Annotated in this window: 92 protein-coding genes, 1 other RNA gene and 1 riboswitch (1 of these 94 cut by a window edge); of the genes, 48 read left to right on the top strand and 45 right to left on the bottom strand. The window is 32.9% G+C overall.

Annotated features, from left to right (window positions below; genetic code table 11):
* Both AC2DGP_RS14800 and AC2DGP_RS14805 read left to right on the top strand, forming a co-directional pair.
* Positions 1 to 922 carry the 3' portion of an alpha-amylase family protein gene (locus AC2DGP_RS14800; RefSeq protein WP_484490837.1) on the top strand. 935 nt of this gene lie to the left of the window's left edge, so 922 of the gene's 1,857 nt are visible here — the last part of the coding sequence; its start codon lies beyond the left edge, outside the window; its stop codon occupies positions 920 to 922.
* Positions 923 to 1,066: 144 nt separating this feature from the next.
* Positions 1,067 to 1,921, top strand: coding sequence for a BadF/BadG/BcrA/BcrD ATPase family protein (locus AC2DGP_RS14805; RefSeq protein ID WP_484490838.1), 855 nt, complete (start codon positions 1,067 to 1,069; stop codon positions 1,919 to 1,921).
* Here AC2DGP_RS14805 and AC2DGP_RS14810 read toward each other — a convergent pair.
* Positions 1,910 to 3,160, bottom strand: coding sequence for a UDP-N-acetylmuramoyl-tripeptide--D-alanyl-D-alanine ligase (locus AC2DGP_RS14810; protein ID WP_484490839.1), 1,251 nt, complete (start codon positions 3,158 to 3,160; stop codon positions 1,910 to 1,912). The two genes, AC2DGP_RS14805 and AC2DGP_RS14810, sit on opposite strands and share 12 nt — an antisense overlap.
* Before the next feature lie 72 nt (positions 3,161 to 3,232).
* Entirely contained in the window at positions 3,233 to 4,939 is a 1,707-nt protein-coding gene (gldJ, locus tag AC2DGP_RS14815) for a gliding motility lipoprotein GldJ (protein ID WP_484490840.1), read from the bottom strand.
* Positions 4,940 to 5,136: 197 nt separating this feature from the next.
* Between gldJ and porU the strand changes: the two genes are divergently transcribed.
* The 3 genes from porU to AC2DGP_RS14830 all read left to right on the top strand — a co-directional run bounded on the left by porU (position 5,137) and on the right by AC2DGP_RS14830 (position 11,343).
* Entirely contained in the window at positions 5,137 to 8,967 is a 3,831-nt protein-coding gene (porU, locus tag AC2DGP_RS14820; RefSeq protein ID WP_484490841.1) for a type IX secretion system sortase PorU, read from the top strand.
* Between the two features lie 21 nt (positions 8,968 to 8,988).
* Positions 8,989 to 10,131, top strand: coding sequence for a type IX secretion system outer membrane channel protein PorV (gene porV, locus AC2DGP_RS14825; protein WP_484490842.1), 1,143 nt, complete (start codon positions 8,989 to 8,991; stop codon positions 10,129 to 10,131).
* 141 nt (positions 10,132 to 10,272) lie between these two features.
* On the top strand, positions 10,273 to 11,343 hold the full coding sequence (locus AC2DGP_RS14830; RefSeq protein ID WP_484490843.1) for a 3-oxoacyl-ACP synthase III family protein: 1,071 nt from the start codon (positions 10,273 to 10,275) through the stop codon (positions 11,341 to 11,343).
* Between the two features lie 4 nt (positions 11,344 to 11,347).
* On the opposite strand, the gene lipB is transcribed toward AC2DGP_RS14830, so the two are convergent.
* A complete protein-coding gene (gene lipB, locus AC2DGP_RS14835; protein ID WP_484490844.1) occupies positions 11,348 to 12,049 on the bottom strand; it encodes a lipoyl(octanoyl) transferase LipB in 702 nt (233 codons plus the stop codon).
* Positions 12,050 to 12,189: 140 nt separating this feature from the next.
* Here lipB and gldA point away from each other — a divergent pair, with 140 nt between their 5' ends.
* Complete coding sequence (gene gldA / locus AC2DGP_RS14840; RefSeq protein WP_484490845.1) at positions 12,190 to 13,083, top strand: gliding motility-associated ABC transporter ATP-binding subunit GldA; 894 nt, start codon at positions 12,190 to 12,192, stop codon at positions 13,081 to 13,083.
* Here gldA and tsaD read toward each other — a convergent pair.
* Positions 13,076 to 14,110, bottom strand: coding sequence for a tRNA (adenosine(37)-N6)-threonylcarbamoyltransferase complex transferase subunit TsaD (tsaD, locus tag AC2DGP_RS14845; RefSeq protein ID WP_484490846.1), 1,035 nt, complete (start codon positions 14,108 to 14,110; stop codon positions 13,076 to 13,078). The genes gldA and tsaD overlap by 8 nt on opposite strands.
* A gap of 97 nt (positions 14,111 to 14,207) precedes the next feature.
* Here tsaD and AC2DGP_RS14850 point away from each other — a divergent pair, with 97 nt between their 5' ends.
* From AC2DGP_RS14850 to AC2DGP_RS14870, 5 genes are all read left to right on the top strand, one after another.
* Positions 14,208 to 18,620 (top strand): translocation/assembly module TamB domain-containing protein, encoded by a 4,413-nt coding sequence (locus AC2DGP_RS14850; RefSeq protein ID WP_484490847.1) that lies wholly within the window; start codon positions 14,208 to 14,210, stop codon positions 18,618 to 18,620.
* A gap of 23 nt (positions 18,621 to 18,643) precedes the next feature.
* On the top strand, positions 18,644 to 19,552 hold the full coding sequence (locus tag AC2DGP_RS14855; RefSeq protein ID WP_484490848.1) for a nucleotidyltransferase family protein: 909 nt from the start codon (positions 18,644 to 18,646) through the stop codon (positions 19,550 to 19,552).
* 268 nt (positions 19,553 to 19,820) lie between these two features.
* Complete coding sequence (gene pfkA / locus AC2DGP_RS14860) at positions 19,821 to 20,807, top strand: 6-phosphofructokinase (RefSeq protein WP_484490849.1); 987 nt, start codon at positions 19,821 to 19,823, stop codon at positions 20,805 to 20,807.
* A gap of 36 nt (positions 20,808 to 20,843) precedes the next feature.
* Positions 20,844 to 21,842 (top strand): type I glyceraldehyde-3-phosphate dehydrogenase, encoded by a 999-nt coding sequence (gene gap / locus AC2DGP_RS14865; RefSeq protein ID WP_484490850.1) that lies wholly within the window; start codon positions 20,844 to 20,846, stop codon positions 21,840 to 21,842.
* Between the two features lie 120 nt (positions 21,843 to 21,962).
* Positions 21,963 to 22,325 carry a methylglyoxal synthase gene (locus AC2DGP_RS14870; protein WP_300322391.1) on the top strand — a complete coding sequence of 121 codons (363 nt, stop codon included), beginning with the start codon at positions 21,963 to 21,965 and terminating at the stop codon, positions 22,323 to 22,325.
* 17 nt (positions 22,326 to 22,342) lie between these two features.
* On the opposite strand, the gene AC2DGP_RS14875 is transcribed toward AC2DGP_RS14870, so the two are convergent.
* The 4 genes from AC2DGP_RS14875 to AC2DGP_RS14890 all read right to left on the bottom strand — a co-directional run bounded on the left by AC2DGP_RS14875 (position 22,343) and on the right by AC2DGP_RS14890 (position 29,052).
* Positions 22,343 to 24,625 (bottom strand): transglycosylase domain-containing protein, encoded by a 2,283-nt coding sequence (locus AC2DGP_RS14875; RefSeq protein WP_484490851.1) that lies wholly within the window; start codon positions 24,623 to 24,625, stop codon positions 22,343 to 22,345.
* Between the two features lie 8 nt (positions 24,626 to 24,633).
* The gene (locus AC2DGP_RS14880) at positions 24,634 to 25,014 is read right to left on the bottom strand and encodes a Rid family detoxifying hydrolase (RefSeq protein WP_484490852.1); all 381 of its coding nucleotides are present in this window, start codon (positions 25,012 to 25,014) and stop codon (positions 24,634 to 24,636) included.
* 97 nt (positions 25,015 to 25,111) lie between these two features.
* Complete coding sequence (serB, locus tag AC2DGP_RS14885) at positions 25,112 to 26,338, bottom strand: phosphoserine phosphatase SerB (RefSeq protein ID WP_484490853.1); 1,227 nt, start codon at positions 26,336 to 26,338, stop codon at positions 25,112 to 25,114.
* Between the two features lie 32 nt (positions 26,339 to 26,370).
* Complete coding sequence (locus AC2DGP_RS14890; protein WP_484490854.1) at positions 26,371 to 29,052, bottom strand: putative LPS assembly protein LptD; 2,682 nt, start codon at positions 29,050 to 29,052, stop codon at positions 26,371 to 26,373.
* Positions 29,053 to 29,134: 82 nt separating this feature from the next.
* On the opposite strand from AC2DGP_RS14890, the gene AC2DGP_RS14895 reads away from it, so the two are divergent.
* Genes AC2DGP_RS14895 through AC2DGP_RS14910 form a run of 4 tightly spaced genes read left to right on the top strand, consistent with a single transcriptional unit; the run spans position 29,135 to position 33,420 of the window.
* On the top strand, positions 29,135 to 30,247 hold the full coding sequence (locus AC2DGP_RS14895) for an N-acetylmuramoyl-L-alanine amidase family protein (RefSeq protein WP_484490855.1): 1,113 nt from the start codon (positions 29,135 to 29,137) through the stop codon (positions 30,245 to 30,247).
* A gap of 60 nt (positions 30,248 to 30,307) precedes the next feature.
* Positions 30,308 to 31,273, top strand: a complete 966-nt coding sequence (locus AC2DGP_RS14900) for an MlaD family protein (protein WP_484490856.1) — start codon at positions 30,308 to 30,310, stop codon at positions 31,271 to 31,273.
* A 20-nt stretch (positions 31,274 to 31,293) separates the two neighbouring features.
* The gene (locus AC2DGP_RS14905; protein ID WP_484490857.1) at positions 31,294 to 32,607 is read left to right on the top strand and encodes a 4Fe-4S dicluster domain-containing protein; all 1,314 of its coding nucleotides are present in this window, start codon (positions 31,294 to 31,296) and stop codon (positions 32,605 to 32,607) included.
* A gap of 33 nt (positions 32,608 to 32,640) precedes the next feature.
* Positions 32,641 to 33,420, top strand: a complete 780-nt coding sequence (locus AC2DGP_RS14910) for a (Fe-S)-binding protein (RefSeq protein WP_484490858.1) — start codon at positions 32,641 to 32,643, stop codon at positions 33,418 to 33,420.
* Positions 33,421 to 33,503: 83 nt separating this feature from the next.
* On the opposite strand, the gene AC2DGP_RS14915 is transcribed toward AC2DGP_RS14910, so the two are convergent.
* The 5 genes from AC2DGP_RS14915 to ruvX all read right to left on the bottom strand — a co-directional run bounded on the left by AC2DGP_RS14915 (position 33,504) and on the right by ruvX (position 37,010).
* Positions 33,504 to 34,601: a glycosyltransferase family 4 protein gene (locus AC2DGP_RS14915; RefSeq protein ID WP_484490859.1), complete on the bottom strand. Its 1,098-nt coding sequence runs from the start codon at positions 34,599 to 34,601 to the stop codon at positions 33,504 to 33,506.
* Positions 34,602 to 34,607: 6 nt separating this feature from the next.
* Entirely contained in the window at positions 34,608 to 35,387 is a 780-nt protein-coding gene (gene mazG / locus AC2DGP_RS14920) for a nucleoside triphosphate pyrophosphohydrolase (RefSeq protein ID WP_484490860.1), read from the bottom strand.
* A 101-nt stretch (positions 35,388 to 35,488) separates the two neighbouring features.
* Complete coding sequence (locus tag AC2DGP_RS14925) at positions 35,489 to 35,905, bottom strand: DUF5606 family protein (protein ID WP_484490861.1); 417 nt, start codon at positions 35,903 to 35,905, stop codon at positions 35,489 to 35,491.
* Positions 35,906 to 35,930: 25 nt separating this feature from the next.
* Positions 35,931 to 36,518: a peptide deformylase gene (gene def, locus AC2DGP_RS14930; protein ID WP_484490862.1), complete on the bottom strand. Its 588-nt coding sequence runs from the start codon at positions 36,516 to 36,518 to the stop codon at positions 35,931 to 35,933.
* 81 nt (positions 36,519 to 36,599) lie between these two features.
* Complete coding sequence (gene ruvX / locus AC2DGP_RS14935) at positions 36,600 to 37,010, bottom strand: Holliday junction resolvase RuvX (RefSeq protein ID WP_484490863.1); 411 nt, start codon at positions 37,008 to 37,010, stop codon at positions 36,600 to 36,602.
* A 65-nt stretch (positions 37,011 to 37,075) separates the two neighbouring features.
* Between ruvX and AC2DGP_RS14940 the strand changes: the two genes are divergently transcribed.
* Both AC2DGP_RS14940 and AC2DGP_RS14945 read left to right on the top strand, forming a co-directional pair.
* A complete protein-coding gene (locus AC2DGP_RS14940) occupies positions 37,076 to 39,256 on the top strand; it encodes a glycosyltransferase (RefSeq protein WP_484490864.1) in 2,181 nt (726 codons plus the stop codon).
* A 1-nt stretch (position 39,257) separates the two neighbouring features.
* Positions 39,258 to 40,340, top strand: a complete 1,083-nt coding sequence (locus AC2DGP_RS14945) for a glycosyltransferase family 4 protein (RefSeq protein ID WP_484490865.1) — start codon at positions 39,258 to 39,260, stop codon at positions 40,338 to 40,340.
* Here AC2DGP_RS14945 and AC2DGP_RS14950 read toward each other — a convergent pair.
* Both AC2DGP_RS14950 and AC2DGP_RS14955 read right to left on the bottom strand, forming a co-directional pair.
* Positions 40,337 to 41,329 carry a glycosyltransferase family 4 protein gene (locus AC2DGP_RS14950; RefSeq protein WP_484490866.1) on the bottom strand — a complete coding sequence of 331 codons (993 nt, stop codon included), beginning with the start codon at positions 41,327 to 41,329 and terminating at the stop codon, positions 40,337 to 40,339. The genes AC2DGP_RS14945 and AC2DGP_RS14950 overlap by 4 nt on opposite strands.
* A 254-nt stretch (positions 41,330 to 41,583) precedes the next feature.
* Positions 41,584 to 42,762, bottom strand: coding sequence for a glycosyltransferase (locus tag AC2DGP_RS14955; protein WP_484492506.1), 1,179 nt, complete (start codon positions 42,760 to 42,762; stop codon positions 41,584 to 41,586).
* Between the two features lie 87 nt (positions 42,763 to 42,849).
* Between AC2DGP_RS14955 and AC2DGP_RS14960 the strand changes: the two genes are divergently transcribed.
* The 6 genes from AC2DGP_RS14960 (at position 42,850) to AC2DGP_RS14985 (ending at position 48,324) form a co-directional block, all read left to right on the top strand.
* The gene (locus tag AC2DGP_RS14960) at positions 42,850 to 43,944 is read left to right on the top strand and encodes a glycosyltransferase family 2 protein (protein ID WP_484490867.1); all 1,095 of its coding nucleotides are present in this window, start codon (positions 42,850 to 42,852) and stop codon (positions 43,942 to 43,944) included.
* A 70-nt stretch (positions 43,945 to 44,014) separates the two neighbouring features.
* Complete coding sequence (locus AC2DGP_RS14965; protein ID WP_484490868.1) at positions 44,015 to 45,049, top strand: hypothetical protein; 1,035 nt, start codon at positions 44,015 to 44,017, stop codon at positions 45,047 to 45,049.
* Positions 45,042 to 45,800, top strand: coding sequence for a cytidylyltransferase domain-containing protein (locus AC2DGP_RS14970; protein WP_484490869.1), 759 nt, complete (start codon positions 45,042 to 45,044; stop codon positions 45,798 to 45,800). Before AC2DGP_RS14965 ends, AC2DGP_RS14970 begins: the two co-directional genes overlap by 8 nt.
* The gene (locus tag AC2DGP_RS14975) at positions 45,797 to 46,831 is read left to right on the top strand and encodes an N-acetylneuraminate synthase family protein (protein ID WP_484490870.1); all 1,035 of its coding nucleotides are present in this window, start codon (positions 45,797 to 45,799) and stop codon (positions 46,829 to 46,831) included. The genes AC2DGP_RS14970 and AC2DGP_RS14975 overlap by 4 nt, the downstream gene beginning before the upstream one ends.
* On the top strand, positions 46,831 to 47,361 hold the full coding sequence (locus AC2DGP_RS14980; RefSeq protein WP_484490871.1) for a KdsC family phosphatase: 531 nt from the start codon (positions 46,831 to 46,833) through the stop codon (positions 47,359 to 47,361). Before AC2DGP_RS14975 ends, AC2DGP_RS14980 begins: the two co-directional genes overlap by 1 nt.
* Before the next feature lie 18 nt (positions 47,362 to 47,379).
* Positions 47,380 to 48,324, top strand: coding sequence for a hypothetical protein (locus AC2DGP_RS14985; protein WP_484490872.1), 945 nt, complete (start codon positions 47,380 to 47,382; stop codon positions 48,322 to 48,324).
* 163 nt (positions 48,325 to 48,487) lie between these two features.
* Here AC2DGP_RS14985 and AC2DGP_RS14990 read toward each other — a convergent pair whose 3' ends face one another.
* Positions 48,488 to 50,320, bottom strand: coding sequence for an ABC transporter ATP-binding protein (locus AC2DGP_RS14990; RefSeq protein WP_484490873.1), 1,833 nt, complete (start codon positions 50,318 to 50,320; stop codon positions 48,488 to 48,490).
* Positions 50,321 to 50,493: 173 nt separating this feature from the next.
* Between AC2DGP_RS14990 and AC2DGP_RS14995 the strand changes: the two genes are divergently transcribed.
* From AC2DGP_RS14995 to AC2DGP_RS15005, 3 genes are all read left to right on the top strand, one after another.
* Positions 50,494 to 51,042 (top strand): L-threonylcarbamoyladenylate synthase, encoded by a 549-nt coding sequence (locus tag AC2DGP_RS14995; RefSeq protein WP_484490874.1) that lies wholly within the window; start codon positions 50,494 to 50,496, stop codon positions 51,040 to 51,042.
* 3 nt (positions 51,043 to 51,045) lie between these two features.
* Entirely contained in the window at positions 51,046 to 52,461 is a 1,416-nt protein-coding gene (locus AC2DGP_RS15000; protein ID WP_484490875.1) for a CCA tRNA nucleotidyltransferase, read from the top strand.
* Between the two features lie 470 nt (positions 52,462 to 52,931).
* On the top strand, positions 52,932 to 53,513 hold the full coding sequence (locus AC2DGP_RS15005; protein ID WP_484490876.1) for a glycosyltransferase: 582 nt from the start codon (positions 52,932 to 52,934) through the stop codon (positions 53,511 to 53,513).
* 256 nt (positions 53,514 to 53,769) lie between these two features.
* Here AC2DGP_RS15005 and AC2DGP_RS15010 read toward each other — a convergent pair whose 3' ends face one another.
* From AC2DGP_RS15010 to AC2DGP_RS15025, 4 genes are all read right to left on the bottom strand, one after another.
* Positions 53,770 to 54,789, bottom strand: coding sequence for a glycosyltransferase family 4 protein (locus AC2DGP_RS15010; protein WP_484490877.1), 1,020 nt, complete (start codon positions 54,787 to 54,789; stop codon positions 53,770 to 53,772).
* 106 nt (positions 54,790 to 54,895) lie between these two features.
* Positions 54,896 to 56,611 carry a phospho-sugar mutase gene (locus tag AC2DGP_RS15015; protein ID WP_484490878.1) on the bottom strand — a complete coding sequence of 572 codons (1,716 nt, stop codon included), beginning with the start codon at positions 56,609 to 56,611 and terminating at the stop codon, positions 54,896 to 54,898.
* An 81-nt stretch (positions 56,612 to 56,692) separates the two neighbouring features.
* Entirely contained in the window at positions 56,693 to 57,646 is a 954-nt protein-coding gene (locus AC2DGP_RS15020) for a glycosyltransferase family 2 protein (RefSeq protein WP_484490879.1), read from the bottom strand.
* Positions 57,647 to 58,171 (bottom strand): DUF4199 domain-containing protein, encoded by a 525-nt coding sequence (locus tag AC2DGP_RS15025; RefSeq protein ID WP_484490880.1) that lies wholly within the window; start codon positions 58,169 to 58,171, stop codon positions 57,647 to 57,649. It abuts the gene before it with no gap.
* 162 nt (positions 58,172 to 58,333) lie between these two features.
* Here AC2DGP_RS15025 and gldC point away from each other — a divergent pair, with 162 nt between their 5' ends.
* On the top strand, positions 58,334 to 58,672 hold the full coding sequence (gldC, locus tag AC2DGP_RS15030; protein ID WP_300322294.1) for a gliding motility protein GldC: 339 nt from the start codon (positions 58,334 to 58,336) through the stop codon (positions 58,670 to 58,672).
* A gap of 67 nt (positions 58,673 to 58,739) precedes the next feature.
* Here gldC and AC2DGP_RS15035 read toward each other — a convergent pair whose 3' ends face one another.
* Complete coding sequence (locus tag AC2DGP_RS15035) at positions 58,740 to 62,621, bottom strand: OmpA family protein (protein ID WP_484490881.1); 3,882 nt, start codon at positions 62,619 to 62,621, stop codon at positions 58,740 to 58,742.
* 123 nt (positions 62,622 to 62,744) lie between these two features.
* Positions 62,745 to 63,269 carry a 2-amino-4-hydroxy-6-hydroxymethyldihydropteridine diphosphokinase gene (gene folK, locus AC2DGP_RS15040; protein WP_484490882.1) on the bottom strand — a complete coding sequence of 175 codons (525 nt, stop codon included), beginning with the start codon at positions 63,267 to 63,269 and terminating at the stop codon, positions 62,745 to 62,747.
* Between the two features lie 120 nt (positions 63,270 to 63,389).
* Between folK and sppA the strand changes: the two genes are divergently transcribed.
* Genes sppA through AC2DGP_RS15060 form a run of 4 tightly spaced genes read left to right on the top strand, consistent with a single transcriptional unit; the run spans position 63,390 to position 67,496 of the window.
* The gene (gene sppA, locus AC2DGP_RS15045; RefSeq protein WP_484490883.1) at positions 63,390 to 65,138 is read left to right on the top strand and encodes a signal peptide peptidase SppA; all 1,749 of its coding nucleotides are present in this window, start codon (positions 63,390 to 63,392) and stop codon (positions 65,136 to 65,138) included.
* Between the two features lie 5 nt (positions 65,139 to 65,143).
* Positions 65,144 to 65,902, top strand: a complete 759-nt coding sequence (locus AC2DGP_RS15050) for a 5-oxoprolinase subunit PxpA (RefSeq protein ID WP_484490884.1) — start codon at positions 65,144 to 65,146, stop codon at positions 65,900 to 65,902.
* Positions 65,902 to 66,573, top strand: a complete 672-nt coding sequence (gene pxpB / locus AC2DGP_RS15055) for a 5-oxoprolinase subunit PxpB (protein ID WP_484490885.1) — start codon at positions 65,902 to 65,904, stop codon at positions 66,571 to 66,573. Before AC2DGP_RS15050 ends, pxpB begins: the two co-directional genes overlap by 1 nt.
* Positions 66,570 to 67,496: a 5-oxoprolinase subunit C family protein gene (locus tag AC2DGP_RS15060; protein ID WP_484490886.1), complete on the top strand. Its 927-nt coding sequence runs from the start codon at positions 66,570 to 66,572 to the stop codon at positions 67,494 to 67,496. The genes pxpB and AC2DGP_RS15060 overlap by 4 nt, the downstream gene beginning before the upstream one ends.
* Positions 67,497 to 67,550: 54 nt before the next feature.
* On the opposite strand, the gene mdh is transcribed toward AC2DGP_RS15060, so the two are convergent.
* Positions 67,551 to 68,477 carry a malate dehydrogenase gene (gene mdh / locus AC2DGP_RS15065; RefSeq protein WP_484490887.1) on the bottom strand — a complete coding sequence of 309 codons (927 nt, stop codon included), beginning with the start codon at positions 68,475 to 68,477 and terminating at the stop codon, positions 67,551 to 67,553.
* A 326-nt stretch (positions 68,478 to 68,803) separates the two neighbouring features.
* Positions 68,804 to 70,741 (bottom strand): DNA topoisomerase (ATP-hydrolyzing) subunit B, encoded by a 1,938-nt coding sequence (gene gyrB / locus AC2DGP_RS15070; RefSeq protein WP_484490888.1) that lies wholly within the window; start codon positions 70,739 to 70,741, stop codon positions 68,804 to 68,806.
* A 387-nt stretch (positions 70,742 to 71,128) separates the two neighbouring features.
* On the opposite strand from gyrB, the gene AC2DGP_RS15075 reads away from it, so the two are divergent.
* On the top strand, positions 71,129 to 72,397 hold the full coding sequence (locus AC2DGP_RS15075) for a porin (RefSeq protein WP_484490889.1): 1,269 nt from the start codon (positions 71,129 to 71,131) through the stop codon (positions 72,395 to 72,397).
* Positions 72,398 to 72,453: 56 nt separating this feature from the next.
* Here AC2DGP_RS15075 and AC2DGP_RS15080 read toward each other — a convergent pair whose 3' ends face one another.
* Entirely contained in the window at positions 72,454 to 72,807 is a 354-nt protein-coding gene (locus AC2DGP_RS15080) for a hypothetical protein (RefSeq protein WP_484490890.1), read from the bottom strand.
* Positions 72,808 to 72,979: 172 nt separating this feature from the next.
* On the opposite strand from AC2DGP_RS15080, the gene AC2DGP_RS15085 reads away from it, so the two are divergent.
* From AC2DGP_RS15085 to AC2DGP_RS15150, 14 genes are all read left to right on the top strand, one after another.
* Positions 72,980 to 73,249, top strand: a complete 270-nt coding sequence (locus AC2DGP_RS15085; RefSeq protein ID WP_484490891.1) for a hypothetical protein — start codon at positions 72,980 to 72,982, stop codon at positions 73,247 to 73,249.
* A 1-nt stretch (position 73,250) separates the two neighbouring features.
* The gene (locus tag AC2DGP_RS15090; protein ID WP_484490892.1) at positions 73,251 to 74,651 is read left to right on the top strand and encodes an amidase family protein; all 1,401 of its coding nucleotides are present in this window, start codon (positions 73,251 to 73,253) and stop codon (positions 74,649 to 74,651) included.
* Positions 74,651 to 77,992: a bifunctional amidotransferase subunit GatB/aspartate--tRNA ligase AspS gene (gene gatB/aspS, locus AC2DGP_RS15095; RefSeq protein WP_484490893.1), complete on the top strand. Its 3,342-nt coding sequence runs from the start codon at positions 74,651 to 74,653 to the stop codon at positions 77,990 to 77,992. The genes AC2DGP_RS15090 and gatB/aspS overlap by 1 nt, the downstream gene beginning before the upstream one ends.
* 326 nt (positions 77,993 to 78,318) lie before the next feature.
* Positions 78,319 to 79,713: an anthranilate synthase component I family protein gene (locus AC2DGP_RS15100; protein WP_484490894.1), complete on the top strand. Its 1,395-nt coding sequence runs from the start codon at positions 78,319 to 78,321 to the stop codon at positions 79,711 to 79,713.
* A gap of 53 nt (positions 79,714 to 79,766) precedes the next feature.
* The gene (locus AC2DGP_RS15105) at positions 79,767 to 80,342 is read left to right on the top strand and encodes an anthranilate synthase component II (RefSeq protein ID WP_484490895.1); all 576 of its coding nucleotides are present in this window, start codon (positions 79,767 to 79,769) and stop codon (positions 80,340 to 80,342) included.
* Positions 80,343 to 80,391: 49 nt separating this feature from the next.
* Positions 80,392 to 81,378 carry an anthranilate phosphoribosyltransferase gene (trpD, locus tag AC2DGP_RS15110; RefSeq protein WP_484490896.1) on the top strand — a complete coding sequence of 329 codons (987 nt, stop codon included), beginning with the start codon at positions 80,392 to 80,394 and terminating at the stop codon, positions 81,376 to 81,378.
* A 15-nt stretch (positions 81,379 to 81,393) separates the two neighbouring features.
* Positions 81,394 to 82,185 carry an indole-3-glycerol phosphate synthase TrpC gene (trpC, locus tag AC2DGP_RS15115; RefSeq protein ID WP_484490897.1) on the top strand — a complete coding sequence of 264 codons (792 nt, stop codon included), beginning with the start codon at positions 81,394 to 81,396 and terminating at the stop codon, positions 82,183 to 82,185.
* A 38-nt stretch (positions 82,186 to 82,223) separates the two neighbouring features.
* Entirely contained in the window at positions 82,224 to 82,835 is a 612-nt protein-coding gene (locus AC2DGP_RS15120; RefSeq protein ID WP_484490898.1) for a phosphoribosylanthranilate isomerase, read from the top strand.
* Positions 82,836 to 82,866: 31 nt separating this feature from the next.
* The gene (gene trpB, locus AC2DGP_RS15125) at positions 82,867 to 84,054 is read left to right on the top strand and encodes a tryptophan synthase subunit beta (RefSeq protein WP_484490899.1); all 1,188 of its coding nucleotides are present in this window, start codon (positions 82,867 to 82,869) and stop codon (positions 84,052 to 84,054) included.
* An 88-nt stretch (positions 84,055 to 84,142) separates the two neighbouring features.
* A complete protein-coding gene (locus tag AC2DGP_RS15130; protein ID WP_484490900.1) occupies positions 84,143 to 85,204 on the top strand; it encodes a T9SS type A sorting domain-containing protein in 1,062 nt (353 codons plus the stop codon).
* A gap of 23 nt (positions 85,205 to 85,227) precedes the next feature.
* Positions 85,228 to 85,995 (top strand): tryptophan synthase subunit alpha, encoded by a 768-nt coding sequence (trpA, locus tag AC2DGP_RS15135; RefSeq protein ID WP_484490901.1) that lies wholly within the window; start codon positions 85,228 to 85,230, stop codon positions 85,993 to 85,995.
* 155 nt (positions 85,996 to 86,150) lie between these two features.
* Positions 86,151 to 89,630: a PPi-type phosphoenolpyruvate carboxykinase family protein gene (locus tag AC2DGP_RS15140; protein WP_484490902.1), complete on the top strand. Its 3,480-nt coding sequence runs from the start codon at positions 86,151 to 86,153 to the stop codon at positions 89,628 to 89,630.
* 124 nt (positions 89,631 to 89,754) lie between these two features.
* The gene (locus tag AC2DGP_RS15145; protein WP_484490903.1) at positions 89,755 to 92,013 is read left to right on the top strand and encodes an FUSC family protein; all 2,259 of its coding nucleotides are present in this window, start codon (positions 89,755 to 89,757) and stop codon (positions 92,011 to 92,013) included.
* A gap of 10 nt (positions 92,014 to 92,023) precedes the next feature.
* The gene (locus AC2DGP_RS15150) at positions 92,024 to 92,515 is read left to right on the top strand and encodes a hypothetical protein (protein ID WP_484490904.1); all 492 of its coding nucleotides are present in this window, start codon (positions 92,024 to 92,026) and stop codon (positions 92,513 to 92,515) included.
* 16 nt (positions 92,516 to 92,531) lie between these two features.
* On the opposite strand, the gene AC2DGP_RS15155 is transcribed toward AC2DGP_RS15150, so the two are convergent.
* The 3 genes from AC2DGP_RS15155 to AC2DGP_RS15165 all read right to left on the bottom strand — a co-directional run bounded on the left by AC2DGP_RS15155 (position 92,532) and on the right by AC2DGP_RS15165 (position 98,532).
* Positions 92,532 to 93,668: an MBL fold metallo-hydrolase gene (locus AC2DGP_RS15155; protein ID WP_484490905.1), complete on the bottom strand. Its 1,137-nt coding sequence runs from the start codon at positions 93,666 to 93,668 to the stop codon at positions 92,532 to 92,534.
* 61 nt (positions 93,669 to 93,729) lie between these two features.
* Positions 93,730 to 95,442 (bottom strand): TonB-dependent receptor, encoded by a 1,713-nt coding sequence (locus tag AC2DGP_RS15160; RefSeq protein WP_484490906.1) that lies wholly within the window; start codon positions 95,440 to 95,442, stop codon positions 93,730 to 93,732.
* 33 nt (positions 95,443 to 95,475) lie between these two features.
* The gene (locus AC2DGP_RS15165) at positions 95,476 to 98,532 is read right to left on the bottom strand and encodes a tetratricopeptide repeat protein (RefSeq protein ID WP_484490907.1); all 3,057 of its coding nucleotides are present in this window, start codon (positions 98,530 to 98,532) and stop codon (positions 95,476 to 95,478) included.
* Between the two features lie 158 nt (positions 98,533 to 98,690).
* On the opposite strand from AC2DGP_RS15165, the gene AC2DGP_RS15170 reads away from it, so the two are divergent.
* Positions 98,691 to 99,374 carry a cell division ATP-binding protein FtsE gene (locus tag AC2DGP_RS15170; protein ID WP_484490908.1) on the top strand — a complete coding sequence of 228 codons (684 nt, stop codon included), beginning with the start codon at positions 98,691 to 98,693 and terminating at the stop codon, positions 99,372 to 99,374.
* Here the strand turns inward: AC2DGP_RS15170 and AC2DGP_RS15175 are convergent.
* From AC2DGP_RS15175 to ssrA, 5 genes are all read right to left on the bottom strand, one after another.
* Positions 99,371 to 100,684: a polysaccharide deacetylase family protein gene (locus AC2DGP_RS15175; RefSeq protein WP_484490909.1), complete on the bottom strand. Its 1,314-nt coding sequence runs from the start codon at positions 100,682 to 100,684 to the stop codon at positions 99,371 to 99,373. The genes AC2DGP_RS15170 and AC2DGP_RS15175 overlap by 4 nt on opposite strands.
* A gap of 74 nt (positions 100,685 to 100,758) precedes the next feature.
* On the bottom strand, positions 100,759 to 102,048 hold the full coding sequence (locus AC2DGP_RS15180; protein WP_484490910.1) for a cryptochrome/photolyase family protein: 1,290 nt from the start codon (positions 102,046 to 102,048) through the stop codon (positions 100,759 to 100,761).
* Positions 102,045 to 103,184: a glycosyltransferase family protein gene (locus AC2DGP_RS15185; RefSeq protein WP_484490911.1), complete on the bottom strand. Its 1,140-nt coding sequence runs from the start codon at positions 103,182 to 103,184 to the stop codon at positions 102,045 to 102,047. Before AC2DGP_RS15185 ends, AC2DGP_RS15180 begins: the two co-directional genes overlap by 4 nt.
* Before the next feature lie 52 nt (positions 103,185 to 103,236).
* The gene (locus tag AC2DGP_RS15190) at positions 103,237 to 104,418 is read right to left on the bottom strand and encodes a glycosyltransferase (protein WP_484490912.1); all 1,182 of its coding nucleotides are present in this window, start codon (positions 104,416 to 104,418) and stop codon (positions 103,237 to 103,239) included.
* Between the two features lie 280 nt (positions 104,419 to 104,698).
* Positions 104,699 to 105,091, bottom strand: a transfer-messenger RNA (tmRNA) gene (gene ssrA / locus AC2DGP_RS15195).
* Positions 105,092 to 105,224: 133 nt separating this feature from the next.
* Between ssrA and AC2DGP_RS15200 the strand changes: the two genes are divergently transcribed.
* Positions 105,225 to 105,452 carry a DUF3820 family protein gene (locus tag AC2DGP_RS15200; RefSeq protein ID WP_484490913.1) on the top strand — a complete coding sequence of 76 codons (228 nt, stop codon included), beginning with the start codon at positions 105,225 to 105,227 and terminating at the stop codon, positions 105,450 to 105,452.
* Here AC2DGP_RS15200 and AC2DGP_RS15205 read toward each other — a convergent pair.
* From AC2DGP_RS15205 to thiS, 12 genes are all read right to left on the bottom strand, one after another.
* Positions 105,449 to 106,453, bottom strand: coding sequence for a transglutaminase domain-containing protein (locus AC2DGP_RS15205; RefSeq protein ID WP_484490914.1), 1,005 nt, complete (start codon positions 106,451 to 106,453; stop codon positions 105,449 to 105,451). The genes AC2DGP_RS15200 and AC2DGP_RS15205 overlap by 4 nt on opposite strands.
* Entirely contained in the window at positions 106,453 to 107,274 is an 822-nt protein-coding gene (gene kdsA / locus AC2DGP_RS15210; RefSeq protein ID WP_484490915.1) for a 3-deoxy-8-phosphooctulonate synthase, read from the bottom strand. The genes AC2DGP_RS15205 and kdsA overlap by 1 nt, the downstream gene beginning before the upstream one ends.
* Positions 107,275 to 107,428: 154 nt before the next feature.
* Entirely contained in the window at positions 107,429 to 108,547 is a 1,119-nt protein-coding gene (thiH, locus tag AC2DGP_RS15215; protein ID WP_484490916.1) for a 2-iminoacetate synthase ThiH, read from the bottom strand.
* A 16-nt stretch (positions 108,548 to 108,563) separates the two neighbouring features.
* Positions 108,564 to 109,334 carry a thiazole synthase gene (locus AC2DGP_RS15220; RefSeq protein ID WP_484490917.1) on the bottom strand — a complete coding sequence of 257 codons (771 nt, stop codon included), beginning with the start codon at positions 109,332 to 109,334 and terminating at the stop codon, positions 108,564 to 108,566.
* Between the two features lie 68 nt (positions 109,335 to 109,402).
* Complete coding sequence (locus AC2DGP_RS15225) at positions 109,403 to 109,810, bottom strand: DUF1801 domain-containing protein (RefSeq protein WP_152287500.1); 408 nt, start codon at positions 109,808 to 109,810, stop codon at positions 109,403 to 109,405.
* An 11-nt stretch (positions 109,811 to 109,821) separates the two neighbouring features.
* Positions 109,822 to 110,475 (bottom strand): thiamine phosphate synthase, encoded by a 654-nt coding sequence (gene thiE / locus AC2DGP_RS15230; RefSeq protein ID WP_484490918.1) that lies wholly within the window; start codon positions 110,473 to 110,475, stop codon positions 109,822 to 109,824.
* Positions 110,476 to 110,495: 20 nt separating this feature from the next.
* On the bottom strand, positions 110,496 to 110,864 hold the full coding sequence (locus tag AC2DGP_RS15235; RefSeq protein WP_484490919.1) for a four helix bundle protein: 369 nt from the start codon (positions 110,862 to 110,864) through the stop codon (positions 110,496 to 110,498).
* A gap of 8 nt (positions 110,865 to 110,872) precedes the next feature.
* Positions 110,873 to 111,697, bottom strand: a complete 825-nt coding sequence (locus AC2DGP_RS15240) for a hydroxymethylpyrimidine/phosphomethylpyrimidine kinase (protein WP_484490920.1) — start codon at positions 111,695 to 111,697, stop codon at positions 110,873 to 110,875.
* Positions 111,684 to 112,043, bottom strand: a complete 360-nt coding sequence (locus AC2DGP_RS15245; RefSeq protein WP_152287503.1) for a four helix bundle protein — start codon at positions 112,041 to 112,043, stop codon at positions 111,684 to 111,686. The genes AC2DGP_RS15240 and AC2DGP_RS15245 overlap by 14 nt, the downstream gene beginning before the upstream one ends.
* A 2-nt stretch (positions 112,044 to 112,045) precedes the next feature.
* Positions 112,046 to 112,648: a thiamine phosphate synthase gene (locus AC2DGP_RS15250; RefSeq protein WP_484490921.1), complete on the bottom strand. Its 603-nt coding sequence runs from the start codon at positions 112,646 to 112,648 to the stop codon at positions 112,046 to 112,048.
* Positions 112,649 to 112,923: 275 nt separating this feature from the next.
* The gene (gene thiC, locus AC2DGP_RS15255) at positions 112,924 to 114,786 is read right to left on the bottom strand and encodes a phosphomethylpyrimidine synthase ThiC (RefSeq protein WP_484490922.1); all 1,863 of its coding nucleotides are present in this window, start codon (positions 114,784 to 114,786) and stop codon (positions 112,924 to 112,926) included.
* 109 nt (positions 114,787 to 114,895) lie between these two features.
* Positions 114,896 to 115,096, bottom strand: a complete 201-nt coding sequence (gene thiS, locus AC2DGP_RS15260) for a sulfur carrier protein ThiS (protein ID WP_484490923.1) — start codon at positions 115,094 to 115,096, stop codon at positions 114,896 to 114,898.
* Between the two features lie 95 nt (positions 115,097 to 115,191).
* Positions 115,192 to 115,287: riboswitch (TPP riboswitch) on the bottom strand.
* Positions 115,288 to 115,343 lie beyond the last annotated feature (56 nt).

Below are 115,343 nucleotides of genomic sequence, written 5' to 3' on the forward strand. Positions count from 1 at the left end.
GGATGGTTTTAGGTATGACATGGCTGAAATGGTACCTGTAGAATTTTGGAGTTATATGAATTCAGCTATAAAGATGGAAAATCCAAAAGCTTTTCTATTAGCAGAGGTTTATAATCCAAAATTGTACAGAGATTATATTCATAAAGGTAAAATGGATTATTTGTATGACAAAGTAGCGTTATACGATACGATAAAATCGATTGTGAAAGGACATGGTAGTACCGATGCTATTCCAAAAATAGTGAATGATTTGAAGGATATAGAACATCAGATGTTACATTTTTTAGAAAATCATGATGAGCAACGTTTTGCAAGTCCTGCTTTTGGAGGTGACTCCAAAAAAGTAACCCCAGCAATGGTCGTTTCAGCTACTTTGACAACGTCACCAACTATGATTTACTTTGGTCAGGAAGTTGGAGAAAAGGCGCAAGAAAATGCTGGATTCGGTACACCAACTAGAACATCAATATTTGATTATATCGGTGTTCCTGCGCATCAACGTTGGATGAATAACGGGGCTTTTGATGGTGCTAAGTTATCTGATGATGAAAAAGAATTGCGTAGTTTTTATAAAAGATTATTGAATTTTACTTTATCGAGTTCTGCTTTAGTTGGGGAGTATTATGATTTGCACACTTATAATCGTAATATGAATTCCTATGATTCTAATAAAATATTTTCATTTGCGCGTTGGTCAGATTCTGAAAGACTTTTTATCGTCGCTAATTTTGAAAACACTACTAAAGAATTTGATTTGATTCTTCCAAAAGTATTGATAGATAAAATGAAGTTGACCAAGAAAATGTATCAATTGAAAGATCAACTTTATGGAGAAAAAACGAACTTGTTAATAGATAAAGATTCTGGAAGAATTTCTATTAAATTAGAGGGGTTGACTTCTTTTATTTTTAAAATAGAATAGGGGTTATAAGTGTAATATTTACGTGTAAAACACATGTTTAGTGGCTTTTTATGTCGTTCGTAGTTTCGAAATCGATATAGTATCGATAGTTGTTGTCAGTTCAAATATGATATAATATATTTGGTAAAAATTAAACGATAACTTATGATTTTAATAGCAGACGGAGGTTCAACTAAGGTAGATTGGATTGCTTTAGATGAAAATAAAAACCAATTGTTTAAGGTGAGGACCCCAGGTTTAAACCCAGCAGTTGTTGAAGAAAAAGTCTTAAAAGAAAGAGTGCTTTCAGCAAAAGAATTTTCTGAGAATTTAGATAAAGTAACGCAGATTTTCTTTTATGGAGCCGGATGTGGAACGGTAGTAGCAACTAAAATTTTAAAAGATCTGTTTGAAGAACTTTTTACCAATGCTGAGGTTGTTGTAGAAGAAGATATGTTAGCTGCTGTTTATGCTGCTACAGGTAGTGATCCTGCGATTATTTGTATTCTAGGAACTGGGTCAAATAGCTGTTATTATGACGGTAAAAACACCCATATGAACACGGTGTCATTAGGATATCTGTTGATGGATGAAGCTAGCGGTAATTACTTTGGGAAAAGATTGATTCGCAATTATTATTACAAAACGATGCCAGATTATATTGCTAAAAAGTTTGAAGAATCTTATGATTTATCTCCAGATACAATAAAGCATCACTTATATAAAGAACCAAACCCGAATACGTATTTAGCAGATTTTGCAAGTTTTATGTTTCAGTTCAAGGAAGAACAATATGTTAAGGATTTAATGGAGTCAGGGTTTGATGAGTTTTTTATATCAAGAGTATTACCTTTTAAGAAGGATAAATCAACTCCAATTTATTTCATTGGTTCTATTGCCCATTATTTCTATGATATTTTAGAAAAAGTTGCAGATAAATATGAATTAAATTTAGCAGGTGCGATACAACGTCCGATAGATAATTTAATTAAATATCATAAAGAGTATTTAATCAAATAAATCCAATGTTCTTTCTAGTGCCATGCCTCTAGATCCTTTTATAAGGTAGGTGGCTTTTTTAGGAACAAAAGAATTTTTAAACGCTTCAAAGGTGGAATATAATTTTGCTTTTGAAGCGTTTGTTTTGTTAAAATGTTTCCCAATTAAATGAATTTCGTCAATATTTAATTGCTCTACCATATTTACAATCTCCTGATGTTCTAATTCACTTGAATCACCTAATTCAAACATATCTCCTAAAATAGCTACTTTGTTTTCTGCCACAGTATTTTCCAGATTTTTTAAAGCAGCATTCATGCTTGTTGGATTGGCATTGTAAGCATCTAAAATTATTTCCGAAGTTTTTTTTCTGATAATTTGGGATCTATTATTCGTTGGAATATAGTCTTCTATTGCAGATTTGATGTCCTGTGAAGGGATTTCGAAATATTCACCTATTGCGATTGCAGCACTAATATTTGAAAAATTGTAGGTTCCAATTAGGTTGGATTTAATTTTTAAACCTTTGTAAGTAATTTCTAAGAAGGGAGAACTCTGTACTAATTTCGAGGTCTGTCCGAATGTAAACCCATTCATTCCTTTTGTCAATTCTACTTGTTTTAGATCGTTTGTGTTGATAAAAACTTTTTGATTGTTGTTTTTTAAATAGGAGTAAAGTTCTGATTTTCCTTTGATAACTCCTTCTATTCCCCCAAAACCTTCAAGGTGGGCCTTTCCGAAATTTGTAATATAACCAAAATTTGGGGCTGTAATGTTAGATAAAAACTCAATTTCTTTTTGATGATTTGCGCCCATTTCAACAATTCCAAATTCTGTTTGTTCTGTAAATGATAACAGCGTTAAAGGCACCCCAATATGATTATTTAGATTCCCAATAGTAGCGGTAGTTTTAAACTTTTTGGATAACACCACATTGATTAATTCTTTGGTTGTTGTTTTTCCATTGCTTCCTGTTAAAGATAGAATAGGAGTGTTTAATTGTTTTCTGTGGTAGCTAGCTAATTCTTGTAAGGTAGAAAGCACATCTTTTACAAGGATAGTTTTGTTAGAAGAATCGTATATTTCTTCATCAATCACCGCATATGAGGCACCTTGTCTCAGTGCTTTCTTTGCAAAAGTGTTACCATTGAAATTAGCTCCTTTTAATGCAAAAAAGATGGTGTCCTTTTCTATTTTTCTTGTATCAGTGGTGATTCCATTACTTGATTTGAAAAGTTGGTATAAATTAGCTAATTCCATATGATGATTTATTTACCAAAAAAACCTTACTAATATTTAGTAAGGCCTTTTGTATGATGTGATTTTGTATTACTATTTATTAAATTGTGTTTTTTTAGATTGAGTCATATTACCCACTTTATCTAAAGCACATCGGAAACCAATAAATTCGGTTGCCATGTATTGCGGTAAGTATCTCCTTTGTGCAGGGTCTAACCAAAATTCACGATCTCTCCAAGAACCTCCTTTGTATACTCTTGTTTTGTCACCAATCAAAGTAGATCTTTTTTTGTCGTCGTATTTAGTTTCAAATTCTCCTGTTTCAAAGTCAAATGAAGTTACAGGATCTAAAGGAGAGTTGTACATTCTAGGAATATTATCGGTTTCTGTTAAATCGATATTATAATGTCTTGAATTTGTTAAGTCTCCATCTCCTAAACTTGAATTATCAGCTTGTGTGTAGTTTGATCTAAGTTGTGCGTCTTCTTTTGTAATTGGTTCGTAAATAACCTTACCAGGAATATTTTTAGTGATTATTCTTCCGTTAGGCAGTGTGTCGTAGATTACATCTTCGTAATCCGCAATAATAACATTACCATCAGCATCAATAGATTTTTTCATGAATAAATTTCCTCTAACGTAATTGAAATCATTCATTTCAGTATCAACATGAGGTCTGTATACATCATATACCCATTCGGCAACATTTCCGGCCATGTCATATAAACCAAAAGCATTTGGAGGGTATGACTTTATTCTGTTAGTGATATCTGCACCGTCATTACTCCATCCTGCTAAACCACTATAATCACCTCTCCCTTGCTTGAAATTAGCTAATTGATCGCCTCTACTTTTTGTGGAATTGTTACGTGTATATCTTCCTTTCCAAGGATATTTTTTACGACCTCTTATATTGTTACGTTCTCTGTTTTCAATCTGTGCTTTTGCTGCATATTCCCATTCTGCCTCGGTTGGAAGTCTAAAGTCTGGGTATAGTATTCCATCACTAGGTTTTACATGACGTCCAGTCATTCCTTTTCTACCAGTAACGGTATCTTTCTTTATGTCAGATCTGGTAATACTTTTTAGTCCCTTGTCATAAATAGTAGGATCTCCGTCAAATAGTAAGTTTGGGTTGGAATAGTAAGCTTCAGTGTTAAAATGGTTTTTACCTTCAACTACAATAGAATCTTCATTAAATAAATTTTTAATTAGTCCTAGATCCATTAATATTTTTTCATTCACACGATCCGTTCTCCACTCACAAAAATCATTTGCTTGAGACCAACTTACTCCTACAACAGGGTAATTTGCATAGGCAGGGTGTCTTAAATAAGTTTCACTTAATGATTCATTACTTCCCATTGCGTTTCTCCAAACCAAAGTATCTGGTAATGCGGCTTCATAAATATGACTATAGTCATCTACTCTTGGTGGGAAAACTCTTTCTAACCACTTTAAGTATAATAAATACTCAGAATTCGTAACCTCTGCTTCATCCATATAAAATGAACGAACCTGCATTCTTCTTGGTGTTGTATTCCAATCAGACATGATATCATCTTGAACACTACCCATAGTGAAGGTTCCTCCTTCAACCAATACCATCCCCAAAGGTGTTTTTTGTTCTTTGTATTTGTTGTTGATCGCGAATCCCCCATAATCTGGATCATTAAACTTCCAACCTGTTAAAGTAGAGGTGGTTGAGTTTTTGTTTGAAGTAGATTTTTCACTACAACTCACCATGCTAATTGTTAATAAAGCAATGGCTATATATTTTATTTTAAACAAATTTTGCATATTTGATATAATATTACGGGGTATTCTAATCTTGTCGCAATTTACACTAATTATGGTTTTTTGCAATAAATAGATGTTAAAAATACGAATGTAAAAATTAGAATTTTTGGTTTCAATGTCTTTTAATAACGATTGGTTTATTTCTTTATTATGTCATATCTTGCAGTCCTGAACAAATTTGACTATTTTAACGTAATATGGCAGAAAGATTCATTAAAGTTTTATACGTATTTCTATTGTTTTTCTCTTTGAATAGTTTTTCTCAGAAGACAGTTAGAAAGTCCATTGATTTGGACTGGGAGATGAGTAAGCAATTAGAGGTATCAAACGGTGTGAAGTTGACATATCCACTCGTTAAAGATAATTTTTTAGATGGAAAGGGAGTTCCTTCTTATTATGAGAATTGGGAAGTTTCTTCGGGTGTTACTGCAATAGAGTATTCGCTTGAGAATATAGTCTATGAGGTGGTAGGTGCTAATTTTCTTCAAAATATTTCATTAGAGGCAATACCGTTTTCGGTTAAAAGTACTTTGAATATTTCACATGCAAATGAGATAGGAGGAGTTTCTTTTAGTTTAACTCCTTTGGTTAAAGAAGGAGAAATTGTAAAGAAAATCGTCTCTTTTGATTTGGTGTATGAATTAAAGTCAACTGCCCAAAAATCACTTCAGGTTGCTGATTTTTCTGATTCAGTTCTGAAGTCTGGAGCTTGGTATAAAATTTCCATAGACAGAACTGGTGTTTTCAAATTGGATAAAGATTTTCTGAATAGTTTGGGGGTTTCAACGGATGGTTTGGATCCTAGAAATATCAGAATTTATGGTAATGGGGGGAAGATGTTACCAAATTTAAATTCTGAATTTAGATATAATGATCTTCAGGAGAATGCAATCTTTGTTAGTGGAGAGTCTGATGGGGTTTTTCATGATTCGGATTATATTCTTTTTTATGGTCAAGGGGCACATGATTGGGTAAAAGAGGATGAAAATTCAATTTACCACAGGAAAAATATCTATTCCGAAAAAGCCTTTTATTTTTTAAATGTAGATTTAGGTCCAGGTAAAAGAATTTCTGATGCTACTGAGGTTACAGAATCAACTACTGATGTAGTATCATCATTTAAAGATCATTTGTTTAATGAAGAAGATAGGGTGAATTTAATTGGAGCAGGTCAACAATGGTTTGGCGATTCCTTTTTAGTTCAAAATTCAAGAACTTATTCTTTTTCGCTGAATAATATTGATACTTCAAAAGATGTGTTTTTTAAAGTGCGTGCAGCATCAACGGCAACAACTGCTACAAGTTTAAATGTAACTGTTAACAATACCGCATTATTTAATTTAAGTTTTTCGGCTATTTCTGGAATTACAAAAGCTAGGGCTTCTGTTAATAGTGGAGAATTAGATGTGAATGATTCATCTATTAATGTTCAACTCTCTTACAGTCAGAATGGAAACCCAGCGGCAGAAGCGTTTTTAGATTATATTGAGGTAATTGGTGATCGGTTTTTAGTTGCAGATGGAAGTCAATTTGGATTTAGAAATTTTATATCTCAAGAGTCATCAAAGGTATTGGAGTATGTAGTTCAGAATAAAAATCAAGTAAACATGATATGGGATGTAACGAATCCTATTGAACCTAAAAAAATATTAAATCAAAGTGCTGGTGATGATTTTCATTTTAAAAAGAATTCTGGTGTTTTAGGTGAGTATCATGTGGTTAGTAATTCTAACTTTTATACACCGCAAATTGTACAACAAGGTACTATTTCGAATCAAAATTTGCATGGATTAAGAGATATTCAATATGTACTTATAACCAAAGATAATTTTATGAGTCACGCACAACGCTTGGCAAATTACCATACCGCAAATTCAGGACTTTCTACCCGGGTAGTTTCATTAACCCAAATATATAACGAGTTTGGTTCTGGTAGTCCAGATGTTACTGCTATTAGAGATTTTGTCAAGTACTTATATGATAATGCGACTTCTACGGATAATAAAATAAAGTATTTATGTACGTTTGGAGATTCGTCTTATGATTACAAGGATAGAATAGCTGGAAATAATAATATTGTTCCTGTGTATTTGGCATATGAGAGTTTTGATTTAGTAAACTCTTACGTTACTGATGATTATTACGGAATGATGGATAGTAATGAGGGGAATATGACTTCTTCTGACAGACAAGATGTTGCAACTGGTAGGATTTTGGTTTCTGATGATGCTCAAGCAACCATCGTAGTGGATAAAATTTTAGCTTATTATAACAGTAGTTATTTCGAAAATTGGCATAATGCCATTACCTTGGCAACTGATGATTTAGATAACGCAAGTGAGTTTGTATTTCAAACAGATATGGACGAAATAGCAGAGTCTATCGTTTTGAATAAACCTCAATATAATATCAAGAAAATTTACTCAGATGCTTATGTAAAGCAAGAAACAACTGGAGGGGTGAGATACCCTGATGTAAATGCCGCAATAACGAATTCTTTAGAGAAAGGGACATTGTTGTTTAATTATTTTGGACATGGAGGAGAAGGGGGATTTGCCTCTGAAAGAATTTTAACTATTTCTGATATAAAATCGTTAGTGAATTTTGAAAAATCCCCTTTGTTTATAACTATTACTTGTGACTTTACTAGATTTGATAATCCTGCTCGTTTTACCGCAGGGGAAGAGATGATTAATAGTAGGATTGGTGGTTCAGGAAGTTTAATCTCTACAACGAGAGAAGTGTATATCTTTTATGGTAGAAACTTTAATAAAATTTTGACGCCAAAAATATTGGGGTATGATGGAAACGACAATACGATTGCAGAAAATTTAATGCACTCTAAAAATGAGGTAAGCCCAAGTTTGGATCAAAGATTTTTTATTTTTTATTTGGGAGATCCGGCTATGAAATTAGCTAGACCAGGACCGAGTGTCACGATTACTCAAATAAATGGGGTTGATATTAGTCAGCCAAGGGATACGATAAAAGCCTTGTCTAAAATAAATATTGCAGGGGAGGTTAGAGATATTAACGGAGCAGTTTTGACCGGTTTCAATGGTGATTTATCAACGACAATTTATGATAAACCAACAACTAGAGAAACGATAAACAATAAAGGGTTTACTGATAATAGTGGGAATCCATTGATAATGGAGTTTGAAACGCAAGAAAATGCCGTGTTTAAAGGAAAGTCCGAAGTTGTGAATGGTGTTTTTAATTTTGATTTTATAGTACCGAAGGATATAAAAATATCGTATGGTGCTGGTAAGATTAGCTTGTATGCCTTTGATGAAACTGGTGGAAAAGGGGGGTATGATCTTGAGACTGTGGTAGGCGGAATTAATGATGCTGCTGAAGAAGACTTAGTGGGGCCATCTATTGAGTTGTTTTTAAATGACGAGTCGTTTCAAGATGGAGGAAACACGAGTGCTATTCCTAAATTGATTGCTAAATTATCAGATGATAGTGGAATAAACACATCCTCGGGGGCGATAGGTCATGCTATTACCGCAGTTATTGATGGAGATGAAGGAAATCCAATTTTGTTAAATGAGTTTTATGAGGCTGAAACGGGTGATTTTACGAAAGGAAATGTAAATTACACCCTTCGGAAATTAGAGCCTGGTTCTCATACCTTAAAATTAAAAGTTTGGGATACGTACAATAATGCTTCCGACAAAACGTTAACATTTACAGTGACAAGTAGTGATGAGTTTGTTTTGGAAAATGTATTAAATTATCCTAATCCATTTGTTAACTATACGGAGTTTTGGTTCACACATAATCAGCCGAATGAGTTGTTAAATGTAAAAATATATGTTTACACAGTTTCTGGTAAATTAATAAAATCAATATCTGAAGTTGTTCAAACATCAGGAAGTTTATCTAGGACTATTACTTGGGATGGGAAAGATGATTTTGGTGATAAGGTAGGTAAAGGAGTATACGTATATAAATTAGAAGTTACGAATGTTATAAGTGGTGTAAAAGCCGAAAAATTTGAAAAATTAGTATTGCTTCAATAAAGCATAAATTAAATAAATGATATGAAAAGAAAAATAGGGGTATTTTTGATTCTGATAGGTGCTGTATTACATGTTAAAGCTCAAGCGCCTGAGCCTAATCCAATTCAAACAGGGGTTCCATTACTCTTAATTTTGTCTGATGCAAGAGCAGCAGGACAAGGAGATGTTGGGGTGGCAACAACATCTGATGCAAATTCGATATACCACAATTCAGCGAAAATGGCGTTTAATACTTCCGAATATTCAATTGGTGTGAATTATACTCCCTGGTTACAGAGTTTGGTTGATGGCTTGTTTGTGGGGGGAGGATCGATTATTAATAGGATTGACGAAAGAAGCGCTTGGGGTGCAGATATAAGATATTTTTCTTTAGGGGATATTGATTTATATGATGATGGGGGAAATAGTACGGGAAGTGCTAATCCGTATGAGTTTTCTGCTTCAGGTTCTTATGCTCTGAAATTAAGTGATTATTTTTCGATGGGTGTTGCCTTACGTTATATGCGTTCTGATTTCAAAATAACAGGAACGGACCAAAATTTAAATACAGTAAATGGTTTTGGCGTTGATGTTTCAGGGTTTTATCAATCAGCTGAAAGAAATTATGGAAGTTTTAATGGTAGAATTAGAGCCGGTTTTAATATTTCAAATATGGGGCCTAAAGTATCATATACCGCGGGTAGAGAAGATTTTATTCCAACTCAATTGAGATTGGGAGGAGGGTTCGATTTTATAATAGATAATTATAATACATTAGCGTTAACATTGCAGTTGTCTAAGCTTTTAGTCCCAACTCCTCCAATTAGAGATGATAGCGGTAATGTAATTAAAGGAAAAGAAGATAATGTAGGATGGGTAGAAGGAATGTTCCAGTCCTTTGCTGATGCTCCATACGGATTTGGAGAGGAAATGCAAGAGATAAACATAGGTTTCGGAGCTGAATATGTTTACAATGATTCTTTTGCATTACGTGGTGGATATTATCACGAAAGTGAAATGAAAGGAAATAGGCAATATTTTACTATGGGTGGTGGTTTGAAAGCTAAAGCTTTTAATATAGATTTGTCTTATTTGGTAAATGCTGCTTCCTCATATAACCCATTAGAAAGTACTTTACGATTTTCGTTATCATTTGATTTAGGAGATATTTACGATAATTTCTAGATTTAGATATCTAAAAATTCATGAAATATCTTAAAGCATTCAGTTTTTCTGTTTGTTTTAAGATATTTTTTTGTCGTAATGTTGAGGACATGGTTTATGTGTGTATTTTAGCATTTCTAAATTTAAATTAGTTACTAATTTATGGCGATTTATTCGGTAATTACTGGTACAGGGAGTTCGATCCCTTTAATTATTAAAAAAAATAGTGATTTTAACGATCAGCTTTTTTTGAATGAAGATGGATCTTCTTTTAAATATGAAAATGCTGTAATTATTGATAAATTCAAGCAGATTACGGGAATTGAAGAAAGAAGATATGCAGAAGATTCGCAAAGTGCTTCAGATTTAGCCTCTATCGCTGCTAAGAAGGCCATTGAAAATGCAGAAGTGCATAAAGATGATATAGATCAAATTATTGTAGCTCATAATTTTGGTGATGTTAAAAAAGGAAGCGTTCAAGGAGATACTTTACCAAGTTTGGCTTCCAAGGTTAAAAATAAACTAGGGATTGTAAATACAAGTTGTGTAGCTTACGATTTATTATTTGGTTGTCCAGGTTGGGTTCAAGGGCTTATTCATGCTGAGGCTTTTATCAAGTCGGGTATGGCAAAAAAAATACTTGTAATTGGAACGGAAACGCTTTCTAGGGTTGTCGATGATTATGATCGTGATTCGATGATTTATGCAGATGGTGCTGGTGCTGTTGTGATTGAAGCAACTGAAAGTTCTCAAGAAAAAGGAATTATTAACTATGGTGCAAAAACCTTTACTGAAGAAGAGACAAATTATTTGTTTTTCGGAGGTTCTTATAAATCGGACACAGAAGCGAATACTTGTTATATAAAGATGCACGGAAGAAAAATCTACGAGTTTGCGTTGAACAACGTTCCAAATGCAATGAAAGAGGTTTTGGATAAGAGTGGGTATAGGATTGAAGACCTCAAAAAGATATGCATACATCAGGCAAATGAGAAAATGGATGAGGCAATCATCAAACGTTTTTACAGGTTGTATAAAAGGCAGGTGCCTGAAGGGATTATGCCTATGAATATTCATAAGTTAGGAAACAGTTCTGTGGCCACTGTTCCCACCTTGTTGGATTTAATTTTAAAAGATGAAATGGAAGGGCATCAAATAGAAAAAGGAGATGTAATTATGTTGGCTTCGGTTGGAGCAGGAATGAATATTAATGCCGTAGTCTACAAGTTTTAAAAAGCTAAGCTTCTACAAACTCAATAAGGAATAGTTGGGCCAGATGTTTTGTTATTTTTTCTTTTACCTCTTTCTCTGAAACTTTTCGGCCAAGTTCAGCCTCCATAGAGGTAACCGCTTTACCTTTAATCCCACATGGAATGATATTGTCAAAATAACCTAAATCAACGTTAACATTTAAGGCAAATCCGTGCATACTAACCCATCTACTGCAACGTACACCAAGAGCACAAATTTTTCTCGCAAAGGGAGTGTTAGTATCAAACCAAACTCCAGTTTCTCCTTTGCTTCGTTCAGCGTTTAAACCGTATTCTTTAAGTGTTAGTATAATTGCTTCTTCTAGAAATCTTAAGTATTTATGGATGTCTGTAAAAAAGTTTTCAAGGTCAAAAATTGGGTACCCAACAATCTGTCCGGGTCCGTGATAAGTGATATCTCCACCACGATTGCTCTTGTAAAAAGTAGCGCCTTTTGCCTCTAGTTGCTTTTCATTTAACAACAGGTTGCTTAGATCACCACTTTTCCCTAAAGTATATACATGTGGATGTTCTACAAATAGTAAAAAGTTATCAGTAGGCGTTTCTGTTTTATTGTTTCTATTGAGCATTTTTTTCGCGACAATTTCGTCAAATAACTCTACTTGATAATCCCATGCCTCCTGGTAACCTTTCAGTCCTAAATCTTGTATTTGTACTTTTTTATTCATGTAACAATAAATGCCTGTTATAGAGTATGCAAATGTCTGAAAAATAACTGACTTTAAGATAGTTTTGGAAAGACTAGTTTTTTAGGTTTTGTTAAGATTCTGATTTGGATAAAAGTGTATTTTTGTAGAAAACAGAATTGATGTCTATAGAAGTAATTAATATATCGAAGCACTACGGAAAGAAGCTGGCACTTGAAAATGTGTCCTTCAAGATAAAAAAAGGTGAAGTAGTTGGTTTTTTAGGTCCAAATGGAGCTGGGAAGTCCACTTTGATGAGGATTATAACTGGGTATATTGACTCTTTTCAAGGAGAGGTGAAAATAGAAGGAGTTTCTATAGAAAAAGATTTGAAGTTCATTCAGAATAATATTGGTTATCTACCAGAATCCAACCCGTTGTACAATGAAATGTATGTGTTGGAGTATTTGACTTTTATTGCTGAAATTCATAAAGTTGATAGATCTAAAATTAATGGATTAATAGATAGAGTTGGTTTAACTCCAGAGGTACATAAAAAAATAAAAGAGTTGTCTAAGGGGTATAAGCAAAGAGTTGGTATTGCAGCCGCACTGATACATAATCCAGCGATTCTTATTTTGGATGAACCGACAACAGGGTTAGATCCGAATCAATTGATTGAAATAAGAAGTTTGATAAAGGAATTAGGAGAAACCAAACTGATACTTCTTTCTACACATATAATGCAAGAAGTGGAAGCGGTCTGTAGTCGTGTGCTTATGCTAAACCATGGTAAAGTAGTTGCAGATGAAAATTTGGATCTATTGAAAGAACGTCAAGATCAAGTGATAGAGGTTGAGTTTGATTATCAAATAGAAGAGCGATTCCTTAGAGAAATATCTCATATAAAAGATATTAAATCTCTTGGAGGTTCTGCTTGGCAATTGACATTTGCAATTAAAGATGATCTACGATCAGCAGTTTTTGATTTCGCTACAGAAAATGGTTTGAAAATTATTCAAATGAATACTCAAAATAAAAATTTAGAATCTTTGTTTTATGAATTGACTAACTGATGTCATTCACTTTCATTCTTGCATTGGCAGAAACTCCAGATTCACTAAAATTATTTTGTAGATATTTATAGTATCCAGCAATAGCAATCATTCCAGCATTATCCGTGGTGTATTCAAATTTGGGAATATAAGTTGTCCATTTGTACTTGCTCTCTGTTTCTTTTAGACGTTTTCTAATTTCTGAATTCGCTGAAACACCACCGGCTATTGCAACATGGGTAATTCCGGTTTCTTTAACCGCATTTTTCAATTTATCCATTAAGATTGTTACAATGGTATGTTGTAAAGAAGCGCAAATGTCATAAAGATTTTCTTTAATGAAATTTGGGTTCTCTTTTTCTTCTTTTTGGATGAAATATAAAAAGGCTGTTTTTAGTCCACTAAAACTAAAATCCATAGGTCCTACTTTTGGCTTGGTAAACTTGTATGCCAATGGGTTTCCTTGTTTAGCATATTTATCAATTAATGGTCCACCAGGATATGGTAAGTCAAGAATTTTAGCAGATTTATCAAAAGCCTCTCCAACAGCATCATCTATTGTTTCACCTAAAACAGACATTTTAAAATAATCTTCAACTTTTACGATTTGGGTATGGCCTCCACTAATGGTCAAACATATAAAAGGGAAGGGAGGTTTTTCTGAACCTTCTTCATCAATAAAGTGAGCAAGAACATGGCCTTGCATGTGGTTTATATCTAAGAGGGGAATATTTAGAGATAAGGCTAAAGATTTTGCAAAAGAGGTTCCAACTAATAATGATCCCATTAATCCAGGTCCTCTTGTAAAAGCTATGGCATTTAAGTCTTTTTTGTCGATATTTGCTTTCTGAATTGCTTGTTGAACCACTGGGACTATATTTTGTTGATGTGCACGAGAAGCAAGTTCTGGAACAACACCTCCATATTCTGCGTGTATTGCTTGATTGGCAACGGTGTTTGATAGGACTTTATCATTACAGATCACAGAAGCACTTGTATCATCACATGAAGATTCAATGGCTAGTATATAAACGGGTGTTTTAGACATAATAAATATTTTTAGGCATCCTTTTTGCAAATAGGAAACAAAGTTAAAGCATATCGTACGAATTAGAAAAATACTAACTAGAATTTTAGCAATTGTTTTGCTTTTATTACTTGTATTAGGTGTTTTGCTAGCACAGCCATCAGTGCAAACAAAGGTAGGTTCTAAAGTTTCAGGGTTTTTACAAGAAACTTATGATGCTGATATAAAGGTAGATAAGATTAAAATTTCACCTTTTGGAGAGGTTCAATTGTCTGGGGTTTTAATAAAAGATCATCATAATGATACGTTAATAGCAGTAAAAAAGATACAGTCGGAACTTTTAAAAATAAATTCTTTATTAAAAAACAAACTTGTTTTAGGGGAGTCTGAGTTATATGATGGGGTTTTTCATATGAAAACATACGAAGGAGAAGAAACCAATAATCTAACAATATTCTCTAGGAAATTTAGTAAGAACAAAAAAACGAAAGCTAAAAAACCATTTAAATTATTTTCTCCGTATATCGGTTTACATAATGTTGATTTCGACATTGTCAATGAAAATAAAAAGCAGAATTCTATGATTGTTTTTTATTATGGAATTAAAGGTATAGTAAAAGAGTTTGATTTGAATGGGACTCGGGTAGGCCTGCGTGTTGAGAATGCTTCTTTTGTAGATAATCATAATTTGAAAGTCGAGAATTTAACCACTTCTTTTACTTACACAACAAATCAAATGCTTTTTCAAGAGGCATATCTAGAAACTTCACATTCTAAAATAGATATTGATGTGGTGTTTAATTATGATGGGGATGATCTTCAAGATTTTAATAATAAAGTCGAAATTGAAGCGATATTAAAAAATTCAAAAATATCATTAGTTGACCTTAAAAAATTATATAACGAGTTTGCTGGGGATGACTTATTAAATGTGAGTTCCACTTTTAAAGGAAAGATAAATGATTTTAAATTATCTCATTTTAATTTAACATCTGGATCAGATTTCAAAATAAAAGGAAATTATCATTTTAAAGAAGCCTTAAGTCAAGGAAGCCAATTCTCAATTTATGGAGTAAGTGATGAGTTAAAGTCGGATTATGGTCAGTTAAAAAATTTAATGCCGAATGTAATTGGAAAAAATCTTCCATCTGAATTGAAAAAAATTGGTGTTTTTTCTGTTTCTGGAGCTACTTTAATAACCAAGAATAAATTGGACCTGGCGATTGATATTAGATCAAAAATGGGAAAGGCTAGTGTTGATTTAGAACTTACAAATATCGATAATATTGATGAAGCTACTTATGATGGTTATGTTAATGTTACAGATTTTGAATTAGGGAAAATGATTGGAGATCCTTTAATTGGTCAACTTTCTTTTGAAGGGGAAGTAGAAGGAGAAGGTTTTAAATTAGAAAACATTAACACTTCACTCATCGGAATTGTATCTAAGCACCAGTATAAAGGATATACCTATAGAGGTGTTCAAATTGATGGGGTGTTGCAAAATAAATTATTTAATGGGCATTTGATGATAGATGACCCCAATATTAGTTTTGATTTTACGGGACTAGCTGATTTATCTAAAGAAGACTATGAGTTTGATTTTAATGTTAAAGTGGATCGTTTCGATTTAAAAACCCTGCACTTATTTGAACGTGATAGTATTTCCGTGATTAAAGGAGATATAAATATTGATTTGACAGGGAATTCTATAGATAATATTATTGGTAATGCGAGTTTTAAAAATGCATCCTATACCAATGAGTTTAAAGTTCATGAGTTTGAAAATTTTTCATTAAAATCTCAAAAAAATGAGCATTTAAGAACGATTGAGTTTAATTCTGAAGACATTATTAACGGTCAAGTTCAAGGTGCTTTTAGATTTGCTGATATTGGGAAAATGGTCCAGAATTCTTTAGGAAGCATGATGGCAAATTATACTCCTATAGAGGTGGAAGGGGATCAGTTTGTAGAATTTGATTTTGAAATTTTTAGTCCTATCATTCCGGTATTGTCACCTAAAATCAGCTTGTTGTCAAGTGCTAAATTACAAGGTAAGGTGATCGAAGAAACAAATGATATTAAAGTTTTGTTTTCTACTCCGAAAATTAAAATGAATAATACATTTATTGATAGTATTAATGTCAAATTAGATAATAAAAATCCTGCATTAAATACGAATGTATCCATTAAACAAGTAAAATCACCTCAGTATACGGTTCGGGAGTTTAATTTGTATAATAAAAAGGTAAATGACACTCTCTATTTTAGGTCTGATTTTACTGGAGGGAAGGATAATGAGGAAAGGTACGGTGTAGTATTTTACTATACTATTGATAAAAATAAAGAATCCGTATTAGGGATTTTGAAATCCAAAATATTATTCAAGGACAAGGAGTGGATGATCAACCCTAATGACAACAAGAATAATAAGTTAGTTTTTAATTTTAAAAAGCAGGAATACGAAATAAAAGAAATTGAACTTCTTACAGAAGGGCAACGAGTCAAATTTGAAGGAGTAATTAGGGACTCTACCTACAAGAATCTTAAGATGGATTTTGATAATGTAAATCTTGACGCCATCATGCCAAAAGTAGATTCTCTTTCATTGGGAGGAGTTCTAGATGGTGAATTAAATTTCAAACAAGAGAATGGGATATACAACCCGCTAGGGAATTTAGATATTAAAGAATTTACGATAAATGGATCATTACAAGGTGATTTAAATATGCATGTAAATGCCAATGATTCCTATAAAAAATATCAAGTGGATGTATCCTTGCAAAACGAGGCCTACAAACAATTAGATGCAGTAGGTTATATCGATATAGGTCCTAAAATCCCTTTGATAAATTTAGATGTAAAACTGGATGGTTTTTATTTGAATGCTTTTAGTCCGCTAGGGAAAAACGTATTATCTCAATTACGTGGAGTGGCAAATGGAGAGTTTCATGTAGTAGGAGCCTTGTCAAATCCAGATATGAATGGTGTGATTGAGTTGGAAGATGCTGGGTTCACATTTCCATATTTAAATGTTGACTACAATTTGATTAATGATCCCAAAGTTACCTTGAGTAATCAAACGTTTAGTTTTGATAATTTAATAGTTGAAGATACTAAGTATAAAACTAATGGAATTATTAACGGTACCATTAAACATTCTTATTACAAAAATTGGAATTTAGATTTAAATTTAAAATCGGATAGAATTCTTGTTTTAGATACGGAAGATGGTGATAATGTAAGTTATTATGGTACTGGATTTATTCAAGGCTTGTCCAATATTTCGGGAACTACGAACGACTTAAATATTGACGTAAAAGCAAAAACTTTAGAAGGGACAAAGTTTATCATTCCATTAAACGATGTAAAGGCTGTTGAGAATTCTGGTTTGATACATTTTAAATCTGATGAGAAAAAAGATTTTGAAACGAGTTTATTTGATAATGAGTTTTTGATTGAAAAATTTCAAGGTCTGTCATTGAATTTCGATATAGATGTAACTCCAGATGCGGAAGCAGAAATAGTGATTGACAGAGTTTCGGGGAGTTCATTGCGTGGAACAGGATCAGGGAATTTATTGATTGAAATTGATACCAAAGGAAAATTCAATATGTATGGAGATTACCTTATTGATCAAGGGTTTTATAATTTTATTTATGGAGGATTGATAAACAAACCTTTTGAAATTGAAAAGGGAGGTTTGATTTCTTGGGATGGAGATCCTATGAATGCAAATCTTAATATTAGGGCAACGCATAGAGTGAAAGCAAATCCGAAAGTTTTATTAACGGATTTAAATACAAGTAGAAAAATTGCTGTTGACCTTATTACAGATATAACAGGTAGTTTATTTAATTCTCATGAGGATTTTAGCATTGTGATTCCAAACTCAAGTTCTACAGTAGCTTCTGAGCTTTCTTTTGTTTTGAATAATGACGATGAGAATGCGACACTTCGCCAGTTTTTCTCGCTACTATTGGCAAAGAGCTTTTTTAATGAAGAAAATGTAGCTTCAAGTGGTGGATCGTTTGTTTCAGGAACAACCTCAGATATTATTTCGGGGGCTCTTTCTGATATATTTAATGAGGATGGAGATAAATTTCAAATTGATCTTGGATATACTTCAGGTGATAAAAGTGATGTTGAAGAATATAATATAGATAATCAGGTAGATATATCCTTGAAAACACAAATCAATGATAAAATATTAATAGATGGTAACTTAGGGGTACCTGTTGGGACTAAAACACAGTCTAATGTTATTGGTGAAGTAAAAGTAGAGTTTTTAGTGGATGATGAAGGTAAACTTAGATATACGGTGTTTAATAGACAAAATGAGGTTCAATATTCACAGGAGGAAGAGGGTTACACACAAGGAATAGGACTAGTATATCAAATAGATTTTAGCAGTTTAAAAGAAATGTTTTCAAAATTTGGTTTTGGAAAGAAAAAAAGAAATACTTTTGACAACCTTGATGTAGAACAGATTTCAGATGATTTGATTTTAGTAGTTCCATCAATATTGTAGAAATAAAAAAACATAAATATAAAATGAGTAAGCATACTTTAGTGATTCTAGCTGCCGGTATGGGTAGCAGATACGGCGGATTAAAGCAGTTGGATAAGATGTCTGCAGACGGAGATACAATTATAGATTTTTCTCTTTTTGATGCCATTGAAGCGGGGTTTAAAAAGGTTGTTTTTATTATTAGAGAATCTTTTAAGGATGATTTTAAAAAAATCTATGACGAAAGATTGAAAGGTAAAGTTGAAGTAGCCTATGTATGTCAAGAATTGGAAAAAATACCAGCAGGTTTCGATGTTGATGCAGATCGCGTTAAACCTTGGGGAACTGGACATGCAACTTTGATGATCAAAGATGTGGTAGATGGTAATTTTATTGTAATCAATGGAGATGACTTTTATTCTAAAGGAGCATTTAAAACGATCATCAAAGAGTTAGATAACCTGGATGTCAATTCATACAATATGTGTATGGTTGGGTATAATTTAAAGAATACCATTTCTGAAAATGGTTTTGTCTCAAGAGGAGAATGTTTTGTTAATGAAAGTCAAGAATTGACAAATATTATTGAGAGAACTCATATCGAAGAAGTAGAAGGGCAAATTAAGCGTAAAGACGATAACGGAGAATTTGTTTCGATGTCAGAAGATACTATTGTTTCGATGAACTTTTGGGGCTTTACACCAAAATATTTGGAGCAATTGGAATCAGATTTTAAATTGTTTTTAGCGGAGCGTTCTAAAGAATTAAAAAGTGAGTTTTTTATCCCAACAGTTGTAAATAATATAATTGAATCAGGAAAAGGGGCTGTAAAGGTGTTAACTTCAGATGCCAAATGGATGGGAGTTACCTACGCAGAAGATAGGCCAACCGTTGTTGCTGCGATCGATTCTTTGAAAGAACAAAAGATATATCCAAAAAATCTTTGGGAATAAGTATTATAAGTATGGTGTAACTTATTTTGTAAAAAATAAATGCACCATGTTTTTGTTACTAATTAGTTAATTATAAGTTGTTTCTGTGCTAAGTTTGTATTCGTTTCATAATAAAAACTTATTTTAGTGTTCCTAATATTTAGGACTAGATTTTAGTGATTTAATCAGTAAAAAACATGTGTTTTAGCCGAAAACGTTTTCGTATAAAACTTGTTAATTTACTCCCATAATCTATATTAATAGTAATTTTATACAATATTATAGAAAGATGAATATACAGTTAAAAAAGATAGCAGTTATGACCTCAGGAGGTGATTCTCCAGGGATGAATGCAGCGATTAGATCAGTAGTAAGAACATGTGCTTACCATAAGGTAGAATGTGTTGGTATCTATCAAGGATACCAAGGAATGATTGAAGGGAATTTTGTGAGTTTGAATGCAAGAAGTGTTAATAATATCATCAATAAAGGTGGTACAATGCTTCAATCTGCAAGATCAATGGAGTTTATGACTTCAGAGGGAAGAGCAAAAGCTTATGAGAATTTAGTAGCGAAAGGTATAGAAGGTTTAGTTATTATTGGAGGAGATGGTACCTTTACTGGAGGTATGATTTTTAACCAAGAACACAATTTTCCAATTATTGGAATTCCTTGTACAATTGATAATGATATTTACGGAACTCAATTTACATTAGGATATGATACAGCATTGAATACTGTTGTAGAAGCTATTGACAAAATTAGAGATACGGCCTCTTCTCACAATAGGTTGTTTTTTGTTGAAGTAATGGGTAGAGATGCTGGATTTATAGCATTGAATGCCGGTGTTGGAGCAGGAGCAGAGGAAATTTTAATTCCAGAAGAAAATATTGGATTAGAAAAAATGCTTGAATCACTTATCAAAAGTAAGGAGTCAGGAAAAACATCGAGTATTGTTGTTGTTGCAGAAGGTGAAAAAACAGGAAAAAATATATTTGAATTGGCGGAATATGCTGAGGAGAATTTACCGGAGTATGATATCCGTGTATCTGTTTTAGGACATATGCAGAGAGGTGGAGCTCCTAGTTGTTTCGATAGAGTTTTAGCTAGTAGATTTGGAGTAGCAGCAGTAGAATTGTTGTTGTCTGGATCGTCTAATTTAATGGTTGGGTTTGTTAATAACGAAATAAAATACACTCCATTAGAAAAAGCAGTAAAAGAAAATCACGCAATTGATGAAGAGCTTTTAAGAGTTTCTGAAATCATGACCGTTTAATAAAAGTAGAATAAAAATAAATTAAATTTAGATAAGATGATTAAAATAGGAATTAATGGATTTGGAAGAATCGGAAGATTTGCTTTCAGATCTGCAGTAGCAAGAGAGAATGTACAAGTTGTTGGTATCAACGATTTGTTAGATGTTGATTACTTAGCTTACATGTTGAAGTATGATTCAGTTCACGGACCATTCAACGGTACTGTTGAAGTTGCTGATGGTAAATTAATCGTAAACGGTAATGAAATTAGAATTACTGCAGAGCGTAACCCAGCAGACTTAAAATGGGATGAAATTGGAGCTGAGTATGTAATTGAGTCTACTGGATTCTTTTTAACTAAAGAAACTGCTGGAGGTCACTTAGAGGCTGGAGCTAAAAAAGTTGTTTTATCTGCACCATCTAAAGATGATACACCTATGTTTGTAATGGGAGTAAACAATACTGAGTTGAAAGCCGATGAAGCTATTTTCTCTAATGCTTCTTGTACTACAAACTGTTTGTCTCCAATCGCGAAAGTATTGAATGACAACTGGGGAATCGCAGAAGGATTAATGACTACTGTACATGCTGCAACAGCAACTCAGAAAACTGTTGATGGACCTTCTATGAAAGACTGGAGAGGTGGACGTTCTGCTATCCATAACATTATCCCTTCTTCTACAGGAGCGGCTAAAGCTGTTGGAAAAGTAATTCCTTCATTAAATGGAAAATTAACTGGTATGGCTTTCCGTGTACCAACTATGGATGTATCTGTTGTTGATTTAACTGTAAAGTTAGAAAAGCCTGCTACATACGCTGAGATTTGTGCTGCTATGAAAGCTGCTTCTGAAAACGAAATGGCTGGAGTATTAGGATATACTGAGGACTTAGTAGTTTCTCAAGACTTTGTTGGTGAAACTCGTACTTCTGTATTTGACGCTAACGCTGGTATCGCATTAACTGATAACTTTGTAAAAGTTGTTTCTTGGTACGATAACGAAATCGGATACTCTACTAAAATTGTTGACTTGATCGAGTACGCAGCTACTTTATAAGCCACTTTTTTATTATACCTTTTAAATATCCCGATTTGGAAACGAATTGGGATATTTTTTTTAAAGTAAGATTAATTTATATGCAAATTGATTATTTTGCAACGAAACAATACTGATTATATGGAAATAGCGATTATAGCACATGATGGAAAAAAAGCTGATATGGTTCAGTTTTTAATGCAGCATAAAGAATTGTTAAAGGCTAAAGATATTAGTTTAATTTCTACGGGTACCACAGGTTCAAAAGTAGAAGCAGCGGGCCTTAATGTACATAAATATTTGTCCGGACCATTAGGGGGAGATGCTCAAATTGCAGCACGTGTTGCTGAGGGGAAAACGGGTATGGTGATATTTTTTAGAGACCCTCTAGAAAAACATCCCCATGAACCAGATATTTTTATGCTTATGCGTTTGTGTGATGTTTATGATGTGCCCTTGGCCACGAATCCGTCTACTGCAACCTTGCTGATAAAATCTGTGTAAAAAAGAAGGTAGAAGTATTAGTCCTTTGATTTTTTACCAAATAGTTTACTGAAAAATCCTTTTTTCTTTTTCTCACCTTTTTCTGGTTTCTCTTTGTTTTTATCAAATAAATCGAAAAGTTTCTCTAAGGTGTTTTCTTCTCTGAAAAAGTCACAGTTACAAGATTCAATAGTATTTTTGTTAAATTTAGGAAAGCCGGAAGATAGGGACTTATTTACTTCTTTTGAGCTGTATGTTTTAGAAATTATTTGACCGGTTATCGGTAGAGCAGCAATAGAGCCTCCACCAGTTCCAGGAGCTAAGTTGATTACGGGATATTTGCATCCGACCCAGGTTCCAATAATAAAATCTGAGTTGAAACCTATAAACCATGAATCACTATAGTTTTGAGAGGTTCCTGTTTTACCTGCCCAATCCCCTTTTACTTTGTATTTGGTTTTGAGTCGGCTTGCGGTTCCCTTGTCAACAACACCTTTTAAGAGATACTGTATAGTTTCGAGAGTCTCCATAGTTACATAGTCATCCTCTGCAGTATTGTTTTTATTCTTTTGTTGTAAATGTGTATAAATTACTTCTCCATTAGCAGTTTTAATTGAACTTATGTAATAAGGAACTACGGGCGTGCTTTTAGTAGCAAATGGAGTATAGGCTTGAACCAAATTCTCTAAGGAGTAATTAGTAGCTCCTAATGCCGTTGATGGTAGGTCTTTTAGTTTTTTCGTTAGCCCAAGTTTATCAACTGTATTTTGTAGTTTGTTATTCCCAACATTGATATAAGTTTCAATGGTTGGAATGTTCATACTCTTGGCAAGTGCTCCGGGCATAGAATAATAGCCTCCATCTGAGTGGTCGTAGTTTTCAGGTTTCCAATTGTCGTATTGAGCATAAGTTTTCACTTCATTATTAATCCAATCACATGGCTGTTGACCATTTTCTAAAGCCGCAGTGTATACGAATGGCTTAAAAGTAGACGCGGCCTGTCTTTCACTTGTTATTAGGTTATAGGGTAAATATTCAAAACTGTTACCACCAACATATATTTGAACGGCACCTGTTTTTGTGTTCATTCCATAAACTGCTGCACTTACCATTTTTAAATAATGATGTATTGAATCTATCCTTGATATTTGTTTGTTTGAGGTTTCCCAGTCAAAAATAAGACGTTTGTCTTTCACCTTAGCTGAGTCAATGATCGTATTATAATTAAGGTTCAGTTTTTTATATCGTTTATAGTCCTTGGTAGCCTCCCATTCTTTTTCAATAATATTTTTTATTTCGGGGTTTTTTTTGAGAATTCCCCAGTAGTAATCCATCGATTTTTGAAGTTTTTTCAAATGGATTTTTCTTGCTTTTAAAGCTTCGTTTTGAAGTTCAGAATTTAAAGTTGTTTCAATTATTAATCCATCTTGTTCTAAAATCCATTGAGCGCCGTCTTCTTTAACTTCTTCCTTTAAGATAGCTCTAGCTTTTTGTTTTATTTTTTGCAAATAGTATCCGTTTGGGTTTTCAAGCAATAGATTTTTATAGTTTGTTTTTAAGGGTTCAAGACTCGCTTTTTCAAAAGTGTCTTCAGAAATAAAATTTGCTTTAAGCATTTGGTTTAAAACAACATTTCGTCTGCGTAAAGCATGATCTGGATGTTTCCTTGGATTGTAGTAAGTGTTTGCTTTTAGCATTCCGATGAGAACAGCCCCTTGTGCTACAGTTAAATATTTTACAGAAGTAGAGAAATATCGTTGTGCTGCTGTTTCTATACCATAAACCCCTTCTCCGAATGGTACAGTGTTTAAATACAATGCAATGATATCGCTTTTATTGTAGATATGCTCTAGTCTATTAGCCAAAATTGCTTCTTTGGTTTTGTTAACGGGCATCGACAAGAAAGAGAAGTTTTTTCGATGAAATAAATTTTTTGCTAGTTGCTGAGAAAGTGTACTTCCTCCACCAGCAGAGCTGTTTCCTAAGATTATGGTTTTCACTAAAACTCTTAACATAGCAACCTTATCTATCCCATCATGTTCATAAAAGCGAACATCTTCAGTGGCAACTAAGGCTTCAACAATATGTTTTGGAATGTCGGCATAATTTACTTGAGTTCTGTTTTTAAAGAAAAATTTTCCTAAAATCTCATGATCTGCACTATATACAATACTTGCTTCTGACTGTTTTATAAAAGCCAGGTCTTTTGAACTAGGTATTGGACCGAAGCCACCTACCAAAACAGTTCCGATAAACAAGGCAAGTAAAACAGAGCCAAGAAGCCCTATTTTTAATAGGAAAATGATAATCTTTTTAAACATGTTTTAATTTACAATTGTGCAATCATAGAAATTTCTACGTTTACGTTTTTAGGAAGTTGAGCAACCTGTACCGTTTCTCTAGCAGGAGCTGTTTCTTCGTTAAAGTAACGTCCGTAAATCGTATTTATTTTAGCAAAGTCATCCATGTTACTTATAAAAATTGATGATTTGACAACATTTTCAAAGGTCATTTTAGCTTCTTGTAAGATAGCATGTAAGTTGTCCATAACTTGTGTTGTTTCTGCTTCAATACTATCTAATACAAATTCATTGTTTTTTGGGTTGATAGCAATTTGACCAGAAATATATAGAGTTTCTCCTGTTAGTATTGCCTGATTGTATGGCCCTACCGGAGCAGGTGCATTATTTGTTTTTATAATAGTTTTCATAATTCTTTAGGTTTTGTTTAAAAGTATGAAATAATTTAGATTTCAATAAAGAGTAAAAAAAAAGTAGTTATTTTTTATAACTACTTTTTTTAGAAATTTATTCCTCTAAGAGGTCAATATGTCTATCATGGTAGCCCAATAGGTAAAGTACTCCATCTAGTCCTATACTAGAGATTGAACTTTGCGCATTGTCTTTAACTTTAGGTTTGGCGTGGAAAGCAATTCCTAAACCAGCAAGATTTAACATTGGTAAATCATTTGCTCCGTCTCCAACAGCAATGGTTTGGCTGATATCAATACCTTCTTTTGCTGCAATTTCTTTTAAGTATTCTGCTTTTTTGTTACCATCAACAATCTCACCAAGGTATCCTCCTGTCAATGCACCATCTTTAATTTCTAATTGATTTGCATGAACATAATCAATACCCAATTCTTTTTGAAGGTAATGACCAAAATATGTAAATCCACCAGATAAAATTGCAGTTTTAAAACCATAACTTTTTAAGGTGTTTATCAATCGATGAGCTCCTTTTGTGATGGGTAGGTTTTTCGCTACTTCTTTTAGAACATCTTCACTAAGTCCTTCTAAAAGAGCCATTCTCTTTTTGAAACTTTGATTGAAATCTATTTCACCTTGCATGGCAGATTCAGTAATTGCTTTTACTTGTTCACCTACACCTGCAAGTTCAGCAAGTTCATCGATTACTTCAGTTTGTATTAAAGTAGAATCCATGTCGAAACAAACAAGTCTTCTATTTCTTCTGTAAATATTGTCTTCTTGAAACGCAATATCTACATCTAAATCTCTAGAAATTTGCATGAATTTTGACGTAACCGCTTCTTTATCTGTTATTTCACCACGAATAGATAATTGAATAGAAGCTCTTGGATAAGGGTCGTTTTTTACCAGTGACGTACGCCCTGTTAATCGTTTGATGGAATCAATATTCAAATTGATATCAGAAATAACACTTGTAACTGCTGAGATCTGTTCTGCGGCAAGTTTTTCTCCTAATATCGTTACGATATATCTGTTTTTTCCTTGCGTAGAAACCCATTTCTCATATTTCTCTAAAGTAATAGGTCTAAACTTTGCGGTGATTCCAAGCTCGTAAGCTTTAAATAATAAATCCTTTAATACAGGAGCAGAATTAGATTTGGCTTTTATTTCAAATAAAATCCCCAAAGAAAGTGTATCATGGATATTAGCTTGACCAATATCAAGTACTTTCGCACCATATTCTGCAAGAACACCAGTCAAACTAGAAGTAAGACCTGGTTTGTCTTGTCCTGAAATGTTTAATAAAATGATTTCTTTTTCCATTATATATGAGTTTACTTTTGTTCTTTTAAATTTTAAAATAATCGTTGATCTGGAGCACTTCGTTTTTCGTATTTAAGATCACTTAATATAGGAGATTTTACACCAATGTAAAAGTAGTAAGAAGTTCTTGGACCGAATGGTACCCAGTTAAAGTTAACCTTCCAACTGTCTAAATCTCTTGAAAATCTTAATTGTGTATACGTAAATCCTCTATTTACAAAGTCAAATCCTGAAGAAGCTCCGACTTTCCATTTTGGCGTTAATTCCACATCACCGGTAAACATTAAACTGCTATTGGTGATTTCACTTTCTCTATTGGAATTAGAGTAGGTTCCGGAGTAAGACAGTCGTAGTGTCCAAGGAATTTTATTTTTGTAAAGTTGAACTTTCTCGTCCTTTCTTGTATTGTCATCATCTTTAGAAGGATTATTGAAATCATTTCCTCTAAAGTCATTGGTCATGCTTTGTCCAAACAAATCAGTATTTTGTTCGTTTTGCATTTCGTCTTTTTTATCTTTTTTATCCTCACTTTTGTCAAAGTCTTTATTAGACAGAGAGTAACTCATTGTAAGGTTTGCTCTTGTCAACCTAAAAAGGCTACCATTGTTGTTGATGTTAAAAGTATTGTAGCGTTGTCCATTGGCATTAATTGCATATGGGTCAAGAGTAGCACCGGCATTGATGCTCATTTTATTATTCAAGATCTGTGTACCTGCGGTAACATTTACCGGACTCCATTTTAAACTATCGGCAACAATATTATAAGCGGTAGAAAAGTTTAAGTTATTTAAGAGGGTAATCTTTTTGAATTCCTCATCACCGGTTGGTTCCCTGTCTCTTACTTTTGCCTCTAAATTATTATTCAAGGACATTCCTACAGATTGTGATTCATTTTTAGATGGGCTTCCATAAGCTCCACCGTCAAAAGGTGAATATTCCTCATAATCATATAGTTCATCAGGACCTGTTTGAACAGTTTGATAATAATGACTGAAATCGGGCTTGTAGTTATAAGATACAGACGGACGCATGGTATGACGAATGGCTTTTAGTCCGTTTCCATTAAATTTGAACATACCATAGATGTTGGTTGATATAGAAGCTCCTGCAGAATACTCTCTAAATGAGGTGAATCCATCTATGGTGTCTGTAACTGCCAATTGAGAATCTTCATCATAGTTTTTTTCAATAGATTTAAAATACCATACCTCCTTGTAATTTGCGTTTGGAGATAGGGTGAAATATTTCATCAATTTCATATTGGTACTCACGGAAACATCTTGCTGCACTCCCGCTTTTGCCTCATCAAACATTTTAGGCTTGAAAAAATCTTCCTCGCTAACCTCAATTTTATTTTCAGCTTTTAAACCGTAATTCAATCCAATTTTTTGAAAAGCATTTTTTTGACTCCCCGATTTTGGAGCAAAAGGGTAAATCCTATCCATATTTAATATAAAGGAAGGAAGTGTCATCGAAATTATTTCTGTGTTCGTATTTTGTGAATGAGATGCCGATGCAGTAAAGTTAAAGGGAGTTCCTACAAGTTTTCTATAATAAGAAACAGAAGAACTTAAAGTATTAGTTAAAGAGTTTGCGTTGTTATATTCGTTCAAAGATTGACTATAATAGTTACTACTACCTAAGTTTACAGAGGCAGATAGTTTTGAATTCGGGTTTGCTTTGGAATCTTGGGTATGTGACCATCTAATGTTATAATTTTGACTTTTACTATAATCATCAAAACCTTGAACACTGTAGATCAGACTTTCATAGTTGAAACTCATACTACCCGAAAATTTATATCTTTTTTTGTAGGAAGTAGAGGTACTAACTCCCCAACTTCCATTGGAATATATGTCTCCTAAAACAGTTAAATCAAAAAAGTCATTTCCTGCAAAATAATAACCTCCATTTTGCATAAAAAAACCTTGGTTAACAGATTGACCATAGGTAGGTACAACAATACCAGATGTTTTTGAAGTAGTTAAAGGAAGGTAGGCAAAAGGTAAAAACACAGGAGTGGGTACATCCGCAACAACTAGATGCGTAAACCCAACAATAATTTTTTTTCCGGGTACAACTTTTGCTTTACTTGTTTGCAAATAATAATCAGGATTTGGTTTGTCTGATGTAGTAAACCTAATTTTCCGAACAAAGATAGTAGAGTCATTTAGCCTTTTCATTTTTTCGCCAAGGGTATAGATACCATCTTGCTCGGTACTCAAGCCATACACCAAGGCTTTTTCAGTTTTAAAGTTAAATACAATAGAATCTTGAGCAGATTCTTCTCCTCCTTGTTTGAAAACTGGCAATTGCGAGTATTCACCTACACTATCTTTAATCCCTTTGGCTGTTACCGTATTAGTTTCGTAATCTATTTTTATATCTCCCGCTTTGATGTTCACATCTTTGTAGGTGATTTCAGCATTGTCGTATAAATATATTTTTTTGTTTACCACATCTTCAATAATATAATCATCAGCGGTATGTTCAATGATTGCATCTACAGCTTCCTTTTCTTGAGGAGGAATACTGTCGTTTTGTATACTATCTTTCTGAATTAGGTTCTCAGGTGCTGGAATACTGTCAGTTAATCTTAACTTAGGTTCGGGTTTTAAAAGAGGATCATTCTCCTTATCTTGAGCATAGCTTTGCGTTATTCCAAAAAGGATAAAACCTAGAAATAAAAGTATGTGTTTTATATTTGTTCGCAATGCTATATATGCTATTTTTGTCTAATTAGTACGCTAATTTTATAGCGAGCCATAAGTTGCCAAAATTAATTAAAAAATATTGATGAACTTGTTACATTCTCTTAAAATTAACTTTAAAATAGAACAAATTTTTTATTTGCTTTTAATTTTGCAATTATTTGGTTTTTCATCAGTTGTTAAGGCACAAGATAAAATATTTACCGTTGTGTTAGATGCTGGGCATGGAGGTAAGGATCCGGGAAAGGTTGGCTATAAAAAATACAAGGAGAAAGACATTGCTTTAGATATCGTTTTAAGAATAGGAAAAAACCTTAAAAAAGAACGCAATGTGAAAGTTATATATACAAGGAAAACGGATGTTTTTATTGATTTGTGGGAACGAGGTAGAATTGCCAATAGGGCAGATGCTGATTTGTTTGTTTCTGTACATTGCAATGCACATGACTCGCAAGCGTCTGGCTCTGAAACTTGGGTACTAGGATTGCATGCAAATAAAAGAAACTTTGAAGTTGCCAAAGCGGAGAACGAAGTGATTTTGTTAGAAGATAATTATCAAGAAAGATATAAAGGGTTTAATCCGAATTCTCCTACATCAATGATAGGGTTGACCTTGGAACAAGAAGAGAATTTAGATGAGAGTATTTCTTTGGCGAGTTCTGTTCAAAAGAATTTTCACGGCTCGTTGAAACGAACGGATAGAGGGGTGAAACAAGCTGGCTTTGTGGTGTTGCATCAGACTTATATGCCAAGTGTTTTGATAGAAACAGGTTTTTTAACAAATAAAAAAGAGGGAGCTTATTTACAATCAAGTAAAGGGAAATCAGAAATGGCCTTGGCTATTTCAAACGCAATAAGTAAGCATATTCAAGGGGTAAGGTTAAATACGGTTTCTACAGTAAGTCCAACAATTTATATTGATGAAACTCCTGTAGATAATGGAGATACCCCGTATTTTAAAATTCAAATAGCATCAGGAAAGACTAAAATTAAAACAGCGAGTTATAATTTTAAAGGCTTAAAAGGAGTAACAAGAGTTCCTGTTGCAGGGTATTATAAATATTATTTAGGAAATACTACGAGTTACAAGCAAGCGAAGGACTTGTTGAAAAAGGCCAAAAAAGCCGGGTATAAATCTTCATTTATTGCTGCATTTTTAGGAGAAGATAGGATTCCTTTGCAAGATGCAATAAAGTGATTTTATATTTTTACTAACGGATATAATTAGTAATTTTGCTAGCATATTAGAATAGATTTTATGATTAAGAATTCTAGAGAATTGAAAACAGGAGCAGTTGTTATAATAGTGATAACTGTCTTTATTTGGGGATTTAATTTTTTGAAAGGACATAATGTTTTTGATGGAAGATCCAATACTTATTTTACAAGGTATGCTAATGTTCAAGGTTTAAGTACTGCTAGTCCGGTTACGGTTAATGGGTTTCAGATAGGAAGGGTAGTAGATATTAGTTTTGATGAAGCTCCGGAAAGAAGAGGTGAGTTAGTTGTTAAATTTAGCATTGAAAAATCTTTTGATTTTGGCAAGAACAGTATTGCTAAAATATACAGTGCTAGTTTAATGGGAGGGAAATCTTTAGCAATTATACCTTCATATGATAGTGAAATTGCTGAGTCAGGTGATTTTTTAAAAGGTGAAATAGAATCAGATATTTTTTCTTCTGTAGGAGAAAAATTAAATCCGTTACAATCAAAATTAGAAAGTGTAATTACAAGTGCTGATTCTTTACTGGTAAACATCAATCAAATTTTAGATATCGATTCTAGAAATCATATAAAAAGTACAATTGCTAGTTTGGACGGTGCTATGGTAAACTTAGAAAGGTTAACTTTAAATTCAGAATTGTTGGTTATTGAAAATAGAAAAAGTTTGAGGAGCTCAATGGAGAATGTGGAGCATGTAACGCAAAACTTTTCATCATTATCAGATACTCTTGTTGAGGCGAATATTGGTGAATTGATTGCGAAGATGGATTCTACGATGGCAAATTTAAATTCTATTTCTATGAAAATTGATCATGCAGATGGAACTATAGGAAAGTTTGTAAATGATCCGGCAGTTTATGATAATTTAGATAAGGCAACGAAGGAACTAGGTGAGTTATTAGAAGATTTAAAGTTGCACCCAAAACGTTATGTACATGTCTCGGTTTTTGGAAAAAAGGAGAAAGAATATGTGCCAAACGATACGATTGAGAAAAAATAGAAAATTAAAATAAGGAGCATATGCAATTTATACCTAACATAATTTTTGCCTTGCTAGCTATTGCAAGTATTGGTTTTTTTGTTAAAAACATTTCTAAATTAAAACGTAATATTTTTTTAGGGAAAGCTATTGATAGATCTGACAACCCCAAAGAGAGATGGGCTAATATGGCTAGAATTGCTTTAGGACAATCAAAGATTGTAAAAAGACCTATTTCTGGATTATTACATGTTATCGTTTATGTAGGATTCATAATCATTAATATAGAAGTTTTAGAAATTATACTGGATGGATTATTAGGAACACATAGATTATTTTTGCCGATTTTAGGAGAAGATTTTTATGGTTTTTTAATCGGAACTTTTGAGGTGCTAGCTGTGTTAGTTTTGATTTCAGTCATTGTTTTCTGGATTAGAAGAAATGTCATTAAAATCAAAAGGTTTTGGAATAAAGAGATGACAGCTTGGCCAAAGAATGATGGAAATATTATTCTTTATTTTGAAATGGTTTTGATGAGTTTGTTTTTGGTGATGAATGCAACTGACATTCATTTTCAGGAAATAGGTATTGGAAATCCAATAAGTCAATGGATCGCACCTTTATTCTCAGGAATGTCACTTGAAACTGTTCATTTCATAGAGCGTTCTGCTTGGTGGATTCATATTTGTGGAATTTTTACATTTTTAAATTATTTATATTATTCCAAACATCTCCATATTTTGCTAGCATTTCCAAATACTTTTTATGCGAACCTTAATAGCAAAGGGAAATTCCCTAATAATGCTGCTGTGACCAAAGAAGTACAAACGATGATGGATCCAAATGCAGACCCATATGCAATGCCAGCAGAAGACGATGGAGATCCAGAAAAGTTTGGAGCAAGTGATGTAACAGATTTGAATTGGGTTCAATTGATGAATGCTTATACTTGTACAGAATGTGGTAGGTGTAGTTCAGTATGTCCAGCCAATCAAACAGGAAAAGAGTTGTCTCCACGTGCTATTATGATGAAAACTCGTGATAGATTAGAGGAAGTCGGAAAAAATATGGATGCCAATGAAGGAAAGTTTGTTGACGATGGAAAACAGTTGTTGGGAGACGGGTACATTACTCAAGAAGAAATATGGGCTTGTACTAGTTGTAATGCTTGTGTTGAAGAATGTCCTGTTAACATAGATCCTTTATCTATTATTATGGATATGAGACAATACCTGGTTATGGAGCAGTCTTCTGCACCTCAAGAATTGAATGTAATGATGGGGAATGTAGAAAATAATGGTGCACCTTGGCCATACAATCAGATGGATCGATTGAATTGGAAAGACGAGGCTTAATTAGAGATAGAATTAATTTCAAAATATATAAGTATGAACGTACCTACGATGGCAGAAATGATGGCTCAAGGAAAGCAACCAGAAGTGTTGTTTTGGGTTGGTTGTGCAGGGAGTTTTGATGATAGAGCAAAAAAAATAACCAAAGCTTTTGTGAAAATATTGAACAAAGCAAATGTTGATTTTGCTGTTTTAGGAACAGAGGAAAGTTGTACAGGAGATCCTGCGAAAAGATCTGGAAATGAGTTTTTGTTTCAGATGCAGGCTATGACAAATATTGAAGTTTTAAATTCATATGAAGTAAAAAAAATTGTGACAGCATGTCCACATTGTTTTAATACTATTAAAAATGAATACCCTGAATTAGGAGGGAATTATGAAGTAGTTCATCATACCCAGCTTCTGAAAGATTTATTAGATTCTGGTAAAATGACTATTGAAGGAGGTCAGTTTAAAGGGAAAAAAATTACTTTCCACGATCCTTGCTATTTGGGTAGGGCAAATGATGTATATGAAGCTCCAAGAGACTTGATAAGAAAGTTGGATGTAGAATTGGTTGAGATGAAAAAATGCAAAGTGAATGGACTTTGTTGTGGTGCTGGTGGAGCTCAAATGTTTAAAGATGCAGAGAAAGGTGATAAGGAAGTAAATGTACTCCGTACAGAAGGGGCTTTGGAGGTAAAGCCCGAAATTATTGCTACCGGTTGTCCTTTTTGTAATACAATGATGACCGATGGTGTTAAAAATAAAGAAAAAGAAGCCGAGGTTGAGGTAATGGATATTGCTGAGATGATTGCGACAGCTCAGGATTTGTAAGGGTAATAAGAAAATAAAAGAATAAAAAAAGGTTCCATAGGGAACCTTTTTTTATTTTTAAGTAAATTAAAATCTTAATAATTTTATTTTTTTAATTTTTCATATTCTTCATTGTAGAGCTCTAGAGTTTCTTTGACAGTTCTATTTATAGAGTAAATGTTTTTTATGCGATCATAAGCATTGTTTCCCATAGATTCTCTTAATTCTTTGTTGTTAACAAGTTTTAGAATAGCTAGAGCAATTTCTTTCGGGTTTTTAGTAGGAGCAATGATACCAGAATCTGTATCAATAAGTTCTGTACATCCACCTGCATCTGTCATTACAATAGGTTTTTTTGAACACATTGCTTCTGTGATAGCCCTTCCAAAGCCTTCTCGATTAGATGTTTGTACATAAATATCGATGCTTTTAAAAATAGAAATTGGATTGGATTGAAAGCCTAATGCATGTATTCTATCTTTTAGAGGGTTGTTGTTTATAAGCAAATCAATGGCATTTTGTTGCTTTCTCATATCTCCGATCAAAAGAAATTGTATGTTAGTGTTTTTTGGAATATATTTTATAGCTTCAATATAATATTCAATACCTTTTACTTTCAGATAATTAGCAGCTAAACACACAATGGTCGTGTTGCAGTCTGTTTTTAAATACGATAAATCCGCTCCTTTTGTATTTTTAAACCAATTAGGATTGTAGCCTTTAAATATTCTTACAGCTTTCTTTTTATTTGAAAAGAACAATTGTTTTTTAACATGTGTGTATACATAATCACTGTTACATATGATTTTATCTACCCTCGGACTTAAGTAGGTGAAATATGCGCTTGGATCGTGCCAGTGTATACTGGTCGATCCCATGTAGGTTATTAGTCGAACATCTAGTTTTTTAATGGCAATAATTGTGTTCCTGAGAGCTTTACCGTCAAAAGCATGTATGATGTCAATACTATTCTCTTGAATATATTGTTTCATTCTATTGATATACTGTATATCTACCTTTGCGTTAGGGTAATCTTCTATACATCGGATACCGGCTTTTTCAAATTTATTTTTAATTTCTCCATTAAATTTTGCTACTACAATAATATTTACGTCCTTCTTTTTTAATCCAATTAATAATTCAAGTTGTGCTATTGATATGGTTAGGCTAGGTAAGTAATCTCCTGTCGAAAGTATATTCATAATAGTTTATTTAAAATGTTTTTTAGCCTCATTCCAATACACATCCATTTCAGTTAAAGACATTTCAGAAAGTTTTTTTTGATTTTTTTTTGCTTCTTGTTCTAAGAATTGAAATCTTTTAGTGAATTTTTTATTGGTTCGTTCAAGTGCGTTTTCTGGATTTACGTTGATGAATCTCGCATAATTGATCATTGAAAAAAGCACATCACCAAATTCTGATTCAATTTTATCGCTATTTCCGTTTTTTACTTCTTCATTTAATTCAGAAAGTTCCTCTTGAACTTTTTCCCATACCTGATGGGGTTCTTCCCAGTCAAAACCTACACCGGCTACTTTGTCTTGGATTCGATTTGCTTTCACTAAAGCTGGAAGAGATTTGGGAACTCCTTCTAAAACGGATGTTTTTCCCTCTTTAAGTTTTAGTTTTTCCCAGTTCTTCTTAACGTCTTCTTCATTGGATACCTTTGCGTCTCCATAAATATGTGGGTGTCTATGAATAAGTTTTTTTACAATAGATTCTGAAATACTGCCCAAATCAAAAGAGTTTGTTTCTGATCCAATTTTAGCATAAAAAACAATATGTAAAAGTAAATCACCTAGTTCTTTTTTTATTTCCTCTTTGTCGTCTTCTAGAATAGCATCTGCTAGTTCGTAAGTTTCTTCGATTGTTAAATGTCTTAAACTTTCAAGAGTTTGCTTTTTATCCCATGGACATTTCTCTCTTAACTCGTCCATAACGTCGAGTAGTTTGCTAAAAGATTCTAGTTGTTTTTCTCTTGAATTCATGTAGGTTCTTTTTTTGAAAATTTAAACCAAAGGTACTATTGATATTTTAACACAAAAAAAAGACCTGATATTAAAAAATCAGGTCTTTATAAGTATTAGAATTATGCTTCTTCCGTTTCTTCTGCTTCTTTGATACTTGAGAAGTCAAATTCAGCTGCTACTAAGATGTTATACCATTGCAATACTTTTTTAATATTTGATGGATAAACACGTTCCTGGTCGAAATCAGGTAGTATTTCAGCAAAATAACTTAATAGTGTTTTGTTATCAGATTTATGACTGATAGATTCTTTACCCTCTTCTTTTTCGTTAATTGTAAGAAAGATGTTTCTTAATGGAACTTCTTCTTCGTAAGTATAAATAGCGATGTCGTTTAAAACACTCACGTTATGGCTGTTTGAAATAGGAAATTTTTTTTGATCAACTAACGATTGAACAACAAACCCTCCTTTAGACTGAGAGATAATATTGAATAAACCTGGTTTTCCGGTAATTGCTATTGTTTTAGTAAGTCCCATGTAATCTTATTTTGTAGTTTAAATTTTATTTTCGTTTTGCATTAGGAAATCTCATTCTGTAATCTGCATTGATTTTTCCTTTTGAAATGTTTTCTAGTTTTTTTTTGATCAATCGTTTTTTTAAAGAGGATAATTTGTCTGTAAACAAGATTCCTTCTATGTGATCATATTCATGTTGAAATACCCTTGCCGCTAGCCCTGAAAGTGTTCTTGTTTGTTTTTTAAAGCTTTCATCTTGGTATTCAATGGTTATATGTTCTTTACGAAAAACATCTTCACGTACATCTGGTATACTCAAACAACCTTCGTTAAAAGCCCACTCGTCACCGGTTTCTTCAATTATTTTTGCATTGATAAAAACATGCTTGAAATCCTTTAAAACATTTCTATCGTCTTCAGATAAGTCTTCATCATCACCAAAGGGAGAGGCATCAATAACAAATAATCTTATCGCTCTTCCTATTTGAGGAGCTGCAATACCTACACCTTGCGCATTATTCATTGTTTCCCACATATTAGATATCAGTTTATCTAATTCAGGGTAATCCGCATCAATTTCTTTAGCAACTTTTCTTAAAACAGGATCGCCATACGCGACAATTGGTAAAATCATAAGTAGATTTTTTTTGAATTATAGTTTGCAAAAGTACAAAATATAGGACTTGTTTGAAATTTATTTTTCCTTAATCCTCCTTTACTTATTGTATAAATAAGACTGTAATATTATTGTTGCGCTTATTTCATCTACAAGAGCTTTGTCCCTTCTCTTTTTTTTAGATAGACCACTGTCAATCATTGTTTGGAAAGCCATTTTAGAAGTGAACCTTTCATCTTCCCTAATTATTTCTACGAACGGAATTTGAGGTTTTAGTTTGTTTAAAAATTGTTTTATCAAGGGTTCACTTTCAGATTCGGTGTTGTTCATCTGTTTAGGTTGTCCGACAACGATAATTTCTACATTTTCATCTTTGACATACTTAATTAAAAAGTTCAATAATTCTTTTGTGTTCACGGTAGTCAAACCTGAAGCAATCATCTGTAAGTCATCTGTAACAGCAATTCCAGTTCTTTTGATTCCAAAATCAATTGCTAATATTTTTCCCATAAGGAATGGTGTTTTGAGTAAGTTGTAAAGTTAAATATTTAATATATAATTCCTGTATTGATTAAATGAATATATATATTTGTTTTGTGGAAAAAGGAGAAGAAACATCTAGTATAAAAACCTTCAAAGAATTGACATTGTCAGTTATAATTGTCAATTATAAAAGTTGGAAACATTTAGAAAACTGTTTGAATGCATTGACATCAATGTTGAATCTATCATTTGATTTAGAGGTAGTTGTTGTTGATAATGATGGAGGTTCGGATGTGAGAGATAGGTTTATAGAGAGTTATCCTTCTATTTTATTTATTGAAAACACAGGTAATAACGGTTTTGCTAATGCTTGTAATTTAGGAGCGGAAAAGGCTTCTGGGGACTACTTTTTGTTTTTAAATCCGGATACAATTGCCAATGCTACTGCCTTAGAAGCGATGATAAAGCTGGTGATTACTGATAAAAATGTGGGGATTGCTTCTTGTGTGCAGAAGAATGAAAATGGGGCCAAAGAAAAACAGGTTCGTTTTTTTCCTGACATAAAGACCCTTTTTGGAGCTTTCAGAGCTTTATATAGAACTAGGAACCAAAAGAAAATTGAAACGGAATTTGAACTAGAGAAAAGAATCATTTTTCCGGATTGGGTTTCAGGCTCTGTGATGATGATATCAAAACAATGGTTTGATAAATTAGGTGGTTTTAACGAAGACTACTGGATGTATTTTGAAGATGTGGATCTTTGTAAAAGAGTTGCCTTGAATGGGGGCAAAATTGCTTTATTAAGAGATGTAGAAATAGTTCATAATCATGGTGGAGCTTCCAGGATAAATGTGAAAACTTCGGCATTAACGAGATCTCATGTTCTTATTTCAAAACATATTTATATATGTAACTATTTCAAAGGGAATAAGAAACGGTTTATGCAGAGTTTATTGATTTTGTACACCTTGATATTTAGATGCTTTGGGGCTGTTTTTGGTTTGTTGTTATTTTTTATTCCAAAAATGTTTTTACGCTTCTATGTGTACACCAATATGATTGGTTATTATTATCAATGTCTAAGTAAATTGACATGGTTGAGTACACGTTCTATGAATCATATTTCAAGGCACGAAGCTATTATAGACCCTGAATCTAATTTAAGAATTGGGTATGACGCCAAGCGAATTTTTCATAATAAGACAGGCTTAGGTAACTATAGTAGAGATTTGGTAAGTATTCTGTCAAAGTTTTATAGTTATAATCAGTATTTATTATACAACCCAAAAAAGAAAAAAATAGATAGGTTACCGAAAGCAAATAATTTAATCGAAATTTTACCTAAGTCAAATTTCTGGAGAAAAAATTCTTCAGTATGGAGGCAGGGGCCTATTGTAAGACAATTGGTAGAGGATGGTGTTTCGATTTTTCATGGACTTTCTGGAGAGATTCCAAGAGGGTTAAAACCAGCCAATATAAAAAGTGTAGTCACTATTCATGATTTAATTTTTATCAGGTATCCAAAAATGTATAAATACATGGATCGGAAGATCCATTTTAAGAAGTTTTTGTTTGCCGCTCAAAATGCTGATGTTGTGATTGCGATTAGCGAGCAAACCAAACGAGATGTAGTTGAGTTTTTAGATATTAAGGAAGATAAAATTCAGGTAGTTTATCAAGGGTGTCATTCTTATTTTAAGGAGGAGCAAACAAAAGTTTTTAAGGAATTCGTTAAAAATAAATTCGAGTTACCGGACAAATTTATTTTAAGTGTTGGTACAATAGAAGAGAGAAAGAATTTATTGTTGTCGGTAAAAGCCATAAAAGACTTAGATGTTGTATTGGTTGTTGTGGGTGGAAAGACTAGGTATTTTGATACTGTTAGACGATTTATTATTGAAAATGAAATAGAAAATAAGGTCTTGTTTTTAGATCATGTTGAACTGAAAGAATTGGTAGCGTTGTATCAAATGGCAGAATTGTTTTTATATCCAAGCTTATTTGAAGGTTTTGGTATTCCAATAATTGAAGCTCTATATTGTAAGACTCCTGTAATTACTTCTAAGGGAGGATGCTTTTCTGAAGCAGGTGGTCCAAGTTCAATTTATATTTCTCCGATTAATGAACAAGAGTTAAAGGATAGTATTATAGAGGTTTTGTCTAATGAAACATTGAAAAATAAAATGATAAATTGTGGTTATGAATATGTTCAGAAATTTAACGATGAGCAAATAGCAGAGAGTATAGATACGATTTATAAAAGTTTGATTTAGGATGAGGAAGAAAGTGTTATTAGATTTAGAAAGATTAAGGTACCCTAATTCAGGAATTGCAAATGTCTTTAGGAACCTTGTTCTTGGTTTGAAAGAATTGGAGGATAATGAGAAAGTCAAGGTAGCGATATATGGTCCAAAAGAAACGCTAGAGAGTTTAAATACTGGTTTGATTGTAGTAGCTCGAAAAGCCATACATAAATTAATCTCTTTTTATACATTCAAATATTCTGTGTTACACACAAGTCATCAATTGTCTTCTTATTTTCATTATAAATATAAGTCGCAAAAAAAAATTGTGACTTTACATGATCTAAATTTTTTACATGAAGATATTTCAATAAAAAAATATAACAAAGAATTAAAAAAAGTAAAAAAGAATATTGAGAATTCTAATGTTATTGTTTGTATATCTGAGTTTACAAAACAAGATTTATTAGATAATTTAAAACTATTCAATTTTAAACTTGAACCAGAAATTGTTGTAATTCATAACGGAATGCAATTTCCTGATTTGAAACTTTATCCCCTTGGGAGATTTGAATTTTTGAAAAATAAAAAATACATATTGAATATAGGAGTACTATTTCCGAAAAAGAATCAGTTAACTTTAATCCAAATGTTGCCACATATTCAAGAAGATTTGGTTTTAGTGGTTTCGGGAGAAAAGGAAGAGTATAAAAAAGAATTATTTGCAGAAGCTAATAAATTAGGTGTAGAAAATCGTATTCATATCGTTAGAAATATTTCAGAACAAGAGAAGTGGGGGTTAATTCAAAATTGTACTTCAATGTGTCATCCGTCTTTGGCGGAGGGTTTCGGTATTCCTCCGATAGAAGCTATGTATTTTGGTAAACCTGTGTTTTTGAGTAACCGTACCAGTTTACCTGAAATTGGAGGTAGTGTTGCTAATTATTTTTCTTCTTTTGAAACGGACAAAATGTTAGAGGTTTATAAAAACGGAATGCAAACATATCAGCAAAATAAAGTTAATCAAGAGAAAAATTTAAATTCTTGGGCAAAGAGGTATGATTATTTGGTGATGGCTAAAAATTATATGGAATTATATAAGAGAGTTTCTTAGTTTTTGGTTGTGATTAAATCAAAAGCATTCTCGAACTTTTGTAGAATAACATCCCAAGAATAGTTTTTAATAACGTAACTATATCCATTTTCTCCAATTCTTTTTTTGTCTTCAATAGATAATGATAATAGCTTGTTAACTTGGTTTTTAAAAGTAGTTATTGTAGAATATGTATAGCCCGCTGAACTTTCGTTAATATGGTTTCTAAGGACTTCACAATGGTGATTTGCAATCACGGGTTTTTTATGAATCATTGCTTCTAAGGTTACTAAAGACAAACTTTCAAATCTTGAAGGAATAATTAAAGCTAACGAGTTAGATAATAATTTATATTTATGTTGTTCAGAAACAAAGCCCGTAAAAATAACATTGTCACTTTCTTTTAATTTAGTATTGTTTTTTCCAACTAAAACCAGCTTGAGTTTTTTATCAAAGTTTGTTGCATTAAAATAATTTACAAGCTCTTCGCACCCTTTAGCACCTTCAATACGACCTATATAAATGAGGTAGTCAAAATCATAATTATAAAAGTCGTCGTCCTTAGTTTTCTGTGTGACAATAATTTCGTCTATTCCTATTCCCGCAATATCATTGGATTTTGTATGACGACTAAAGTTGGATTCAATGAGTTTTTTTTCTGAAGAGGTATTATATAAAATGTGTTTAGGGAGAGAAAAAAGATTTTTATAGGGCAATGTATATAATAACGGTTCGTCATGAGCTGTTGGTATAAAAATACTTTTTTCTGATACTAGGGGGAGTGCTGTGACTGTAGGGTAGAATAAATAAGTGAAAAATATAAAACAATCGTAATTGTCTTTTTCTTTGATAATGTGTTTAATTAAATCTGGACAATATGGACCTTGTTGTTGTAGCCAATTCTCGGCATCTTTTTCACTTGGAGAAAAAATAGCAGTATGTCTCTTGATAAAGTTTAATAATTTAAGGATTTTTAATGCTTTTTGGAGTTTAGTTTCTTCTAGTATCACTCTTCGAGATTTTCTAAACAATTTCGCATTTTGTTTGGTAGATTTGAATCTTAGCACGGGAACATGATTTACAATATTATCTGAAGTGGAATAATGATCCTCCCAAGTATTGCTGTTAATCGCGCAAGTGGTTAGTATAGTTATACTATGGTTTTTAGATAGTTTTTCGGCTAATAATCGAGCATGATATTCTGCACCTCCGTTGACCTCTAGACCATATCTTTGTATAACGATTGCTATTTTCTTCAAAACGATTACTTTTTAAGGTTAAAGGCTTCATTTAGTCTTTTAGAAACAACTGTTTTACTTAAAGTTTCTTCAAAAAAAGAGATTGCATCTCGTTTTGTAGAAGTATATAAAATTTTGTCTGATAACAACTGAGTTATGTTATTTGCGAATTCTATTTCAGACTCTGTAACAAGACAACCATTTTTAGTTTTGTTGAGCAACCCGTCTACTCCTCTTTGGTTACATACTACAGGTAATCCGTAGGATAATGCCTCCACTACTTTTATTTTTAATCCTGTTCCGCTAAGCATTGGGCAAAGACAGATTTTAGAATTTGAATAATACTCATCTAAACTTTCTGCAAATTCTATTTTATCAATATTTGGGTGCTCATCAATATGATTGCAAATTTTTCCAATAATGGTAATGTTAATATCGATGTTTAAAAGGGGGTATACAAATTCTAAAAACCATTTTATTGATTTTACATTATGTGGGTTGTCAGAGGCGATATATAACAAATCGATTTCCGCTTCAAAACTATGAGCTGTCTTTTTAGATGCGGTTCCATGTGGAATTAAACGAACCGATTTATCAATTAGAAATTGACTAAAAAGAAAGTGTTCTTCTATTGAAATAGCCCAAATTTCATCGAATAAGGTTAAGGCATTTATTTCTTTTTTGAAGTAATAGCCTATATCAAAATGGGATTGATTTTGATATTGAGATGTAATAAAATCATGGGTATCAATAATTAATCTTGAATTCGGAGCTATTTTCTTAATATGCTTAATCAGGCCAGCCCAGTTGCTGTATGAAATAATAATTATGTCGTAGTTGTTCTTCAACTTTGATTCGAATAATTCTAAATGTCCTTTTTTTATGCTGTTTACATCAAGGATTGATAAATATCGAGTCTTCCAAAATATTTTTAAAATGCCTCGAGTTAGTTTTACTAAAAGAAAATAGGAGATTGCTTGTCTGATATTAGAAATATTTTTTTTAAGTAACCATCCCTCATTAATAAGGCCTTGTGATTTTAAATCGAACATGTCTTTTTCAGAGTAATCATAATTCGATACGCCTATAAGGTCAAGGCTGAAATTTTTAGTCTTGAAATATTTTAATAATGAATTTGCCCTTTTGTTGTTTCCCTTCACTAAGTTTAAAGGGTTTTCAGGATAGAAATAAAGAATTTTTTTCATCAAAGTAACAGCGTAAAGTTTTAGTAAAAACTAAAGGGCTAAAGTAGTAATTCTATTTAAATTTTATACTTTGCAAAAAAAAATATTATGGTTTCCCAACAGGTCTCAATTATCATACCATGCTATAATTGTGAAAAATTAATAAATAAAACAATTCAAAGTATATATAAGCAGTCATATGTAAATTGGGAATGTATCATGGTGGATGATGGAAGTACTGATGCTACTAAAGAAAATCTTTTAGTCTGGGAAAAACGAGATGAAAGGTTTAAGTATGTTTATCAAGATAACCTAGGTTTATCTGGAGCGCGAAATACAGGTTTGGAGAAGGCGAATGGAGAATTTGTTTATTTTATTGATGCTGATGATTTATTAGATGATAATACGATAGAAAGCTTACTCAGTTACACTTCAATTGATATTGATATTGTGTTTGGTCGATGTGCAGAAACTTCGGGTCAAAATAAAGATATAATTGGATTAATGCCTCATGAACTAGAGATCAATAAGGTTTTTAATAACGTAGAAGGTTCATTGATTAAGATGGTTTTAGAAAATGACTTGGTCTGTGTAGCATGGAATAGGTTGTATAGAAATGCTTTTTTGAAACAAAATAAATTGAGGTTTCTTGATGGGGTATTGCATGAAGATGAACTGTGGTTTTTCGAAACATTGTTTTACGCAAAGGCAATTATTTTGGGAGATAAGGTTACTTACTTCTATAATAAAGGAAACGAAACTTCAATTACAAGTTCATATGGAATAAAAAATATAAATGCCTATTTAAGATTGACAACTTTTATATATAACGAATATTATTTGTCAAAAAAAGGAGAAAGATATTTGGACATTATAGCGTCTTATCTAATTCGATTGAAAAAAGAAATTGTTTCCTCGCTTTTTGAAAAGATAACCTATTCTGATAGAAATCTAGCTATAGATAATATTCAGAAAGCATTTATGATATTAAAAGTAGAAAGGACAAAAAGAGTGCTAAATAAGAGAATTGAAAAATCATTTTATTTGTTTCAAACGTTGTCTATATATTCAATCAATGTGATTGTTTGGTGTTACTCAAATGAGAGACATAGATCGATATGGAATAAAATTAAATTTAAATTTTACAAAAAAACAGCCTTGCTGATAAATGCAATTACAAGAAAAACCCAAAAGTTTTATTAGAATCATTATAAAATAAATTAAAAAGGGTTCTTCAAAATGGATATCTTTGTTTATTCTCATTAATAAATAAATGAAAAAACAATCTTTAGTATATATAACCCGACCTCTTGAGCTAATTGGAGCAATTGAGGCCAGAGAACAGTTTGTGATCTCAAATGCAACACTGATAATTCATTATGATAAAGTAGATGTAAAAACTCATGAGTTTTTATTAAAACACTATCCTGAATGGGATGAAGTTATTTGGTTAGAGTTAGATGGTACTTACTATGGTGAAAGATGGGTGAAGCTTCTAAAAAAACTTCAGAAAAATGAATATGAATTCTTTTTATCTCGTTCTTTCAGAACGTCTGCTTATTTTGTGCATAATTTAAAATATGAAAAACTATTTCTTTTAGATGATGGTGCTGCAACTATTAATATTTATAAAACTTTAGTAAGAGAAGGAAACTTAACCAATAGGTTTCATCTTTTTAAAGGTGAAGAAAATGACCAAATAAGATCTAGACAAAAAAAGATAATGTTTAGATATCGTTTGCAAAGGATTGTTGTACATAAACCAATTGAATATGTGAACTTTTTTACTTTCTATGAGATTGAAGGTAATGAGTATTGCTCGGTTATAAAAAATAATTTCAATTGGCTTAATAGTTTCAAAACATCGAATATAGAAGTTTTAAAAGGAGTTGTGTATTTTATCGGTAATAATGCTATCAATGAAGGTGTTTTAAAGTACTATGATTATCTACAGACCTTAGTTAAAGTTAAAGAGGAGTTTAAAGATAAAGAACTTTATTACTTACCACATCCAAATGAAGATGAGGGTTTTTCAAGACTTATAGAGTCGAGTTTAGGTTTTAAGATAAAAAAGAATAAAATTAATATTGAATTATCGTTTTTAGTAGAAAATAAGGTTCCCGAAATTGTAACTGGGACTGTCTCTACAGCATTAACAACGTTGAGTTTTTTATATGGTGATATGATATCTGTTGAGTATTTTAATTTGGATATGGATAAAGTGTCTAAAAGATGGGAGAAGCAAATAAAAGCCATGTATGCATATCAAAAAGAGAAGTTAAAAGAACATGTATTGAACTATGACTAAACAAAATATAGGAATCGTTATTCAAGCAAGATTAGGATCTTCAAGGCTGCCAGGTAAAATTATTAAACCATTTTATAAAGATACATCAGTATTAGATATTTTGCTTGAAAATTTAAAAAAACTAGGTGATTTTCCTATTGTTTTAGCAACTAGTAATTCTATCAAAGATGAAGCATTAAAGCCTATTGCGGCAAAACATAATATACTTTTTTATCAAGGAAATGAGCAAGATGTATTGTCTAGATTTTTGGACGTTTCAGATAAATATGGTTTCTCTACAGTGATTCGTATCTGTTCGGATAATCCGTTTTTACAAATGAAATTTTTAAAACAGCTTATTCAAGAATTTCAAGAGAATAAACTTGACTACCTAAGCTTTCATAATGGTTTCAATATACCTGTGATAAAAACACATTTTGGATTGTTTGGAGAAATTATTAAGGTAAAAGCATTAAGAAGAGTAAGTGAGCTAACTTCGGATAAGTTATATATTGAACATGTTTCAAATTATATATATACACATCCAGAATTGTTCCAAATTAGCTTAATCGAAGTTCCGGCATTTTTATCTAAAAGAACCAACCTTAGATTTACATTAGACGATCAGCAAGATTTTGATTTGTTGAAAGTACTTTACAATAAATATCATAATGAATTACATAGTTCCATTGAAGAATTAGTTAGTTTTGTAGATTCAAAGCCTGACTATTTAAAGATGATGGTAAAAAACATTGAAAAACATAGCAAATGACATATATAATTGGTGAAATAGGTCAAAATCACAACGGTAGTGTAGAATTAGCAAAACTACTGATTGATATTTCTTCTAGGCCTGTAGTTGATGATCTGTTTGGAATGAAACTGAACAGTATGGATGCTGTTAAATTGACAAAAAGAGATTTGAGTCAGGAACTGTCAAAATCTCAAATGGATAGACTTTATGATACTCCAAACTCTTTTGGGAGAACTTATGGTGAACATAGGGAGTTCTTAGAGTTAAATGACGAAGAACATTTTGAATGTTATAAATATGCCAAAGAAAAAGGAATTGACTTTGTTGAGACTCTATGCGCTATTGGTTGTATGAGTGTTTTAAAATTATTTACACCAGATAAATTAAAAGTAGCTTCTAGAGATTTAACTAATTTACCACTGCTATCTGCATTGGCGGAAACAAAAATCCCAATAATTCTTTCCACAGGGATGGCTGGGCAGAAAGAATTAGATGAAGGCTTGAATGAAATTACAAGGTATCATTCGGATATTTCTATCTTACATTGCGTATCTGAATATCCAACTAAATATGAAAATGTAAATTTAAACACTCTTAAATTTTTACAAGAAAATTATCCTAATTATTCAATTGGTTATTCAGATCATTCAATTGGTATTGCAACACCATTAGCGGCGGTTGCAATGGGAGCTGAGATTATTGAAAAGCATATTACAATTGATAGAAAGATGAAGGGTACAGATCAGGCTGGGTCATTAGCAATTGATGGTATCAATAGGATGGTGAGGGATATTAGAAACCTTGAATTATCTTTTGGGAAAAAAGAGATGTTTATTGAAGAGTCTGTTGTAGTTGCTAGAGAAAAATTAGAAAGATCAGTAGCTACAAATAAGTCGCTGAAAAAAGGACATGTGCTTACAGAAGAAGATATTCATTTGTTGAGTCCAGGTGACGGAGTAAAATGGTCAGAAAGAAATACTATTCTTGGTAAAAAATTAATCTCTGACTTGTCTATTGATGAAATTATTTACACAAAAAATACCAACTAATGAAGTTACCTAAATTGATTTTAACGGATATTGATGGTGTTTGGACTGATGGAGGTATGTTTTATGACGAGACAGGAAATGAATTTAAAAAATTTAATACCTATGATAGTGCAGGTGTTCTGTTTTGTAAGTTGTTAGATATTCCTGTAGGTATTATTACTGGTGAAGCGACTCTTTCAGCAAAAAGAAGAGCTGAAAAATTACAAGTAGATTATTTTTTTTCTGGAATTAAAAATAAAATTGAAATCGTCAATAATTTATGTATTGAATTAGATATTGATATTTCTGAAGTAGCCTATGTAGGTGATGATATTAATGACTATGATTTGCTTAAAATTGTCGGTTTTAGCGCAGCACCTTCAAGTGCTCCAAAATATATCAGTAGTGAAGTGGAATTGGTACTTTCAAAAAAAGGAGGAGAAGGAGTCTTTAGAGAGTTTGTTGAGGTGATTCTTGATGAATCTGGAGTTGATATTATTACTTTGTTAAAAGATAAAGGGAGGCTTGTTTCAAAGATTAACAGACAATAAAATATACAGTGTCAAATAATGGATGAATTTGTTTTTGATAAATCAACCTTGAATTCTGATAAAAGAAAAGATGGTGTTGCCGCGTTTATGCGGATAAAAAATGGTGAAGACTTTCTGGAAGAAACCATAGAGTCTCATATTGAGTTTTTTGATGAGATTATAGCTTGCTATAATTGTTGTTCTGATAGTACAGAATCTATCTTATTAAGGCTTCAAGTGAAATACCCAGAGAAATTAAAGGTTTATCATTATTTACCTGAAGTATTTCCTCCGGGTTCTGATTTACATAAAGTGACGGCAGCCAACTCTGTGAATAGTTTGGTTAATTATTACAATTTTGCCTTGTCTAAGACCACTTATAAAATAGTAACAAAGTTAGATGATGATCATATTGCTATTGGGAAAAATCTAAAAAAGGCTATGGATTATATTCGGGCAGATTATAATAGAGAAGAGTTAATGGTTTTTTCGGGATTAAATTTATTGAAAGAAAAGGATTATGTTGGGGTATATAATAATGCATATTTTGGAGGTGTTGGTGATCATTGGTTTTTTAGAGTTACTTCTGAAACATACTTTATACACGATCTTAGGTATGAAGTATTACAACATCCTTTTGAAAAAGTTAAATATGTAGGTTTGCTGTATTTCCATTTAAAATTTTTAAAACCCAATTACGGTTTTGGCAATTATAATTTTCAAGAGAATCCTAATAGTAGATATAAAGATATTTTTGAGGATTTTTTGAGTAATAAAGAATTTGTTTCTGTTGATGGTTTTCTAAAGAAAGCAAAAAAACCAAGTAATTTTGTGTCTAACTTTTATAGTAAACTATTTAAGAAAATTAAATACAAATTAAAGTTTAAATACAAAGAAACCTTTGAGTTAGATAGAGCCTTAAGTTTGTATTTAGATTTAAAGAACGGTTTAAAAGAGCTTAAAGAGATTCAAGAAAAGAGTTAAATTTCCTTAATATCTTTTATGTATTTAATACAAATTCAATTTTAATCTTTCTTGAAAAGAATAAAAATTGATAGTTTTATTTGTGGAATTCTAATATCTGTATTGTATTTTTTTAAAAAAAACGTCGAGTATTTCTAAGTTTTTTTGAAATATTTGGTGGTTTTTATCCCTCTAGCTGCTGTAAGCTCACCAAATTAGTATAGGTTCCATTCAAAGTCAACAATTCTTCATGAGTTCCTTGTTCAACTATTTCTCCTTTTTTCATAACCACTATTAAATCCGCGTTTTGAATTGTTGATAATCGATGCGCAATCACTAACGAAGTTCTATTTTCCATCATTTTCTCAATGGCATCCTGAACTAATTTTTCTGATTCTGTATCTAGTGCCGAAGTAGCTTCATCCAAAATCATGATAGGAGGGTTTTTCATAACTGCACGAGCAATTGAAATTCGTTGTTTTTGTCCTCCAGAAAGCATCCCCCCACTATCACCAACGGGACTTTCGTACTGGTCAGGAATTTCCATAATAAAATCATGTGCATTCGCTACTTTGGCTGCTTCAATCATTTTTTCTTTGTCTGGATTGTTAATTCCCAAGGTGATATTGTTTGCAATGGAGTCATTGAAAAGAATAGAGTCTTGAGTTACAATTCCCATTTGACTTCTAAGTGAAGTGGTAGTTACATCTTTAATGTTGATCCCGTCTATTGTTATTTTTCCTTCATTCACATCCCAAAAGCGTGTTATTAAATTTGCTAAGGTAGACTTTCCGCTACCAGACTGCCCAACCAATGCAATCTTTTTTCCTTTAGGTATGGTCAATGAAAAGTTTTTTAGAACATATTCATCCTTGTACTTGAAAGAAATATTATCAAATTTAACTTCATGGTTGAAACCATTGAGTGATTTACTGTTGATACTATTTATCATTGGGTTGACAGTGTCTAATACTTCAAAGACTCTTTGTGCTGCAGAATTTCCTATTTTAACAGCATTACTCGCTTTGGAAATCGCTTTAGCAGGAGTTAGTATGTTGTACGCTAGCCCCATAAAAGCGAGGAAAGTACCTGCCTTTAAACTTCCTTCAATTAAAACCATTTTACCTCCAAACCATAGGAGTGATGCAATGGTAGCAATACCAAGAAATTCACTCATTGGAGATGCTAATGCATTACGTTTGGATAAGTCATTACTAAGTTTTTTTATACGAGAATTGAACATATCATATTTTTTTGAAAAGAATGTTTCCGAGTTAAAAGCTTTGATTACCCTTAACCCAGAAATTGTTTCTTCAATAATACTTAGCATTACGCCACCTTCTTTAAATAAAGTAGCGGATTGGCTTTTGATTTTTTTACTAACTAAAGAGATAAGCCAACCAGATACGGGAATAAATGTGAAAACAAATAGAGATAATTTTGGACTTAAATTCACCATAAATATTAAAGTAAATATTATATTCAAAGGCTCTCTAATAATTACGATGGATAAATTTAGAAATGTTTCATTTATAGTTCCAACATCTCCCGTTGCCCGCGCGATTGTGTCACCTTTTCTTTTTTCAGAAAAATAAGAAACAGGAAGACTGATGATTTTTTCATAAATCTCATTACGTAAATCCTTTAAAACTGCGTTTTTAAGAAAAACCATGAATAATCCGCCTAAGTATGCGAAAATGTTTTTTAAGAAAAACACAAGTACAACACCAAAAACCATATAAGCAAGTGTACTTTCAGGACCTAGATTCTCAGTATTTGTTGTAATCAAATAATTTAAATAATTTTCTAAATATTCCTTATCTATACTAGTAAAATCGTTTAAAATAGGTTGCTTGTATATTTTTTCGGTATCACCAAATAATACGTTCAACATTGGTATTAGAGCTAAGAACGATAAAGCAGAAAATAAAGCATATAATATATTTAAGATAATACTTGTTATGCCCAGCCACTTATAAGGAATAGCGTATTTTAAAAACCTTTTGAAATATTTCATTTATTTGTATTTACAATTGTCAAAAACCATTACTATGTGAAAAGTGATAATTGCATAGCGTCGTTTTAGAACTGACAAATATACCATTTTACTAGAACTTTGTTTCTTTCCTGTGTTAATCTTTTCGAAAAGTATGGCCCGTTATTTTGTTTGAAAAGTTATATTTTTGTGGCATGAATAATTTGGTAGAAAAAATAAATAATAAGGAGGTAATTCTTTATCCAACAGATACCGTTTGGGGACTTGGTTGTGATGCAACTGACGAAATTGCGGTAAATAAAATATTTAAAATTAAAAATAGAGCGGAAAGTAAAAGTTTAATCATTCTAGTTAACTCTATTGAAATGCTGCAGGAATATGTTGATGCAATTCCTAAGGAGGCGATTGATATTTTAAATGTTGCCACTCGTCCTACAACGATTATTTATAATAATCCAAAAGGACTGGCAAAGAATGTAGTTGCTTCAGATAATACGGTTGCTATAAGGATCGTCAAACAAGATTTTTGCGAATCACTTCTTAAGAAGCTTGGAAAACCAATTGTTTCGACTTCAGCGAATGTAAGTGGAGAAGCTACGCCAAAAACCTTTTCAGAAATAAGCCAAGCAATTTTGGATAGCGTAGATTATGTGGTAGATTTGCAGCACGATTCGAAAAGTGACAAATCGTCCAGAATATTGAAAATTAATACAGACGGTACCATCGAAGTGATTAGAGATTGATATATGCATCCGAACGATTATAAAAAAGCCTTACAACACGCAATTTTCCCATATATAACAGAAGCTACAGAATTACTAAACTTAAAGAGTTTTGTAATAGGTGGTTTTGTAAGAGATTTTATTTTACAGCGTGGAATTACGAAAGATATTGATGTAGTTGCGGTTGGGAGTGGGATAGAGTTAGCGAAGAAAGTAGCTCAGTTATTGCCAACAAAGCCAAAAGTTCAAGTTTTTAAAACGTATGGAACTGCAATGTTACGATACAATGATGTGGAAATTGAATTTGTTGGAGCTCGAAAAGAGTCTTATACTGAAAATAGTAGGAACCCCAAAGTATCAACAGGATCATTACAAGATGATCAGAATAGAAGAGATTTTACAATCAATGCGATGGCATTGAGTTTGAATAAAGATACTTTCGGTGACTTGTTAGATCCATTTAATGGAGTTGATGATTTGGAATCTAAAATTATTAAAACTCCATTAAATCCTGATATTACCTATTCTGATGATCCGCTTAGAATGATGCGTGCGATTCGTTTTGCAACACAATTGAATTTTCAGATTGAAAAGGAATCATTGGATGCAATACATAGGAATTGTGAAAGAATTGATATCATTACTAAAGAACGAATTGTAGTTGAACTTCAAAAGATAATGGAATCTCCAATTCCTTCAATCGGTTTTCTTTTATTGGAGAAAACAGGACTTTTACAACGATTAATTCCTGAATTGACCGATTTAAAAGGGGTAGATGAACAGGATGGACAAAAGCATAAAGATAATTTTTATCATACTTTGGAAGTTGTGGATAATATTGCTCCTAATACCAAGGATGTCTGGTTACGATGGGCTGCTTTATTGCATGATATAGGGAAAGCGCCGACAAAGAGATTTGATAAAAAGAATGGTTGGACTTTTCATGCTCATGAGTTTGTAGGATCTAAAATGGTATATAAATTATTCAAAAGGTTAAAAATGCCGTTGAATAATAAGATGAAATTTGTGCAAAAGATGGTTCTGTTAAGTTCTCGTCCTATTGTACTAGCAACGGATGTAACTGATTCTGCGGTAAGAAGATTGATCTTTGATACTGGAGAAGATTTGGATAGTTTAATGACCTTATGTGAAGCTGATATTACAACGAAAAACCCTGTTAAATTTAAAAGGTATCACAACAATTTTAAGCTTGTAAGGGATAAGGTAAAAGAGGTAGAAGAGAGGGATAGAGTTAGAGATTTTCAACCACCAATTTCGGGTGAGCTGATCATGGAAACTTTTAACTTAAAGCCTTGTAGAGAAATCGGTCAGATAAAGGATGCTATCAAAGAAGCTATTTTAGATGGTGAAATTCCAAATGAATATGATGCTTGTTTTGAATTTATGATTAAAAAAGGAGAAGAACTTGGTTTGGATTAATACGGAAGGTAAGTATGGAAATAATACAAGTAATAGATCAATTAGGTGTAGGAGGAGCTGAAAGAGTTTGTGTAAACATAACAAATTTACTTCATAGGAATTGAAATTCTGTAAAACTTATTGTTTTAAAGGATCAAGGTGAATTATTCGATTTATTGGATGATGACATAGAAGTAATTCGATTACAGAATAAGAGTAAATTTAAAAAGTATAAAGAATTCGTAAAACAGGTAAATGGTGGTTCCGTTGTACATGTACATATGAGAGCACCTTATCTTTTGTACAAAAAGCTTTTTCGCTAAATGGAGGACGGAAGCCTATTATTTTTCATGATCATTATGGTAAAATAGAGGTAAATCAAAACGTCGCACTTTTTTATAAGTTATTTAAACCAGACCTATATATAGGTGTTTCAAAATTATTAGTTGATTGGGCGATTTCAAAAATGAGAATGGAGTCAGAAAAAAGCTTTGTTAATAAGTAACATAGTTTTTAAATATGATATAATTAAAAAAGAGACTCTTAATAGGAAAAAAGGTATTGTATTTGTAGGGAACTTGAAAGAAGTTAAACACCATATATTTGCAATAAAACTAGCTCGTAAACTAGGTATGGATTTAACGATATATTGTTGTAAAGATGAAGGGAGTGATTATTTCAAATCTTTAAAGAGAGATATACAGGAAAATTATAGTAGTCAGAAAATAAATTTTATTTTTGATCATAAAAATGTACAAAATGATTTATATAAATATGATTTAGCGGTTTGTACGTCTATATCTGAATCAGGACCATTGGTTTTGTTAGAATATTTAGCTCAAGAAATTCCTTTTTTAACTTATAAAACTGGGCAAATAGCTGATTTTGTAGAAGAGAAATTACCAGATTTTGTAATTGATAACTTTGTATTAGAGGATTGGGTAGAAAGAATTAATTTAATCTTTCAATTGAAAGATAAATATGAATTGATGACAGTGTTTCAAGAGTATTGGGATAAAGAAAATTTTATTGAAAGGTATATGAATCTTTATAAGAAAATACTGAATCCTTAAATCCAGTTAAAGAACTAATTTTTTTTCTTAAAAAAATGTTTTCACATATCTAATGTTATTGTGATAGTATTTGCAAGGGGGTTACGAATTAATAAGAATAAGCAGTTTTTCAACTTTGTTTTATTTCTGAGATGATAATACTTGTTTGCCTTGTTTCCTATTTCAATAATTGAATAAAATTCTGCTTTAGTTACAAATTCTTTAAAGTGTTAAAAGCGACTTATTAGAGGTAGATATTAGGTCTACTTAATTAAAATTATAAAAATAATTTATCAATTTTATTTGAGCAATTTTTCCAAGAATACGGCATCACGCTAGAACGTGTATTTGTTTTTATTTTATCTGCTTTTTTTATTAATGCTATAACTTCAGATGCATTCGTGTGAGGATCAAATAAAAAACCGTTAGTACCATGTTCTATAATATCCTCACAAAACCCCGTTTTTGAGGCTATAGGGAAACAGTTGGAAAACATTGCTTCGAGTAAAGGAACTGGTCCTCCTTCAAGAAAAGAGGCTGAGATAAAGGTGTCTATTCTGTTATAAAGGTCTGGGTATTCCGAGTAATCAGCATTGTCTATATAAGTGAAATTCGACAAATGGGATAACTCTTCAAACTTGCGGAACTTCTCCCATAAAACGCCAATAATGTAAAAGTGTTTTTCTGGCATTCCCTTAATTATATCGAATATTAATTCCGGATTCTTTCGTTCGCTAAAAGCACAACAAAATCCAACGGCACCAGAATTTCTTTCATGTGGATAGAACATATCTGGGGAAGAAGCGATATGGATTATTTCGATTTTATGGGGTTTTATCCCAATTTCAATTAATTGCTTTTTTGTAGTAGAGTTTAGACATATAATCTTGTGAGCTTTGTTTAAACACCAACTGATATGGGTTCTACTGTAAGAGTTTGTCCAATGCTGATGCGTATACATTACTATATTTTTTCTATTTAGAATAAAAGGATTGTGACGTATGGCACGACAGAAGTAATTCGGGAATATGAAAAAATAAGCATCGGTTTTTGGTAAATTTCTCAGTTTTGCGTGAAAATAAGGTTTGGCATTCAAGTTAGAGAATTTTGAAAGCCTTCTTACCTTAGCTCCAAAAATCCAGGATTTATCGGCTTCTCTGGCTACGTAGGTGAGGGAACTAATATTAGATTGTTTATTGTCAAAAAGAAAAAATGCCTTAATGTTTGCAATAATGTATTTCCATTTATACAATAGGTTAAAAATGATTATCTCTTTAGTTTTTTGAAGGAATGACATAGAAGGTAACGTGGTAATTAATCAAATTGAATTTTTTAAAATTGGAGATAACTGCAAAAAGCCAATTGAAATATCAATTGGCTTTTTTAGTTTTTAGAAGAACTTTTTACAAGTTCAACCCTTTTATAATTCTTTGGATTTTAGCATCCAATTCGTTTTCAGTCTCCGTTGCTTTCTCTATGGAAGCACATTTTGTGTTCACGCTAAAGTAGAATTTAATTTTAGGTTCTGTTCCACTTGGTCTTGCAGCAACTCTTGTTCCGTTTTCAGTGTAAAAAATAAGAACATTAGATTTAGGCATGTCGATAACACTTTCTTCTCCAGTCAATAAGTTTTTTCTAACTGAAGTGTCATAATCGTAAACGAATTCTACTTTCTCTCCGTCAATTTCTTTAGGAGCATTGGCTCTCATGTCAACCATCATTTGTGAGATTTGAGCGGCTCCATCCATACCTTTTTTAGTGATTGAGATTAAGTGCTCTTTATAAAAACTGTGGTTTACATATAATTGTAACAATTCGTTGTAAAAAGAGCTTCCTTGTGCTTTGGCATAAGTTGCAATTTCACAAGCTAATAAAGCAGAGGTAATTGCATCTTTATCTCTTACAAAGTCACCAACCATATACCCGAAGCTTTCTTCACCACCTCCAATAAAGTTAAGTTCTGGGAAGTCAACAATCATTTTAGCAATCCATTTAAAACCAGTCAAACATATTTTAGTTTCAACGTTGTATGATGCTGCTATATCGCCAACCATATCTGTTGAAACTATAGTCGTTCCTACAAATTGTTTACCATTAAGCTTTCCTTCTTTTTGCCATTTTTTCATCAAGAAATCAGTCATTACAACCATGGTTTGGTTACCATTCAGTAATTTCATGTCTCCATCTAAATCTCTAACGGCAATACCAACACGGTCACTATCTGGATCTGTTCCTATGACAATATCAGCATCAACTTTATCTGCTAATTCTAGAGCCATTTTCAAAGCAGCTGGCTCCTCAGGATTTGGTGAGTCTACTGTTGGGAAATTTCCGTCAGGAGTACTTTGTTCTTCAACAATATGGACATTTTTATATCCTGCCTTTTTCAATGTTTGTGGCATTGCTGTGATGGAAGTACCATGTAAAGAAGTAAATACAATATTTAAATCATCACGATTTGTAAGTTCTAAGCAACCATTTTTTACAGAGGCATCTGTAAAAGCATTGTCCACATCTTCTCCAATATATTCGAGCAGATTTTCATTTGCGTCAAATTTAATTTCAGAAAATTCTAATTTATTAACCTCATTAATAATAGCAACATCATTCGGTGGTACAATTTGTCCTCCATCAGTCCAATAAACCTTGTATCCATTGTATTCTGGTGGGTTATGAGATGCGGTTAAAACGATTCCTGCAGTGCATTTTAAATAGTTAACTGCAAAAGAAAGCTCTGGAGTGGTACGCAATGCTTCAAAAAGGAAAACTTTTATTCCGTTAGCAGTTAATACATCAGCAACTGTTTTTGCAAGTGTATCACTATTGTGTCTGCAGTCATAAGCAATAACAACACTAGCATTTTTTTCGTCGTTTTTCTGTAAAATATAATTAGCAAGTCCTTGGGTTGCTTTACCTAAGGTATATTTGTTAATACGATTGGTTCCAGGTCCCATCAAGCCTCTCATACCTCCTGTACCAAATTCCAAATTTTTGTAAAAACTATCTGCTAACAGATCAGTATCTGAATCAATTAAATTTTGAACTTCCTTTTGTGTTTCATGGTCAAAAGTTGTTGCAAGCCATTTATTAGCTTCTTCGATGATGTTTTGAGTGCTCATTAGGTATATTTTTTTACAAATTTAATTTTTTATCCAAATAGATTGTTATTATCTGTTTTAAAGTTACTAAAACGGTTTCTTTTATATTTCTTCAGAAATTTGATAATTCGCTATATTTTTTTTCGACCTTAAAATTAATTCTCCAATAAATCCTGCCAGGAAAAGTTGCGTTCCTAATATCATTGTGGCTAGTGAGATATAAAACCATGGACTATCCGTAACCAATGGTGAAGGTTGGTTGTATAGAAACACACTTAATAATTTACTACAACCGATATAAAATGCTGCGATAAAACCAATAACAAACATAAAAGTACCTAAAAGACCAAACAAGTGCATGGGTCTCTTTCCAAATTTACTTACAAACCAAATTGTTAACAGGTCTAAAAAACCATTAACAAAGCGTTCCATTCCAAATTTGGTCTCCCCGTATTTTCTTGCTTGGTGTTTTACAACTTGTTCCCCGATTTTAATGAAACCTGCATTCTTTGCAAGAACAGGGATGTATCGATGCATTTCACCCTGCACATCAATGGATTTTACAACCTTTTTGTTGTAGGCCTTCAATCCACAATTAAAATCATTGAGCTGAATACCTGACGTTTTTCTAGCTGCCCAATTAAATAATTTGGAAGGAAGGTTTTTCTTTATTTTAGAATCATACCTTTTTTTCTTCCATCCACTAACAAGATCATAATTTTCTGAGGTTATCTTTTTATAAAGAGCCGGAATTTCGTCTGGAGCGTCTTGTAGGTCGGCATCCATAGTGATTATCACATCACCGTTTACTTTTTTGAATCCAGCATTCAGTGCTTGAGATTTTCCAAAGTTTTTAGAAAAACGAAGTCCCTGTACATGTGGGTTTTCTTTTTGAAGTGTTTCAATAAGCTTCCAAGAGTTGTCCGTACTTCCATCATCGATAAATAAAATTTCATAACTGAAGTCATTTTCTTGCATTACGCTTACAATCCAATCATGTAATTCTCTTAAAGATTCTTCTTCATTTAGAAGCGGGATAACTAATGAAATTTGCATTTAGGAAACTTGTTTGGATTCGTTAATTTTAATAAAAACAACAGTGGTGATTGCAGAGAAAACAAATCCAAGAAAAGCAGTAAATACAATTCCAATTGCAGGTGTGATAAATGAGTTAGCTCCTTCTTGGAGTTTTTCAATTCTAGCATCAATTTGCTCTTTTGTTAAATCACTAGAATTCTCCATAGCCTCTCTTTGGACTTCTCCTAGTTGATTAATGAAGTCTGGCTCTATATAAGTTGTAAATATATAATTATAGGCGGTTATCATTAACGCTCCAACCACTGCAATTCCAATTCCTATTTTAAGACCTTCTCCGAAGCTCATTGTTTGAGTTTTGGCAAAAGTTTTTATTCCTAAAATTATTGCAATTAAAATAAATAAAATGCTAATAATTCCTACCGTTTGGTTTTGTTCTAAATGTTTATTTTGAGAGTAAAGCACTACACTCATTGCTATAGAGACTAATCCAAGTAAAAATCCATATTTAAAGATGATTCCTTTACTTATTTCTTTTGTTGTCATAAACGGTTTTTTGATAATGGCAAATATAATTATTTCCGATGAAGTAAGATTTTTAAATTGAATTTTGTTTCTGTGATCAATTCGGAATTTGAACTAATTAAACTGTTTAGGGTTCTTATTCTTTTGATGTATATTTGCGATGTTAAAATAAATTAGAAAATTATGGCTGTTGTACATAAATCAAAAATAGAATTTGAAATAGGACTTGATGAAAATAAAGTTCCTGAAAAAATAAATTGGAATGCAGAAGATGGAGGAGTAACTGCTGAAGAGTCTAAGGCAATTATGATGTCAATTTGGGATCCTATTAAAAAGGATACCTTGCGTATTGATCTTTGGACAAAGGACATGCCGGTTGATGAGATGAAACAATTTTTTCATCAAACATTGGTGTCTATGAGTCATACTTTTGAAAGAGCTACGAATGACGAAAAAATGGGAGCAACAATGCGTGACTTCTGTGATTATTTTGAAGAGAAATTAGAGTTGAAGAAAAAATAGTAAATGCATTTATTATAAAAAAAAGGGTCGATATTAATCGACCCTTTTTTTATGATGTTGAATGAAATTAATTCTGAAAATTAAATTCAATTCTATTGTTTAATTCACTCGTAGCAATATCTCCTGAGTTTGAGTATTTAGGTTGTGTATCTCCATATCCCTCTGAAGTCAATCGATCTTCATTGACACCACCATCAACCAAATATTTTAAAATAGCATTTGCTCTACGTTTAGATAAAAACAGACTATATTTTTCATTGTGTTTGTCATCAGTATGAGAAGCTATTTCAAATTTTGTTGCAGGGTATTCTTGCATGATTTTTAAAATATCATCTAAAATATCCATCGTTTCGTTTGAAAGGGTGTTCTTAGTTCTCTCAAATTTAATTTTTTGAGATAATGCTTCGATTTTTAAGTACACACTTTTATCAAAGTTCTTATTTGGACATCCTTTGTTCTCTACAGTACCTGGTACATCAGGACATAAGTCATCGTCATCTGCAACACCATCTCCATCTAGGTCTTCTGTTGCTGGGCATCCTTCGTTTTCTGCAAGCCCTTTTATTTTCGGGCATCTGTCTTTGTAATCAGGAACTTCATCTTTATCAGAATCTAAAGAAACACCGTTAGAGTATACTTTCACACCATAAGGAGTGTCTGGTTCTTCGTCATATAAATCAATTACACCATCTTTGTCAGTGTCTTGAATATTTGCCTCTACAGCTCCTTCAATTTCTGGGCAACCTTTGTTTTCAACAGAGCCTGCTTTGAATGGACAGTCATCTATATGATCTGGTACATCATCATAATCTGAGTCAACAGCAACTCCATTTCCATAAACTCTTGCATTTTCTGGAGTGTTTGGCTCTTTGTCAAACTCATTTACAACACCATCTCCATCATCATCAGCCCAGTCAAATTCTTTTGCTGTTTTAGGGCAACCTTCGTTTTCAACAGGTCCTGCTTTTAACGGACATTTGTCTTTGTAATCAGGTAATCCATCCCTATCACTATCAATAGGAATTCCATTTCCATAAACTAAAGCACCAGCTGGAGTGTTAGGGTCTTTATCGAATTGATCAATTACTCCGTCTTTATCAGTGTCTTTTAATTCGAGTTGTTGAGGCGTAACAATAACAGTTTTTGATTCTGTTTCCTTACAACCTTCTAGGTCTTTTGTTCCGTTTGTCAAAGGACACTTGTCGTCATGATCAGGTATTCCATCTCCATCCGTATCAATTGCAACTCCATTACCGTAAACTTTGGCACCACGTGGTGTGTTTGGTTCTGCATCAAATTGATCCATTACACCATCTTTGTCAGAATCTTTCATCTCAACAGTTGGTTGGTTTGAGTTAGCACCGTTAACTGCAATTCCAGCTCCTAAATTGATGTTTGACTGTTTCTCTTCAGGGGCACATCCATTTAAGTCTGCAGTTCCTGAGATATTAGGACAATTATCTTCATGATCTGGGATTCCATCGTTATCAGAGTCAACCGCAACTCCATTTCCGTAAACTTTTGCTCCTTGTGGTGTGTTTGGTTCAGCATCAAATTGATCCATTACACCATCCATGTCCGTATCAGTTAATTCGATTGTTGCTCCGTTGCTAGAAACGTTTTCAGTGATTTTTGGACAACCTGCATCCACAATAGATCCTGGTTTTAAAGGACAAGCATCTTCATGGTCTGGTGTTCCGTCATTGTCTGTATCCATAGCAACTCCGTTACCGTATACTTTAACTCCAAAAGGTGTATTTGGTTCCTTGTCAAATTCATTAGGGACTCCATCACCATCGCTGTCTGGAGGTAAAGGACATCCTTCATTTTCTGCGGTACCATACTTTAACGGACAAGTATCCTTATAGTCAGGTATCGTGTCTCCATCAGTATCAACTGCAACACCATTTCCGTAAACTCTTGCGTCCATTGGTGTATTTGGCTCTTTGTCTAAAGAATCAATAACTCCATCACCATCAGAATCATTAATGCTGATTTTTCCTGCATTAGAGTCAACAGCAATATTTTCAGGGCAACCTTCATTCTCTTGTGTTCCTTGTTTTAAAGGACAGTTGTCGTATAGATCAATAATTCCATCGTTGTCAGTGTCAATTGCCACTCCATTTCCATAAACTTTAGCACCCAAAGGAGTGTTGTTGTCTATGTCTAAAGCGTCCATTACACCATCTTGATCAGTGTCTTTGATCGTGAATTCTCCAGCTTCATTTGATTCAATACCTGTGTAGTCAGTTGGACAACCATTATTATCTTCAGGTCCAAATATAAGCGGACACTCATCCATATAATCAGGAATTCCATCTTTGTCTGTGTCAATAGCGATTCCATTACCATAAACCATTGCGCCCATCGGTGTGTTTAGTTCTTGGTCTAAGATGTCTGCAACACCGTCTCCGTCTGAGTCTTGAAAGTCACCCGCAACATTTGGTTGAATAACATTTAAAGATTCAGTTGGGTTGATTCCTTCTTCATAGATCTCTTTTCCTCTTTCAGAGTCTGGTTGGATGTAATTAATTTCAACTCGTCGGTTTCTTTTTCTTCCGTCAGAGGTTTTATTACTATGAGCCGGTTGCTCTATTCCAAATCCGTCAGCATATAATCTAGACTCGTTTACTCCCTTTTCAGTAAGGTATTTTTGAACACTACTAGCTCTTTTTTTAGAAAGATATAGATTGTAACTAGCCTCACCAGTGTTGTCAGAATGACCGTCAATTGCAAACTGGGTATTTGGATATTGCATCATAATGTTTGCAATCTCATTCAATATAGTATAGGAATCTCCAATAATTTGATCGCTATTGGTTTTAAAGTAGATGCTTTTTGCAAGTAAAAATATTCTATTTGTGATATCATCAGCTGAATTTTCACGAGGACATCCTAAGTTATCCGCTACTCCTTTTACATCTGGACAAACATCATCAAAATCATAGACTCCATCACCGTCTCTATCTTCCGGACAACCTTCATTAGCTTCAATACCCTTTAAGAAAGGACATTTGTCTATGTGGTCAGGCACACCATCCATATCGCTATCGATAGAAATACCACTTCCGTATACCATTGCTTCACTCGGAGTATCTGGTTCCTTATCCACTTCATCAATAACACCATCTTCATCAGTGTCTACTACCTGGAATCTTTCGTCTCCAATATCTTCATTGTTTGCCCAGATAGCATGTCTTTTCTCTTTTCCAAACTTGTAGACAAGTCCTAAGTGAGGAGCAAAATAAGTTTCATAGTTACTTTTTGAAGAAATAGCAGCATCGAAATTATCTTGATGGTGTAAGTATACTGAAGGTCTCAATTCAACATCAAACCTATTGTTAATTCTATATTTTAAATCAATTGATGCACTTACAAATGCAGAACTTGCTCTCTCATTATTTCCAAGGGATGAAATTGTGCTTCCTGCTTCATCGTACAAGTTTCCTTTGTAGTAGTTAGTCCCTATACCCGCTAGTAAAGACCAATTCCATTTTGTACTGTTTAATTTCCAAAGATTGCTTAAATTTAAGATACCGCTTAATTCTAAACCATATTTGTTACCATCCATACTTAATAGTTGGTTTCCGTAGATGGTTTCGTCAATTCCTCTTATGGCATTTGAACCTGTAAATCCCTTACCAGAGGCTCCAAGATTGGTGTAGTCGAATTTAAATTCCATACCCAAGATAGGGTTGAACATTTTATCTGCATAAATATAAAAACCTAGATTTGTAAAACTGCTTAAATCTCCTTTTGCTTTATGAGTAAAATCGCCATAGGTGTTTTGTTTTAAAATCCCCAAACCTAAAGACCATGTATTGTAGGTGTCTTTGGCTTCTTTTGCTCTTTCTTTTATGTGAGAGTCTTCTTTTTCTTTTTGAGCAAAAGTGAAATTACTTATGCAAGTGAAAACCAATAGTAGTAAGGTTTTTTTTCTTAGAGACATGCTTAATTATATTAGGTTGTTTTTTAGAAATTTTTAACAAAAATAATTATTTATTTTTATTGGTAATATGAAACCGTTAAAATAAAAACGAGTTTCATGAGGCTTTATTATATCGGGCTTTTTTTATTCACAAACAGTTGTGAGATCTATTTGTAAACCTGTCTTCGTAATAGGACTTTCATCTGTGCAATTATCAATGTTTTCATTCAAAGAATCTTTTGTAAAAGGAAAGTGTTCTTCGTTGTAAATATCCAATAAAGGCACAAGTACAAAATTTCTGTCCAATGCCCTAGGGTGAGGTATTTGTAGAAACTCTGTATCTATTTTTTTTTGTTCATACAACAGGATATCGATATCGATAGGCCTATCTTCATATTTTAGACCTTGTTTTTCTTTTCTACCAAGTTTTTTTTCTAGTACTAATAGTTGGGTTAACAATACTTCAGGAGTTAAAGAGGTTTTGATCTTGATGCAGATGTTATAAAAATTCTCACCCTCAAATCCCCATGAAGAGGTTTCATATATTTCTGAAATATCAGTAACTTTTGCGATCGTGTTGTCAATAGCACTTACCGCATTTTTTAGGTTCAGATGTTTGTTGCTTAGGTTGCTTCCTAACGATAGGTAAGAAGTGTAAAATTTGCTCATAATTTTTTTTCAATTATTGAATAGATTATAAAGCTGTAGGGTAGAAGTGATCTATATTTTACTGATACAAAGAAACGAAAGAATTTAGAATAGTTTATATTTGTTTTAAAAAAATACAAAATGAATTTTCTGAAAAATATAATTTCTTCTGCTATTGGAGTGCTTTTAGCTTTCTTTTGGTTGATTGTAATTGTTGTTGTTATTGGTGTTGTAGTAGGTAGTGATGATACTTACGAAGTTAAAAATGAAAGTGTACTAAAGCTTCAATTAAATGTTCCAATCAAAGATTATGCTCCAGTTGAAGCTGATCCGTTTTCTCAATTATTAGGATTACCTCCTCAACAACTAGGCTTGAATGAAATTATTTCTGCAATTGAAAGAGCCAAAACAGATAATAGAATTAAAGCCATTAGTATTGAAGGAGCGCTAAATGGTGGTGTTTCTCAGTTAAGTGCCCTAAGAAAGGCTGTTGGTGAATTTAAATTATCAGGAAAACCTGTTTTTGCTTACGCCGATACCTATGGGCAGAAGGAGTATTTTTTTAGTTCTGTAGCAGATTCTGTATTTGTAAGTCCGGTTGGCCAGGTTGATTTAAAAGGGCTTTCAGCTGAATTACTTTTTTTTAAAGATTTTCAGGACAAGTATGGAGTAAAAATGGAAGTGATTCGTCATGGGAAATATAAAAGTGCCGTGGAGCCCTTTATAGCTAATAAAATGAGTGAGTCAAATAGGACTCAGATGAAAGAGTTATTGAATTCACTTTGGTTTGATATGGTTGATGCTATTTCAGTTTCAAGGGATATTTCGGTTGATGAAATAAATCAAATAGCAGATGGACTTTTGGGACGTACAGCAGTCTTATCTAAAGAGAATTCATTAGTTGATGGAGTTGTTTATCAGGATGAATACAAAGATAGACTTAGAAATCAGCTCGGTTTGGAAAAATACAAATCCACTAGTTTAATGGATTATATTCAATCTAATGTCGTTTTCGATTTTGAGGAGGTGGATAAAGGAGCAAAAATTGCTGTTATTTATGCGCAAGGAGATATTATTTATGGACAAGGAGATGAGGAGAAAATAGGGCAAAAAATGATGGTGAAAGCCATAAATAGAGCTGCTAAAAAAGAGTCGGTAAAGGCAATTGTTTTGAGAGTGAATTCTCCAGGAGGAAGTGCCTTGGCTTCTGATCTTATCTGGAGAGCTTTAGAAAAAGCTAAGGAAAAGAAACCTTTGGTAGTTTCTATGGGGAATTATGCTGCATCAGGTGGATATTATATTTCTTGTAACGCTGATAGGATATTTGCTGAATCAACAACGATTACGGGTTCCATTGGTGTTTTTGGTATCATGCCAAATGCGAGTGAGTTTACCTCGAGTATTGGAATTCATTCAGAGCGAGTAAGTACAAATAAAAGTCCAAATTATAGTCCTTTCTCCAAGATGGATTCAGAATTTTATGAAGTTACCAAAGAAGGAGTGGACTATATTTATAAGACCTTTGTGTCTAAAGTAGCGGAAGGTAGAGGAATGACCTATGATGAGGTACATGCTTTGGCTCAAGGTAGAGTCTGGTCAGGAAAGCAAGCTGAGAAAAATGGATTGATAGATGCTGTTGGTGGGTTAGATCGCGCTATTCTTTCTGCGGCGTCAATTGCTGAGATAGATGCTTACGAAATTGAGAATTATCCAGATTACGAAAAAGATATTAGAGAGTCTTTTAGAAATATGCCTTTTATGAATCTAAAGGAAAATCTATTGAATGAATGGGTTGGTGAGTCGAATTTTGCTTTATTTCAACAGTTAAATAATCTAAAAGATAAAAAAGGAGTTCAAATGGCGATGCCTTATGTTTTGGATATTAAATAGTTGTAATGAAGTTTTCTATAGATTTAAATTGTGATTTAGGAGAGTCATATTTTAAAAAAAAGGTTGGAGATGATGCTGCCATTATTCCATACATAAGTTCTTGTAATATTGCTTGTGGATTGCATGGAGGAGATCCGTTAACGATACAAAATGCAATTGATTTAGCGATAAAACATGATGTAAATATTGGGGCGCATCCCTCATTTCCAGATTTAGATAATTTCGGAAGAGAATATATGCATCTGTCTGAAGAGGAATTGAAAGCATGTCTTCGTTTTCAAATAGGGGTTCTTTTGCAGATGACGAATCTTAGAGGAGGGGTGTTACGCCATGTAAAGCCACATGGTGCTCTGTATAATGCAGCTGCAGAGGATATGGAGTTGAGCAGAATGATTATTGAGGTAATTAAGGAATTTGATACGGGATTAATTTTACTTGGTATGGCTGGCTCTGTGATGGAAAAATTGTCTAAAGATATGGGGTTGCAATTTGTGGCAGAGTTGTTTGCTGATAGGGCGTATACAAATCAAGGGAAGTTAGTTTCAAGAAAGGAGTCAGGTGCTGTAATTAAAAATTCAAGTGATGTTGCAACGAGATGTTTAAAATTCGTTACGCATGGTGAAGTGATGACAAATGAGAACGTATCTTTCAACGTTGAAGGAAAAAGTATTTGCGTGCATGGAGATACTCCAAGGGCATTAGATCTTGTAAAGTCAATTCGTGCAAAGTTTGAATTAGAAGGGATAGATGTAAAGAGGTTTTAATGAGTTTTTTATTAAAAGATTTCGGAGATTCTGCTGTTTTGTTGACATATGGAGAGCAAGTTTCTGAAAGTGTCCACATAGAAATAGTACGTTTTGTTAGGGAGCTGAAACATCAAAATGTAAAAGGTATTATTGGAATTATACCGGCTTATACTACCATAACTATTCAATACGATTTTTTACTCATTAGTAGAGAAGAGCTTGAAAATGTTCTTTATTCTTTGAGTTATTCAGGTGTGGATGAACTGCAGCCGAGGGTAGTTGAAATTCCAGTTTGCTATCATGATGGCTTTGCCTTGGATATGGAGTATTTGATAGAGTACACTGGTCTAAGTAGAGCTGAGATCATAAAATTACATACTTCAACAGATTATTTGGTTTATATGCTGGGGTTTACACCTGGGTTCTTGTATTTGGGGGGGATGGATCCTCGCTTGTTTTGTCCTAGAAAAAAGTCGCCACGTATACAGATAGAAAGAGGTTCTGTTGGAATTGCCGGGAGTCAAACTGGAGTTTATTCTGTAGATAGCCCTGGGGGGTGGCAGTTGTTAGGGAAAACACCTTTTCAGCTATTTGATTTGTCGAGTGAAAAAGTTTTTCCTGTGATGCAAGGGGATTATGTTAGGTTTAAGGAGATTTCTTTAGAAGAATTTAATGCCTATTCAAAATGATTGAGATTATAAAGCCTGGTTTTCAAACGTTAATTCAAGATTCAGGAAGGAAATATTTTCAAGAATTTGGAATGCCTGTTTCAGGTGTCATGGATATGGATTCCTATCGAATTGCGAATTTTTTAGTGGGGAATAAAAATCAAGAGGCTGTTTTGGAGATTGCCATGACAGGACCTAAGATCATTTTTTCTGAGGCAACAGAAATTGGAATAACAGGAGCTGATTTAGAAGCAAAATTAAATGGAGTTTTGATTCGTAGGTACGAAACCATTCAAATTGTTAAAGGTGATATATTGTCTTTTGGAAAGTTGATTGATGGTTTTAGGTGTTACGTAGCCGTCAACGGAGGTTTTGAGGTGGATCCACAATTGAAAAGTAGGTCTACATATGCTTATGCTAAATTGGGAGGTGCTAAAGGTAGGGCTTTGTGTGCTGGTGATCGAATACCAATTGGATTGAGAAAATCTTTAAGTTTGATAAAAATACCCAAAGAGTATTATGTAAAAACCTATTCGGTAACTTCTATTCGAGTTATAGCGGGGCCTGAATTTGATGCAATGAAGTATGGGAAGGATTCTAATTTTTTTACCGACGAATTTAGAATTGAGAATAGTAGCAACCGTATGGGGTATCGCTTAAATGGAAATAAAGTTGCTTTAGACGCTAGAGAAATGCTTTCGTCGGGTGTTGTGAATGGAACAATTCAGTTGCCTCCAGAAGGAGTACCAATTGTATTGTTGGCAGACGCACAAACTACAGGAGGTTATCCTAGGGTAGCTAATGTAATCAAGTCAGATATTCCTTTGCTTGCTCAGTTAAAACCAGGAGATAGGTTGCGGTTTAGGTTGGTTAGTTTGAAAGAAGCACAGGCTAATTACTACAATAAGGAAAAAAGAATAAAAGATTTGATTGGTTTTTCTTGAATAAAAAAAGGAGATTGAAAATCAATCTCCTTTTTTTATGAAAAATAGAAGTTTTTATACTTCTAGTAAAGAATTTGTCTTTTTTACTGCTGCTGCACTGTTTGCAAGTTTTTCTTTTTCGGCATCGCTTAGTTCAATTTCTACTATTTTTTCGATTCCGTTTTTTCCTAATACTACAGGTAAACCTATGCAAAGGTCGTTTAAACCATACTCACCTTCAAGGTATGTTGAGCAAGGGAATATTTTTTTAGTGTCACATGCAATCGCTTGAACCATTGCGGATACAGCGGCTCCTGGAGCGTACCAAGCAGAAGTTCCTAGCATTCCTGTTAAAGTTGCTCCACCTACCATAGTAGCTTTGGCTACTTCTTCCAATCGCTCTTCAGAAATAAACGCACTAACGGGAACGGAATTTCTTGTAGCCAGTCTTGTTAATGGAATCATTCCAGTGTCACTATGACCACCAATAACCATTCCATCAATATCAGATGCAGGGGCTTCTAAAGCTTCACTTAGTCTGTATTTGAATCTGGCGCTATCTAAAGCACCACCCATTCCAATAATTTGGTTTTTCGGCAGTCCGGTAGCTTTGTGTGCTAAATATGTCATCGTATCCATTGGGTTACTAACTACGATGATAATGGCATTAGGTGAATGTTTGATGATGTTTTCAGAAACTGTTTTAACAATTCCCGCATTGATACCAATCAATTCTTCTCTTGTCATTCCTGGTTTACGAGGAATTCCACTGGTGATTACAGCAATTGAGCTTCCTGCTGTTTTCGCATAATCATTTGTACTACCAGTAATTTTTGTATCAAAACCATTTAAAGAGGCTGTTTGCATAAGGTCCATTGCTTTTCCTTCTGCGTAATTTTCTTTAATATCTACAATAACTACTTCACTTGCAAAATTTTTAATAGCAATGTACTCAGCACAACTTGCACCTACCGCACCTGCTCCAACAACAGTAACTTTCATTTTTTATGTTTTAATATTAATATTCTATTCTTTCGTCTGTCGTAAATTTAGTAATTAAAGATGAATTAATCTTGATTTTTTGAATAGAATTTATGAGTTTTTTCGAAATCGAAATAGTTCTGTATGTACCGTTTTTATTGGTTTTATGTCTTTTTTGTCTCCAATGATATTTGTCAGTAATTATAAATTTGTTTCGCGCTATTGAACTTAGTTGAATTGATCTTGTGTGGTGAAGAAATTGAGAATTGGATTCTTCAGTTTTAAGAATAAAAAAACACAGTCAAAAAATGACTGTGTTCGTTTATATAATTGATAGAAGTTATCTCCTATGCGTCAATATTAGCGTATTTAGAGTTTCTTTCAATAAAATCTCTACGAGGTGGAACTTCATCTCCCATTAACATAGAGAAAACTCTGTCTGCTTCCACGTCGTTATCAATAACTACTTGTCTTAATGTTCTAAATTCAGGATTCATTGTAGTGTCCCATAGTTGTTCTGCATTCATCTCTCCAAGACCTTTATATCTTTGGATTGTTGCGCTTCCTCCCATTTTTTGAACAATCAAATCACGTTGGTCATCATCCCAAGCGTATTCTCTTTTTTGTCCTTTTTTAACAAGGTATAACGGCGGTGTTGCAATGTATACATAACCTTGTTCGACCATTTCTCTCATAAATCTAAAGAAGAAAGTTAAGATTAGTGTAGCAATATGACTACCATCAACATCGGCATCACACATGATAACTACTTTATGGTATCTAAGCTTTGTTAAGTTTAATGCTTTACTGTCTTCTTCTGTACCAATCGTTACTCCTAATGCGGTAAACATGTTTTTGATTTCTTCATTTTCAAAAACCTTGTGAACCATTGCTTTTTCAACGTTCAAGATCTTTCCACGCAATGGTAGAATTGCTTGAAAGTTTCTATCACGTCCTTGTTTTGCGGTTCCACCGGCAGAATCTCCCTCAACCAAGAATATTTCACAAGCTTCAGGGTCTGTTTCAGAGCAATCAGATAATTTTCCAGGTAAGCCACCAATAGACATTACTGTTTTACGCTGTACCATCTCTCTTGCTTTTCGAGCGGCATGACGTGCTTGAGCGGCTAAAATTACTTTTTGAATAATAGTTTTAGCGTCGTTAGGGTTTTCTTCTAGGTAGTCTGTAAGCATTTCAGAAACTGCTTGTGATACGGCAGCTGAAACCTCTCTGTTTCCTAGTTTTGTTTTGGTTTGACCTTCAAATTGAGGTTCTGCAACTTTAACCGAAATAATAGCTGTTAATCCCTCACGGAAATCATCTCCAGCAATATCAAATTTTAAGTTTTTTAATAATCCTGAGTTGTCAGCATATTTTTTTAAGGTACCTGTAAGTCCTCTACGGAAACCTGATAAGTGAGTCCCTCCCTCATGTGTGTTGATATTATTAACATAAGAATGTAAGTTTTCTGCATATGAGGTGTTGTAAACCATAGCAACTTCTACAGGAATTCCATTCTTTTCTCCTTCCATTGCGATAACTCCAGCGGTAAGTTGTTCTCTTGTACTATCTAAGTACCCAACAAATTCACTAAGTCCTTCTGTACTATGGAAGGTTTCTTTGATGTCATTCCCCTCGTCGTCTTGGTGACGCTTGTCTGTAAGATGGATGGTGATACCTTTATTAAGGTAGGATAACTCTCTTAGGCGAGCAGCAAGAGTGTCGTAGTTGTATTCTGTAGTCTGTTGGAAGATTGTTTTGTCTGGTGTAAAAGTAACTTCAGTACCTCTTTTGTCTGTGTCTCCAATTTGCTTTACAGGGTATGAGGCTTTACCTCTTTCGTATTCTTGTTCCCAAATTTTACCTTCTCTAAAAACTGTAGCTTTTAGGTGATCAGATAATGCATTCACACAAGATACACCAACACCGTGCAGTCCACCAGATACTTTATATGAGTCTTTGTCGAATTTTCCACCAGCACCAATTTTAGTCATTACAACTTCAAGTGCAGATACTCCTTCTTTCTTATGAAGTCCAACTGGAATTCCACGACCATCATCTTTTACGGTAATAGAATTATCCTCGTTAATATAAACATCAATATTGTTACAGTGACCTGCTAAGGCTTCATCAATAGAGTTGTCAATTACTTCATATACCAAGTGGTGAAGACCACGTACACCTACATCTCCAATATACATGGAAGGACGCATTCTAACATGCTCCATTCCCTCTAGGGCCTGGATGCTATCCGCAGAATACTGATTTGTATTTTCTTCGCTCATATTTCTATATTATATTTTATTATCTTTTTGTCTAACTTTTTCAAGCCAAACAAATATAATGAATTAGTGCACTTTTAAAAGAGATATGTTTAAAAGTTTCAAAATTGTTGATAACTACAAAATCGTCTTAAATCGCTTAAAAACCATCTTAAATTGAGTGTTGTGGGTTTTTGTAAAGAATTTAAACTAGTAAAAACAAAAAATGGATTAGAACGTTTATTTTGCGGTCAGTTTTTGTCATGGAAAAGATAAAAAAGGTAGTTTTGTAATACGAAATCGTTTGAAAAAGTACCCTGCCAATTAATTGTGTTAGTTTGTGATGTAAGTCATGTTTTGATGAGTATGTGCGAATTAATTTTGGCAAATAATTTAGAATAATTTGAGATTATGAGAAGTATAAAAAATGGATTCCAGAGATTTGTAGTAATGTTGTTTTTTTTGAGTTTTGTGTTTGTTTCAGCCCAAAAAAAAGAAACATTTAAGCCAGTGATAAAGTGGAATCTATCAGGACAAATTTGGTTTCGGTATTCTGATTTAAATGAAGGGTCTGAAATAAATGGAGAACCAACAGCAAGTTACACAGATGTTTCGATTCGAAGGTTGAGGATTCCGATTTCGTCTCAGGTTACTCCAAAAATTTATTTGTACTCAATAATTGGAGGGAACAACTACAATATAAAAAATAAGGAATTAAAAATTGGAATTTTAGACTTGTATGCTGAGTATTCGTTTTCAAACTACTTAGAAGTTGGTATTGGTAAATCTGGATGGCAAGGATTGAATCGATGGAATATTCGTTCAAGTAGCTCTTTGATGGGATTAGATTCTCCTTTGTTTACCTTGAATACCGTTGAGAAAAACGATGATTTAGGTCGTCAGTTTGGAATTTGGTTTAAAGGTCAAGCAGGAAGGTTTGATTATAGGTTTACTTTGAATAATCCTGAGGTTATTCTTGATGCGCCAAGCGGTGCTGTTGATTTTGCAAATAATAGACCTCGTTTGAAAACCTCGTCCTATGTGAAATATCAGTTTTTTGAGCATGAATCAAATAAGTCGGCCTACCAAGTAGGAACCTATATGCAGAATAAAAAAGTATTTAATGTGGGTGCAGGGTTTCAGTATCAAGAAAAAGCAATGAGTGATGGGGATGCTAATGATATCACCACAACTTTTTATGATATGAGTCATTGGGCGGTGGATTCTTTTTTGAATTTACCTCTGTCTAATAACGACGCAATTACCGCATATTTAGGATATTACTATTATGGTTTTGGTAAAGATTATGTTAGGAATATGGGGGCAAATAATGTTACAAGTGGAGGTGGAGATGATTTTAATGGTGCTGGAGTAGCATTTCCAATGATCGGTACAGGAGGTTCTATTTATATGCAGTTTGGTTACGCTTTTGAGGAGGCTAAAGTATTGGGGCAAAAAATGATTATTCAGCCAAATATATCCATTCAGCACTCTGATTGGGATGCCTTAGAGCAAAATATGACGGTCTATGATTTGGCAGTGAATTTTATGTTGAATGGGAAGCATTCAAATAAAATAACTTTAGGTTATCAGTATAGGCCCATCTATGATGCAATTACATTGAAGCAAAAAGATGCTAAAGGAATGGCGGTGTTACAATATCAACTAGCATTGAAGTAAAAAATAGTTTATTTATTTTTATGGGTGAAACGTTTTATAGCGACTTTTATAGTTTGTTATAAGACGTTTTTCTTTTCAGAATTCATAAGATTTATGATCCTCTTTTTTTCTGAATAAAGTTTTTTTAGTTTTTTTCTGTTTTGAGTTTTAAGGCCGAGAATCACAAAACCTATAATGAAGATACCTGTGCAGAATGATAAGATGCATCCCTGTAAATAACTAATTTTTAAAATTTCAATAATTGATTTTGTGCCATGTCTTGAGCTTATGTTTGGCCCCATAACCGTAATAAAGATTACTGCAGTGATTGCAGCGATTAAATCTTTTGTTGTGTATCTGTAATCGTGTTTGGTTTTTTTAATTTTCAAATCGACAACATAAAGTTGTTTTTCATAAGCAGTTTGATACATGGATATCGTTGTTTTATCTTTTCAAAAATACTCTAATTTTCGAAAGGTATGCTTGAATGTTTGGAGCATATTTATGGGGAGGTAATTTTCGTAAAGATAACCTTCCAACTCCGCTAAAACTTTCGTAATTTTGCCAGCTTAAAAGTTTGATTTATAAACTAAATAAAAAGACATGAGTAAAATAATGACAGTCGACATATTGTCGAGTATTAAAGGAGCAAAGCCGTCCGAGTCGGTGAATCAATTGTTTGATGTGATAAGAAATGCACATCCAACTAATAATAATGCTGCTAATAATGTCAATAATAATGCTGTGTCTGTAAGTGATTTAAGAGAGGACGTTGTTGTGAAAAGTAGCGAAATTGAAAGAGAAATCATCAAAGAAAATTTTCCTAATGAAAAGGATGGTTATTTAGTTGTTTCAAAAGTTATTGAAGATTAAGATGGAGTCTCAGATAAAAAAAATACACCAACAATTGGTGTCTAAACAGATAACTTGTACAGCTTTGGTACAAGAAAAATTAGACTTATTAAAGCAAAACACGCATCATACAGTAAATTCTTTATTGGAGGATTCGGCGCTTAAGGCGGCGGCTAAAGTAGATGCAAAGATATCTAATGGAGAAAAAATAGGATTGTTAGAAGGAATTCCGTTTGGAATTAAAGATGTGTATATGGTTCAAGGGACTTATACCACAGCAAGTTCTGACTTACTGAAAAAATACAAATCTGCGTATACTGCTACGGCTATTCAGAAATTACTAGATGCTGGAGCTATTCCTTTAGTGAAAGAGAATTGTGATAGTTTTGGGCATGGTTCTTCTTCTGAAAACACTGTTTTTGGAGCTGTTAAAAATGCAGTAGATCCAAACTTAGTTGGTGGTGGTTCTAGTGGAGGATCTGCGGTGAATGTAGCAAAGGATTATACAGTATTCTCTATAGGAGGAGATACAGGAGGTTCTATTAGACAGCCTGCTGGTTACAATAATATTTATGGTTTGAAACCAACATACGGTAGGATTTCAAGATATGGGATTATGGCATATGCATCTTCTACAGATTGTGTTGGTCCGCTTGCAAAGTCTATTGAAGATATTAGAATAGTCCTTAATGTGATGAGTGGTAAGGATGGGAAAGATCAAACTACTTATGCGTCAGAGGAAATATCTGAAAATTTTATTACTTCAATTGATGGAGTAAAAACGGTAGGTTACTTCAAGAATTTTATAGAAAGTGAAGCAATTGATCCTTCAGTTAAATCTGATTTTTTAGCAGCTATTGAAAAAATAAAAGCAAAAGGAATCAAGGTGAAAGAATTGGATTTCTTTAAATCCGATACTTTAGTTTCAACCTATTATACCTTGGCTATGGCTGAGACTGCTTCAAATCTTTCTAGATTAGACGGGACAAATTATGGAAACAGAATTGAAGGTGAGAACTTAAAAGACACGTATTCTATAACGCGTTCTGAGAATTTTTCAGAAGAAACAAAACGAAGAGTTGTTGGAGGGAATCAGGTGCTATCACAAGGTTTTTCTGATGCTATTTATTTGAAAGGATTGGCTCTAAGAGATCAGATTTCAGAAAACTTTGAGAAGGATTTTCAAGAGGTAGATATTATTTTATCACCAGTAACACCGGGAGCACCTCCTGTAATTGGAGATAGTTTAAAAGATCCTTTGGCAATGTATTTATCAGATGAGTACACCGTAGGATTTAGTTTGGGACAGCTTCCAACATTAACAGTACCTCAAGGAACTGTTACAGGCATGCAAATTACAGCAGCAAAAAGAAATGAAGAACAAGTATTGAAGTTTGCTAACTTCTTAAAAGATACATTATAATGGAATTAGAGCAATTAAACTCGGCTATTGAAGCCAACGATTTAGAATTGGTAATCGGATTAGAAACACATGTTCGATTGAATACCAAAACGAAGTTATTTTGTTCTTGTCCGAATCAAGAAATAGAAACGCCTAATGAAAATATTTGCTCTGTATGTACAGGTCAAATGGGAGTGTTGCCGGCTGTTAATAAAGAGGCAATTTCAAAGGCAATTTATTTTGGGAAAGCGGTAAATTCAACTTTTTCAAATGAGGTTATCTCTTGGGATCGTAAACATTACGAGTACCCTGATAATCCCAAAAATATACAAATAACTCAATTTCATAATCCAATCATTCCAGATGGTCAAGTTTCTTGTTATAGAAATGATGGGACTCAGTTTACAGTAGAGTTGACACAAGTACATATAGAGGAAGATGCTGCTAAATTGATGCATGAGAAAAAGATCTCATTGGTTGATTTCAATAAAGCAGGGGTGCCTTTGATAGAAATTGTTACAGAGCCTTGTGTGCGTAATATAGAAGATGCATCTACCTATGCACAATATATACAGCGTATTGTTCAAAATCTAAAGATATCAGAAGCAAATCTTGAGAAGGGAGAATTTAAATCTGATGTTTCAGTCTCCTTAAGAAAAAAAGGAAGCAATGATTTGAATCCTAGAACAGAAATCAAAAACTTAAACTCATTTAAGTTTATGGTGGATTCTTTGAAAGAAGAGGTTGAAAAGCAGTTGAATTATTATACAGAGCATAAAGAATTTCGCCCAGAACAAACTACAGTATTGTGGGATGCGGAATTGAAGCAAACCAAAACAATGCGTAAAAAAGAGTTTGAGGCGGATTACCGTTTTATCTCTGAACCTGATTTGCCTTTCGTTTCTATAAAGGATGTTGTTGATGGGATATCTGTAGATGCAAATGTTTTGCCTTATGCTGTTGAGTCTATTTTGATTGAAGGCGGTGTGTTGCCACAAGATGCTAAATTCTTTACGGCAGATTCATTACGTTCAGATGTGTTTGTAGCAATTAATACGGTTTTAAATGATCCGTCGTTTGTAGCAAAAACATTATCAAATAATATCAAGCCAGAAGAGTATACTAAAATAGCCAATGTAGCTGATTTGGTAGACATATTTACTTTATTGAAAGAGAATAAGATCACTGTTGTTTTGGTTCAAAATGGAATCAAATCATTGTTGGCAGATGCGAGTTTTGACTACAAAAAGTATTTTAAAGATAATACGATCTCTGAAGATCAAATTAAAGCTGCCATTGCAAAAGTAATTGCTGAGAATGAGGCGGTAGCCAACGATATCAAGGCTGGGAATCAAGGGAAAGCTGGTATTCTTGTTGGTAAAGTAATTGCAATTATAGGTAAAGGTGCGTCTGGTAAAGTAATCCGTCAGGGAATATTAGAAGGTGTACAAAGTACTGGAGAGACAAAAGTAAATAGTGTAGCTGAAGAAGCGAATACAGGAAAAGCAGTTGTTTCAGAAGAAGGAAAAGTAAAAGAAGAAGAAGTACTTCCTGAAATTCCTTTGGTAATTAAAGAGGAATATAGAACTCATAAAACATCTGAATTGTCTGAAGAGACAATTGGAGAAGAAGTTACACTTGCGGGTTGGGTTTCAAGTGTGCGTGATCATGGTGAATTGATGTTTATTGATTTACGTGATTCAAGTAATGAAATTATGCAAGTTCGTTTGAGTAGGGAGACTTTTCCAAATTTAGATGAGCTAGTGAAATTAAAACCTGAATCTGTAATAACAGTAACTGGTAAAATTGTTAGAAGAAAAGAAGAGGATTTTAATGCAGGTTTGCGTTCCGGAAAAATAGAATTAGAAACATCTGAATTAGAAATATTAAACTTGTCAAGAACTCTGCCGTTTGAAATTAAAAGAGCAGCACGTTCTAATGAAGCAGTTCGTTTTGAATACAAGTTTTTAGATCATCGAAATGATGATGTAAGAAGAGCTGTTGTAAATAGACATAGAGTGATAAAATTGATGCGTGATATTTTGGATGAACAAGAGTTCTTAGAAATAGAAACGCCTATTTTAACAGCTGGTACAGATGAAGGAGCAAGAGAATTTATTGTTCCAACAAGAAAGCAAGCAGGTTCTTTTTATACCTTGCCGCAGGCGCCACAGCAATTCAAACAAATGTTGATGGTAGGTGGTTTTGAGAAATATTTCCAAATTGCACGTTGTTTCCGTGATGAAGATTCTCGTGGAGATCGTCAGCCAGAATTTACGCAATTGGATATTGAAATGGCATATGCAAGTATGCAGCAAATAATTGAATTGAATACGGATATGTTCAATACAATTGTTAGAAAAATCTATGGTAAAAAGTGGATTCTAAAGCCTTTTGAGGTTATTACCTATAAGGATGCAATGGATAAATATGGATGTGATCGACCTGATTTACGTTTTGGATTGCAAATGCAAGATATTACTGAAATTGTAAAAGACACAACCTTCCAAGTATTTAGTAAACCAATTGAAGAAGGTGGTATTGTAAAATGTATCAAAGTTTCTGCAGAGGAGCAAGGTTCTAAACGTATGTCTAAAGGTCAGATTGAAAAATTAACTGCGATCGCTCAAGATCATGGTTTAGGAGGTTTGGCTTATATCATTGTGAATGAAAATGATTTGCAATCACCGATTATAAAATTCTTGGGCGAGGAAATTGCTTCTGGAATCATTTCAGCAACTGAGGCTAAAGTTGGAGATATTGTATTTTTCTCAGCAGCGGATTATGACACAGCAAATAAAGCATTAGATGCCGTTCGTCAGGAATTAGGTGCCATGTTAAGGTTGATCAATCCAAAAGAATTAAGACCTGCATGGGTTGTAGATTTCCCAATGTTTGAAAAAACAGATGAAGGACGTTGGACCTTTACACATAATCCATTCTCTATGCCAGCAATGTATGATTTAGATAAGCATATGAATGGTAAAGAGGAAGAGATAGGGAGTATTATTGCACAGCAATACGATTTGATATTGAATGGATACGAAATAGGTGGAGGATCTGTTCGTGCACACAAGCCAGAGATATTGGAAGCTACCTATAAAAATATGGGGTACGATAAAGAAGGAATGCTGAAGAGTGTTGGAACTATGTATGAAGCGTTTCATTATGGAGCGCCTCCACATGGAGGAATCGCTTGGGGTGTTGATAGATTGATGATGATCTTAGAGAAAAAAGCATCTATTAGAGAAGTGATGGCTTTCCCTAAAACAGGGTCTAGTGAAGATCTGTTATTTGGAAGTCCTTCGCCATTGTCTGATAAAAAGGTAGAGGAGATGAATGTGAAAATAATGAGAAAGTAATTTTCTTAGAATAAAAAAAGTCGGTTTTATAGCCGACTTTTTTTTGCTTTATATTTTTAACTGAGAGGTTTAATAATTTAAAAAAAAATGTTACATTTGTTGCTCAATATTACAAGATGATAAATAATACAAATAATACGTGGTGGTGGAACTCTCTTAATTCATAAGTGAGAAGAATCCTGTATTTTGTATTTCGTACAATAAATTTATAAAGGCTTATCTCACGATAAGTTTTTTTTTGTTTTAGAGATATCCAAAACAATAATTATAAAGAAAATATTTATAGAATACTTCAATTTCAAAATTGATGTTTATAAAAGATAAAAATGAAGAAAATTAAATTTAAATCCATCACAAAAACTTTAATTGCTGATACAGTAACTCCCGTTGGATTGTATTTGAAATTTAGAGATAAATTTGCAAACACGTTGCTTTTAGAAAGTTCGGATTATCATAGTAAAGAAGAGAGTTTTTCCTTTTTATGTGTAGATCCTGTTGTTACGATTAAGGCGGAAGATCATCATTTGTCATTGTCATACAAAGGCGATGAATTGGAGAATCAGAAATTAGAAAATACTAATTTTTACAACATTTTTCAAGATTATACAGATCGTATCGATTTGGACTGTGATCCTGAAATTAAAGGATTTAATGGGTTATATGGGTATACTACCTATGATGGTGTTCAGTATTTTGAAAATATTGAATTAAAATCGAAAGACGCTCCTTCTGCAATTCCATTAATGCAGTACAGCTTTTTTAGATTTGTTATTGCAATCAATCATTTTAATGATGAATTGATTTTGATTGAAAACCTGGAAGAGAATGAGGAGACAAGGTTAGATGAAATAGAAACGATTCTAAGATCAAAGGCTTATAATACTCAAGATTTTTCTTTTGAAGGTACAGAGACTTCAAATTGTACAGATGAAGATTTTAAAGAGTATGTAAGAAAAGGAAAGGCACATTGCAAAAGAGGAGATGTGTTTCAAATTGTATTATCTCGACAATTTCAACAATCTTTTAAAGGAGATGAATTTAATGTGTATAGAGCATTACGTTCTATCAACCCTTCTCCGTATTTATTTTATTTTGATTATGGTAGTTTTAAATTAATGGGGTCTTCTCCTGAGGCACAAATTAAAGTAGGAAAGGGAAAAGCCATTATCAATCCAATTGCTGGTACTTTTAGAAGAACAGGCGATATGACCGAAGATATAAAGCTAGGTAAAAAATTATCAGAAGATACAAAGGAAACTGCTGAGCATGTAATGTTGGTTGATTTGGCACGAAACGATCTGAGTAAACATGCCGATCATGTTTCTGTTGAGGTTTTTAAAGAGGTACAATATTTTAGTCATGTAATTCATTTGGTTTCTACAGTTCAAGGAGATATCAAAGGAAATCCTATAGAAATTGTAGGAGATACTTTTCCTGCTGGTACGTTAAGTGGAGCTCCTAAATACAAAGCAATGGAATTGATTGATACCTATGAAAATCAAACTCGTGGGTTTTATGGAGGTGCTGTAGGTGTTATTGGTTTAGACGGTTCTGTTAATTTAGCAATTGCTATTCGCTCGTTTGTAAGTAAAAATAATGTCTTGTATTCTCAAGCCGGTGCTGGTATTGTTATAAACTCAGATGAGGAAAGTGAGTTGCAAGAAGTGAATAATAAATTAGCTGCATTAAAGAAGGCTTTAGTGTTGGCAGAGAAAATATAAATTAGCTTTTAGCTGTCTGTTTATCGGATAGCAAAGAGCCAAAAGCTAAAAAAATGAAAATATTAATATTAGATAATTACGATTCTTTTACCTACAATTTGGTACACATGGTGGAAGAAATTACTGGAGTATTTCCCGATGTTTTTAGAAATGACAAGATTTCGATAGAAGATGTAGGGACCTATGATATGATTATGTTGTCTCCAGGACCCGGTATTCCTGACGAAGCTGGAATTTTAAAAGATGTGATTCGTACCTATGCAGCTACAAAGCCAATTTTTGCTGTTTGTTTAGGGTTGCAAGCAATTACAGAAGTTTTTGGTGGTACCATTATAAATATGGATAAGGTATACCATGGTGTGGCTACTGAAATGACGGTTACAGATAAGGATGCTTTGATTTTTCAAGGTTTACCAACTAAATTTGAAGCGGCTAGATATCATTCTTGGATTGCTCAAAATGAAGATTTTCCGGAGGATTTAAAAATTACTGCTGTAGATGAAGAGGGAGGAATTATGGCTTTAGCTCATAAGGAATACAATATTAGTGCAGTACAATTTCATCCAGAATCTATTTTAACTCCATTAGGAGAAAAGATGGTAAGAAATTTTATAGATAATTTAAAGTAGATTCTAGCAATTTTAGAATAGCTAAATAGAGCGGTAAACGATAAACAAAATGAAAAATATTTTAAATAAACTTTTTGAGCATCAAACCTTATCAAGAGAAGAAGCTAAGCAAGTGCTTATTGATATTGCATCAGAAAAATATAACGATGCGCATTTGGCATCTTTTATGACGGTATTTATGATGCGTTCTATCACAGTTGATGAGTTGGCTGGTTTTAGAGCTGCTTTGTTAGAACTTGCTGTAAAATTAGATTTCTCCGAGTACAATACAATTGATATTGTTGGAACAGGTGGAGATGGGAAAAATACTTTTAATATATCAACATTAACTTCATTTATTGTAGCTGGAACCGGACAAATGGTGACAAAGCACGGTAATTATAGTGTTTCTTCTCAATCGGGATCTTCTGATATGTTAGAAAGTTTTGGGTACAGTTTTACCAATGATGAAGCGGTTTTAAAAAGTCAGTTAGAAAAAGCAAATATTTGTTTTTTACATGCACCAAAGTTTCATCCAGCCATGAAAGCTGTGGGGCCAACCCGTAAGGCATTAGGATTAAAAACATTCTTTAATATGTTAGGACCTTTAGTGAATCCTTGTTCGCCAAAGAATCAATTATTAGGGACTTTTAATTTGGAAGTAGCTCGTTTATATAATTATATCTTACAAGAAGAGGATTCTAATTATGGAATCGTACATGCTTTGGACGGTTATGATGAAGTTTCTTTAACAGGACCGTTTAAGCTTTTTACTAAAGAAGGAGAAAAATTAATTCGTCCAAAAGATATTGATCAAACAAAATTAAAGCAATCAGATATTTATGGAGGAAACTCAGTGGCAGATGCAGCAAAAATATTTGAATCAATTATAACAGGTAAGGGAACCGATGCTCAAAATAATGTTGTTTTGACAAACGCAGCATTAGCATTGAGAATTGCAGATGATACCAAAAGTTTTAACATGGCATTTGAAGAAGCTAAAAATTCCTTATTTGGATTGAAAGCTAAAAAGTGTTTAGAGTTAATAGTAGAATAGAGAGGAAAGATGGAAATGAATAATATACTACAGCAAATAGTAGATTTTAAAAAGCAAGAAGTAGCGAAAATTCGTCAAGAAGTTTCGATACAACAATTAGTAAAAAGTCCGGAGTTTAAAAGAGAACCACTATCGTTGGCTACTTCGTTAACCGAAAAAGGATCTTCGGGAATAATTGCAGAGTTCAAAAGACAATCGCCGTCAAAAGGAATTATCAATGATAAGTCTACCGTAGAGGAAGTAACCCAAGGCTATTTAGATGCGAATGTAGCAGCTCAATCTGTTTTAACGGATACTAGGTATTTTGGTGGAACCATGGTTGATTTGATGAATGCAAGGAAAGTAAATACGGTTCGACCAATCTTGAGAAAAGATTTTGTGGTTGATGGTTTTCAAATAGTGGAAGCAAAAGCGATTGGAGCAGATGCTGTTTTGCTAATTGCAGCATGTTTGACAGCTGAGGAATTAAAAAATTATGGCAATTTGGCTGAGGACTTAGGGTTGAGTGTATTGTATGAAGTCCATGGTCGTGAGGAGTTGGATAAAATTTCTGATTTGGATGGTAAAATAATAGGGATTAATAATAGAAACTTAAAAACTTTTAAGGTTGATCTTGAACATTCTATTGCTCTAGCAGCTGAAATACCAGATACCTGTATAAAAGTTTCAGAAAGTGGAATTAGTGATCCTAGAGTGATAACAGGTTTAAAAGAATATGGGTTTGAAGGGTTTTTAATAGGTGAGAATTTTATGAAAACAGAAGATCCTGGGAAATCTTGTAAAGAATTTATTGATCAATTGAGATAAAGAGTGATCAATCTGTCCAATAAAATAAATCAAAAAATATGAAAATAAAAATTTGTGGAATGGGAAGCCCAGAGAATATTCTGGAAATTGCTGCTTTACAACCAGATTATTTGGGTTTTATATTTTTTGAAAAATCAGCTAGAAATTTTACAGGGATAATACCAAACATTTCAAATTCTATTAAAAAAACAGGAGTTTTTGTTGATGCTTCTTTTGAATTTATACATGATAAAATACTACAATATAAACTTGAAGCTGTTCAATTACATGGTAATGAATCAACTGAATTGTGTGCACAATTAAAAGAATTACAAGTTGAGGTTTTTAAAGTTTTTTCTATCAAAGGGAGCTTTAACTTTGAGTTGTTGACTCCTTATGAAAATGTGGTAGATTATTTTTTGTTTGATACAAAAGGAGAGCATCCAGGCGGAAATGGATATGTTTTTGATTGGAATGTTTTAAAAAAATACAATTCTAAAGTGCCCTTTATTTTAAGTGGAGGTATTGGGTTAAACGAGGTTACTGCTGTGAAGGAGATATTGAAGTCGGACTTACCTGTGTATGCATTAGACTTGAATAGTAAGTTTGAAACAGAACCAGCTTGTAAAGATGTCAATTTGCTAAAAGAGTTTTTAAATAATATAAAATAATCCTTTTAAGGATATAAATAAAAGTATAGAAATGAAACCAAAATTTCAACCAACAAAAGAAGGGTACTACGGTCAGTTCGGTGGAGCATTCATACCTGAATTACTGTTCCCAAATATCAAAGAGTTAGAAGATAACTATTTAGAGATTATCTATTCTGATACGTTTCAAAAAGAATATAAATACCTTTTAGATCAATATGTTGGTAGACCAACTCCATTGTATCTATCTAAAGGATTGTCGAAAAAACACAATGCTTCGGTTTATTTAAAAAGAGAAGATTTATGTCATACAGGTGCGCATAAAGTAAACAATACAATTGGTCAAATTTTATTGGCGAAGCACTTAGGTAAAAAGAGAATTATTGCTGAAACTGGTGCGGGCCAACATGGGGTTGCAACTGCTACAGTATGTGCTTTAATGGATTTAGAGTGCATCGTTTTTATGGGAGAGGTTGATATTGAACGTCAGGCGCCAAATGTAGCTCGTATGAAAATGTTAGGAGCATCGGTAGTACCAGCAAAGAGCGGAAGTAAAACTCTTAAGGATGCAACCAATGAAGCAATTCGTGATTGGATTGGGAACCCAGAAGAAACCTATTACTTAATTGGATCTGTTGTAGGTCCTCACCCTTATCCAGACATGGTAGCTCGTTTACAAGCAGTTATTAGCGAAGAGATCAAAGAACAGTTGTTAGCGCAAACAGGGAATGAAAACCCAGATACTGTAGTGGCATGTGTTGGTGGTGGTAGTAACGCTGCTGGGGCTTTTTATCATTATTTAGAAAATGAAAATGTGGAATTGGTTGCTGTAGAAGCTGCTGGTTTGGGAGTAAATAGTGGAGAAAGTGCAGCGACTTCTCAATTAGGTGAAGTTGGTGTAATACACGGAAGTAAAACTATTTTAATGCAAGATGAATTTGGTCAAATTATTGAGCCATATTCTATTTCAGCAGGATTAGATTACCCTGGGGTTGGACCATTGCATGCTTACCTATATGAATCCAAAAGAGCTACGTTTTTAAATGCCACGGATCAAGAAGCTTTAGATGCTGCCTATGAACTTTCTAGAGTAGAGGGGATTATTCCTGCCTTAGAAACGGCTCATGCCCTTGCTGCTTTAGATAAGATGGATATCAAAGAAGGTCAGGTAATAGTGGTGAACTTATCCGGTAGAGGAGATAAAGATTTGCAAACGTATATAGACAACTTAAAGGCATAAAACTTAGTTAACTAGTTCCTCTCAAAATATCAGTATATTTGTTTGAAATAGAATTATAGAAATTGAAATAGAAGAATGTAGTTTGAAGATGAAGAGTATAAAATTTAAGAATGATGCTGGAGAATTACGCACTGTAATATCCTTTTTTTTACTGTTGTTTTTTTCTATGGTAGGTAGTGTAATTTCGCAAAATTTGGTTTTTGAAAAACAGCTAGAAGGTGATAACCCGTTAGAAAATGTAGATTTAGGTTCAGGAGTTTCATCTGTGCCAATAGATATTGATTTTGACGATGATTATGATTTATTTATTGGAACTGGTGAAGGTAAAATTATCTTTTATAAAAATGTAAGCACAAATGATGCACCTGATTTGTTTGAAGAACAGGTAGAGGATGCAAACCCATTATCGGCAATTAATTTAGGTTCCAAAGCATCTCCTTTTTTTGTTGATATTGATCATGATGATGACTTAGATTTATTTATTGGGTATACTAATGGAGTTGCATATTATGAAAATACAGGAACAAAAATAGTAGCAAATTTTGAGCAAAGAGTTGGTGTTTTGAATCCGCTTGGTGCAGTAACCCATGTTGGTTCTAGATCCTATGGTCCTACATTTGTTGATGCTGATCTAGATGGCGATTTAGATGTTTTTATTGGTTGGTTGGATACGAATGTATCAGACAGTCAAGGAATATTATATTATAAAAACGTGGGGTCTAAAGATGCACCTTCTTTTGAAAATGAAGTAGCTTTAAATCCTTTTAAAGATTTCAACGAATTGTACCCAACTCCACTATTTGTAGATGCTGATGGTGATGGTGATGAAGATGTTTTTATTGGAAAAGGGGATGGGAAGATGGATTATTATAAAAATGTAACCGACTATGAAAACTTGTCTACAGAAGAAGTTCTTAATACAGGTTTTGCTCCTTATCCAAACCCTGCAAACGGTATCGTTCAATTTAGTGGATTAACTGAAAAGACAAATATTAAAATATATAATTTATATGGACAACTAGTTATTCAACAATTGGTGAGTCCGGTACAGAATGCAATTGATATTAGCAATGTCAAAACTGGAGTTTATATGCTAGTATGTAATATTGAAGGTCAAAAAATTTCAAAAAGATTAGTCATTTCAAATTAGAAAATGACACAAAATGTAAAAAGATGAGTGTATTAAATAATGTACTAAATAATAAACAGAATAGATTGTGTTCTGTGTTTTTTTCAGCGGGTTTTCCTGAACTGAATGATACCAAAAAAATTATTCAAGATTTAGATGCGAATGGTGTAGATTTTATAGAAGTAGGGTTACCCTATTCAGATCCTATGGCTGATGGTGAAACGATACAGTATAGTAGTGCAGTTGCTCTTGGTAATGGTATAAATTTAGATATTATTTTTGAGCAATTAAAAGAGGTTAAAGGTACTGTAAAAGCTCCTTTAGTATTGATGGGGTACTTGAATCAAGTACTAAAATATGGAGAAGTGAAATTTTGTGAATTATGTCAAGAGTGTGGTGTAGAAACGGTTATTCTTCCTGATTTACCTATGATAGAATATGAAAATCATTACAAAGCTTTATTTGCAAAATACGGTATCAGTAATGTATTTTTAATAACACCTCAAACATCAGAAGAAAGAATTCTTAAAATTGACGAGATGAGTGATTCATTTATATATGTTGTTGCCTCTTCGTCTATTACAGGAGCCAAAGGAGAAATATCTCAAGGACAGATAGATTATTTCAATAGAATTAAATCTATGAATTTAAAGAGTAAATTAATTGTTGGATTCGGTATTTCTAGTAAAAAAACTTTTGATACCGCTTGCGATTATATGAATGGGGCAATTATTGGGTCCGCTTTTGTGAATCATTTGAAAGATGAAGGTGTTGGAACTATAGATAAATTTGTGCATGGAATTATAGGATAATTTACCATCAATAACATTTTTAAAAAGCTCTTAAAGAATATTTAAGAGCTTTTTTTGTGCTTTTATAAAAGTATGATAAATAACATATTTTTTGACTCTATGTGTTCCTAAATTTGTTGAGTAATGAGATAAAATAGGAACAAAAATAAGTACAGATGGAAAAAAATAAGAAGATTAGCCAGGAGCAAGTAATTAGAAATCGTAAAGATACGGTACGTTACATAAATCTTCAATTAGCTACTTTAGGGCAGCCAATATTTGAAGATAAAGAAGAAAGTGAATTCAAATATTGTAATCCCAACTTCCATGAGTTGACAAGTGGTTTGGTGAAAAATTTAAAAGAATCTACGCGTCTACTATCAAAACATTTGACACCTATTGATCAAAGAATTCAGAATTTTATTGATTCCTATTTAGCAGATGTTACCTTAGATGAAAAAATTACTCTACCAAATGATACCTTGGTATTGACAAAAGCGGGGCATGCAAGACAAATAAGTTTACCACCTGATGGGGATGAATTTATTAGTGAGAATATTACATCTACCAGAATTAAACAAGGGATTTTAAATAATCCTATTCATGATAAAAGAACAACCAAAGGAACCTTTCATATAGTAGAAGGGGAATTGCCAGTTCCTTTGGATAAGTTTGAAGTTCCTAAACAGGTTTTTGCTCGTTTTTTATCTGCGGCATTTAACCCTACGGAGGATTTAAAAACATTGCCTTTTACTTCTAGCCAAAAGAATAAAGCAAAAGTGATGGTGTCTCTTTTAATGCGACCAATGGTTTGTCCAGAGGTAAAAGGAGTAATGCCTAAAAAAAGCATGGAGGTGCATTTCTTTGCACCAGGAAGTTTAGTAAGTAACTTAGATTTTGTAGAATCTATTTTTGGAAATGCTGGAGATCCAAATTTATCGCAAAATGATGCTGCTTTAGATCCTGAAACTTGGACTGGGCACACAGGGTGTATTGTATTAGCACCTCATTTAAAAACTTTAAAGAAAAAAGAGTTAGGATTGCCTCATTTTGACGATGCTACAGACCGTCAGAAGAATGATGGAATGTGTTGGAAAGCTGAAAATGAGTTGTACAATAACGGAAGCGCCTTTAAAATAACTTGTAGAGATTCTAGTGGGGTTGTGGTAACTTTAATCGCCGACAATTATTTTGGTTATTCTAAAAAAGAGATCAAAACTCAAATAAGTTATTCTGCTAATTTATATGGTTTGTTAGAGGAAGAACATTCAGGAGGAGCTGTGGCTTTCCCGAGAGCGGTTATGGGAGATATCGTAGACGGAAAATCATTTATGGGAAAAGATACCACAGGACGTACTTTTACAGAAGTTAAAAAATTCTTAGGAGATAGAATTGAAGTGCAACCAGAAAATTATGGTATCGATAAGAAGTATCCAAATATTATTTATGTGCCACAATCTGCCTACTTTAATACCAATACCAATAGTGTTACGTGGAATTATGAAGGGAAACAGCAGAAGTTGATTTTATCACCCGATAAAACTTATGTACATCCAACAGGAAATAAATTTTCTTTAGAGAAGCATCAAAGTATCAATTTATGGAGGATTTTAATTACTGCCGCGGAAGGTGTCAACTGTCACAAACCTTGTACGGTTTCTGGGGGGGGGAAGTCGGAGATTTCAAAATCTATGCAAAATGCGATTACCTATAAATCTTTTAATTTACAGGATATTGAAAAAGATTTTCAATTAGCAGATGAAATTATAGAATATGATTATTCAAAACGATGGAAAAATTATGATTCTAGTTTAGCTCCTTCAAGGTCTTTTTTGAGTCCGGATAGAACTTTGGGATCTGCTGTGAAATTGTTAATCCCTAACGACGATAATTCAGAAGAATTTAATGATTTCTTGGGTAATATTCCTGTTCATATTAGGTCTCTAGTTTTGTTTGTAAAACGATTGTATAGAGGAGATCATAGAAAACTAAACTGGAAGGATTGTATGTCGGTTGAGGTTATTAATGGACAAAAGGGAAGTAATTTAAAATATAATGGAATTGAGGTTGTTGGTAGTTACGTAAGAATTGGTTTCAATCAAAATGGTGATTGGATGCTGAATAAATTACGATCGGATTTTGCACCTAGTTTAAAAATTCAAACGGAAGATGATATTTCGGCCTCTATTACTTTGCCTAGTCGTCAAATAAAAAACTTAAATCCAGAGTATCCAAATAAGAGTATAAAAGTAACGGCCAATTGTGAGGCGCATTTGTTTCAGCGACCTGATGAAGCTGTAGTTAGAGGTTATGACAAAGGAGCAGAAAAAGATTTAGTATCGGACAATACCTTTTTAACTAATTATGAATTGATGCGCAAGAGTGATGCGATTGAGTTGTTTGAGGATACAATAAATTTTGATAAATATACGCAGCCAGTAAAAGACTTGATCAAAAGTATTGTTGATAGCGAGAAAGATGAGGAGTATTTTGTAGTTCCTTCTCACACACGAATCGTAGCAGATGGTCCTACTAAAAATCCACGTTATTTGGAGCCAAATGTTTTTGTAGAGGAAAATGAAACTAGCTATTTAGCAGAAATTGGAGTGCGACTTTCTAGAAAGGTAAAGGCTGATGAAGAAGTAGTGAATGTTGTAAATGCTGTATTACCCGGAAGGAGAAATAACCCTGTAGACAAAAAAGCAGGTATCCGACCTTTAGCTGTATATAATCCAATTCATTACCAAGAAGCTCCAGAATTATTTATGGACTTTGTTTGTAGTTTAACCGGAAAATCACCCTCAACAACAGGAGCAGGTTCGGAAGGAGCTTTAACAAAAGGACCATTTAATATGCTAACACCAACCACAGATTTAAATAATGCATTGCTATCTCATATTTTAACTGAATCCAATGCCTTTAGTACAGCAGCAGGTTATATTGGTGCAGAAAACAAAGTAGACCATGATGTGAGTTTGCTAATTCCTGAAATTTGGGCTCGTTTGATGCCAGAAGATAGAGATCCTAAAAAATTAATAGAAAATGGATCTTTGGAAAAAATTGATGATTTTGAATTTGAAGGGAAGAAAGTTTTAGCGAGTAGGTTAGGCTATAGAATTACAGATATTTTTGCTTTACGTTGCATGAATAGAATTTTTGATGAGCCGACAGCCGTATTTGACGAATCAATGCTGCAGCCTGAATTACAAGGTATGGAAGATTATGTGGATGGGATTAACAATATTGTAGAGGCACAGAAAAAGGTAGCTTTACGATATTTTGAAGATGGAAGTGTAGAAGCAGCTATTCCGCCTTTAAAAATTCTATTACACATAATGGCATATGGAACTTATGAAGGAAAAGAAATTAGTGATCCTGAATTAAGAAAATTCTTTGATAGAGATTATATTATAAATAGTGATTGGTATAAAGAAAGATTAGAATTAAAACAACAAAAGGATCTTCAGTTTTATACAAAACAAATTAATTACTTGGAAGAATTTATAGAAAACCCAAGTAATGTCAATATCGTATCTGAAATGGGAATTTTGGATAGATTGGATAAAGTGAAAACTAAATTTAAGGAAACAAGTTCTCAAAATTATTTAGAAAGTATTATTGGAACTATTGGAGCTGACCCTCTATTTGTTCATTAATTATTAGTGTTTGTGTTTTGTAAAACTCCTTCGTTTGAAGGAGTTTTTTTTGTGTTGTTTATTTAGATTTAAATGTAGCTAGTTGAGATAACATTTTTAACTTTGCCTCGCAAACGAAGTGATCATGTTAGATACTATAAGACGTTTTATTATTAGTGCTGATTTTTATAAAGGTGTTACTTTTATAATAGCTTCTTTGGTGCCAATTCTTTTATTTCATTTTGTGTTAGAGGCAGCACATATTGGTTTTGCTATTGCGCTAGGAGTTTTTTATAACGCATCTACTAATAGCCCAGGAAGTGTAAAACATAGAACTTATGGGATGTTAGTATCTATAATTCTAACAACCTTAGCGACTTTAATTGTTGGCTATGTGGCTTCTAATATATGGTTGGCCTTGCCTGTTCTAGGAGTAGTAACATTTGCAATTTCTTATATTTCAGTATATGGGTTTAGGGCTTCTTTGGTATCTCTTTCAGGATTGATGGCAGTTGTAGTGAGTTTTGCGCACACCTATATTCAAATGTCTATTTTAGATTATACGCTATATGTATTTATAGGAGGGGTTTGGTATTTGTTAATAGCAAGTTTTGCAAATTTCTTAAATCCGAAAATGTATATTGAGGAATTACTTTCTGATACGATGACTTTGACAGCGGAGTTTTTAGAAACCCGAGCAAAGTTACTGGTAGAGAAAAAAGAAAGAGAAAAGCTAAATACAAAACTATTTAGTTTACAGGCTGAACTTACCACAAAACATGAAACATTACGCGATGTACTTTTAACAAGTCGAGAAAAATCTGGACTTTCTAATAGGATTAGAAGGAAGCTGTTGATTTTTATTGAGCTGGTTGATATGTTAGAATTGGCAGTTGCGAATCCTATTAATTATAAAAAAGTAGATAAAATATTTGAAAATAAGCAAGAATATATCTTGCCATTTGTTTCTCTAATTGAAGAAATGGCAGCGCATTTACATTATATTTCTAAAGTCATCATCAGAGATGAAAAAGTAAAGGTCAACAAGGATTTAAATGTCAAGTTAAAGACCATAAAAAAGGTGATTGACGATTATAAAAATACTGAAGGTGAAATCGATGGTAGAGATGGATTCAATATGTTAGTTAATCTATTTGAGTATCAATCTTCTCAGGTAAAAAAGATAAAAGTTTTAGAGAGGGTTCTAAATGTGCTGACAAAAAATAATAAACTGACACAAAATGTAAATAGTGATGTTCGTTTTTTAACACCTCAAGATTATGGTTGGAATAAATTAGTAGTTAACTTTAGTTTAAAGTCTTCTATTTTTAGGCATTCTTTGCGTCTCTCCATTGCGATGATTTTCGGTTTTTTGTTGGGACATTTTTTTGAGATTCAAAATTCTTATTGGATTTTATTGACTTTAGTTGTCATTATGCGTCCAAGTTATGGTTTAACAAAAGAAAGGATGAAGCATCGTGTAGTGGGAACATTTTTAGGAGCCATTATTGCGTTGATTGTTGTTTACCTAATAGATAGTACTTTGGTGTTTGGAATTCTAGCGGGATTAAGTTTGATATTAGCCCTTGCTTTGGTGCAGTTGAATTATAGAACCTTTGCGATATTTATTACGCTTCATATTGTATTTATGTATGCAATGTATAGCCCGAATGTGCTATATGCCATTCAGTTTAGAATTATTGATACCCTTGTAGGAGGTGGTATTGCGATGCTTGCGAATTTATTTTTATTTCCATCTTGGGAATTTATGACTGTATATGATTCTGTTTTGGATACACTCTCAACAAACCGTGTATACCTTAAAAATATCGAAAAAGTATATGATGGAAAAAATGTAGATATTGAAGATTATAAATTGTCAAGAAAAAACTCCTTTTTGGCGATGGGGGAGTTAAATGCTGCTTTTCAACGCATGACACAAGAACCTAAAAAGAAAAGGAGGTATTTCTCTGAGATATATGATATAGTAGTTTTGGCAAATACATTTTTGTCGTCTTTAGCCTCATTAGGAACTTTTGTTAGAAAACATGAGTTGTATGAACATTCCGATCAATTTTCCGTTTTTGTGGTGAATATTGTAGATAATTTAACCAATGCACGACAGGTGATTCGAGGGGAAGAGATGCGTAAAATTCATGCAAAAGATGAAATCATTGAGGCCAAAAGTTCTTTTGAGAAGAGGTACGATGAATTGACTCATAAATACAGTAAAATTGCTGTAGACGATAAAAGTAAAGAAGCAGAAATATCAGAGGTATCTTTAGAGATACGTCAAACACAAGTGATATTGGAGCAATTGTCATATTTGTTTTCGTTGTCGGAAAATTTGATCCAAAAAATAAGTGTATATCATAAAAAGTTAAACGCAGATTCTAATGTATAAAGCAGTAACTATGAAAAAAAATAAGGTGTACTCAATATTAATAGAAGATTGGGATGAAGAAGTAACCGGTGTTTTTGAAGATGATGGAAAGGAGTGGATTTTGTTAAGAGATAATCAAAATGATTTCATTTTAGAAGGATTTCGATTGATTCATAAAATAAGGGTAGATGAAATTCTAAGAGAGGAGTCTGAAATATTTAAAGAAAAAATATTTGCCAAAAAATATGCAAGTCTTTCTGCGACAGAAAATTTTGATTTGAATAACAATCAAAATTTATTTTCTCAGATCATGAATCAAAATTGTTTAATTCATTTTGATACAGACGATGAAGAAGAAATGGTTGTTGGTAAAATAACAAAAGTTGAAACGGAGGGGTTTGAACTCCGAACTTTAACAGCAAATGCAGAATGGGGCGAGGTTATTTGTTGTGATTATTCAGAAGTAAGTACCGTTGCCATTGGTAATGATTATCTAAAGTCATTAAGTTTGCTGGTAGATTAATAGTGGCATGGGGTCCTTAATTTAAGTTTTTATACCAATTTTTATAATTATTTACAGAGTCCTTTACTTTTATATTTTCTCCTATTTTGGGAGTAATCACCTCTAATTTTAGTTCGGCGGCTTTGATGGATACTCTCTCTATGGGATCTTTCCAGTTATGCAGTGCTAGTTTAAATCCAGCCCAATGAATTGGCATTATTTTCGATGCTTTTACATCCAGACCTGCTTGTGCGGTTTCTTCAGGCATCATGTGTATATCTGACCATTTCTCATTGTATTGACCACATTCCATTAAGGCTAAATCAAAAGGTCCGTATTTGTTCCCTATCTCTTTAAAATGTGTACTGTAACCACTGTCACCACTAAAGAAAACGCTTGTGTTAGGAGATTTGATCACCCATGAACTCCATAAAGTACTTTGGTTGTTGTTAAGTTTTCTTCCTGAAAAATGCTGAGCAGGAGTACAACTTAATGTTAAAGTTCCAAAGGCGGTATCTTCCCACCAATCCATTTCCGTAATTTGGTTTTTATTTACTCCCCAGTCTTCTAAATGAGCACCTAGACCTAAGGGAACATAGTAATGTTTTACTTTGTGTTTTATTTTTTTGATGGTTGGGTAATCTAAATGATCGTAGTGATCATGAGAAAAAATAACTGCATCAATTTGTGGCATTTTTTCTATTGCAAGAGGCATTTCTTCATTGAATCTTTTTTCTCCAAGTAAATCATGCGGAGCGGCTACTTGACCGAACATAGGATCTAATAGAATGTTTTTGTGCTCAATCTGTAATAAAAAGGAAGAGTGACCAAACCAAACCATTCTAGGACCTTCATCGTATTCTGCTACTTGTGTAGAGTCAAGTTTAATTACATCTAAATTCTTTTTTGGTCTGCCGTTCGGTACTTTCGTTGTGAAAAATGTGTAGGCAAGTTTAAGTTTTTCCTTGAGACTTAGGTCTTTTGGAACTGCCGCGGTGTTATTGAATTTCCCATCTTTGAACTGAGCAGATTTTTTATATAAAGTTTTTCTGTTTTCTGAAATGTCAGCCCCTAAGCTTGGATAATAATTATTAAAGAGCAAATATGCTACTGATAGCAACGCTATTATTAAAAGTGCAACAATCATTATTTTTGAGAATATTTTTTTAGTCATTAGTTTAGCTTCACTAGGTTATTTCATTCTATAAAACCTCTAGTTTTATCTTAAAATATGATTAAAAATCAAATCTATAAATACCACCTGCTAAAACTTGAAAACCTTGAACTTGAAAATTGGAATACACTTCATAATTGGTGTTGAGGATGTTATTAAACTCAATAAAAGCACTCCATTTTCTGTTAAAGGTGTAATCGGCAGATAAGTTAATATCTACATAAGCATCAAGTTCTACTTGTGTTTCTGTAATGCCGTCTGATGCGATTAAAATATCTTTACGAGGTCCTTTTGTATAAAGTTCTGCTTTGGTATTCCATTTTCCAAAAGAATAAGTACCAAAGATAGAAGCTATAAAAGGAGGTAGATTCCATGCTTCATCCTCTTTGTCCATTGCATAAGAAAATAATGAAATAGAAGCACCTGTTTCTATGTTTTTGGATAAACTAGCAGCTAATTGGCCAAAAAGCCCGAATGTGTTTACCTTATCATAGAGCGTGTAGAAAGAATTTCCTGCTTGGTATCCGTTAACTAATGTAATAGTCCCATCAGTTAAGTTTTGATTAGAACGAAATAATAATTTGTCTTTTTCCTGAGCATAAGAGGCGTTCACATCGTATGAGATTGTCGAGGTCATTTTACCTTTGAATCCAGCAAATAATTTAAACGTATTACTAGTCGGTTTAATATTCAAGGTAGGAGAAACATATGGATTTTCTTGTGTAATACTACGATATGAATTTTGAATCAACCCACCGGTAAATCCACCATAAATATTTAATAGTTCATCAATCAAAGCAAAGTTTGCATGGATATCTGGGTAGATAAAAAAGCGACCTTTGTTGTTTTCTAAATCTGAGTTATATAAAATTTTAGCACCCAGAGAAATATAAAGGTCTTTCTTTTCGATTGGGTATGATGCTTCTGCCCCCAGGTTTAAAAAGCCATAGTTGATAGGCATAACATTGGCGTAGTCCTTTTCAAATTCTCCATGGAGGATATCTAAAGTAACTTTGGTATCTACTTTTTTGTCTTGTATTGGAAAAGTAAAAGTAGGAGAATAATAAAATCTTGTTTCATTACTACCATGTTTATCAGAGAATTTTTCAAGTCGAGCTTCGTTTTCCGAAACCCATTCCTGTTTTAATAAGATACTTCCTTTTAATACAAGATGATTGTAGGTTTGCTTTTCATTAATTGACGAGATTACGTCATCATTATAAACCAGCATATCGTCAGGGATACCATACCAATTATACATGTCTCTTTGGTAGCTAGCTCCAACTTCCCATGTTTGGGCCTTTTTATGGTTTTTATAATTCAAGGCGATTTTAGTATTCAAATAGCTATCGTTCAGAACAACATTTTTAATACCGCCATTTGATGCTTTATTATAAAGAAAAACTTGACCTTCATGCTCTTTTTTTCTTTTGTAAAGAAAAGCCTCAACTAAAGGGGTTCCATAATTACCATAGCCCACTTTTAGGTAATCTGGGTACTCAGATTTTTTATAGTTGGTTTTTGCAGATTTGTAACCTCCAGAATAGGGCTTGAACACTGATTTTATAGGATTAGATTTGATCCCATATTTCATATTGCTTTTGTCGTTTGTTTCAACTGATATATCTGGTGTTTCATTTGCTTTAAAAGCATCAGAAATGGTTGGCTTATAGGATGAAACTACGTTAATAACCTCTGTACTTACACTGTCTTTTTCTTTTTGAGAAAAAGCCGTAAAGGAAATTAAAAGAAGGAAAATAAAAATATTTTTCATTGTATTGTTGTCTTGTGTATTGAGAAACTTCCTTTAAAATTCAGTAGTTTCCTCTATTTCTTTTTTTTCTGGTACGATGGTATCAGTTGCTTTATTTTTAAATTTTTCAGCCGTTCTTAACTGTTCTAAAATACGATTGGCTTCTGTTGTCAATTCTTCAAATTGACTGTAGTTTTTTATTACATTTTCTAAAATGTATGTGGCTTGGAAGGCATCATTTAAACCAATGTTGTTTTCTGCCATAACAATCAAACCTTTTACACCCCAATATTTATGGTTGGCATATTTTGAAGCCAGGTCTTGTACCGTTTTATTAGATTCTTTGTATTTACCTGCTCTATTTTTGAAAAAAGCTTCGTAATATAAAGCCTCTGCTTTTAAAGCCCCTTTTGCATCTTTTGAAACTTCTGAATAGGCTTTTTCTGCTTTTTCTAAATCGTTCGTTTTGATAGCCGAGCGAGCGATGAAAATAGTTGCATCTGCCTTAATTTGTACATCTGCTTTTTTATGTTCAAGAACTTTTTCTGCATAAATCACTGTTTCAGCATACTTTTCTTGATCATACATTGCTTTCATTAAATTACTCTGAGCAAACAATACATTTTGTGGAAAGTTAGCTTCTAGCTCCAATCTTTGTAAATAAGGTATCGCATCAGGCCAAGAATTTTTTTCTAGGTAAATCTGTACCAATCTAGCCAATGCCTGCTCGGTGTATTCGTTTGAGTTTTGATTAACAACATGTTCGTATTTTGGAATTGCTTTTTCAGTGTTTTCTAAACTGAAATAAGCTTGTGCGCTATAAAAGTTTGCTTTTAAGGCGTGAATCCCATTTGGAAAGTTGATCAAATATTTTTTAAAGCTATGGGTTGCAGGTAATAATTCGTTATTTACGTATTTTTTTTCTGCCGCTTCATACATGGCATTGTCTAAATCAATGTCACTAAATTTGGTGTAATTTATTTCTCTAATCCAGTCTGCATATTCGTCAACCTTATCAATGTCTATATATACCTGTCTAGCATTTTGAACCGCTTGTTGTGCTTCTTTTGCATTTGGATATTCTGCTACAACATACTTGTATTTTTCAATTGATTTGTCTGTTTTATTATCATTGAAATAGATGAGACCTTGTTTTAACAATGCTTTCGGAATGTATAAACTAGTTTTATAATTTTCTATCAGCTTGTCATAGGTTGCTATGGCGTTTGCATTTTCTTTCGCACTGATAAAGGCATTACCTAGTTCATATAAAGCATCATCCTTATAAGAAGATTTAGGATGTTGTTTGTCAAAATCTTTTAGGGTTTCAATTTTGTTTTCATTTCTTCGAACAAAACCATAGCTGATGGCTTTTTGATATTGAGCATAATCATCATCAATTCCTCGAGATTCGATAACTTTATTATAAGCCTCCATGGCTTCCCAGTAACTTTTTGAGATAAAATTACAATCTCCCAGTCTAATATAGGAGTCGTTATGTTTTACTTCATCATCCATGTCTTCTTTGATATATGCAGTAAAACTAGACTTTGCTCTTTTATAATCCTTAAGTTTAAAATAAGTGTATCCGATAGAGTAGTTGATGTCTTTGTATTCGTTTGTTTTTTTTGAAGCACTTAATCGTTGAAATCTTTTATAATCTGAAAGTGCAGTTTTAAAGTCATTCAATCTATAAGAACATTCCGCTCTCCAGAATAAAGATTTGGATTGTACTTCTCTGGATAAAGCTTGTGAACTGGACGTTTTAAAGTAAGTCAATGCCTCTTGGTATTTTGCATATTGAAATAATTGCATTCCTCGGTGCATTGTAATTTCATAGAATACTTTATCTTTCGCTAATTCTCTTTTCTGATAATATATCAAGGCACCTTCAAAATCTCTACTCGAATTGTAAGTGTCAATAATAAGTTTGTTTATTTCTCTTGAATTTCGAGAAGTAGTGTAGTTTTCTACATAGTCTTGTAAAACTTCAGCACTACTTTTATATGGGTTTCCAATTTCATAACTAAGTTTTGCATAATTGTAAGCAGCATCTTCTTTTATGTCTTCGTTAAAGTCTAATTCAGAACTGTTTTTAAAAGCATTTAAAGCTTCACTCTTTTTGTTTTGCTCTAAGTAGCATGCCCCTAAATGGTAATATGCATTCTGTGCAACTTCATCTTTTCCTTTTGTAATTCGGTTGAAACGCAATATGGCATTTTCATAATCTTTTACTTTGTAGTAAGAGTAGCCTAAAAAATAATGATCTTCGTTTACCAAGCGGTTTTTGCGACCCCTGTAATTTTTTAAATGAATAATGGCTTGGTCGTATTGTCCTAAATAAAAATAACTTTCACCCACTACTTTTGAAACTTCTGAAACTTCTTTCTTAGGAACAATTTTTAACAAATCTTTTCCAATCACAACAACTTCTTCAAATTTCTTATTTTGAAACTTGATGTTCATTTTATAATATAGGATCTCTTTTAAGTATCTTTTGTTTCCCTCTAATCGATCAAAATATTTAAGTGCTGTACTGTAATCTTCTTGTAAATAAGAGATGTAGCCATAGTAGTAATTGGCTTCTGCGGTATAATATTTAGAATTAGTGAGCGGTAAAAAATATTGTTTCGCTTCTGTGTATTTTTTGTTAGAAAAATACGCGTATCCCATTTTAAAATTATAAGTATCCTCTTCTTTAGCAGTAAGGTATTTAGGAGAAACTTTTTGGAACCATTTTAAAGATTTTGCTGGTTTTCCGTGATTGTAATAATAATTACCAGCCTCTAAATAAGCTTTGTTTTTATGTCTGCTTGTTGGATATTTTTTTATGAAATCCATCAACATTGCTTCGCCTTCTTTTTTTTCTAATTTAACAGCGGTAATTGCCAAATAATAGGCACAATCCTCAGTAGCGGTGTTGTCTTTGTCTAAATTTTCTGAAGCTCTTGAAAATGAGTTATAAGCAGCTTCGTATATGCGATTGTTGTACAATTCAAGACCTTGTTCGAAGTCGTATAATGGATGCGTAAATTTATCCGATTTTTGACTGTTACTTTGCACGGATAAAAATAGTGCTAAAACAGTGATGAAAATTTTATATGGGTGCATCTAGGCAGATTTTTAGTTGCTCAAAAATAAATAATATTCCTATATAACAACGCATCGAACTATAGTTTTATTGGCTTAGGGTTCAAAGTTATACAAACCGTTATTTTTATTGGAAGTTCTTTTTGAATTCGATAAGTTTGTATCACAAAAATTCATTCATGGGAAGTTCAATATTAAAACTAGAAAACGCTGCGATTTATCAAGATAAAAATTTGGTTTTGTCTGATGTCAACTTAGATATCGAAAAGGGAGAGTTTTTATATTTGATTGGTAAAACAGGGTCAGGAAAAAGTAGTTTGATGAAAACTTTGTATGGTGATCTCCATTTGAAACAAGGAAAAGGTGAAATTGTGGGCTTTGATTTGGAAAAATTAAAAGATAGAGATATTCCTTTTTTAAGAAGAAAAATTGGAATTGTATTTCAAGACTTTAAATTATTGAATGATAGAACTGTTTTTGAAAACCTTCGTTTTGTATTGAAAGCTACGGGGTGGAAGGACAGTAAGTTGATTGCTGATAAGATAGGGGAGGTACTTGATAAGGTTGGTATGAAAACCAAAGATTATAAGATGCCATTTCAATTATCAGGTGGAGAGCAGCAAAGAATAGCAATTGCTAGAGCTTTGTTGAATGATCCTGATTTAATTTTAGCCGATGAGCCTACGGGGAATTTAGATCCCAAAACTTCTATTGAAGTAATGGAGTTGATGAGTGAAATTCACAAAAGTGGGAAGTCCATTCTTATGGCAACACATGATTATGCCTTGATTTTAAAATTTCAACAAAGAACGATCAAATGTGAAGGGGGAGAATTGTTTGAAGTAGTGCATCAAGGGGCTTAATTTTCTTGTGCATATTGCACGAGTTCTGTGTACACGGATTTCCAGTTTTTCCATTCATTTTGCTCTGTAAGAGAAGAGTTGTGCCACAGAGATATAAACGTGCCTTCAACAGCTTTTATTTTTTTGATGATCTCTTTACTTTTATCAATTGCTTGCTCAGTAGAAAGGTTCATGTAACCGTTTAAGGTTCCATCCATAATTTGAAAAGGATGGAGTGTTAAATTGGTTTGTTCATTTGTTTTTAAATTAAAAAATGGATAAGAATTACAAATACCGGCTCTAAATCCTATTTTTGAGGCAAATCCCAATGTATAATCATGTTGAATTCCTTGAGCAATTAAATTTTCATAAGTTTTAGGAAAACTAAGTTTTAAAAAATGTTGTCTACTTTTAGTGATTTTATGATTCAATATGTTTTCCAATCTTTCTTTTTCAAAGCCTAAAACTTCTTGGGCCTTATTAGAATTATAAGACGGATGTAAACCTATTATGTTTTTTTGTTGGAGTCTCTTAATTAATTTTTTTAATTCAGCAGATTTATAATGAAGGTTTTTATCATAAGGTCCGTAATTCCCTATTTGGATAAAGAATAAATTCGGTTTTTTGTGCTTTTCAGATAACTCTGTAAAAACCTTATAGGTGTCATATGGATCCTTTATGTTTTTTAGAAAATAAGAGAACTTATTCTTAATTTCTTGTGTGTTTCTTTGCAGAATGTTTTTTAATAAACTGATTGATAATAATGCTTTTGATTTTCCTCTGTAGGAATAAGCAACGTCAATATCTATGCTGTTTATATATTGATATTTTTTTGTTGGGAATTGAAAACTTGGATGATTTGTTGCAATTGAAGTTTGCAATTCTTTTGCCCAAAAATGAACAACAGGTTCTTCTAGAAAATCATTTAAAAAGGCTAAGCTATTCTCTGCTTTGAATCTTCCGTGACTGTCAAGATCAGTATTATGGTATTCTTCGTACCTACTAACCATATAAAATACGCAAGCAAATAAATCATATTGAAATAGATTTTCTGAAGATGTTTTAAAAAAGTATGGAATTCCATCTTTGTAAACAACCTTTGGAGTATAATTTTCTATTGTGGTTTCAGAGATTATTTGATGAGGTTTGATTTGGATAGTGTGTTCTAATTTTTCGGAACTATAGTTGATTTTTACAGCATCTTTTATTTGACTGAAATCTTCTTTGTTTAATATCGAATAATCGACCATGAGCACATGTTTGAAAACCACATCAAGAGCATATGTCAAGCGGTTGTTTACGATATCACTGAAAATAATAATTCGTTTCAAATTAGTGGATATATAGAAAATTAGACCTGTTTTTCTTTGATTATGTTGTTAAAAATACAATATTAAAAATTAGATTATTCTGCTTTTGCTAAACCAATTTTATAAGTTGATAAAGCACGTTCTCTCGCGAATTTATGATCAACCATAGGTAACGGATATTCTAAACTGTCAAATTCAGGTATCCATTTGCGAATATATTTCAGTTCTTTATCAAACTTTTTTATCTGCTCTGTAGGGTTGAAAACCCTAAAATAAGGTGCTGAGTCGCATCCAGTACCAGCAGACCATTGCCAGTTTCCGTTATTGGAAGATAATTCGTAGTCTAAAAGTTTTTCTGCAAAATAAGCTTCTCCCCATCTCCAATCAATTAATAAATGTTTGGTTAAAAAACCAGCTACAATCATACGCACTCTATTGTGCATGTAACCTGTTTGGTTCAGTTCTCGCATCCCTGCATCTACAAAAGGGTATCCAGTAGTTCCATTTTTCCAATGTTCAAATTCCTCTTTGTTGTTTCTCCATTCTATTTGGTTGTATTTAGATTTGAAGTTTTGATTGATAACTTTTGGAAAATGATATAAAATTTGCATAAAAAACTCTCGCCAAATGAGTTCATTTAAAAATACCTCGTTGTGTTTAAGTTTTAAAACCAATGCTCGTATACTTACTGTTCCAAACCTTAAATGTGGACTTAAATAGCTTGTTTTATTAACAAATGGAATGTTTCTTTCTATTTCATAATCATGTAAATCATCTATAGTATATGGTAAAACTTGAATAGATGATTTTTTAAAGCCAAGATCTTCAAGCGTTGGAAATTCAAAATTCTCGTTATGGTATTTGTTCCATTGATCTACATCATAATTTTCTACGTTGGTTCCGTGAAAAATGTTTCGCCATTTGTTTTTATATGGAGTATAAACGGTATAGGGAAGTCCGTCATTTTTTACGATTTCTGATTTCTCAAATATTACCTGATCTTTAAAAGAATGGAAGGAAATATTTTTATTTTGTAATAAACCAGTAATTTTTAGGTCTCTTTTAATTGCATACGGTTCGTAATCTTCATTTGTATACACAGCATCAATCTCATATTGCGATAAGAGATTTTCCCAAACTTCATTAGTCTTACCTGTCAAGCATAATAAACTTGAATTATGCTCTTGTAGTTTTTTTTGAATTTTTTCTAGAGATTCATAAATAAAACTAATTCGTGCATCATCCTCTGGTAATTCATTGATGATATCTTCATCAAAAATAAATATCGGAATTACGGGATGATTGGATTGTAAAGCTCTATGAAGTCCATGATTATCATGTAGTCTTAGGTCTCTTCGAAACCAGAAAAAAGTTGTTTTTTTCATTTTGTACTTTGGAAATTGGTAATTAATTCAATAAGAGTATTGACACTATTATTTGGGTTGAAGCGTTGCAAAAGTTTATTCCTTAAGGCAATGTCTTTTGGAGTAAAATCTTTTTTAGACAATTCAATGATTTTTTGTTTAAATGAGTTTCGGGTATTTGCAATATGAACACAGTTTTCAAGTCCGGTTCCTTTAATAATTGAATCGTTTGCAATTATATGCTTGCCATTACTTAAAATGTTCAAAAGTCTTAATTTAATTCCTGTATTTTGAAAACTTATAATTGGGTGTATTTGTGCTTCTTTTAATAATCTCTCTAGATGATTTTGAGAAATTATCTTCTCGTGTTGTATATTTTTATATGGTTTGATTAATTTGAGAGTTTTTCTGTTCAATTTATCACTTGCTATTATCAGTTTGTACTCTGTTTCCTTATAGATATTGATGATGTATTCTAGTGATTTTTGATTGTCTGGGACAGAAAGATCTCCATGCCAAAGAGAAAAGAATATTGAAGGAGTTCCGTTGTTATTTTCTTTGAAGTTATAAAAGACTGGAACGTAAACTGATTTGTCACCAAAACGATCCGTAAAGTATTTGTGTTCTAAAGGAGAAATAGTTAGAATATGGTCAACCTTTTGTAACGTTTTTTCATAGTATTTTAATTTAATGGCTTCAGTTTTGAAAAATAATTTTTTAGAATAATCAGATTCACTTTTATGTAATCCATTGTAATAGGCATGTTCAATATTATGTGTTCTTACAAGGGTTTGCCTTTTGTGTAATTTTATTGATGATAAGATGCCAGTAGTGTGTAATCCTTCAAATAGTATAGGGTATACATCTTTATTTAAATTGCTTATGAGCTCTTTAGAATTCCTAGTTTTGACGATATATGGATTCCTAGAAAAAAGATGATGGAAACTTGTTTCTCTTTTGTAATAATAAACTTCACTACAAAGGTATTCTAATGCTTTACTTCTTGCGCGACCATACTCATAACAATGTAAAATTACCTTTACACCTTTTTCATTAAGTTGTTTTATCTTATAATATACATCTATGACTCCTCCATAATTAGGAGGGTAAGGTATGTCGAAGGATATTAAATGAAGCGTAATTTGTTTGTTTTTCAAAAGTAGAATTCTAGGGATACAATTTAATAATTTTAAATGGTATAAAATATGTCTATTTCAGAGAGTTGTAAAAATAAATTAATTTTTCACTCTCCATTTCCCAATTAAAATTTTGTTTTGATTTTTTTAAATTTTGTTTGAATAAATTATATTTAGTTTTATTCTTAGAAAGTTCCTCAATTTGCTTTGCTAGTTCTATTGGTTTTCTACTTTGTACAATTTCCCCAATTTTATTCTCTAAAATCACTTTTTTCATTTCAGGTAAATCTGAAATTAAACAAGGAACCTCCGCATGGATGTAGTCAAAAATTTTATTTGGTAAAGCATATCGATAATTTAAGCCCAAATCTTCTTCTAAGCTAAGTCCAATTGTGGCCAAGGGTGTGAGTGTCTTTAATTTTTCAGGAAGAAGACTTCCAAGAAAATGAACCTTTTCTTTGATAGCTTTATTTTTTTTGGCTAGTGTTTTCAATTCGTCAAAGAGATAACCCGTCCCAATAATAATTAGCAAATGGCCTTCCAAATGAATCATTGTATTTATCATTAATTCAATCCCTCTACCTTTGTTGATGGCTCCTTGATATAACAAAACTTTTTTTTTGCCTATATCGAAAGGGAATTCTCCTCTAGGTAAGTTCGAAAATTTTGGAACATTTCTAATGACAAGAAAATTGGTTGAATATTTTTCATTATAGTAATATGCGATACTATCACAAACGGTTATACAATTTTTTAGTTTTGGAACTATTCTTTTTTCGATAGCTATCCATATATTTTGAATTCTAGGTCTATCTACCAGTTCTGGCACTTCAGTATATAGTTCATGGCTATCATATACCAATTTTTTTCTCATTAATTTCGAAATAAGAAAGTTTGGTAAAAGTGTATCTAAATCATTGGAGAGGAGTATGTCTTTTTTAAGGAATAAAATTTTGAAAAATATGCGCAGATTGAATTCAGCGAAGAAAAGAAATCCTTTGCTAAAAAATAAACGCATTCTTTTAGTTTCATATTGCCTGTTTAATGGAGAAGGTTTGTACAATGTGTATCCAATTACAGTTATTTTATAACCTGATTTTGATAGAGTTGTACAGATTTTGTGAACTCGTTGATCTGTTTCTAGATCATTTAAGACAGAGACAATTATGCGTTTCAAAAGGATTAGATTATTAAGTTTTATTGAAGTTCTAAAATACGTGATTTTATTTTTATAGAGTGGAAAAATTAAACTCAATTTGTATTTGGAATAATAAATTTTTTCATTCCCAAAATGATTACATCATAAATGATAAAGTATATCAAATATCATTATAATGTTTGCTCATAAGATGTTGTAAAATGAAATCACAAAGGAAATGGAATTTGATAACCAAATACATTAAATTTCCTGTGAAATTTCAGAATACAAACACCAATTTGTTAAAAGTATAAAAGATTAATATGGGTGTTAAATCATTATTAAAGCTTTTGACTAAAACAAAAACCCTTACAAACACATGGCTTATAAGGGTGTAAAGTGGAGACGCCGGGAATCGAACCCGGGTCCAAACAAGCAACCGCAAGGCTTTCTACATGCTTAGTTTTTAATTAATTTTCGATCCAATGCCGCTTAAAAACAAGCTACAAGAGACTTATCTTCTTGAGTTTCGAAAAAATATCGAAGCCTATTTTTTCTATGTATACTTTTACGACACCTCAAAATGGAACGCCGTATACCAAGGCTTTCCGGAGATGCACAGCCTGCTCACCTTGTGAGCCGAGGCCCATCCTACTATAATTCAGATTAGGCAGCCATGGCGAAAGATTCTTCACCGTATAAAATTTTGAAACCAGGTTTTACGAGATTTGTTTCCTTTCTCGACATGCTTACTTATTGATTGATCTCGCTGTCAAAACCAGTCGTCCCCATGATCCTAAATATATTTTAGAATCTATTCAATGAACTGTCTGCAAAATTAGACAAAATAATAAGATATTCAGTGCTTGTTTTGCTAGAAATTTAAAAAGAAATAATATTTTTGAACCACTTAAAATAGTAGGATGCAAGACCAGCAGGAATATTTGAAAAAATTAGCTCATACGAGAATGCCTTTCGGGAAATTCAAAGGAACTTATCTTATTGATTTACCGGAACATTACATTGTTTGGTACCATTCAAAAGGCTTTCCAAAAGGCCAAATTGGGGATATGCTACGGTTAGTTTACGAGCTAAAGTTGAATGGCTTGGAGCATTTAATCCATAAAATTAGAAAGGATTCTACTATTTAATTTAAACGAAATTGTAATATCATTTCCGTCTCTATTAAAATAGAGAGCGTGCCTTTTTTATTTTCCTTTACCGGTATTTTTAATATAGCTGTGTTTCCTTTGAATTCTGGAATTATTGAAGTTAAATAATAGTCCTTTTCAAAAGCATAGCCCATTTCAGCACCAGCAGGTAAATTATCTATTTTTACATAGATAAATTCTTTGTTTTTAGCATTAATAATTCCAGACTTCGGTGATTCTAATGATAATTGATTGTCAAAAAATAATGAAGAATAAATAGGTTGATTTGTGAATTCTTGCTTTGTTAAAGGAGGTTTTACCAGTTGCCATTTTTTTTCTTCAGGATAGTGTGTGGTGAGTAAGTCATTAGGGGTGGTGAAAAAATAATGATCATCAAAATCTTTGATCCAGTGATCGGAGTCTCTGCTATATCCTGCTCCCCAAGTAGTGTCAATTAATTTCCATTGATTGTTGATATAAACGGCATTCCAAGCATGTTTTCCACTTAAAGGAAGCTCTCCTATTTTTGAAAATGGATTCCGACTGTAACCACTAATAATTTCGCATGGTATTTTTAGGATGTCGCAAGTTTCTTTAAAAACCATAGAATATCCCTCGCAAACAGCTGTTTTTTCTCTCAGTGTTTTTTCGATGATTTCTAAATCACGTTCCCTAATTTTTTGATCTAATTCTTCCTTAGAACTGTAACGAAAGCTATAATTTATTGTACCATATTTCAATTCGCTAAGGTTGTAATCAATATGATGTGTTAACCATATATACAGTGCTCTTACTTGTTCGTAATCTTTTTTGAAATCTAGTGAAATTGTTTTAGCCAATACATTTACATCTGAAATATTGCTACTGTATTTCTGAGCAATAGCATCAACTTCATCAAGATTTTGAGTATTTGCTGTTAAGCTAATAAATAATCCTAAAAAAAGAAAAGACCGTTTTACATTTCTGAAAAACAGTCTTTGTATATTTTTAAATAAGAACATTAACTAAGGGTGTTGATCGTTTTTCTGATAGCAACTAAATTACTAAGTAATCCTTCTAAATGTTGTAAATCCAACATGTTTGCTCCGTCAGATTTAGCATTTGCAGGATCGAAATGTGTTTCAATAAATAATCCATCCACTCCTGTTGCAATCCCCGCGCGAGCTATCGTTTCTATCATATCTGGTCTTCCTCCAGTTACGCCACTGGTTTGATTAGGTTGTTGTAGAGAATGAGTGACATCTAAAACAGTAGGAGCAAAGGCTTTCATTTCTGGAATACCTCTAAAATCTACAATCATATCTTGATAACCAAACATGGTTCCTCTATCGGTAACCCAAGCTTTTTCATTTCCACTATCTATAACTTTTTGCACCGCATGTTTCATAGCTCCAGGACTCATAAATTGCCCTTTCTTAAGATTTACTACTTTACCTGTTTTAGCTGCTGCCGCAACTAAATCGGTCTGTCTAACTAAAAATGCTGGAATTTGCAATACATCTACATATTCTGCTGCAATTGCCGCATCTTCGTTTGTATGAATATCTGTGACTGTTGGAACATCAAAAGTTTCTGAAACTTTACGTAATATCTTTAAGGCTTTTTCATCTCCAATTCCTGTAAAACTATCAATTCTAGAACGGTTAGCTTTTTTAAAACTTCCTTTAAATACATAAGGGATTTCTAATTTATCAGTAATTGAAACTACTTTTTCAGCAATTCTTAAAGCCATATCTTCACCTTCAATGGCACAAGGACCCGCTAAAAGAAAAAAGTTACCACTATTTGTATGTTTTATTTTAGGAATAAGATTTAAATCCATTTGTTTTATTTTTTTGACAAAGATAGGTTTTCAATTAGCAACTCGCAATTAACAAAATGGAATAGAAAACATTTTCAATCATATGAATTCTCTAAAATGTTTCGTTTTTTCTAAAGACAAAATATTATTTTTTAATTTACCTGCTACCAAAACCCTATTTTGCCAAATCATAACTTCTGTCCCAGTCTTTCCAAACAACTTCATAACCTTGACTTTGAATCATTTCTTTGATCTCATTGGTAGATCGTTCATCTGAAATTTCAAACTGCTCAAGCGATTGAGGTTCCACGGCATATCCGCCAGGATTCGTTTTAGATTCAGCACTGATTGAAGTAATTCCTAGTTTAATAATGTTATTTCTAAAGACTTCATTTTCTCTAGTTGACATTGAAAGCTCAACATCTTCATCTAACAAACGATAGGCACAAATCAACTGTACCAAGTCAGAATCGGTCATTTCTACTTTGGGTTGTACATCTCCTTGATGCGGACGAAGTCTAGGAAAAGAAATAGAATATTTAGTTTTCCAATATGTTTTTTGAAGATATTTTAAGTGCAATGCAGTGTAAAAACTGTCTACACGCCAATCCTCTAAACCGAATAAGGCACCAATTCCAATTTTATGAATTCCAGCCTTTCCAAGTCTGTCTGGTGTGTCTAAACGATAATCAAAGTTCGATTTTTTTCCTTTCGGGTGATGTGTTTTATAAGTTGCCTTATGATAGGTTTCTTGATAAACAAGCACAGAGTATAATCCAGCATCAATCAATTGCTCATATTCATGCTGATCCAAAGGTTGAACCTCGATGGTTATATTAGAAAATTCAGAGCGAATTAGGTCAATGGCATGTTTTAAGTAAGAAACTCCCACAGTTTTGTTTGCTTCTCCGGTTACCAACAAAATATGATCGTAACCTAGCTTTTTAATGTGCGCTACCTCTTGCAGAATTTCGGCATCTGAGAGTGTTTTTCTTCTGATTTTATTGGTCATGCTAAAACCACAATACGTACAGATGTTTTGACATTCATTGGATAAATACATAGGAATGTACATTTGAATGGTATTTCCAAAACGTTTTTTAGTAAGGGCATGACTTCTTTGTGCCATTTCTTCTAAAAACGGTTTCGCCGAAGGAGAAATCAATACTTTAAAATCGTCTAATTCTATTTTTGGTTTCCTTAAAACAGTTTCAACATCTTTACTCGTAAAGCGGTAAATTTCTTTCTCTAGGCTGTCCCAGTCGTGTAAATCAAAAGTTTCTTTGAATGACATATTGTTGTCTGGTTTTTTAAATATTTAAAAAAGATGTAAGTGGACTGCTTGCTTCAGCGTGTTTTTTGATGCTTGCCAATTTTGCATTGTATGCCATTCTACCTGCTTGAACAGCCATTTTAAAAGCTTTTGCCATTTCGGTAGGGTTTTCAGAAACTGCAATTGCGGTATTTACAAGTACTGCATCAGCTCCTAATTCCATTGCATATGCTGCATGAGAAGGACTTCCAATTCCGGCATCTACGATAACAGGAACATTGCTTTGCTCAATAATAATATCTAAAAAATCAACTGTTTTAATTCCTTTATTTGTTCCGATAGGTGCTCCCAATGGCATCACACACTGCGTTCCAACTTCCTCTAATCTTTTACATAAAACAGGATCGGCATGGATATACGGCATGACAACAAATCCGAGTTTTACAAGTTCTTCAGCTGCTTTTAATGTTTCAATCGGGTCTGGTAGTAAATACTTTGGGTCTGGATGGATTTCTAATTTGATCCAATTTGTTTCTAACGCTTCTCTAGCCAATTGAGCAGCGAAAACAGCCTCTTTAGCATCTCTCACTCCTGATGTGTTAGGTAGTAAATTGACATGTGGTTTTTGAATACTTTGCAGCATTTTATCTTGTTCATTGTCCACATCAACACGTTTTAATGCAACCGTTACCAGTTCACTTTCAGAGGCCAATATTGCATCAGCCATCAAATCATTTGAACTGAATTTACCTGTTCCCGTAAATAAACGAGAGTTGAATTCTTTGTCTACTATTTTTAAAGTATCCATAATTTTATTTTTTGAACCCTGAGCTTGTCGAAGGGTTTTGTTTTATTGATGTTTTCAAAAGGAAGAACTTAATTGTTCTCTAGTTCGATCGTTCTTTTGATAATTTTCTTTAGTACTTCTGTATTAATATCAGCTAGTTTGTTAATATAAAGGCATCCTACACCAGTTTTATGCTTTCCTAATTGATCTAATAAATCTTGACTTTGTTTGATGTCGCATCCCATGAGATATAAAGATATGTTGGCTTTTCTTGGTGAAAACCCACAAGTAAACCAGTTATCTTCACATCCAGATTTTGTTTTGTATCTGAACTGTCCAAACCCAACAATACTGTCACCCCACATCACTGGTTTTTTACCAGTAAGTGTTTCCATCATAGCTGCTATTTCAAAGCTATCTTTTCTTTTTTGCTCTTTTTCTACCTTGTTTAAAAATTCTTCAACGCTAGCAGAGGTGGGTTGTGTTTTGTTGGCCATTGTTCTATCGTTTATTTGAAGTTATTGATGTCAAAACGTTGTTCTAATTTTTCATCACCTTTTAAAATTTGATAAAAAGTATTGATTTTATTGAAATCTTTTGTGACTTCACCAGAAACAGCGATTCCATGAACTCCTGTTGTCATAATTTCTGAAACATCTTCAAGAGTAATTCCTCCAATCGCTACGATTGGAGTGTCTGTTTTAAGTTCCTCTAAAATTGTGAGGTATCCATTCGTTCCTAATATCGGACTTAAATGGTCTTTAGTTTTTGTAAAACGAAATGGGCCTAACCCAATATAGTCTACTTTTTTCTCTAGTAGGTTTTTACAATCCTCTAAGGTGTTTGCTGTTCCTCCAATAATTTGCCAAGAATACAAGTGTTTTCTAGCTTCTTTCGGACAGGTGTCTGATTTACCTAAATGAACACCATCAGCTTTTACTTCTTTCGCAATTTTATAATGATCATTGATAATCAATCTAGTTTGGAAGTGACCCGTGATTTCTCTGGCTTGTTGTGCAGCTTTTAAAATCTTTTTTTCGGAATAGTTTTTCAAACGTAATTGTACCAATTCAGCACCAGCCTGACATGCTTGTTGTATGTTTTCAAGATGTTCATTAACTGAAGCTCCTTGTGATATGTAGTGTAGTTTACTTATGCTCATTTTATATGACAATTCAGTAGTTAAGAATTTATGGAGTTAAGAATACTTTTACAATATCCATTTAATAGTTTACTTACCTCCTCAATTTGTTTAGTTTGTTTATCGCAGTTGTCCAAATAATTTAAATCATTTGAAAGTATTAGGAAATATCTACACTCTTCAAGTGAAGCCTGTGAAATGTTATAGAATCTTAGTTTTTCTTTATTTGAAGTTCTTTTGTATCCCTCTGAAATATTAGCAGTGATAGAAACTGAAGCTCTTCTAAACTGACTTGTCAATCCGTATATTTCTTCTTTAGGAAAGTTTTTTGTAATCGAATAAACCTCTAGAACAAATTCATGTCCCTTTTGCCAAACGATTAAATCTTGAAATGTATTTGTTTTTTTCATGCCTAAAACTATTTAAATTCTGGATTCTTAACTTCTACATTCCAAATTCTGTCATGTGTTCCTAGTAAACTAGAATTGCTATTCAAAAATTCTTCCGTGTAATATTTTGCATTTTTTGCGGCATCTTCTAAAGGAATACCTAGAGTTAAATTACTAGCTAGTGAAGAAGATAAAACACATCCGCTACCATGTTTTTCCTTTGTTCTTTTTGCATTCGGAGGGATATTCATCATAACAATATTGCTATGGTATAATTCATCCCACCCTTTTTTGTCAGTGCGATGTCCACCTTTTAAGTAAATATTGGTCAGACTACTTATATATTCAATTGTATCCTCTATATCGAATTTTGGATATAAACTTTGAATTTCATCAAAATTTGGAGTGATAATGTAACATTGTTTCCAGATGGAGTCTAACAGTTCTTGACTTTCTTTTGAATGAAAATCAAAACCAGCGCTCGCTTTGAAAATAGGATCTAGAACAATTTTTATATCAGGATTTAAACTATGTAGTTTATTAGTAATTTGATGCATCGCATCCCAGGATTCTACGATGCCTATTTTTACCACCTCTATTTCAAAACGCTCAAAGAGTGTTTCTATTTGAGATAATATTACTGGGACATCTATCCAAATACAATCTGTAAAGTTGACATCATTTTGAACGGTAACAGCGGTACATACAGAAAGTCCATACAAATCAAATGCATCAAACGTTTTGATGTCTGAAGTCAAACCTGCTCCCCCAGAAGGATCATGACCTGCAATGGTTAGTATGTATTTACAATTAGCAGTCGACAATGTGCAATTATCAATTTTATCCTTTTTCATTTTCTTTTGACTTTTTGATAATTGTAAATAATATTTTTAGAATTTGTTCTAATTCATCAAAGAGTTCATTGAACTGTTCAATAGGAAGGTATTCTGTGTCTTTTAATAATCGTAACCAAAATTTTGTTTCTCTCGCTTCTTTATAGGCTATATTTAATTTATAAGTAAAGTCTTTTTTAGAGAATCCGCCTATTGCTTCTTCCGTATTTGCGCCAATCGACGTTCCAGAACGTAATATTTGTTTAGATAATACATATTCTTTTTTCTCATCCACTAGGTACTGAGAAAGCTTAACGGTTTTAACCGCAAACGAATAGGTTTTATCTAAAATAATATTGTTTGACATTTTTAATTGTTCTTTGTTAATTGCCAATTGTTCATTGTAATGAAGTTTTCAACAGGATCTTCGCTATTCCAAATTCCACCTAAAACACCAACACCTTTAAAACCTAATTTTTCAAAATCAGTTAAATTTTCTGTGGTAACACCTCCCATTCCAATAATAGTCTTATCAATACGGTTAACATCAAAGCCTCTTCCTTCGTATCCTTGTTTAGAAATGGAAGAAAAAACAGGACTCAATAAATGATAATCAAATTCAAAATCGCAATTCTCTAGCGTTTCAGTTTCATGAAAAGAAGAGCTAATTGTTTTACCAAACATATTGTTGAGTTTTACAAAATAATCACTTGGAGTATCCAGATAGTCTTTTCTTTTTTGCTCTTGAAAATGTATTCCTTTTAAATTGAATTCATTGATGAGTTCATGAAAATAATGAACTACAATTTTGTTGTGGTATTGAGAATCAATTTGATTCAAATAATCACAATGTTCTTGGTAGCTTTTATTTGGTTTTCTCAAATGATAGTATTCCAGTCCCTCTTGAAATAACTGTGTTAGTATTTCTAGTTCGTTTGGTATATCATTTTCGGGAGCTATTAATACAATCATATTTGATAATTGTCACTTCGAGTGAATTCAAAGATTGAAATGATTTGAATTATTATCGAGAAGTTCTCGATACAATTTTTCGTTCCTCAAAATCACTCGAACCGACATTAGTTTATAAGTTAGGGATTGAAGTGGCATCCTTTTTGTTTTTTTTCGGGATTTTGAGAGTCTCAGCCACCGGAAAAAATAAAAAGATATAGCAGAAAGCCCGACCCAAATCAACCGTATTTCGACAAGCTCAATGAACGGTTGGTTTGGGGGACTTCCAAATTATTCTATAGATAAACCTCAGAACCTTTGTCTTTAAATTCTTGAGACTTTTCTTCCATTCCTTTTTGTAAAACTTCGTTTTCATCAGAAATCTCATTTTCTGCTGCAAAGTCACGAACCTCTTGAGAGATTTTCATAGAACAGAATTTAGGTCCACACATAGAACAGAAATGCGCCACTTTTGCTCCATCTGCCGGTAATGTTTCATCGTGGTACTCCAAAGCACGCTCTGGGTCTAAACCTAAGTTGAATTGATCTTCCCAACGGAATTCAAATCGAGCCATACTTAAGGCATTATCTCTGTGCTGAGAACCTGGGTGACCTTTCGCTAAATCTGCAGCATGTGCAGCTAACTTATAGGTAACAACTCCTACACGTACATCTTCTTTGTTAGGCAATCCTAAATGTTCTTTTGGAGTTACGTAACACAACATAGCACATCCGTACCAACCAATCATAGCAGCACCAATACCAGAAGTAATATGGTCGTAACCTGGAGCAATATCAGTTGTTAAAGGTCCTAATGTGTAAAAAGGAGCTTCGTCACAAACTTCAATTTGTTTCTCCATATTTTCTTTAATCATGTGCATTGGCACGTGACCTGGTCCTTCTATAAAACACTGTACTTCGTGCTTACGAGCAATTTGAGTTAACTCTCCTAAAGTTTCTAACTCAGCAAATTGTGCCTCGTCATTGGCATCGGCAACAGAACCTGGACGTAATCCATCTCCTAATGAGAAGGCAACATCGTACGATTTTAAAATCTCACAAATTTCTTCAAAATGCGTGTATAAGAAACTCTCTTTGTGATGTGCCAAACACCATTTAGCCATAATAGAACCACCACGAGATACAATACCAGTTACACGTTTCGCAGTCATTGGTACGTAACGTAACAATACTCCGGCGTGAATAGTAAAGTAATCTACTCCTTGTTCTGCTTGTTCAATTAAAGTATCACGGAAAATTTCCCATGTTAAGTCTTCGGCAACACCGTTTACTTTTTCTAAAGCTTGGTAAATTGGCACGGTACCAATTGGCACAGGTGAGTTACGTACAATCCACTCACGAGTTTCGTGAATATTTTGTCCTGTAGATAAATCCATGATGTTATCTGCTCCCCAACGACAAGCCCATACTGCTTTTTCAACCTCTTCTTCAATAGAAGACGTAGTAGCTGAGTTACCAATGTTTGCATTTATTTTTACTAAGAAGTTTCTACCTAAAATCATAGGCTCTGCTTCTGGGTGATTGATGTTAGATGGTATTACGGCACGACCTCGAGCAACTTCTTCACGTACAAATTCAGGTGTGATTTTTGCAGGAATAGAAGCTCCAAAATGCTCTCCTGGGTGTTGCTTTCTAATTTCAGTCATTTCATCGATTCGTTGATTTTCACGAATCGCGATGTATTCCATTTCTGGAGTAATAATTCCTTTTTTAGCGTAGTGCAATTGTGTAACGTTTTGTCCTTTTTTTGCACGTTTTGGTTTGTGCTTTAAATCAAAACGCATATGGTCTAAACTTTTATCGTTTAAACGCTCATTACAGTATTCAGAAGTAAAAGAATCTAGCTCTTCTACATCACCACGATCTAAAATCCACTGCTCTCTAATTCTTTCGATTCCTTCGTGTACATTTATTTCTTTGCTTGGGTCTGTGTACGGTCCAGAGGTATCGTATACAGTAACTGGCTCGTTTGGAGTCAATTTACCTGTCATAGAATCTTTAGTATCACTCAAAGATATTTCGCGCATTGCTACTTTAATCTGTGGGTGAATTTTTCCTTCTACATAAATCTTTTTTGAATTAGGAAAAGGTTTTCTTGTGATTTTCCCCTCCTGAGGTGCAGTGTCTTTGTTTTTCATTTTCTTTGGTATCTAGAAGCAAGTATCTAGTAGCTAGATGTTGCAGTTTTTAATTTATTAGTGTTTTGATTACCTGATACCTAAATATTGATACCAGATACATTATAATTTATCCTCCTTGAGTTGCTTGAATGATGAGTACATCGTCATTTTCTTTTAAGAGATGCTCGCTCCATGAGTGTTTTAAAACAACAGTTTCATTGATCGCAACCGCAATTCCATTTTGCGTATGATGCAATTCTTTTAACAACGCTTCAATAGAAGTGTTTTCAGGTATGTTTTTTTGAGTATTGTTTACGCTTATAATCATTGTAAATAATTTAATGCGAAAACTTTAGCAGGCAAAGCCTGTTTTTATTGAGGTAGTACACGATGTTATTCCGTCGCCTAGTAAATAATAAAAGAGTCAAAGACTCTACTTTTTCCTACGTAAGTACTAACTTATTCAGGTTCAAAGGGTAATTCTCAGTTCCTACACGAGGAACACCCCTAAAGTTTATCGGCTACAAATATATTCAATTTTCTTTACAGTTAGCACATCTTTTGTTGACAGGTTT

It is taken from the genome of Flavicella sp. IMCC45537 (assembly GCF_057197705.1).

Bases quoted from the DNA above. Each gene is read 5' to 3' on its own strand.
- AC2DGP_RS14805 (WP_484490838.1), top strand. From the start codon at position 1,067: ATGATTTTAATAGCAGACGGAGGTTCAACTAAGGTAGATTGGATTGCT.
- AC2DGP_RS14810 (WP_484490839.1), bottom strand. From the start codon at position 3,160: ATGGAATTAGCTAATTTATACCAACTTTTCAAATCAAGTAATGGAATC.
- gldJ (WP_484490840.1), bottom strand. From the start codon at position 4,939: ATGCAAAATTTGTTTAAAATAAAATATATAGCCATTGCTTTATTAACA.
- porU (WP_484490841.1), top strand. From the start codon at position 5,137: ATGGCAGAAAGATTCATTAAAGTTTTATACGTATTTCTATTGTTTTTC.
- porV (WP_484490842.1), top strand. From the start codon at position 8,989: ATGAAAAGAAAAATAGGGGTATTTTTGATTCTGATAGGTGCTGTATTA.
- AC2DGP_RS14830 (WP_484490843.1), top strand. From the start codon at position 10,273: ATGGCGATTTATTCGGTAATTACTGGTACAGGGAGTTCGATCCCTTTA.
- lipB (WP_484490844.1), bottom strand. From the start codon at position 12,049: ATGAATAAAAAAGTACAAATACAAGATTTAGGACTGAAAGGTTACCAG.
- gldA (WP_484490845.1), top strand. From the start codon at position 12,190: ATGTCTATAGAAGTAATTAATATATCGAAGCACTACGGAAAGAAGCTG.
- tsaD (WP_484490846.1), bottom strand. From the start codon at position 14,110: ATGTCTAAAACACCCGTTTATATACTAGCCATTGAATCTTCATGTGAT.
- AC2DGP_RS14855 (WP_484490848.1), top strand. From the start codon at position 18,644: ATGAGTAAGCATACTTTAGTGATTCTAGCTGCCGGTATGGGTAGCAGA.
- pfkA (WP_484490849.1), top strand. From the start codon at position 19,821: ATGAATATACAGTTAAAAAAGATAGCAGTTATGACCTCAGGAGGTGAT.
- gap (WP_484490850.1), top strand. From the start codon at position 20,844: ATGATTAAAATAGGAATTAATGGATTTGGAAGAATCGGAAGATTTGCT.
- AC2DGP_RS14870 (WP_300322391.1), top strand. From the start codon at position 21,963: ATGGAAATAGCGATTATAGCACATGATGGAAAAAAAGCTGATATGGTT.
- AC2DGP_RS14875 (WP_484490851.1), bottom strand. From the start codon at position 24,625: ATGTTTAAAAAGATTATCATTTTCCTATTAAAAATAGGGCTTCTTGGC.
- AC2DGP_RS14880 (WP_484490852.1), bottom strand. From the start codon at position 25,014: ATGAAAACTATTATAAAAACAAATAATGCACCTGCTCCGGTAGGGCCA.
- serB (WP_484490853.1), bottom strand. From the start codon at position 26,338: ATGGAAAAAGAAATCATTTTATTAAACATTTCAGGACAAGACAAACCA.
- AC2DGP_RS14895 (WP_484490855.1), top strand. From the start codon at position 29,135: ATGAACTTGTTACATTCTCTTAAAATTAACTTTAAAATAGAACAAATT.
- AC2DGP_RS14900 (WP_484490856.1), top strand. From the start codon at position 30,308: ATGATTAAGAATTCTAGAGAATTGAAAACAGGAGCAGTTGTTATAATA.
- AC2DGP_RS14905 (WP_484490857.1), top strand. From the start codon at position 31,294: ATGCAATTTATACCTAACATAATTTTTGCCTTGCTAGCTATTGCAAGT.
- AC2DGP_RS14910 (WP_484490858.1), top strand. From the start codon at position 32,641: ATGAACGTACCTACGATGGCAGAAATGATGGCTCAAGGAAAGCAACCA.
- AC2DGP_RS14915 (WP_484490859.1), bottom strand. From the start codon at position 34,601: ATGAATATACTTTCGACAGGAGATTACTTACCTAGCCTAACCATATCA.
- mazG (WP_484490860.1), bottom strand. From the start codon at position 35,387: ATGAATTCAAGAGAAAAACAACTAGAATCTTTTAGCAAACTACTCGAC.
- AC2DGP_RS14925 (WP_484490861.1), bottom strand. From the start codon at position 35,905: ATGGGACTTACTAAAACAATAGCAATTACCGGAAAACCAGGTTTATTC.
- def (WP_484490862.1), bottom strand. From the start codon at position 36,518: ATGATTTTACCAATTGTCGCGTATGGCGATCCTGTTTTAAGAAAAGTT.
- ruvX (WP_484490863.1), bottom strand. From the start codon at position 37,010: ATGGGAAAAATATTAGCAATTGATTTTGGAATCAAAAGAACTGGAATT.
- AC2DGP_RS14940 (WP_484490864.1), top strand. From the start codon at position 37,076: ATGAATATATATATTTGTTTTGTGGAAAAAGGAGAAGAAACATCTAGT.
- AC2DGP_RS14945 (WP_484490865.1), top strand. From the start codon at position 39,258: ATGAGGAAGAAAGTGTTATTAGATTTAGAAAGATTAAGGTACCCTAAT.
- AC2DGP_RS14955 (WP_484492506.1), bottom strand. From the start codon at position 42,762: ATGAAAAAAATTCTTTATTTCTATCCTGAAAACCCTTTAAACTTAGTG.
- AC2DGP_RS14960 (WP_484490867.1), top strand. From the start codon at position 42,850: ATGGTTTCCCAACAGGTCTCAATTATCATACCATGCTATAATTGTGAA.
- AC2DGP_RS14965 (WP_484490868.1), top strand. From the start codon at position 44,015: ATGAAAAAACAATCTTTAGTATATATAACCCGACCTCTTGAGCTAATT.
- AC2DGP_RS14970 (WP_484490869.1), top strand. From the start codon at position 45,042: ATGACTAAACAAAATATAGGAATCGTTATTCAAGCAAGATTAGGATCT.
- AC2DGP_RS14975 (WP_484490870.1), top strand. From the start codon at position 45,797: ATGACATATATAATTGGTGAAATAGGTCAAAATCACAACGGTAGTGTA.
- AC2DGP_RS14980 (WP_484490871.1), top strand. From the start codon at position 46,831: ATGAAGTTACCTAAATTGATTTTAACGGATATTGATGGTGTTTGGACT.
- AC2DGP_RS14985 (WP_484490872.1), top strand. From the start codon at position 47,380: ATGGATGAATTTGTTTTTGATAAATCAACCTTGAATTCTGATAAAAGA.
- AC2DGP_RS14990 (WP_484490873.1), bottom strand. From the start codon at position 50,320: ATGAAATATTTCAAAAGGTTTTTAAAATACGCTATTCCTTATAAGTGG.
- AC2DGP_RS14995 (WP_484490874.1), top strand. From the start codon at position 50,494: ATGAATAATTTGGTAGAAAAAATAAATAATAAGGAGGTAATTCTTTAT.
- AC2DGP_RS15000 (WP_484490875.1), top strand. From the start codon at position 51,046: ATGCATCCGAACGATTATAAAAAAGCCTTACAACACGCAATTTTCCCA.
- AC2DGP_RS15010 (WP_484490877.1), bottom strand. From the start codon at position 54,789: ATGTCATTCCTTCAAAAAACTAAAGAGATAATCATTTTTAACCTATTG.
- AC2DGP_RS15015 (WP_484490878.1), bottom strand. From the start codon at position 56,611: ATGAGCACTCAAAACATCATCGAAGAAGCTAATAAATGGCTTGCAACA.
- AC2DGP_RS15020 (WP_484490879.1), bottom strand. From the start codon at position 57,646: ATGCAAATTTCATTAGTTATCCCGCTTCTAAATGAAGAAGAATCTTTA.
- AC2DGP_RS15025 (WP_484490880.1), bottom strand. From the start codon at position 58,171: ATGACAACAAAAGAAATAAGTAAAGGAATCATCTTTAAATATGGATTT.
- gldC (WP_300322294.1), top strand. From the start codon at position 58,334: ATGGCTGTTGTACATAAATCAAAAATAGAATTTGAAATAGGACTTGAT.
- AC2DGP_RS15035 (WP_484490881.1), bottom strand. From the start codon at position 62,621: ATGTCTCTAAGAAAAAAAACCTTACTACTATTGGTTTTCACTTGCATA.
- folK (WP_484490882.1), bottom strand. From the start codon at position 63,269: ATGAGCAAATTTTACACTTCTTACCTATCGTTAGGAAGCAACCTAAGC.
- sppA (WP_484490883.1), top strand. From the start codon at position 63,390: ATGAATTTTCTGAAAAATATAATTTCTTCTGCTATTGGAGTGCTTTTA.
- AC2DGP_RS15050 (WP_484490884.1), top strand. From the start codon at position 65,144: ATGAAGTTTTCTATAGATTTAAATTGTGATTTAGGAGAGTCATATTTT.
- pxpB (WP_484490885.1), top strand. From the start codon at position 65,902: ATGAGTTTTTTATTAAAAGATTTCGGAGATTCTGCTGTTTTGTTGACA.
- AC2DGP_RS15060 (WP_484490886.1), top strand. From the start codon at position 66,570: ATGATTGAGATTATAAAGCCTGGTTTTCAAACGTTAATTCAAGATTCA.
- mdh (WP_484490887.1), bottom strand. From the start codon at position 68,477: ATGAAAGTTACTGTTGTTGGAGCAGGTGCGGTAGGTGCAAGTTGTGCT.
- gyrB (WP_484490888.1), bottom strand. From the start codon at position 70,741: ATGAGCGAAGAAAATACAAATCAGTATTCTGCGGATAGCATCCAGGCC.
- AC2DGP_RS15075 (WP_484490889.1), top strand. From the start codon at position 71,129: ATGAGAAGTATAAAAAATGGATTCCAGAGATTTGTAGTAATGTTGTTT.
- AC2DGP_RS15080 (WP_484490890.1), bottom strand. From the start codon at position 72,807: ATGTATCAAACTGCTTATGAAAAACAACTTTATGTTGTCGATTTGAAA.
- AC2DGP_RS15085 (WP_484490891.1), top strand. From the start codon at position 72,980: ATGAGTAAAATAATGACAGTCGACATATTGTCGAGTATTAAAGGAGCA.
- AC2DGP_RS15090 (WP_484490892.1), top strand. From the start codon at position 73,251: ATGGAGTCTCAGATAAAAAAAATACACCAACAATTGGTGTCTAAACAG.
- gatB/aspS (WP_484490893.1), top strand. From the start codon at position 74,651: ATGGAATTAGAGCAATTAAACTCGGCTATTGAAGCCAACGATTTAGAA.
- AC2DGP_RS15100 (WP_484490894.1), top strand. From the start codon at position 78,319: ATGAAGAAAATTAAATTTAAATCCATCACAAAAACTTTAATTGCTGAT.
- AC2DGP_RS15105 (WP_484490895.1), top strand. From the start codon at position 79,767: ATGAAAATATTAATATTAGATAATTACGATTCTTTTACCTACAATTTG.
- trpD (WP_484490896.1), top strand. From the start codon at position 80,392: ATGAAAAATATTTTAAATAAACTTTTTGAGCATCAAACCTTATCAAGA.
- trpC (WP_484490897.1), top strand. From the start codon at position 81,394: ATGAATAATATACTACAGCAAATAGTAGATTTTAAAAAGCAAGAAGTA.
- AC2DGP_RS15120 (WP_484490898.1), top strand. From the start codon at position 82,224: ATGAAAATAAAAATTTGTGGAATGGGAAGCCCAGAGAATATTCTGGAA.
- trpB (WP_484490899.1), top strand. From the start codon at position 82,867: ATGAAACCAAAATTTCAACCAACAAAAGAAGGGTACTACGGTCAGTTC.
- AC2DGP_RS15130 (WP_484490900.1), top strand. From the start codon at position 84,143: ATGAAGAGTATAAAATTTAAGAATGATGCTGGAGAATTACGCACTGTA.
- trpA (WP_484490901.1), top strand. From the start codon at position 85,228: ATGAGTGTATTAAATAATGTACTAAATAATAAACAGAATAGATTGTGT.
- AC2DGP_RS15140 (WP_484490902.1), top strand. From the start codon at position 86,151: ATGGAAAAAAATAAGAAGATTAGCCAGGAGCAAGTAATTAGAAATCGT.
- AC2DGP_RS15145 (WP_484490903.1), top strand. From the start codon at position 89,755: ATGTTAGATACTATAAGACGTTTTATTATTAGTGCTGATTTTTATAAA.
- AC2DGP_RS15150 (WP_484490904.1), top strand. From the start codon at position 92,024: ATGAAAAAAAATAAGGTGTACTCAATATTAATAGAAGATTGGGATGAA.
- AC2DGP_RS15155 (WP_484490905.1), bottom strand. From the start codon at position 93,668: ATGACTAAAAAAATATTCTCAAAAATAATGATTGTTGCACTTTTAATA.
- AC2DGP_RS15160 (WP_484490906.1), bottom strand. From the start codon at position 95,442: ATGAAAAATATTTTTATTTTCCTTCTTTTAATTTCCTTTACGGCTTTT.
- AC2DGP_RS15165 (WP_484490907.1), bottom strand. From the start codon at position 98,532: ATGCACCCATATAAAATTTTCATCACTGTTTTAGCACTATTTTTATCC.
- AC2DGP_RS15170 (WP_484490908.1), top strand. From the start codon at position 98,691: ATGGGAAGTTCAATATTAAAACTAGAAAACGCTGCGATTTATCAAGAT.
- AC2DGP_RS15180 (WP_484490910.1), bottom strand. From the start codon at position 102,048: ATGAAAAAAACAACTTTTTTCTGGTTTCGAAGAGACCTAAGACTACAT.
- AC2DGP_RS15200 (WP_484490913.1), top strand. From the start codon at position 105,225: ATGCAAGACCAGCAGGAATATTTGAAAAAATTAGCTCATACGAGAATG.
- AC2DGP_RS15205 (WP_484490914.1), bottom strand. From the start codon at position 106,453: ATGTTCTTATTTAAAAATATACAAAGACTGTTTTTCAGAAATGTAAAA.
- kdsA (WP_484490915.1), bottom strand. From the start codon at position 107,274: ATGGATTTAAATCTTATTCCTAAAATAAAACATACAAATAGTGGTAAC.
- thiH (WP_484490916.1), bottom strand. From the start codon at position 108,547: ATGTCATTCAAAGAAACTTTTGATTTACACGACTGGGACAGCCTAGAG.
- AC2DGP_RS15220 (WP_484490917.1), bottom strand. From the start codon at position 109,334: ATGGATACTTTAAAAATAGTAGACAAAGAATTCAACTCTCGTTTATTT.
- AC2DGP_RS15225 (WP_152287500.1), bottom strand. From the start codon at position 109,810: ATGGCCAACAAAACACAACCCACCTCTGCTAGCGTTGAAGAATTTTTA.
- thiE (WP_484490918.1), bottom strand. From the start codon at position 110,475: ATGAGCATAAGTAAACTACACTACATATCACAAGGAGCTTCAGTTAAT.
- AC2DGP_RS15235 (WP_484490919.1), bottom strand. From the start codon at position 110,864: ATGAAAAAAACAAATACATTTCAAGATTTAATCGTTTGGCAAAAGGGA.
- AC2DGP_RS15240 (WP_484490920.1), bottom strand. From the start codon at position 111,697: ATGAAAAAGGATAAAATTGATAATTGCACATTGTCGACTGCTAATTGT.
- AC2DGP_RS15245 (WP_152287503.1), bottom strand. From the start codon at position 112,043: ATGTCAAACAATATTATTTTAGATAAAACCTATTCGTTTGCGGTTAAA.
- AC2DGP_RS15250 (WP_484490921.1), bottom strand. From the start codon at position 112,648: ATGATTGTATTAATAGCTCCCGAAAATGATATACCAAACGAACTAGAA.
- thiC (WP_484490922.1), bottom strand. From the start codon at position 114,786: ATGAAAAACAAAGACACTGCACCTCAGGAGGGGAAAATCACAAGAAAA.
- thiS (WP_484490923.1), bottom strand. From the start codon at position 115,096: ATGATTATAAGCGTAAACAATACTCAAAAAAACATACCTGAAAACACT.